This is a genomic window from Pantoea sp. X-Soil-TKNS-1280, assembly GCF_059730475.1.
Genome location: NZ_AP035965.1, coordinates 57,672 through 173,014 on the forward strand (window position 1 = coordinate 57,672; position 115,343 = coordinate 173,014).

At 51.9% G+C, this 115,343-nt stretch carries 90 protein-coding genes and 1 pseudogene (2 of these 91 cut by a window edge); 47 read left to right on the forward strand and 44 right to left on the reverse strand.

Going from position 1 to position 115,343, the window contains the following annotated elements; translation table 11 throughout:
• Positions 1 to 636, reverse strand: the start of a protein-coding gene (locus AC6I8X_RS25505; RefSeq protein ID WP_497841857.1) for a TonB-dependent siderophore receptor. The gene continues 1,539 nt to the left of window position 1, outside the view; the window shows 636 of its 2,175 coding nt (coding positions 1-636); its start codon is at positions 634 to 636; its stop codon lies off the left edge, out of view.
• A gap of 179 nt (positions 637 to 815) precedes the next feature.
• Between AC6I8X_RS25505 and AC6I8X_RS25510 the strand changes: the two genes are divergently transcribed.
• A complete protein-coding gene (locus AC6I8X_RS25510; protein WP_497841858.1) occupies positions 816 to 1,598 on the forward strand; it encodes an AraC family transcriptional regulator in 783 nt (260 codons plus the stop codon).
• Between the two features lie 41 nt (positions 1,599 to 1,639).
• Here AC6I8X_RS25510 and ompC (AC6I8X_RS25515) read toward each other — a convergent pair whose 3' ends face one another.
• Positions 1,640 to 2,773, reverse strand: a complete 1,134-nt coding sequence (ompC, locus tag AC6I8X_RS25515) for a porin OmpC (RefSeq protein ID WP_084879684.1) — start codon at positions 2,771 to 2,773, stop codon at positions 1,640 to 1,642.
• 265 nt (positions 2,774 to 3,038) lie between these two features.
• Here ompC (AC6I8X_RS25515) and AC6I8X_RS25520 point away from each other — a divergent pair, with 265 nt between their 5' ends.
• On the forward strand, positions 3,039 to 3,758 hold the full coding sequence (locus AC6I8X_RS25520; protein ID WP_497841859.1) for an SDR family NAD(P)-dependent oxidoreductase: 720 nt from the start codon (positions 3,039 to 3,041) through the stop codon (positions 3,756 to 3,758).
• Positions 3,759 to 3,940: 182 nt separating this feature from the next.
• Here AC6I8X_RS25520 and AC6I8X_RS25525 read toward each other — a convergent pair whose 3' ends face one another.
• The 5 genes from AC6I8X_RS25525 to AC6I8X_RS25545 all read right to left on the reverse strand — a co-directional run bounded on the left by AC6I8X_RS25525 (position 3,941) and on the right by AC6I8X_RS25545 (position 10,423).
• Positions 3,941 to 7,090: an efflux RND transporter permease subunit gene (locus tag AC6I8X_RS25525; protein ID WP_497841860.1), complete on the reverse strand. Its 3,150-nt coding sequence runs from the start codon at positions 7,088 to 7,090 to the stop codon at positions 3,941 to 3,943.
• Complete coding sequence (locus AC6I8X_RS25530) at positions 7,090 to 8,262, reverse strand: efflux RND transporter periplasmic adaptor subunit (protein ID WP_313687141.1); 1,173 nt, start codon at positions 8,260 to 8,262, stop codon at positions 7,090 to 7,092. Before AC6I8X_RS25530 ends, AC6I8X_RS25525 begins: the two co-directional genes overlap by 1 nt.
• 36 nt (positions 8,263 to 8,298) lie before the next feature.
• Positions 8,299 to 8,649, reverse strand: a complete 351-nt coding sequence (locus AC6I8X_RS25535) for a helix-turn-helix domain-containing protein (RefSeq protein WP_313687139.1) — start codon at positions 8,647 to 8,649, stop codon at positions 8,299 to 8,301.
• Positions 8,650 to 8,799: 150 nt separating this feature from the next.
• Positions 8,800 to 9,054, reverse strand: a complete 255-nt coding sequence (locus AC6I8X_RS25540) for a YdgH/BhsA/McbA-like domain containing protein (protein WP_299456276.1) — start codon at positions 9,052 to 9,054, stop codon at positions 8,800 to 8,802.
• Between the two features lie 313 nt (positions 9,055 to 9,367).
• On the reverse strand, positions 9,368 to 10,423 hold the full coding sequence (locus AC6I8X_RS25545; RefSeq protein ID WP_313687137.1) for an NAD(P)-dependent alcohol dehydrogenase: 1,056 nt from the start codon (positions 10,421 to 10,423) through the stop codon (positions 9,368 to 9,370).
• 203 nt (positions 10,424 to 10,626) lie between these two features.
• On the opposite strand from AC6I8X_RS25545, the gene AC6I8X_RS25550 reads away from it, so the two are divergent.
• On the forward strand, positions 10,627 to 11,913 hold the full coding sequence (locus tag AC6I8X_RS25550; protein WP_497841861.1) for an NTP/NDP exchange transporter: 1,287 nt from the start codon (positions 10,627 to 10,629) through the stop codon (positions 11,911 to 11,913).
• On the forward strand, positions 11,913 to 12,641 hold the full coding sequence (locus tag AC6I8X_RS25555) for an NADPH-dependent F420 reductase (RefSeq protein WP_497841862.1): 729 nt from the start codon (positions 11,913 to 11,915) through the stop codon (positions 12,639 to 12,641). The genes AC6I8X_RS25550 and AC6I8X_RS25555 overlap by 1 nt, the downstream gene beginning before the upstream one ends.
• A gap of 49 nt (positions 12,642 to 12,690) precedes the next feature.
• Here the strand turns inward: AC6I8X_RS25555 and AC6I8X_RS25560 are convergent, their stop codons facing one another.
• From AC6I8X_RS25560 to AC6I8X_RS25570, 3 genes are all read right to left on the reverse strand, one after another.
• Complete coding sequence (locus tag AC6I8X_RS25560) at positions 12,691 to 13,521, reverse strand: SDR family oxidoreductase (RefSeq protein ID WP_497841863.1); 831 nt, start codon at positions 13,519 to 13,521, stop codon at positions 12,691 to 12,693.
• A 15-nt stretch (positions 13,522 to 13,536) separates the two neighbouring features.
• Positions 13,537 to 14,301, reverse strand: coding sequence for an SDR family oxidoreductase (locus AC6I8X_RS25565; protein ID WP_497841864.1), 765 nt, complete (start codon positions 14,299 to 14,301; stop codon positions 13,537 to 13,539).
• Positions 14,302 to 14,549: 248 nt separating this feature from the next.
• A complete protein-coding gene (locus tag AC6I8X_RS25570; RefSeq protein WP_497841865.1) occupies positions 14,550 to 15,956 on the reverse strand; it encodes an MFS transporter in 1,407 nt (468 codons plus the stop codon).
• A 235-nt stretch (positions 15,957 to 16,191) separates the two neighbouring features.
• Here AC6I8X_RS25570 and AC6I8X_RS25575 point away from each other — a divergent pair, with 235 nt between their 5' ends.
• Entirely contained in the window at positions 16,192 to 17,091 is a 900-nt protein-coding gene (locus AC6I8X_RS25575; protein ID WP_497841866.1) for a LysR family transcriptional regulator, read from the forward strand.
• A 46-nt stretch (positions 17,092 to 17,137) separates the two neighbouring features.
• Here the strand turns inward: AC6I8X_RS25575 and AC6I8X_RS25580 are convergent, their stop codons facing one another.
• The 3 genes from AC6I8X_RS25580 to AC6I8X_RS25590 are packed head-to-tail and all read right to left on the reverse strand — an operon-like array spanning position 17,138 to position 21,119.
• Entirely contained in the window at positions 17,138 to 18,442 is a 1,305-nt protein-coding gene (locus AC6I8X_RS25580) for a c-type cytochrome (protein WP_497841867.1), read from the reverse strand.
• Entirely contained in the window at positions 18,439 to 18,912 is a 474-nt protein-coding gene (locus AC6I8X_RS25585; protein ID WP_497841868.1) for a (2Fe-2S)-binding protein, read from the reverse strand. Before AC6I8X_RS25585 ends, AC6I8X_RS25580 begins: the two co-directional genes overlap by 4 nt.
• A gap of 11 nt (positions 18,913 to 18,923) precedes the next feature.
• Entirely contained in the window at positions 18,924 to 21,119 is a 2,196-nt protein-coding gene (locus tag AC6I8X_RS25590; RefSeq protein ID WP_497841869.1) for a xanthine dehydrogenase family protein molybdopterin-binding subunit, read from the reverse strand.
• 438 nt (positions 21,120 to 21,557) lie between these two features.
• On the opposite strand from AC6I8X_RS25590, the gene AC6I8X_RS25595 reads away from it, so the two are divergent.
• On the forward strand, positions 21,558 to 22,535 hold the full coding sequence (locus tag AC6I8X_RS25595) for an XdhC family protein (RefSeq protein WP_497841870.1): 978 nt from the start codon (positions 21,558 to 21,560) through the stop codon (positions 22,533 to 22,535).
• Here the strand turns inward: AC6I8X_RS25595 and AC6I8X_RS25600 are convergent, their stop codons facing one another.
• Positions 22,536 to 23,444: a LysR family transcriptional regulator gene (locus tag AC6I8X_RS25600; protein ID WP_497841871.1), complete on the reverse strand. Its 909-nt coding sequence runs from the start codon at positions 23,442 to 23,444 to the stop codon at positions 22,536 to 22,538.
• Positions 23,445 to 23,555: 111 nt separating this feature from the next.
• Here AC6I8X_RS25600 and AC6I8X_RS25605 point away from each other — a divergent pair, with 111 nt between their 5' ends.
• Complete coding sequence (locus AC6I8X_RS25605) at positions 23,556 to 24,299, forward strand: SDR family oxidoreductase (protein WP_313687824.1); 744 nt, start codon at positions 23,556 to 23,558, stop codon at positions 24,297 to 24,299.
• Between the two features lie 193 nt (positions 24,300 to 24,492).
• Complete coding sequence (locus tag AC6I8X_RS25610; protein WP_299456254.1) at positions 24,493 to 25,305, forward strand: IclR family transcriptional regulator; 813 nt, start codon at positions 24,493 to 24,495, stop codon at positions 25,303 to 25,305.
• 36 nt (positions 25,306 to 25,341) lie between these two features.
• On the opposite strand, the gene AC6I8X_RS25615 is transcribed toward AC6I8X_RS25610, so the two are convergent.
• A complete protein-coding gene (locus AC6I8X_RS25615) occupies positions 25,342 to 26,400 on the reverse strand; it encodes a 2-hydroxyacid dehydrogenase (RefSeq protein ID WP_497841872.1) in 1,059 nt (352 codons plus the stop codon).
• Positions 26,401 to 26,448: 48 nt separating this feature from the next.
• Here AC6I8X_RS25615 and AC6I8X_RS25620 point away from each other — a divergent pair, with 48 nt between their 5' ends.
• The 4 genes from AC6I8X_RS25620 (at position 26,449) to AC6I8X_RS25635 (ending at position 29,700) form a co-directional block, all read left to right on the forward strand.
• On the forward strand, positions 26,449 to 26,985 hold the full coding sequence (locus tag AC6I8X_RS25620; protein WP_497841873.1) for an MOSC domain-containing protein: 537 nt from the start codon (positions 26,449 to 26,451) through the stop codon (positions 26,983 to 26,985).
• Between the two features lie 29 nt (positions 26,986 to 27,014).
• Complete coding sequence (locus AC6I8X_RS25625) at positions 27,015 to 27,911, forward strand: PDR/VanB family oxidoreductase (protein WP_497841874.1); 897 nt, start codon at positions 27,015 to 27,017, stop codon at positions 27,909 to 27,911.
• A gap of 24 nt (positions 27,912 to 27,935) precedes the next feature.
• Complete coding sequence (locus tag AC6I8X_RS25630) at positions 27,936 to 28,331, forward strand: RidA family protein (protein ID WP_497841875.1); 396 nt, start codon at positions 27,936 to 27,938, stop codon at positions 28,329 to 28,331.
• An 85-nt stretch (positions 28,332 to 28,416) separates the two neighbouring features.
• On the forward strand, positions 28,417 to 29,700 hold the full coding sequence (locus AC6I8X_RS25635; protein ID WP_497841876.1) for an MFS transporter: 1,284 nt from the start codon (positions 28,417 to 28,419) through the stop codon (positions 29,698 to 29,700).
• A gap of 132 nt (positions 29,701 to 29,832) precedes the next feature.
• On the opposite strand, the gene AC6I8X_RS25640 is transcribed toward AC6I8X_RS25635, so the two are convergent.
• The gene (locus AC6I8X_RS25640) at positions 29,833 to 30,822 is read right to left on the reverse strand and encodes an aldo/keto reductase (protein ID WP_497841877.1); all 990 of its coding nucleotides are present in this window, start codon (positions 30,820 to 30,822) and stop codon (positions 29,833 to 29,835) included.
• A gap of 40 nt (positions 30,823 to 30,862) precedes the next feature.
• A complete protein-coding gene (locus AC6I8X_RS25645; RefSeq protein ID WP_497841878.1) occupies positions 30,863 to 31,714 on the reverse strand; it encodes an aldo/keto reductase in 852 nt (283 codons plus the stop codon).
• A gap of 187 nt (positions 31,715 to 31,901) precedes the next feature.
• Here AC6I8X_RS25645 and AC6I8X_RS25650 point away from each other — a divergent pair, with 187 nt between their 5' ends.
• The 4 genes from AC6I8X_RS25650 to AC6I8X_RS25665 are packed head-to-tail and all read left to right on the forward strand — an operon-like array spanning position 31,902 to position 34,755.
• Complete coding sequence (locus AC6I8X_RS25650; protein WP_497841879.1) at positions 31,902 to 32,957, forward strand: catalase family peroxidase; 1,056 nt, start codon at positions 31,902 to 31,904, stop codon at positions 32,955 to 32,957.
• On the forward strand, positions 32,954 to 33,493 hold the full coding sequence (locus AC6I8X_RS25655; RefSeq protein WP_084879716.1) for a cytochrome b: 540 nt from the start codon (positions 32,954 to 32,956) through the stop codon (positions 33,491 to 33,493). The genes AC6I8X_RS25650 and AC6I8X_RS25655 overlap by 4 nt, the downstream gene beginning before the upstream one ends.
• 9 nt (positions 33,494 to 33,502) lie before the next feature.
• Complete coding sequence (locus AC6I8X_RS25660) at positions 33,503 to 34,012, forward strand: RNA polymerase sigma factor (protein WP_313687833.1); 510 nt, start codon at positions 33,503 to 33,505, stop codon at positions 34,010 to 34,012.
• Entirely contained in the window at positions 34,009 to 34,755 is a 747-nt protein-coding gene (locus AC6I8X_RS25665) for an anti-sigma factor family protein (RefSeq protein ID WP_497841880.1), read from the forward strand. The genes AC6I8X_RS25660 and AC6I8X_RS25665 overlap by 4 nt, the downstream gene beginning before the upstream one ends.
• 37 nt (positions 34,756 to 34,792) lie before the next feature.
• Here the strand turns inward: AC6I8X_RS25665 and AC6I8X_RS25670 are convergent, their stop codons facing one another.
• From AC6I8X_RS25670 to AC6I8X_RS25685, 4 genes are all read right to left on the reverse strand, one after another.
• Complete coding sequence (locus AC6I8X_RS25670; RefSeq protein WP_497841881.1) at positions 34,793 to 40,168, reverse strand: hypothetical protein; 5,376 nt, start codon at positions 40,166 to 40,168, stop codon at positions 34,793 to 34,795.
• A gap of 248 nt (positions 40,169 to 40,416) precedes the next feature.
• Entirely contained in the window at positions 40,417 to 42,036 is a 1,620-nt protein-coding gene (locus AC6I8X_RS25675) for a methyl-accepting chemotaxis protein (protein ID WP_497841882.1), read from the reverse strand.
• 103 nt (positions 42,037 to 42,139) lie between these two features.
• Entirely contained in the window at positions 42,140 to 43,216 is a 1,077-nt protein-coding gene (locus AC6I8X_RS25680; protein WP_497841884.1) for an alpha/beta fold hydrolase, read from the reverse strand.
• A gap of 355 nt (positions 43,217 to 43,571) precedes the next feature.
• On the reverse strand, positions 43,572 to 44,033 hold the full coding sequence (locus AC6I8X_RS25685) for a hypothetical protein (protein ID WP_313682649.1): 462 nt from the start codon (positions 44,031 to 44,033) through the stop codon (positions 43,572 to 43,574).
• Between the two features lie 542 nt (positions 44,034 to 44,575).
• Here AC6I8X_RS25685 and AC6I8X_RS25690 point away from each other — a divergent pair.
• A complete protein-coding gene (locus tag AC6I8X_RS25690) occupies positions 44,576 to 45,886 on the forward strand; it encodes an MFS transporter (RefSeq protein WP_497841885.1) in 1,311 nt (436 codons plus the stop codon).
• A 12-nt stretch (positions 45,887 to 45,898) separates the two neighbouring features.
• The gene (locus AC6I8X_RS25695; RefSeq protein WP_313682653.1) at positions 45,899 to 46,834 is read left to right on the forward strand and encodes a 2-hydroxyacid dehydrogenase; all 936 of its coding nucleotides are present in this window, start codon (positions 45,899 to 45,901) and stop codon (positions 46,832 to 46,834) included.
• A 42-nt stretch (positions 46,835 to 46,876) separates the two neighbouring features.
• Here the strand turns inward: AC6I8X_RS25695 and AC6I8X_RS25700 are convergent, their stop codons facing one another.
• The 3 genes from AC6I8X_RS25700 to AC6I8X_RS25710 form a co-directional block, all read right to left on the reverse strand.
• Positions 46,877 to 48,028: a uroporphyrinogen decarboxylase/cobalamine-independent methonine synthase family protein gene (locus AC6I8X_RS25700; protein WP_497841886.1), complete on the reverse strand. Its 1,152-nt coding sequence runs from the start codon at positions 48,026 to 48,028 to the stop codon at positions 46,877 to 46,879.
• 431 nt (positions 48,029 to 48,459) lie between these two features.
• Positions 48,460 to 48,909, reverse strand: coding sequence for an NUDIX hydrolase (locus AC6I8X_RS25705; protein ID WP_497841887.1), 450 nt, complete (start codon positions 48,907 to 48,909; stop codon positions 48,460 to 48,462).
• Between the two features lie 141 nt (positions 48,910 to 49,050).
• Positions 49,051 to 50,121: an LA_2272 family surface repeat-containing protein gene (locus AC6I8X_RS25710; RefSeq protein ID WP_497841888.1), complete on the reverse strand. Its 1,071-nt coding sequence runs from the start codon at positions 50,119 to 50,121 to the stop codon at positions 49,051 to 49,053.
• A 1,019-nt stretch (positions 50,122 to 51,140) separates the two neighbouring features.
• Between AC6I8X_RS25710 and AC6I8X_RS25715 the strand changes: the two genes are divergently transcribed.
• The gene (locus tag AC6I8X_RS25715; protein ID WP_313682661.1) at positions 51,141 to 52,046 is read left to right on the forward strand and encodes a helix-turn-helix domain-containing protein; all 906 of its coding nucleotides are present in this window, start codon (positions 51,141 to 51,143) and stop codon (positions 52,044 to 52,046) included.
• A gap of 54 nt (positions 52,047 to 52,100) precedes the next feature.
• Here AC6I8X_RS25715 and AC6I8X_RS25720 read toward each other — a convergent pair whose 3' ends face one another.
• The 8 genes from AC6I8X_RS25720 to AC6I8X_RS25755 all read right to left on the reverse strand — a co-directional run bounded on the left by AC6I8X_RS25720 (position 52,101) and on the right by AC6I8X_RS25755 (position 59,988).
• Positions 52,101 to 52,859 carry an aspartyl/asparaginyl beta-hydroxylase domain-containing protein gene (locus AC6I8X_RS25720; protein WP_313682663.1) on the reverse strand — a complete coding sequence of 253 codons (759 nt, stop codon included), beginning with the start codon at positions 52,857 to 52,859 and terminating at the stop codon, positions 52,101 to 52,103.
• A gap of 345 nt (positions 52,860 to 53,204) precedes the next feature.
• Complete coding sequence (gene lptG, locus AC6I8X_RS25725) at positions 53,205 to 54,284, reverse strand: LPS export ABC transporter permease LptG (protein WP_313682723.1); 1,080 nt, start codon at positions 54,282 to 54,284, stop codon at positions 53,205 to 53,207.
• Positions 54,281 to 55,351, reverse strand: a complete 1,071-nt coding sequence (gene lptF, locus AC6I8X_RS25730) for an LPS export ABC transporter permease LptF (RefSeq protein ID WP_313682665.1) — start codon at positions 55,349 to 55,351, stop codon at positions 54,281 to 54,283. Before lptF ends, lptG begins: the two co-directional genes overlap by 4 nt.
• A 19-nt stretch (positions 55,352 to 55,370) precedes the next feature.
• A complete protein-coding gene (locus tag AC6I8X_RS25735) occupies positions 55,371 to 55,934 on the reverse strand; it encodes a YtfJ family protein (protein ID WP_313682667.1) in 564 nt (187 codons plus the stop codon).
• Between the two features lie 41 nt (positions 55,935 to 55,975).
• Positions 55,976 to 56,812, reverse strand: a complete 837-nt coding sequence (locus AC6I8X_RS25740; protein ID WP_313682669.1) for a hypothetical protein — start codon at positions 56,810 to 56,812, stop codon at positions 55,976 to 55,978.
• Positions 56,809 to 58,146 carry a lipopolysaccharide biosynthesis protein gene (locus tag AC6I8X_RS25745; protein ID WP_313682671.1) on the reverse strand — a complete coding sequence of 446 codons (1,338 nt, stop codon included), beginning with the start codon at positions 58,144 to 58,146 and terminating at the stop codon, positions 56,809 to 56,811. The genes AC6I8X_RS25740 and AC6I8X_RS25745 overlap by 4 nt, the downstream gene beginning before the upstream one ends.
• Positions 58,147 to 58,454: 308 nt before the next feature.
• Positions 58,455 to 59,231, reverse strand: a complete 777-nt coding sequence (locus AC6I8X_RS25750) for a nucleoside/nucleotide kinase family protein (RefSeq protein WP_313682673.1) — start codon at positions 59,229 to 59,231, stop codon at positions 58,455 to 58,457.
• A 31-nt stretch (positions 59,232 to 59,262) separates the two neighbouring features.
• Positions 59,263 to 59,988, reverse strand: coding sequence for a nucleoside/nucleotide kinase family protein (locus AC6I8X_RS25755; RefSeq protein ID WP_497841889.1), 726 nt, complete (start codon positions 59,986 to 59,988; stop codon positions 59,263 to 59,265).
• A gap of 330 nt (positions 59,989 to 60,318) precedes the next feature.
• On the opposite strand from AC6I8X_RS25755, the gene AC6I8X_RS25760 reads away from it, so the two are divergent.
• The gene (locus tag AC6I8X_RS25760; protein WP_313682677.1) at positions 60,319 to 61,050 is read left to right on the forward strand and encodes a dTMP kinase; all 732 of its coding nucleotides are present in this window, start codon (positions 60,319 to 60,321) and stop codon (positions 61,048 to 61,050) included.
• 79 nt (positions 61,051 to 61,129) lie between these two features.
• On the opposite strand, the gene spt is transcribed toward AC6I8X_RS25760, so the two are convergent.
• The 4 genes from spt to AC6I8X_RS25780 are packed head-to-tail and all read right to left on the reverse strand — an operon-like array spanning position 61,130 to position 65,217.
• Positions 61,130 to 62,302 (reverse strand): serine palmitoyltransferase, encoded by a 1,173-nt coding sequence (spt, locus tag AC6I8X_RS25765; protein ID WP_497841890.1) that lies wholly within the window; start codon positions 62,300 to 62,302, stop codon positions 61,130 to 61,132.
• A complete protein-coding gene (locus AC6I8X_RS25770) occupies positions 62,289 to 62,549 on the reverse strand; it encodes an acyl carrier protein (RefSeq protein WP_208719070.1) in 261 nt (86 codons plus the stop codon). The genes spt and AC6I8X_RS25770 overlap by 14 nt, the downstream gene beginning before the upstream one ends.
• Positions 62,550 to 62,569: 20 nt before the next feature.
• A complete protein-coding gene (locus AC6I8X_RS25775) occupies positions 62,570 to 63,484 on the reverse strand; it encodes an NAD-dependent epimerase/dehydratase family protein (protein ID WP_497841891.1) in 915 nt (304 codons plus the stop codon).
• Complete coding sequence (locus tag AC6I8X_RS25780) at positions 63,481 to 65,217, reverse strand: fatty acyl-AMP ligase (protein WP_497841892.1); 1,737 nt, start codon at positions 65,215 to 65,217, stop codon at positions 63,481 to 63,483. Before AC6I8X_RS25780 ends, AC6I8X_RS25775 begins: the two co-directional genes overlap by 4 nt.
• 740 nt (positions 65,218 to 65,957) lie before the next feature.
• On the opposite strand from AC6I8X_RS25780, the gene AC6I8X_RS25785 reads away from it, so the two are divergent.
• Both AC6I8X_RS25785 and AC6I8X_RS25790 read left to right on the forward strand, forming a co-directional pair.
• Positions 65,958 to 67,082, forward strand: coding sequence for an N-acetyltransferase (locus tag AC6I8X_RS25785; protein WP_313682688.1), 1,125 nt, complete (start codon positions 65,958 to 65,960; stop codon positions 67,080 to 67,082).
• Between the two features lie 118 nt (positions 67,083 to 67,200).
• On the forward strand, positions 67,201 to 67,563 hold the full coding sequence (locus tag AC6I8X_RS25790) for a diacylglycerol kinase (protein ID WP_084879746.1): 363 nt from the start codon (positions 67,201 to 67,203) through the stop codon (positions 67,561 to 67,563).
• A gap of 278 nt (positions 67,564 to 67,841) precedes the next feature.
• Here the strand turns inward: AC6I8X_RS25790 and AC6I8X_RS25795 are convergent, their stop codons facing one another.
• From AC6I8X_RS25795 to AC6I8X_RS25805, 3 genes are all read right to left on the reverse strand, one after another.
• A complete protein-coding gene (locus tag AC6I8X_RS25795; protein ID WP_497841893.1) occupies positions 67,842 to 68,465 on the reverse strand; it encodes an NUDIX hydrolase in 624 nt (207 codons plus the stop codon).
• Positions 68,466 to 68,638: 173 nt separating this feature from the next.
• On the reverse strand, positions 68,639 to 69,673 hold the full coding sequence (gene curA, locus AC6I8X_RS25800; RefSeq protein ID WP_313682695.1) for an NADPH-dependent curcumin/dihydrocurcumin reductase: 1,035 nt from the start codon (positions 69,671 to 69,673) through the stop codon (positions 68,639 to 68,641).
• A gap of 198 nt (positions 69,674 to 69,871) precedes the next feature.
• On the reverse strand, positions 69,872 to 70,795 hold the full coding sequence (locus AC6I8X_RS25805) for a LysR family transcriptional regulator (protein WP_497841895.1): 924 nt from the start codon (positions 70,793 to 70,795) through the stop codon (positions 69,872 to 69,874).
• 94 nt (positions 70,796 to 70,889) lie between these two features.
• Between AC6I8X_RS25805 and AC6I8X_RS25810 the strand changes: the two genes are divergently transcribed.
• Positions 70,890 to 71,378 (forward strand): GNAT family N-acetyltransferase, encoded by a 489-nt coding sequence (locus tag AC6I8X_RS25810; protein ID WP_497841896.1) that lies wholly within the window; start codon positions 70,890 to 70,892, stop codon positions 71,376 to 71,378.
• A 159-nt stretch (positions 71,379 to 71,537) separates the two neighbouring features.
• On the opposite strand, the gene AC6I8X_RS25815 is transcribed toward AC6I8X_RS25810, so the two are convergent.
• Complete coding sequence (locus AC6I8X_RS25815; RefSeq protein WP_497841897.1) at positions 71,538 to 73,415, reverse strand: amidohydrolase; 1,878 nt, start codon at positions 73,413 to 73,415, stop codon at positions 71,538 to 71,540.
• 218 nt (positions 73,416 to 73,633) lie between these two features.
• Between AC6I8X_RS25815 and AC6I8X_RS25820 the strand changes: the two genes are divergently transcribed.
• The 5 genes from AC6I8X_RS25820 to AC6I8X_RS25840 all read left to right on the forward strand — a co-directional run bounded on the left by AC6I8X_RS25820 (position 73,634) and on the right by AC6I8X_RS25840 (position 82,231).
• Positions 73,634 to 74,020 (forward strand): response regulator, encoded by a 387-nt coding sequence (locus AC6I8X_RS25820; protein ID WP_313682703.1) that lies wholly within the window; start codon positions 73,634 to 73,636, stop codon positions 74,018 to 74,020.
• Positions 74,017 to 79,575 carry an AAA family ATPase gene (locus tag AC6I8X_RS25825; protein ID WP_497841898.1) on the forward strand — a complete coding sequence of 1,853 codons (5,559 nt, stop codon included), beginning with the start codon at positions 74,017 to 74,019 and terminating at the stop codon, positions 79,573 to 79,575. Before AC6I8X_RS25820 ends, AC6I8X_RS25825 begins: the two co-directional genes overlap by 4 nt.
• A gap of 296 nt (positions 79,576 to 79,871) precedes the next feature.
• Positions 79,872 to 80,993 (forward strand): porin OmpC, encoded by a 1,122-nt coding sequence (gene ompC, locus AC6I8X_RS25830; protein WP_313682707.1) that lies wholly within the window; start codon positions 79,872 to 79,874, stop codon positions 80,991 to 80,993.
• Positions 80,994 to 81,079: 86 nt separating this feature from the next.
• Positions 81,080 to 81,652: a helix-turn-helix domain-containing protein gene (locus AC6I8X_RS25835; protein ID WP_299458371.1), complete on the forward strand. Its 573-nt coding sequence runs from the start codon at positions 81,080 to 81,082 to the stop codon at positions 81,650 to 81,652.
• A 117-nt stretch (positions 81,653 to 81,769) separates the two neighbouring features.
• Positions 81,770 to 82,231, forward strand: a complete 462-nt coding sequence (locus AC6I8X_RS25840; protein WP_497841900.1) for a nuclear transport factor 2 family protein — start codon at positions 81,770 to 81,772, stop codon at positions 82,229 to 82,231.
• Positions 82,232 to 82,398: 167 nt separating this feature from the next.
• Here AC6I8X_RS25840 and AC6I8X_RS25845 read toward each other — a convergent pair whose 3' ends face one another.
• Positions 82,399 to 83,025, reverse strand: coding sequence for a GGDEF domain-containing protein (locus AC6I8X_RS25845; protein ID WP_497841901.1), 627 nt, complete (start codon positions 83,023 to 83,025; stop codon positions 82,399 to 82,401).
• A gap of 952 nt (positions 83,026 to 83,977) precedes the next feature.
• Here AC6I8X_RS25845 and AC6I8X_RS25850 point away from each other — a divergent pair.
• From AC6I8X_RS25850 to AC6I8X_RS25885, 8 genes and pseudogenes are all read left to right on the forward strand, one after another.
• The gene (locus tag AC6I8X_RS25850) at positions 83,978 to 84,517 is read left to right on the forward strand and encodes a sugar dehydrogenase complex small subunit (protein WP_313681942.1); all 540 of its coding nucleotides are present in this window, start codon (positions 83,978 to 83,980) and stop codon (positions 84,515 to 84,517) included.
• A 19-nt stretch (positions 84,518 to 84,536) separates the two neighbouring features.
• Entirely contained in the window at positions 84,537 to 86,165 is a 1,629-nt protein-coding gene (locus AC6I8X_RS25855; protein WP_497841903.1) for a GMC family oxidoreductase, read from the forward strand.
• Positions 86,165 to 87,550: a c-type cytochrome gene (locus AC6I8X_RS25860; protein WP_497841904.1), complete on the forward strand. Its 1,386-nt coding sequence runs from the start codon at positions 86,165 to 86,167 to the stop codon at positions 87,548 to 87,550. Before AC6I8X_RS25855 ends, AC6I8X_RS25860 begins: the two co-directional genes overlap by 1 nt.
• Positions 87,551 to 87,572: 22 nt before the next feature.
• On the forward strand, positions 87,573 to 88,076 hold the full coding sequence (locus AC6I8X_RS25865; RefSeq protein WP_497841905.1) for a sugar dehydrogenase complex small subunit: 504 nt from the start codon (positions 87,573 to 87,575) through the stop codon (positions 88,074 to 88,076).
• A 20-nt stretch (positions 88,077 to 88,096) separates the two neighbouring features.
• Positions 88,097 to 89,701: a GMC family oxidoreductase gene (locus AC6I8X_RS25870; protein WP_313681933.1), complete on the forward strand. Its 1,605-nt coding sequence runs from the start codon at positions 88,097 to 88,099 to the stop codon at positions 89,699 to 89,701.
• A complete protein-coding gene (locus AC6I8X_RS25875) occupies positions 89,694 to 91,025 on the forward strand; it encodes a cytochrome c (RefSeq protein WP_497841907.1) in 1,332 nt (443 codons plus the stop codon). The genes AC6I8X_RS25870 and AC6I8X_RS25875 overlap by 8 nt, the downstream gene beginning before the upstream one ends.
• Before the next feature lie 124 nt (positions 91,026 to 91,149).
• Positions 91,150 to 91,390 (forward strand): annotated as a pseudogene (locus AC6I8X_RS25880) (hemagglutinin repeat-containing protein); the annotation flags it as partial.
• A 111-nt stretch (positions 91,391 to 91,501) separates the two neighbouring features.
• Positions 91,502 to 91,621 carry a hypothetical protein gene (locus AC6I8X_RS25885; RefSeq protein WP_497841908.1) on the forward strand — a complete coding sequence of 40 codons (120 nt, stop codon included), beginning with the start codon at positions 91,502 to 91,504 and terminating at the stop codon, positions 91,619 to 91,621.
• Between the two features lie 8 nt (positions 91,622 to 91,629).
• On the opposite strand, the gene AC6I8X_RS25890 is transcribed toward AC6I8X_RS25885, so the two are convergent.
• Complete coding sequence (locus AC6I8X_RS25890; RefSeq protein WP_497841909.1) at positions 91,630 to 92,418, reverse strand: MipA/OmpV family protein; 789 nt, start codon at positions 92,416 to 92,418, stop codon at positions 91,630 to 91,632.
• Between the two features lie 124 nt (positions 92,419 to 92,542).
• On the opposite strand from AC6I8X_RS25890, the gene AC6I8X_RS25895 reads away from it, so the two are divergent.
• The 9 genes from AC6I8X_RS25895 (at position 92,543) to AC6I8X_RS25935 (ending at position 113,007) form a co-directional block, all read left to right on the forward strand.
• Positions 92,543 to 93,235 carry a response regulator gene (locus tag AC6I8X_RS25895; RefSeq protein ID WP_313681925.1) on the forward strand — a complete coding sequence of 231 codons (693 nt, stop codon included), beginning with the start codon at positions 92,543 to 92,545 and terminating at the stop codon, positions 93,233 to 93,235.
• Positions 93,232 to 94,413, forward strand: a complete 1,182-nt coding sequence (locus tag AC6I8X_RS25900; protein WP_497841910.1) for a sensor histidine kinase — start codon at positions 93,232 to 93,234, stop codon at positions 94,411 to 94,413. The genes AC6I8X_RS25895 and AC6I8X_RS25900 overlap by 4 nt, the downstream gene beginning before the upstream one ends.
• A gap of 93 nt (positions 94,414 to 94,506) precedes the next feature.
• A complete protein-coding gene (locus tag AC6I8X_RS25905; RefSeq protein WP_497841911.1) occupies positions 94,507 to 95,655 on the forward strand; it encodes an efflux RND transporter periplasmic adaptor subunit in 1,149 nt (382 codons plus the stop codon).
• Positions 95,652 to 98,714, forward strand: a complete 3,063-nt coding sequence (locus AC6I8X_RS25910) for an efflux RND transporter permease subunit (protein ID WP_497841912.1) — start codon at positions 95,652 to 95,654, stop codon at positions 98,712 to 98,714. The genes AC6I8X_RS25905 and AC6I8X_RS25910 overlap by 4 nt, the downstream gene beginning before the upstream one ends.
• A 191-nt stretch (positions 98,715 to 98,905) precedes the next feature.
• Positions 98,906 to 99,196: a hypothetical protein gene (locus AC6I8X_RS25915; protein ID WP_313681917.1), complete on the forward strand. Its 291-nt coding sequence runs from the start codon at positions 98,906 to 98,908 to the stop codon at positions 99,194 to 99,196.
• 22 nt (positions 99,197 to 99,218) lie between these two features.
• On the forward strand, positions 99,219 to 99,470 hold the full coding sequence (locus tag AC6I8X_RS25920) for a hypothetical protein (RefSeq protein ID WP_497841914.1): 252 nt from the start codon (positions 99,219 to 99,221) through the stop codon (positions 99,468 to 99,470).
• Between the two features lie 240 nt (positions 99,471 to 99,710).
• On the forward strand, positions 99,711 to 101,375 hold the full coding sequence (locus tag AC6I8X_RS25925) for a ShlB/FhaC/HecB family hemolysin secretion/activation protein (protein WP_497841916.1): 1,665 nt from the start codon (positions 99,711 to 99,713) through the stop codon (positions 101,373 to 101,375).
• A gap of 12 nt (positions 101,376 to 101,387) precedes the next feature.
• Positions 101,388 to 112,796, forward strand: a complete 11,409-nt coding sequence (locus tag AC6I8X_RS25930; RefSeq protein ID WP_497841917.1) for a hemagglutinin repeat-containing protein — start codon at positions 101,388 to 101,390, stop codon at positions 112,794 to 112,796.
• Positions 112,797 to 112,818: 22 nt separating this feature from the next.
• On the forward strand, positions 112,819 to 113,007 hold the full coding sequence (locus AC6I8X_RS25935; RefSeq protein ID WP_497841919.1) for a DUF4926 domain-containing protein: 189 nt from the start codon (positions 112,819 to 112,821) through the stop codon (positions 113,005 to 113,007).
• A gap of 369 nt (positions 113,008 to 113,376) precedes the next feature.
• Here the strand turns inward: AC6I8X_RS25935 and AC6I8X_RS25940 are convergent, their stop codons facing one another.
• On the reverse strand, positions 113,377 to 113,871 hold the full coding sequence (locus AC6I8X_RS25940; RefSeq protein ID WP_497841920.1) for a nuclear transport factor 2 family protein: 495 nt from the start codon (positions 113,869 to 113,871) through the stop codon (positions 113,377 to 113,379).
• A gap of 135 nt (positions 113,872 to 114,006) precedes the next feature.
• Here AC6I8X_RS25940 and AC6I8X_RS25945 point away from each other — a divergent pair, with 135 nt between their 5' ends.
• Positions 114,007 to 114,321, forward strand: a complete 315-nt coding sequence (locus AC6I8X_RS25945) for a winged helix-turn-helix transcriptional regulator (RefSeq protein WP_497841921.1) — start codon at positions 114,007 to 114,009, stop codon at positions 114,319 to 114,321.
• A 4-nt stretch (positions 114,322 to 114,325) separates the two neighbouring features.
• Here AC6I8X_RS25945 and ripR read toward each other — a convergent pair whose 3' ends face one another.
• Positions 114,326 to 115,204 (reverse strand): itaconate degradation transcriptional regulator RipR, encoded by an 879-nt coding sequence (gene ripR, locus AC6I8X_RS25950; RefSeq protein ID WP_497841922.1) that lies wholly within the window; start codon positions 115,202 to 115,204, stop codon positions 114,326 to 114,328.
• A 91-nt stretch (positions 115,205 to 115,295) separates the two neighbouring features.
• Here ripR and ripC point away from each other — a divergent pair, with 91 nt between their 5' ends.
• Positions 115,296 to 115,343, forward strand: the beginning of a protein-coding gene (gene ripC, locus AC6I8X_RS25955) for an itaconate degradation C-C-lyase RipC (RefSeq protein ID WP_497841923.1). Its footprint extends 795 nt past the window's final position; 48 of the gene's 843 nt are visible here — the first part of the coding sequence; it begins with the start codon at positions 115,296 to 115,298; its stop codon lies off the right edge, out of view.

A 115,343-nucleotide genomic window follows, 5' to 3' on the forward strand; every position in this document is an offset into this window, starting at 1 on the left:
CTGAGCACGACCATAACTGCCCGTTTGTACGCCTGCCTCATTCAGCTGATTTTTCTGCGGTAACTTGCTGACCATATTCACCACGCCGCCCGGCGATCCCTGCCCATAAAGGACGGACGCGGGACCGTGTAATACTTCGATACGCTCAAACATATAGGGATCGAAGCTGGTCACGTTATAGCCGAAGCCACCGGACGGGCCGGGGGTATACAGGCCATTCCAGAGTTCGTCGATTAAAAAACCTCTGGCATAGAGATATTCCAGTGAATCCGTATTCGCCCCGCGCTGTTCCGACGCAATACCGGAGGTGTAACGCAGCGCCTGGGCAACACTCTGGACATTCTGAAGAGACATCTGATCCCGTGTGACGACGGAGATCGCCTGGGGCGTTTTAATCAATGGCGTGTCAGTTTTCGTTCCGGCCGTGCTTTGATGAGCAACATAACCGTACACCGGTCCGTTACCGGTTTCTTTAAAGTCCTGTGCATTAACCTCCATGACGTTTTGATCCGCCTGGGTGGTTTGTTGCTGCGTAGCGTGAGCCACCACCGGAAGTAATAAAGTGATTAACAGTGGATATTTCCCTGATGCAGGTGAAATGACGCAGGTAGCCCCATAAATTTCCGAAGATTTCATTTCATCAATTCCGATTCAAACGAAGATGTCGCTATGTTGTTTGCGTATGCAAACAAGAATGAAAATCATTTTTATTTTCATATTGAATCATATCAGATGGGCTGCTAGGGTGTATTGCCAATAAGTTTTGCAAAACAGACATGTTTTGGCGGAATTTGCCGTCAATAAGCGGAGATAGTGTGGAAGAGACATGGCATTACTTTTCGCAGGGACAATATCAGCAGCAGTCCCGTCCGGTGATCGCTAATACCTATGAATACCGGAACGGCGATCGGCAGGCGTGGCATTCTCACGAGCAATTACAGTTTATTTTCACCACCCGTGGCGTACTCAGCGTGATCACCAGCCAGGGCTCCTGGACGCTGGGACCGAATCGCGGATTATTATTGTTACCCCGTACCGGTCATGAACTGTATGCATCCGGTGAAGCCCTGATGCACAGTATTTATATTGAACCCGATGTATGGCGTCATGAAAGAAAAGAATGCTGTGTTTTGCTGGTTTCTTCCCTTCTGCGTGAACTGGTGCTGGAAATGGTGAAAGAGCGCCGACAGGAAACTTATATTCTCTCCGAAATGATTGTGCCGTTGTTGCTAAGAGGATTACACGAGGCACAGGAACTGCAGCAGGGTTGTTTGCCTCTTCCCGAAGATCGACGACTCCAGAAAATCTGTAAGGCGCTGATGCAGGCACCGTCAAATAATGAATCACTGGAAATATGGGGTGATCGCATCGGCACCAGCGACAGAACGCTGAGTCGGCTGTTTATCAAACAGACCGGTTATACCTTTGGCCAATGGCGACAACAGTTACGGCTGGTGGAATCCATGACCCGGCTGGCGCAGGGGATGTCGGTTGCCACCATAGCGACGGAACTCGGCTATCGAAGTTCCAGCTCTTTCATCACCATGTTCAGAAAGGCGATGGGGGAAACACCGCAAAATTACTTCAAAAAGGGATGATCAGGGAAAATACGGGCGAGGATCTCCTCGCCCGATAATCATCAGAACTGATACACCATGCCCACAGCGACAACATCACTGGTGCTGATGCCAGCAGATTGAGAGAACTCGCTGCTATCCATCAGGTTGATCTGGTAGTCGACATACGCATTCATGTTTTTATTGAAGTTGTAGGTCGCACCGATATCAACAAATTTCACCAGATCCTGGTTGCCATAGGTATTGCCATCAGCAGAGGCACCCAGATGTTTGCCGCGAGTCTGGTTATAACCAATGAACGGTACTAAACCGAAATCAAAGGTATAGCCCGCATAGGCTTCAAACAGATCGGACTGGTTCGCGTAACCATAGGCGCTGTCGTCTGAAGACGCAGAACCAAAGCGGGATGCGTTATAGGCGCGGGCATACATCACGGCCAGATAAACATTGTTGGCATCGTATTTAATCGCGCCAGTATAGGCTTCGGCTTTCGAGCCATGACCCATGATGCCGCTGGTCAGGCTGTTCTGCTCGTTGGTACGGTCGCCGCTCATGAATGCGCCAGCAATGCTGAAGCCTGCGCCGATGTCATACGATGCTGACATACCAAAGGTATCGCCATTCTGGCGCAGCACATCACGTACACCCGGCTCACCGCCGCCATCATTTTTACCCTGATACTGCAGGGCAAAATGCAGGCCATCTACGAGGCCAAAGAAATTATCATTACGGTAAGTCGCCAGACCATTACCACGGTGGAACAGGAACTGGTCTGAGTTATAGGTCAGGCCATCGAACTCAGGCTGCATATCGGTATAACTGAATGCGTCATACATGATGCCGGAATTACGACCGTAATCGAATGAACCATAATTACCGTATTTCAGACCTGCGTAACCAATACGGGTATACATTTGATTGGTCTGATTTTCAGTCTGATTCAGGTTCCATTGCGCCTGCCATTGACCATAACCAGTGAGCTGGTCGCTAATCTGGGTTTCGCCTCTGAATCCGAAACGCATATAGGATTGGTCACCGTTAACACTTTTATCATTACTGATATAGTTCTCACCAACCACCATGCCGTTGATGTCTAACTTGTTACCATCTTTGTTATATACTTCAGCAGAATGTGCTGCGCTTGCAACAATAAACCCTGCGATAGCTAAAGAAAGCTTTCTAATAGGCGTTTTCATTTTATTCCTCGTATAAACCACTGCTTGTTTTTGTATGAGCGCGGGAAAAGTTACCCGGCGATAAATTTTCTAACATTGAAAGCATTTTTAGTAAATCTGCTAATACAAATAAGGCACAATCGGGTAAATGATAAAATTAATACTGAGAAAAGCCAAAAAGAGCACAATTTCATAAATAGTTCGCCTGCTAACTTATGGTATTTGATAACGCAGGCTTACAAAACGCTATTCAAAACTTTACAAAAGTTAAATATAGAAAAAACTTATGAACTGGATCTTAACCGGTGTTGAAGCCGGAACGGGAAAAGAGGTTGCCAGGCAGTTGCTCCATAAAGGGCATCATGTTACGGCTATTGTCAAAAATTATTTAAATGTTACAGACTTAACCTCTTTATATCCTGATAATTTCATGGCTGAGGAAATGTGCAGTTACGAAAATGCAAATATAATCAGTTGCTTAAAGGTTGTCTTTGGACGTGGGTCTGAAGTGGATGGGGTGATATTATGCGATGGTCATAATGTAGTTCAGTCCACCGAAGAGATGACTTCACTGGATGTTAATTATGCACTTATTTCAGGAATCAATGAGCCTATCCTGTTAGTTCGTGCATTAATCCCATTTTTCAGAAAACGAAAAAAAGGGCAGATTATTCTAATTTCAGCACCAATTGATAAAAAAATGCCGGGTGGTGTTGCAATTAGTTATGCGATTAAAAAAGGATTAAGAGCATTTATTGAGTCAATAACGGATGAAATTTCCTCGTATGGTATCAGGACGCAGGTTATTAACGTCAGATCTGGCGATGAATTATCCGGTTTTGAACTTATGCGTCCGGTGAACACAATACCTTTAAGTGATAATTGCAAGCCGGATAGCCTGATGAGTAAAACCGTGGCAGAGGATGACTCACACCGATTGCTCACTCAGAAAATTAGCGACGGGATTAAAACGAAATATATGACTGAAAGATGTTCATTGCGCTGATGTCCTGTCCGTAATTGAGTAAAATAAAACTTCCCCCGCCTGTGATTCCTTTAGCTTCCGCTCAGTCAGATATCTCACGTTTCTTTCCTGTGCATATATCGTAATCAATCAGCCATCGTAAGGATAAAAAAACCAGCCGGAACAACCGGCTGGTTTGATGGTGCTAGCGGGTGAAAAGCAGGCTAGCGGGCGATGTATTCGTCCTCCTCATCGTCCTCATCATGCGCCTTACCACCAAAGCGGTTGCGCACCACGACAAAGAACACCGGTACGAAGTAGATTGCCAGCAGCGTCGCCGCTACCATGCCACCGATCACCCCGGTGCCCACCGCGTTCTGTGCGCCGGAACCGGCACCGGAACTGAGCGCCAGTGGCAGGACGCCGAGGATAAACGCCAGTGATGTCATCAGGATCGGACGCAGACGCATACGGGCTGCCTCCAGGGTGGCTTCCACCACGCCTTTACCTTCTATCTCGATCTGGTCTTTGGCGAATTCCACAATCAGGATGGCGTTCTTCGCTGACAGACCAATGGTCGTCAGCAGGCCAACCACAAAGTAAACGTCGTTATTCAGACCACGCAGCATGGTGGCAACCAGCGCACCAAATACGCCGAGCGGCACCACCAGCATCACCGAGAACGGGATCGACCAGCTTTCATACAGCGCAGCCAGGCACAGGAACACCACGATCAGCGAGATAGCATACAGCGCCGGGGCCTGCTGGCCGCTCATCCGTTCCTGGTACGACATCCCGGTCCAGTCATAGCCGATGCCGGGTGGTAGCTGCTTCGCCAGCTGTTCCATCAGCGCCATCGCCTCACCGGAGCTTTTACCCGGTGATGGCTGGCCGAGAATTTCGACCGACGACAGGCCGTTGTAGCGTTCCAGACGCGGTGAACCGAACACCCATTCCGCGCTGGCAAAGCTGGCGAAAGGCACCATTTTGCCGTTGCTGGCGCGCACGTACCAGTTGTCCAGGTCCTTCGGCATCATGCGGTAAGGCGCATCACTCATCACGTAAACGCGTTTCACCCTGCCCTGGTCAATAAAGTCGTTGACATAGCTGCCGCCCCAGGCGCTGCTCAGGGTGGTGTTGATGTCGGTAAGATCCACGCCCAACGCGGTGGCTTTTTCCTGATCAATATTGACCTTATACTGCGGGCTGTCTTCCATGCCGTTCGGACGCACCGCCGTCAGCACGTCAGGATGCTGACGCGCCAGTTCCAGCAGTTTGTTACGCGCGGCGGTCAGCTGCTCATGGCCGAGGCCGCCCTGATCGATCAGCTCAAAGTCGAAGCCGGTGGCGTTACCCAATGCAATGATTGGCGGCAGGTTAAAAGCCACCACGTTACCGTCCATGATTTTACTGAACGATTTCATTGCACGGCTGACGATACCATCAACCGAGTTCTCGCTACCGTCACGTTCTGACCAGTCTTTCAGGCCGACAAAGAGGATGCCCACGTTCTGACCGCGTCCGGCAAAGCCGAAGCCGTTGATCGACAGCACGTTCTCAACGTTCTTTTTCTCGTTGGTCAGATAGTAATCGCTCACCTGGTCCAGCACAGCCTGGGTACGTTCCTGAGTTGCGCCAGCCGGCAGGATCGCCTGCGTGGCCAGCACGCCCTGGTCTTCCGACGGCAGGAACGAGGTGGGCAGACGCATAAACAGCACCGCCATACCTGCCACCAGCACGCCGTAAATCAGCAGAAAGCGACCACTGCGATTCAGCATGCGCGCAACGGAATTGGTGTAGTGATGGGCGCTCTGATCGAACTTGCGGTTAAACCAGCCGAACAAGCCACGATGCTGACCGTGGGTACCCGGTTTTACCGGTTTCAGGATGGTCACGCACAGGGCCGGCGTCAGGATCAGCGCCACCAGCACGGACAACGCCATCGCCGACACGATGGTAATGGAAAACTGACGATAGATAACGCCGGTACTGCCACCGAAGAAAGCCATAGGCACAAATACCGCCGACAGCACCAGCGCGATGCCGACCAGCGCCCCCTGGATCTGCCCCATCGATTTTCGCGTAGCGGCTTTCGGTTTCAGCCCTTCCTCGGCCATCACACGTTCGACGTTCTCCACCACCACGATGGCATCATCCACCAGCAGGCCTATCGCCAGCACCATGCCGAACATGGTCAGGGTGTTGATCGAGTAACCAAAGGCGCTAAGGATGCCAAACGTGCCGAGCAGCACCACCGGCACCGCAATGGTCGGGATCAGCGTGGCGCGGAAGCTCTGCAGGAACATGTACATCACCAGGAACACCAGCACGATCGCTTCGAACAGCGTTTTCACCACTTCGTGGATCGAGATGCTGATAAACGGCGTGGTGTCGTAGGGATAAACCACCTTCAGGCCCGGCGGGAAAAAGGGCTTCAGATCATTGATTTTGGCGCGAATGGCATTGGCGGTATCCAGCGCGTTAGCGCCTGCAGCCAGCTGAATGCCGAGTGCGGAAGCCGGTTTGCCGTTAATTTTCACCACAAAGTTGTAGTTCTCACCGCCACGCTGGATGCGGGCCACGTCATGCAGGCGCACCTGGGAGCCATCGCTGTTCACCTTCAGCAGAATGTTGCCGAACTGTTCCGGTGAGGTGAGGCGGGTCTGGGCAATGATCGAGGCGTTAAGCTGCTGCCCCTTCACCGGTGGCGCACCGCCGAGCTGGCCAGCGGCGATCTGCGCATTCTGGGATCTGATCATGCTCATTACATCGACCGGGGTCAGCTGGTAGTTATCCAGCTTGTTGGGGTCGAGCCAGATACGCATCGCGTACTGGGAACCGAACAGGGTGGTGTCGCCGACGCCGTTGATACGGCTGAGGGGGTCCTGCAGATGGGAGGCCACATAGTCCGCGATATCTTCCATGCTCATGTGGCCGGATTCATCGACGAAGCCCGGCACCAGGAAGAACACGCTGGAGGATTTACGCACCGAGATGCCCTGCTGCTGAACTTCCTGCGGCAGACGCGGGGTGGCGAGCTGCAGCTTGTTCTGCACCTGCACCTGGGCGATATCCGGGTCCGTGCCGTTCTCAAACGACAGCGTGAGCTGCAGCGTGCCGGAGGAGTCGCTGTTGGAGGACATGTACATCAGGCCGTCCAGGCCACTCATGTTCTGTTCGATCACCTGCGCCACGGTATTCTGCAGCGTGGTGGCGTCTGCGCCGGGGTAGGTGGCGCGGATTTGCACCGAGGTGGGGGCGACGTCAGGGTACTGCGCCACCGGCAGCTTGAGGATCGAAATCCCCCCGGCCAGCATGACGATAATCGCCAGCACCCAGGCAAAAATGGGCCGGTCAATAAAGAATCTGGACATCAGTCAGCGGTTCCTGTGGACGAAGAGGAGGAAGCGTTTGCAGCAACAGGTTTAACGGTCATGCCTGGCTGAGCCCGCTGGATACCGGACACAATCACGCGCTCCCCGGCCTGCAGACCGCCATTCACACGCCATTTATCGCCTTCCGCCTGCGAGACGCTGATGGTGCGGACTTCCACTTTGTTATCATTACCGACCACCAGCGTGGTGGCTTCACCGCGCGGGGTACGCGTAACGGCCTGCTGCGGGATCAGCAATGCCTGCGGATCGGTGCCTTCATCAAGACGTGCGCGGACGAACATGCCGGGCAGCAGGGTATGATCCGGGTTGGGCACAATGGCGCGCAGGGTGATAGAGCCGGTGGTCTGATCGACGGTGACGTCAGAAAAAGCCAGCGTCCCGGTGCGGGGGTAGACGGCACCATCACCCATAATCACGCTGACGACCGCTTTGCCCGCGTTCTGACGCAACTTGCCGGAGGCCAGTTCCTGTTGCAGGCGCAGGAAATCGCCGCTCGACTGCGTCACATCGACATACATCGGATCAAGCTGCTGAACCGTTGCCAGTGCATCGGTTTGCGCATTCTGCACCAGTGCACCTTCGGTCACCGACGAGCGCCCAATACGTCCGCTGATCGGCGAGGTAATGGTGCTCCATGCCAGATTGATACGGGCGGTTTCCTGTGCGGCAGTGGCTGCCTCTACCGCCGCACGCGTCTGGGCGGCAGTGGCCTCGGCCTGATCGTAATCCTGGCGGCTGATGTAATTCGTACCGGTTAGCGAGCGGTAGCGGTTGAGTGTGACCTGAGCAATACGCGCATTGGCTTCGGCCTGTGATACGGCGGCTTTGGCATTGTTAAAGCTGGCACGAAACGGTGCGGGGTCGATTTGATACAGCGTCTGACCTGCCACCACATCGCTGCCTTCGGTGAAAGCACGTTTTAAAATGATGCCAGAAACCTGCGGACGAACTTCGGCCACGCGGAATGCCGAAGTACGCCCCGGTAATTCAGTTGAAACGGCTAAAGACTGGGTATTGAGTGTGAGGACCTGCACTTCTGGCGCTTCCTGCGCCTGAGCCGTTTTCCCTGAGGAGTCATCACATCCTGTTAAACTTAAAATGGTGAAAGCGCATAGCAAAGCCAGAGGCTTAAGTGCCACATTATTGGGCATTGTTATAGTCTCCCGGAAACCGGCAATGACGTTGAATTAAACCTGGAAATTTAAGTTATGTGTTTTCATGCGACGATAAGTCGCAGGGGGCACATTATATTTCCGGGCGAAAGAGCGGGTGAAAGACTGCTGAGAGTCGTAACCATACTTAACGGAAATTTCGATGACGGCTTCATTGCTATCAATGAGATCATGTGCGGCAAGTTCCAGCTTCTTGTCACGAATATAATTGCCAAGGCTGATATTCATGATGCGATGGAACATGCGCTGAAGATGCCACTTTGAATAACCAGAACGTTGTGCAACATCGCTAATCTTGAGTGGGCTGCGAATGTTTTCATCTATCCATGTCAATAGCTCACAGATAATGGTTTCATGTCGGTCCATTCTTACACCTGTACAATCGAATAATGATGAGAGATGAAGAAAGACGAAATAAAAACAAGCATTTATGCAGCAAAACACACAAAATTATGCGCAGAAACGATAATGATTTCTGAAAGTGGGCTTGCCAATGTCTATTTCGTCTTCGCGGGATTATTTATAAATCTCAGCCACGCCATACAGTTTGTTTACTCCACCTGCTGAGATAACTTTCATTGCGGTTGCACCTTTGGCCTGGGCTTTATCAGACAGCATGTCAGTCAGCCCATCCAGCGAATAAGCACCTTCGGCAGAAACCACGCCAAACTTCTGTTTGCCAGAGATATCGGATGAAATTTCAGCAGCGAACGCGCTGGTAGCAGTCAATAAGCTCGCAAGAGCAATGACAGAGACAGTTAAAATCTTCATGTAAACCTCAATTCAAATCCGTTAATGGAGGGAATAGCCTAACGACAAGGTAATAGTATCATTGTGAGATACATTTAATTAGAGGGGATTACCGATAAGCGTTATGAGTCTTACTCATCAATTTTGACCCGAATCGTTAACACTTCGCAAAGGAACCGTTTACTATTTGAACTGCATCACACAATTTTCGGGTAATCGGATAAGACATGTGAGTATTTCACATATATCTCAATCCAGGAGAGCAGGAAAGGGTGGTACAACCGGGAAAAGTATTGCGGGGAGGTGACAGAACACTTCCCCGGCATGATGGCGACTACGCTTTCAGCGAGGCAATATCGATAACGAAGCGATATTTCACATCGCTTTTCAGCATGCGCTTCCATGCATCATTGATGTCCTGCATGTTGATCATTTCAACATCGGAAGTGATGCCATGCTCACCACAGAAATCCATCATTTCCTGGGTTTCGGCAATGCCACCAATCACTGAACCGGCGACAGATTTACGGCCCAGTACCAGTGGCGCGCTGTTCAGTACCGGATCCAGATCGCCCAGATAACCGACCAGCACCAGCGTACCGTTGAGCGCCAGAGTCGGGATATAGGGTTTCAGGTCATGGACGTAGGGAACGGTGTCGATAATCAGATCGAACTGGTTATAGACGGCCTTCATCTGTGCTTCGTCGGTGGAAATGACGATATGTTCTGCACCGAGACGACGGGCATCTTCCGATTTATTCGGTGAACGGCTGAATAATGTGACATCCGCGCCCAGCGCTTTAGCCAGCTTCAGCGCCATATGGCCGAGACCGCCGAGACCCACTACCGCAACTTTGCTGCCCGGACCCACATTCCAGTGACGCAGTGGGGACCAGGTGGTGATACCGGCACACAGCAGCGGCGCGGCGCTTTTTAAGTCAAGACCATCCGGTACTTTGACCACGAATTTCTCGGTGACAACGATTTTGTCAGAGTAGCCGCCATAGGTCGGCATCTGGTCATGGCGGTCAACGTCGTTATAGGTAAGGGTGTTGCCTTCTTCACAATACTGCTCCAGACCCTGCTCACACGCGCTGCAATGCTGACAGGAATCCACCATGCAACCGACACCAACATGATCGCCAACGCTGAATTTGGTGACGGCTTTGCCAACGTGTGTGACGCGGCCAATAATTTCGTGTCCGGGCACCATCGGATATTTTGCACCGCCCCAGTCGTTGTAGGCGTTGTGGATATCGGAGTGGCAAACACCGCTGTAGAGAATCTCAATCACCACGTCATTGTCACGCGGATCGCGACGTACGAAGTTATGTGGCACTAAGTCTTCTTTGGCGGCAAAGGCTGCATAGCCTTTCACGTTTAAGGTCATTCTGTGTCTCCTGGGATAAAACCATGCTGTAAAGAACCATAAGGTAAATAGCAGATTAAGCCAGATAAAATCACCTTTATGGGGATGAATAGCCCTATGAATATAGCTCATCACTAATGACGCAAAATGCTAATCCGCAATAAATTATTTTCTGCACTGTCTTTTATGATTCTCCTCTGGAATTCTGTATTCGGATGCTATTTATGAATGCTGACAGAATTAGCAAGTTATTAGATATCAGAAAAAATGAGTTCAGAATACTCGCCTGGGCCATGTTGTATGTCTTCTCGCTTTTTCTGGCGTATTATCTGTTACGCCCGGTTCGCGATGAGTTAGGGGTAGCGGGTGGGGTAAATAATCTTCCCTGGCTATTCAGTGGCACGCTGATTGCCATGTTAATACTTACGCCGATATTTTCATTTTTAGTTAAAAAGTATTCCCGCATCACGGTAATTAAACTGAGTTATCATTTTTTTGCTGCGCATCTGCTGGTGTTCTTTATTTTGTTGTTGCCTGCATTCAGTGAATACCGTATCTGGACGGGCAGGGTTTTCTTTATCTGGGTATCGGTGTTTAACCTGTTTGTGGTATCGATTTTCTGGTCACTGATTGTTGATATCTTCAGCCCGGAACAGGGGCTGAGATTATTTGGTATCCTGTCGGCCGGGGCAACGCTGGGGGCGATGGTCGGGTCGCTGGTGACGCTGATGTTAGTGGAGATCATCGATCAGCGCGGGTTGATTCTGCTGGCATTCCTGATGCTGGAACTAAGCCTGCTGTCGGCTCATCGCGCAGTCAGAGATGCAGAAAATATCAAAGAAGAACGGGGCGAGATCCATGCATCTGAACGCCCGGTGGGTGGGGCGGTCTTTGCCGGTATCACCCATACCCTGCGTTCACCTTACCTGTCAGGCATTGCCGTTTTTATGATTCTGTACAGCCTGACATCGACTTTTCTTTATCTGGAACAGGCGAGGATAGCCGCCAGTGCTTTCTCAGACAGAGCCGCGCGCACGCAATTTTTTGCCACCATCGATTTGTGGGTCAATATATTTACCCTCATTTCCCAGCTGGTATTAACATCCAGAACCCTGAAAGGGTTAGGCGTATCATTCACTCTGGCAATTTTACCGTTGGTGACGCTGGCAGGCTTTTCATTATTACTGGCGTTTCCCTCGCTGATTATTTTCGTGGTGTTCCAGGTGGTGCGCAGAATCAGCAACTTTTCATTCGCCCGTCCCGGCAGAGAAATTTTATTTACCCGGGTGAATAAAGAGGAACGCTACAAGTCGAAAAATTTCATCGATACGGTGGTCTATCGATTGGGTGACCAGCTGGGAAGCTGGAGTTATGCCGGGTTATTAAATTTTTCAGGCAGCGCCGGTATGCTGGCTTATATCGCCATCCCCCTTTCACTTATCTGGCTGGCCCTCTCCCTGTGGCTGGGCAGCAAATCTCCTTTCATTCCCCTCAAATCAGGAGGTGACTAATGTCTTTTTCCAGACGCCAGCTTATTAAATTGGCCGCAATAACCGGAGCCATGGGATTAACCGGTGGCACACTGCAACTCGCCAGGGCTGAAGGTATTGGCACGGGACGGGCGCTGAAAATCGGTGTCATCGGCGCCGGTTGGCTGGGCGGTACGGTGGCGAAACTGTGGGTAAAAGCCGGGCATCAGGTGATGTTTTCCACCCGTCATCTTGATGAACTGCGGCGCGAGATCGCCCCGCTGGGTGCCAATGCCCGTGCCGGAACGCCAGTGGAAGCGGCAACCTTTGGTGACATCCTGCTGTTTGCCGTGCCCTGGGATGCGCTATCGCAACTGGGACAGCAGCTCGCGCCCTTGATGAAAGGAAAGATTGTGATTGATGCCTGTAATCCTCCGGGCGGGCAAATGAGCGAAAATGGGGTGGCTGAGGCCAGCCAGAAATTATTGTCTGGCACGCGCTATGTCCGCGCCTTCAGCGCCGTTGATGCCACGGCAATTGAGGCCTCTGCCAGTGCCAGTCAGAGCAATAAACTGGGGGTGCCGATGGCCAGTGATGACGCGGCGGCATTAACCCTGGTCGCCAGGTTAGTGGAGGATGCAGGTTCTGTCCCGGTGATCACCGGAAATCTGGCGTCGGCGCGAAGCTTCCAGCGCGGTGGCCCGGGTTTCCGTGCCAACACCAACGCCGCAGCGTTACGTAACATTCTCGGCTTACCGGCAGCGGGTTGATCATCGGCCGATCGCGCATCAGGTGTCTGATACGCGATCAATCCCGCCACTACTGCGTTTTTAACTCACCGTATTTTACCGATGCGGTGACACCGCCATCGATTAATACATCGCTGCCGCTCATGTAAGCGCCGTTAGGACCAAACATAAATTCGGCCAGCGCACCGATTTCATCCGGTGTGCCGCCACGTCCTGCTGGTGATTTGCCTAACATATTGCGGTAGTAATCACCGCGTTCCACGCTATTCAGCTCGTCGTAGGCCAGTGGGGTGAAAATAATGCCTGCGCTGATGCAATTAATGCGCGCACCACGTTTTCCCCATTTCACCGCTTCAGACATCACCCGCAAGGCATTGCCGCGTTTCGAAATCTGATAGGCATACAGGCTGTCATCAATCGCTTTAATCCAGGGAAGTTCTAACAATTCTTCAGGAGGCAGCGTGGCCAGTTGATCGGCGGTGGCCTGTGAAATCGCGTCACAATCGAGGCGATGGCTGGACTGCGATCCCAGCACCACGCAGGAGCCACCCGCCGCAATCACTTTGCCAAACTCTTCAAATACGACGGCGCTGCCGTACAAATCGACATGCAGTAGATCCTGCGCTTTCGCCTGCGAGGGTGATAATCCCGCCGTCAGGATCACGCCTTTGATATCACCTAAGGCTGTGGAGGCCGCGACTAATTGCTGGATTGATTCTCGTGACCTGACATCGACCTGGGTGGACTCCACGTCAAACCCGGCTCTTTTCAGGATGTCTTCAACTGCTTTGGCATTATCCAGATGGATATCGGCCAGCAGAATTTTTTTACCCACGCTGACACGGCGCGCGATAGCCTGGGCGATGGAACCACTGCCGATAACAACAATAACGTCTGCCATAACTGACCTCATAATTTAACGTGCAATACTGGAGGGGGCTGCTGCATGCATGGCTGAAACCACCCTTTCTGGTTCTTGATTCAGGGGCATGTTATCCCTGTCGTGGATCGCATCGACGCCATCGCCATCCTGATCGACGCTGTGGAAAAATGAGACAAAATCTTCGGTTGCCGGACCTGTCTCGGCGACCAGTTCGAAAGTTTTATGCCAGGCGTCCGGCAAGCTAATGCTGTTAACCAGCACCTGAGCAATCTGGTGACGGGATATGACACCGTCCTTTGGACTGCCGTCACGCCGGTTGTCCCCCTGCAGGGCGACCAGTTTTAGCTGATTAGCGGCGTTATAATCGAACCAGCCTGGACGCACGATGGTGTAGCGGCAGCCACTGACCCGCACCAGCCGTTCTGCCCGACGTTTCCAGTCATGCATGGTGCTTCTTACTGTCACGCCAATCGCCGTCATCAGCGCGATATGTACCGAACGTCCGTTCAGGGCCTGAATAACATTGCGGACTCCACCGTAATCGACCTGCTCAAAGCTCTGCTTCTCATACCCATGGGTGCCATGCGTAAAAATGATAGCGTCTACGTCCTTTACCGCCAGGATCAGCGTGTTGATATCGGTCAGGTCGCCGGTCACCCGTTCAATATCAGCAGGGAGCCCGCGGATATCCGCGTTTTTACGTGTCAGTACGCGCACGGTATGGTCGTTATTCAGCGCTTCACTGACGACATGACGGCCAACGGAACCCGTTGCACCAATGATAAGTACCAGACTCATTATGTTTCCTCTTATATTATTAAGAGCGCGGTGATTAACCTGAATTAAGTATTTGCTCTTAAATGCGTTGTCGGGTTAATTAAATTTGAGGGTAAGAATTAATAAATGAATATTCTTACTTGTGTATAAATATAATATAGCGGCTTATGAACGGAATGACTTCACATATAATCAGCAAAACTCTATGAATTTTTCTCATGAATGCCAGTATTGGCATTCATGAGTTCTGTCTTACAGTAAGAATGATGTTAATCAGGCTTTTTTGTCCGCCCCATCACCGTTAATACCAGCAGCAAAGAAAGTGTGATCAGTACGGCGCCGGCGGTAAATGCGTTACCTGTCTGGTGTATTAATAAAGGAACCTTAGCCAGATTTTCTCCACCTGCTTCCGCAGCGGCTACTAACACGCTAAGACCCAGTGCCCCGCCGATTTGATGGGCAACATTCACGATGCCGGAAGCCGCACCTGCATCCTTTGGTGCGACGCCATTAATACCCGATGTTGTCAGAGGTCCCATGGCGCCGCCAATACCGATGCCGATGAAGATTGTGGGTAGCAACAGACCGCTAATAAAGGTCGAAGATGCATCCAGACGGCTCAGCATCAACATACCGATCAGGGCAAACAGCAAACTCAGAATTAATATGCGGCGGCTTCCCATGCGTTGAACCAGTTTAGGTACATTCAGCGCCACAACGAAATTGGTCATCATTGCAGGCAAGAAAGCCAGCCCTGCCTGAATGGGAGAAAAATGTAAGACGCCCTGCATAAATTGCGTGCTGTAGAAAAAAAAGCCCATGGCAGCACCAATATAAAGCAGGCGTGCGGCATACGCGCCTGAACGCTCGGCATTGTGGAAAAGATGCAGCGGCATAATCGGCTCATCAACTTTGCGCTCAATCAGGATGAACCAAACAAGCAATAAGCCGCCGACCAGAAAAGAAAGCTGGGTAACTAATGCACCCCAGCCCAGCGTACCGGAGGAGACGGTGCCATAAACAATCCCGGTCATGCCCAGAGACGATAAGATGGCTCCGGGGATATCCGGCTTGCCACTTTGTTTATCGGTTTCATCGATATAGCGGGAAGCGGCGAAAATCAATACGATGCCAATCGGGACATTAACCATAAACCCCGCTCTCCAGGATACCAGTTCGGCTAAGACTCCCCCGATAACCAGACCTACGCTGGCGGATAACCCACCGGCGGCTGCGTACAGTGAAATGGCCCGGGTTCGGGCCGGACCTGCCGGAAAGGTGATTTGCAGAATGGCTAAGGTTGAGGGTGCGAGGATTGCCGCGCCAGCCCCCTGAATTGCGCGGGCGATAACCAGAAATACAGCGTCAGGAGCGAGGCTGATCGCCAGCGAAGCCAGAGTAAAAATGGTTAACCCGATATTCAGCATTCTCTTTCGGCCGAAAATATCGCCCGCTTTCGCGCTAAGCAACAGCAAACCACCAAACGTCAGTGCATAAGCGCTGGAAATCCAGGACAGACCTGCAAGGCTGAAAGAAAGCTCCTGATGGATTTTTGGTAGTCCGGTTATTACCACTGAGTTATCAATAACTATCATCATATAACTGATAAGGATCAGGCTTAAAATTATAGTGGGGTGTTTTTCATGATGGCGAACAGGCGTTTGCTGAGCGGGCATTATTAATTCTCGTTTCCGAATCGCTTAGGAGTTGAGAAAATTATACGGATTTACCCCGCAGAAATTAGTCCGATAATTATGCATTCCCTTATAATCCACATTCATAAATGACGTTGTGGCTTTTTATTAATCACTGCCAATGAACGTCTATGAATCAGATTCATAGGCCCTATGAATCACTTCAACCAGTGATGATGTCATCATAGCGATATCTAAACTTCCGTGATTTAAAAACATGTTTAAAGATGATTTGGCCGATCTCAGTGTGTTTGCTTTGATTGCCGATGAACAAAATTTTTCCAAAGCGGCGATCAAACTGGGTCTGTCGCAATCAGCATTAAGTTATACCCTCAACAGATTAGAAGGGCGTTTAGGGGTTAAACTACTCAACCGTACCACCCGAAGCGTCTCACCGACCCAGGCAGGAGAGAAGCTGCTTAGCACCTTAAGACCGGCATTGCATGCAATCGCAGATGAACTGATTTCGCTGGACCAGTTACGTGAACGACCATCAGGTTTAATTAGAATCACGTCACCCAAATACCCGACGGAAAAGTATGTGCTGCCAGTGGTGAGCGCTATGCTGCAAAACTACCCGGAAGTTTCTTTTGAAATTGATAGTAATGCCTCCCTTAAGAACATCATTGATGAGCGGTTCGATGCGGGCATTGCCTTACGCGAACAGGTTGAAAAGGATATGGTGGCAATCCCGTTAGGCGGTGAGCTGCGCATGGCTATTGTGGGTACACCTGATTACTTTATCGACAAACAAATTCCCCGTGAGCCAGGTGACTTAAAAGATCATCGCTGCCTGGCCTATCGCCGTGACTCAACCGGGCGCATTTATGGTTGGGAGTTTGAAAAGCAGGATAGTAAATATAAACACCGGGTTGACGGTGATTTCACCGTTAACGATATCGACATCATGCTCAAGGCGGTAGAGTCAGGACAGTGGATTTGTTGTATTCCTGAGCATTACGTACTCGACGCGATCACCGCGGGTAAATACCTTCGGGTGCTTGAGGACTGGTGTCCATCCTTCCCGGGTTATACGCTCTACTATTCGGGGCGGAAAGAATTAACGCTCGGGTTCAGGGTGTTTATTGACATGATTAAAGAGGCTTGTCAGAGCTAAATTAAAAGAAAGCCCGGTGCTGATTGCTGCACCGGGGCTTTGATACTTACTTATCTCTTTGCTGCTTTACCTGTTCAGCGGTAACTTCACCTTGTTTACCACCAAAGTGACCAATGACGAAGTTGGCAACGGACGCCACTTCCGCGTCGGAATATTTATTGCCGAAATCTGGCATAAATACTTGCTGATCGCCGACTTCCATATGTGCGCCTTTAAGAATCACCTGTACCAGGCTTCTGCCCTTTGGATCGTTGACGGTGGTGCTGCCCGCCAGAGAAGCATGCTGGTTCACTCTGCCTGGGCCATTCCACTGGTGACATCCACTACAGTCACCGGCAAACAGTTGTCTGCCCGCGCTGTCGTTTTGATCCCCCGGCAGTAACGCTGTTGACTTCATCGCACCCGCAGGTTGCAGATTGACCCGGATGCCGTCGCCATTCTCGGCGGGCTGGGTGTGTTGCAGATACTTCACCAATGCCCGGTTATCTTCCGGCGTCAGATATTGCAGGCTATTTTCGATCACCTCGGCCATCGGGCCCGCAGCGCTGCTGCGGCCAGGGGCGTGGCCTTGCGCCAGATATTGGGAAATCTGTTTCGGGCTCCATTGACCCAGACCGGTGTCAGGATTGGACGAGATATTGGGCGCAAACCACCCCTGAATCTCAGCACCCGCTAACGCATGACCCTGATCCATGGCAAAACCGAGGTTTCGCGGCGTATGGCATTCGCCACAATGGCCCAGCGCCGTCGCCAGATAGGCTCCGCGATTAAGCTCAGCATCGGATGAGTCGAGTGGGACAAAACGCCTTTCCCGGAAGAACGCCGCATTCCAGAACTTCATCGCCCAGCGCTGATCAAACGGAAACCCGAGGTCGTTTTGCCGGTTAGCCTGGGCCACAGGTGGCTGGCTCATCAGCCAGGCCTTGATAGCCAGCACGTCGTCGCGACTCATCGCGGTATACGAGGTATACGGCATAGCCGGATAAAGGTTTCCGTGTGGGCTGATACCCTGACGCACCGCGCTCACGAACTCGTCGTCGCTCCAGTTACCGATGCCATGCTCTTTATCAGCACTGATATTGGTGGCGTAAATGGTGCCAAACGGCATTTTGAACGCCAGCCCACCGGCTAAAGGTTCCCCGCCTTTCGTCGTATGGCAGGCGACGCAGTCAGCGGCTTTCGCCAGATACTCACCGCGTTGAACCTGAGTTTGCAGGTTGGCTGGTGCACCTGATATCGGTGCGGCCGGTTCCTCCCCGACGGGGCGAAGTGCAACAAATGTCGCAAATGCCACCAGCAAAATGACAATGGCACCGGCGCTGATGCCTGCTCGCTTTAACCTGGTAGTCATGATTGTTCAGCCTCGCCCAGTTTCTTCGCTGCTGCGTGAATAGCCTGACGAATGCGTACGTAAGTGGCGCAACGACACACATTGCCACTCATGGCCGCGTCGATATCGGCATCGGTGGGCATTTTCTTCTCCGTCAGCAGCGCGGTGGCACTCATGATTTGCCCAGACTGGCAGTAACCACACTGCACCACATCCAGATCGAACCAGACATCCTGCACGACTTTGCCAACCGATGATTCATGCACGGATTCAATCGTGGTGATGTTTTTACCTGCCGCTTCTGCCATCGTCGTCTGGCATGAGCGAACCGGCTTGCCATCCATATGAACGGTACAGGCGCCGCACATGGCGATGCCGCAACCAAATTTAGTACCGGTCATGCCTGCTTCTTCACGGATGTACCAGAGCAGGGGCATGTTGGGATCATCATTGAAAGTCAGGGTCTTGTTATTCAGGGTTAAAGTGATCATGTTTGCCTCTTTTAAACTTCAATGGTGCTGCCAGGTTTATGCAGGGGAAGGCTCAGGTCGTCTCTTGAGCGCCCCAGTTTTGCCAGTGCATTGGCGACGGCTGGCGCAATCGGGGGCACGCCTAATTCACCGACCCCGGTGGGCGCTTCATCGGACGGAATGATGATGACCTCAATTTCGGGCATTTCGTTGATGCGCAATGGGCGGTAATTGTTAAAGTTGGACTGCTCAACATGCCCCTCTTTCAGGGTGATATTGCCGTACAGGGCCACACTCAGCCCGTAACCGATGCCGCCCTCGATCTGCGCTTTGATCACGTCAGGGTTGACGGCAATACCGCAGTCCACCGCACACCAGACTTTATGCACCCGGGGATGGCCGTTTTCGCCAATCGATACTTCAGCGATTTGCGCCACGCGGGTATTGAACGCTTTCGCCACGGCGACACCCCGGGCGCGGTTATTGCCGACCAGCGGCCCTGTCCAGTTGGCCGCTTTCGCCACCGCCCGCAGGGTGCCCGCTTCACGCGGGGCGTCGGTCATCAGGGCCAGTCTGCCTTCAACAGGATCCTGGCCTAGCGCATCGAGCACTTTATCAATGAACGCCTCAACGGCATGGCAGGTATGGGTACTGCCGACCGAGCGCAGTGAGGTCACCGGCACATGTCCGGGTACGATGTGGGCATCGCACTGAAAATTCGCGAAGGTGTAAGGAGGTTCGCTCGAACCTTCAACCAGCATCGGATCCAGGCCATTCTTAATTGCGGCATCAAATGCACTGTCTTTGAAAAAAGAATGGCCAGCGACGGTGTTGGTCCAGGCACTGATCTGGTTGTTGCGGATGGCGGCGCGCATTTTATGGAGCACCATTGGACGATACCAGCCGTTTCTGATGTCATCTTCACGCGTCCAGACCACCTTGATCCCTTTGCCAGGGCCAATAGCCAACGCGGCTGCCGCCATGTCTGCGGCGAGATCGGGACCAAGTTTAGGATTACCAAAATCGATACGACGACCAAAGCTGCCGCCGGCCAGAATCGTTTCGATTTTGACTTTTTCCGGGGGTAAGCCAAATGCGGCGGTCAGCTGGGCCTGATCCAGCGTCTGGATTTGGCAACCATACTCCGCATAGACGCTGTCGCCGTCCCAAAAAATGTAGCCGTTGAGCGGTTCCATAGGCGCATGCGCAAGATAAGGGAAGGTATATTCGGCTTCGATAATTTTGTCGGCGCTGGCGAATGCCTGTCGTGTATCGCCGGTTTTACGCGCCAGCACACCGGGCGTGGTGGCCGTGGAGCGAAATTCCGCGAAGATTTCTGCGGTGCTGCGACGTTCCGCGTTGGCATCATCCCAGCTGGTTTTCAGCAGATTGCGTCCCTTGATCGCTGCCCAGGTACTGGTGGCGTACACAGCGACACCACTCGGCGTGGCTTTAACATCCACCACACCAGGATATTGACGCGTCAGGGAATCATCAAAAGAAACTAACTTGCTACCAAACAGGGGCGGGCGTTTGATGGTGACCGTCAGCATCCCCGGCTTCTTAATATCCTGGGAATACATCGCGTTGCCGGTGACTTTATCTCTTGAGTCGATGCGATGTGGGCCCTTAACCTTACCGATATAGGTAAACTGCTCGGGCTTTTTCAGCACCAGCGAGGCGGGGTCGGGAGGCGTGAGCTGTGCGGCGATGGCAACCAGTTCGCCAAACCCGGCTTTGAGGTCAGTACCGGGCAGCATAACCACGCCATTCTGCACGATGATCTCGCTGGCGGGTTGGTTCCACAATTTAGCTGCGGCTGAGACCATCAAACTGCGCGCCGCTGCACCCATGCGACGCATTTGTTCATACGCGTTAGCGATCGAGCTGGAACCGCCAGTCCCCTGGATCCCCAGGGATAGGTTTTTATAAACCGAGGTATCGACCGGTGCGGCCACCACGCGGATTTTCGACCAGTCAGCATCCAGTTCTTCCGCTATCAGCGTTGCCATGCCAGTGTAAACGCCCTGGCCGACCTCGGTATGTTTACTCAAAACGGTGACGATGCCATCGAGGCCAATTTGCACAAACGCGTTGGCCTCAAATTCACGCTGAGGATTGATGACCGCCGCCATGGCCTTCTGTAGAGGCAGACTGGCACCGATAATTAACGCACCAGCACCGGCGATAAAACGGCGTCTGGAGACATCAATATTAAGTTCTTTCATTGCACACAGGACTCCCAAATGTACTGCATCAGCGAATTAAAAAGACAATTTGCAAAATTTCAGGATGCAGCGTTTATTAATGTTGAAGTTTTAATAATGAGACAGGCACAACATCTGTACGGGTTTTTGGATTATACTTATCAGCTGATCTCTCATTGTTGAGATTTGTTCATAGTGCTTATGAGTTCAGCTAACAAGTTAAAATAAATTGCTTACTGTTCATGATGTTGTGGGTTCGTCACGGATTATTGTGTGAGTTGCTTTTGCCGGGGGGATTTATTAGCATCGGAGAAAATAAAATGATCGGCTATTTTTAGCTAAATAAGGATGCATTTTAATCTATCCAGGCTATTGCATTATTTGTACGCTAAATTTAATCAGCGGATGAAGTCTGTTTTTGCGTGATAATCAAATCCTGTTTTCTAATGTGAGAGAAAAATGCAGCGTCTTGATGTTGAGGTTTTAGCTCAGGCCAGAAAGTGGTTACCGACGCATACCTTATGGTTATGCACGGTCATCAGTACCTATGGATCATCGCCGCGTGCGCCCGGGACCATGATGGTGATCAATGACGCGGGGCAGCATGTGGGTTCGCTTTCGGGTGGCTGTGTTGAAGAAGATTTTTTGCAGCGCATCGCTGCCGGGCAATTCCACGCACCCAGCCAAAAGGTTATTTATGGTGATGGCGGGCTGGCTCCCGACAAAGCGCTACCCTGTGGCGGCATCCTTTCTATTCTGGTGGAACGTTTGACGTTTAATCAGGCGACTTGCACCTACCTTGATCGCATGAAGGCCGCCTTACTCGGAGCGGTGACGCTGCGGAAATTTGTTTGCCTCCCGGATGCCTGTTCAGGCCTGGAGGAAACGAGCTATATCAGCAGCACCACGGTGGTTGAGGAGGGCGACAGGCTGGAACTGTGTATTGCCGCCACACCGCAGGTGGTGATTGCAGGATTGTCCGAGGTCGCGCTGGCCTGTGCTGGTTTTTCTCTGGCGTTGGGTTTTCAGACGGTGGTGTGTGAAGCGCGCGCGGAGATGCTGGCAAACTACCAGCATCGTTTACCTGCGGAGATTTTGCTGACGGAAGTGTTCCCGGCAAAGTGGCTGGAGGAAAATGCGCAACATCCGTGTCGCGCGGTGGTTGCCCTGACACATGATCCGCGTATTGATGACCTGACGCTGATGGAGGCGGTGCAGTCTCACGCTTTTTATATCGGTGCGATGGGATCTGTGAAAAACAGCCAAAACCGGTTGGTAAGGATGAAAACCATCGGTGGATTAAGTGACAGGGATATTGACCGCATCCATGCGCCGATTGGGTTGCCGATCAACAGCAAAACTCCGGCGGAAATTGCGTTAGCGGTGATGGCCGATATCGTCGCCTGTAAAAACAGCGTGACGTTGTCACGTAAGTAATCAGCGCGGAAAGAGCATTGCATCGGAAAAACAGGCGATCAGGTGGTCGTAAACGATACGGGTCCGAGGAGGAAGTGGGCCTGATTGTGTCCGATAGATCACCAGCTCCATTGGTGTCGGCGCTGCCTCAGATAAAACTTCAACTAACTTCCCACTCAGTAAATGCGCTGCTGCCAGGTAGCGTGGCATCTGGGCAAATACCTTGCCCGCGAGCACCATCTCCAGCTCAGTTTCGGGGTCATCGCTGATAAAAACCGGTGCAGAAGGGACAAAGATGTCACCCTGCTGGAATACCCAGGGCCAGGGCTTGCCGCTTTTACGATCCATCAGCACCGACAACGGACAGCGCGCAAGGTCAGACACGGACAGAAGGCCAGGATAGCGGCGGGCAAGTGCGGGCGTACACACGGTGACTAAAGGCACCGGGCAGACAACCTTCGCGATAAAGTTCTGATGTCTGACCGTTCCCACCCTGATGCCCACGTCAATTTGCGCGGCAATCGCATCTGTCAGCTCATCTTCCAGGTGCAGCGACAGGGTCAGGTGTGGATGAGTGGTCATCAGTTCATCCAGGAACCGGGTCAGGTATAACCTGCCAATGGCCAGAGGGGCGGTGATCACCACCCGGCCTGCCACCTCATTGACCGCTCCGACGCTGCGTTTAGTGAAAACCCGCTCAAATTCACTCAGGGCTTTGGTGGCTTCCTGGCAGATCTCTGCGCCAAATGTCGTCAGATGCAACTGGCGGGTGCTGCGGTGAAACAGCGGTTCGCCAAGGATATATTCCAGTTCCTGGATGGCGCGCGTCACTTTTTGCGGTGAGATCCCCAGCCGGCTGGCCGCCTCACGGAAAGAGTGAGCATCAGCGGCGGCGACAAAAATCCTGATCATTTCAGCGCGGTTCTGCATCGGTTTTATTCCATTATTGTGAATTCTGAAATCCTAACTCTTCCATATATTGAGATAAAGTGTTGTTGCATGATCGGAGGCGTCGAATGAACTCCACAACAGGAAAACATCATGAAAGCAGGTATCGAAGGTAAGGTCGTTGTGATTACAGGTGCCAGCAGTGGCCTGGGTGAAGCAACTGCGCGTCATCTGGCAGCTCTGGGTGCAAAAGTGGTGCTGGGCGCGCGTCGCCTGGACAAAATGACCGCGATCGTCGAAGACATCCGGGCGGATGGAGGTGAGGCCAGCGCGCTGGTGACCGATGTGACCCGTCGTGCCGATCTTGATGCCCTGGTCGCGCATGCAGTGGCTGTTTTTGGTCGCGTTGACGTGATGATCAACAATGCCGGACTGATGGCGATTTCCCCCATCAGCGAGCTGCGTGTTGAGGAGTGGGACAGCATGATTGATATCAACATCAAGGGTGTGTTGTACGGCGTCGCTGCCGCTCTGCCTTTATTCCAGGCGCAGAAGTCCGGTCATTTCATCAACATCTCCTCAGTTGCCGGTATCAAAGTCTTCAGCCCGGGCGGTTCGGTGTATAGCGGGACCAAATATGCAGTCAGGGCGATTTCCGATGGCCTGCGTCATGAAGTGGGTGGGGACATCCGCACCACCACCATTGAACCGGGTGCTGTGGATTCAGAACTGAAATACGGGACATCCCACCAGTCCAGCTCAGAAGCGGTGTTGAGTTTTTATCAGCAGGCGATCCCGGCCGCCTCCGTTGCGCGCGCCATTGCCTATGCGATTGAACAACCGGCTGATGTGGATATTAACGAGATCGTCCTGCGCCCGACGTCACAGGATTTCTGACAGGGCAAGTTGGCTAAATTGAATGGGGCTGATAACAGCCCTGTTTTTTTATTAGACAGATCAGGATGGCAACTGTTGCACGTTCTTTCCATTAGATGCGACGGCAGGGCTGTACAGGACTCAATGAGCGTTTCATTATACGATGGATTAATCATGATGATGTTATATGAAGGACGAAAGGCGACATTTGTTTATGAACGAATTAAACGATAAGAATGAAAGTGCATCACGCTCACCCGCCATCACAAAAGCAGTGAAAATCCTTGATTTGATTGCCACTTCCTGGTCTGGATCATTAACACAAACTGAAATCTCCGTTTCTCTCAACATCGCAAAGTCCTCGACGGCGCATCTGCTGAGCAGTCTTGAAGATGCACATCTTGTGCAAAGAACCCCAGAAGGTTACATGCTGGGAAGAAAGCTGGTGGGTCTGGCAAGTGCCTATCTGAGTAAACTCGACACCGTTCAGGAATTTTACCGTTTCTGTAAAAGTTCGCCGGTGCTGTGCACTGAGACGGTACGCATTGCGTTACTGGATAAAGCGGATGTTATCTACCTTGCAAGATACGAAGGCCATCCGGCAAACCATCTGACCCCAAGTATTGGCGATCGTATGCCCGCCTCACTTTGTGCCGTGGGAAAAGCTATGCTGGCAAAACTTGATGCAGAAGACATCGATGACTTATATCAGGATAAGCCGGAGCTGCCTGTTCTCACCGAATATTCGATTAGTACATTTGATGCACTTAAGCGCGAGCTGACGAAAATCAGGCAGCAAGGTTTTGCTCTTGAAATGGAAGAAAGTACCCTGGGTGTCGCCTGTATTGGTGTTGCGGTTTCTTCCAGAGGAATCAATGGTCCTAAATTGGGTGTAACGGTAAGCTCGGTGACGGTGACATTCAATGACGAGAGAAAGGCCAGGTTACTGGAAGAGGTGACTAAATTAGCCACATTGTTGGGGAACCCCTTACATACAGAACTTCATTTGCCACAAGGGAATCAGTAAGAGGCATCCTGTTCAAAATGAACAGGATGTTTTTGCTTAGAAAACGAGGTTTGCTGGCAGCTCGCCTTTATTGATTCGATGTAACTGATCCAGCAAGAGACGTTTAATTCTTGGGGCAAAAGCAGAAGTATTTCCCCCTAAGTGGGGCGTAATTAAGACGTTAGGTATTTGCCAAAGTGGGTGTCCGACAGGCAGAGGCTCAGGTTCGATCACATCAAGAGCGGCATACAGCCTGCCAGACGATACCTCCGCCAGTAAGTCGTTGGTATTGACCACGCCGCCCCGGCCAACATTCACTAACAATGCACCATCAGGCATTGTCGAGAGGAACTCTTTATTCACCAGCCCACTCGTTTCCGCATTTAATGGTAGCGTTAATATCACAACATCAGCCTGAGGCAATAATGATCTCAGCTGCGTGAGTGAATAAATTATCCCCTGTTCATCGAGCCTCTCAGTACGTCCAACACGAAAGATGTTCACTTCGAATGGTTCCAGCCTGCGTACTATCCCTCCGCCAATATTACCGGTGCCAATAACAACAACATTTCGGTCAGCCAGTGAACGGTGGCGTTGTTCCCGCCAGGTTTCCTGCACCATATCCCGCGCTGCCTGATCAATATTCCGTAAAGAGGCCAATACCAAACCTATTGCCAGTTCAGCAGTTGAAGATGCATGGACGCCTGCGGCGTTAGAGAGACGAATACCGCCAGGCAACCAGGGAAGAACATTATCGTAACCGGTACTTTGCGTTTGTACCCAGGTCAGGTTAGGAAATTCATTCAGTTTACGTAGTGTCGAACTTTCATGAGTGTAGGGCAGGACAATGCCGGTAACTTTCTGTTTTATATCAAAAGATAGTTCTTCACCATCGGGCCAGTAAATCAGTTCTGTCTTATCTGCCTGAGGAGCAAGGGCATCCCATAACGTTTCATCCGGAAGGGTGATGACCTGCTTTGACATCACATTCATAAGAATTTCCTCTATGAGAATGGAGAGAAGAGTATTGCCTGGTTCAATACTTGGTACTATAAACCACATATTGAACTCAGGTTGATGCGGTTTGTAAAGCACAGATGTGAAAATGGATGTCATCACGATTATCAGGTGACATCTGTCAGGCAGATAAAGAGGTGACATGAGATGACCGGAATTTTTTCACCAGTAGAACCGAACCACGATGCAGGAAAATTGAAACCAGGAGTGGTGGGGTTATTTACCGCTGAGATTGCTGCTCATGAGATGCAGCCACAATCGAAGGTTAAGTTGATAGCAGGGGTGGGGATCGAAGGAGACAGATATGCCAAAAAGGAGGGACGCTGGTCAGATAGACCTAAACCCGAACACCAGCTCACACTCATTGCGGCAGAAGTACTTGAAGATATAAGCCTGGAGTTAGGGATTGAATTTACCGCCCGTGAATGCCGTCGAAATATTGTGACGTCAGGGATAGCACTCAACAACCTGGTTGGGAAAATAGTGAAAATAGGTGAATCGGCAATTATCCTGGCAACAAAGCCTAATCATCCATGCCGCTATCTGGAAAGACTAATTGATAAACCTGTCATGGAATCATTGCTGGGGCGATCAGGGCTGAACTGTGAGATTTTACGGGGAGGAATAGTCAATATTGGCGATAAGATTGTTGAGGTTACAGAAGAATGGCGGTCAGACTGTTAATTAAAGTCAGAGTGAGTAATGTAAGCGTAGTGGCCAAAGATATTTTATCACTTGAATTCTCTCCGGTTGACAGGGAAAAACTTCCGGCTTATCTGCCTGGGTCGAATGTTATACTTCGGTTGAAAAAGGGGTTAAGCCGACAATATTCACTATGTGGCAACCCTGATAGCAATATCTATAAGATAGCGGTGAAGAGGGAAGCACAGGGGAGAGGGGGATCTGAATATGTACACAATCAGCTACATAAAGATGATATCTTATATCTTTCCTATCCTCAGCCTGATTTTAATATTGACATCAACTTTGATAGTTATGTCTTTATCGCCGGAGGAATAGGGATCACTCCATTATTGAGTTTTCTGTATTTTTTATCAGATAAAAATAAGAAAGTCAGCTTACATTATTGTGTCAGAGATATTGAAAGCGCGGCTTTTCTTGATGAACTGAGGCATTTCCCCATCGACTTGAAAGTTTACTGTTCTGCGCAGGGGAGAAGGGCGAATTTTGAAGACATTCTGAGTAACTATAAAAAGAACACGGCGTTATATTATTGTGGTTCGGCAAGACTTAGCGAGGCGGTTTGTCGTGCTACTCATCATTGGCCGGCAGGAGCGATATTTTCCGAGTACTTCTCGGCACCCGTCATGACAGGAGAAGATCTGGGAGACGCATTTACCGCAGAAATACCAAGGAGTGGACATATTTTAACGGTTCCTGAAAATAAGACCTTATTGCAGGTTCTGCTGGATGATGGTGTTGATCTGGATTTTAGTTGTGAAGCAGGCACATGTCGCAGTTGCATCATTGATATTGTCTCAGGTGAGATAATTCATAAGGATAAATGTCTGACCGAAGATGAACGAAAAACATTAATGACTCCCTGTGTTTCCAGAGGAAAGGGTGTCATCGTTATTAACTCATTGTGACGTTATATATCGGGGGAGAGGTAAATGATTGGTCCAAAACATATTGTACAACCTAAGGGCTTGCCGTCGGGTAGCGGTTGGAGTCATATTGTGTCAGGGGCAGGGACTATAGTTCATATTTCAGGACAGATAGCCGTTGATGAAAATAACGATATTGTTGGCAGAGGTGACCTTGAATTGCAGATCAGGCAGGTATACACGAATCTGTCACTTTGCCTGAAGGAGTTAAACGTTGGCTGGGAGAATGTTGTCAAAATAACTTATTATGCTACAGATATTCACCATGCTTTACCTTTGATGCGTGAAATCAGGGAAGAAGTCATGCCGGAAGGGAATCGTCCTGCCAATACTTTTATTGAAGTCAGCGCTTTGGCGAATCCTGATTTGTTGTTTGAAGCGGATGCTGTTGTTATATATTAGGGGTTGTGGTTAATGTGAGCTGATAAATAGTGCAGTGGTGATTTATTATCATTGTACTTTAAAAATACTCCAGAAGGATAAGAAAATGTCCGTCACCTATGAAAATAATTCGGTAAAACGTATTAGAATGAGTACGCGCTGGCGGGTGATAACGCTGATATTCGTGTTATACACAATTAACTGTATTGACAGAATATCATTGTCACTTGCGATGCCGGGGATTACGAAAGACTTTTCAATTTCCCCTGAAGTACAGGGTATTATCTTAAGTTCTTTTTTTTGGGCATATTGCGCATTCCAGCTTCCGGGCGGCTATTTGGTTGACCGGATCGGTGCGAAACGGGTTTTGGGAGTAACGTCAATTTTTTGGGGTTTCTTTGCCGCCATTGGCGGCCTGGCAATGGGCGGTTTTACACTTATTCTCAGCCGTCTTGGATTGGGCGCTTTTGAGGCTCCTTTTATGCCCGCAGCGAATAAAATTGTCGCTCAGTGGTTGCCGGGTTCAGAGAGAAGTCGCGGTATTACGCTGATTGATAGCGGTGCTGCTTTAGGCTCAGCAGTCGGTGCGATTATCGTTTCGTCTTTAATTGTCTGGTTTGGTTCCTGGCGTGCTGCGTTTTTGATTACAGGTATTATCAGTATGGTGATCGCTTATCTGGTATATCGTCGGGTCAAAGAGCATCCGCATGAGCATCCGGCGATTACTGAAAAAGAACTGGAATTCATAAGCAGCAGTTCCCATGAGAATACTCATCATGCTGGCGTGCCTTCTGACGGTGATAGCGTCGGAAAAAGTAATAAACTGTCGATTCTGTTTATGTTCCTGGGGCGTATGGGATTTGCGATGGTGTTCTTCGGTCTGGTGACATGGGGACCGAGTTATCTGGTACATGAAAGGGGGATGAGCCTGCAATATTCTGGCCTTGCTACCTTCTTCATCTTTCTGGCTGGGACATTGGGTGAGATTAGTGGAGGAATAATTTCAGACAGATTCAGAGGGAAAGCAACGTTCTCAAGGACACTAAGGCTGTTATTCCTGGCTTCAGGTACCGTGTCACTACTGTCATTGTTGTCTCTGGGGCATATCCAAAGTTCTTTCGTTGCCGTAGCGGTGATTTGCATTGGTTTTTATTTTGAGATGTTTGGTGGTCTGTACTGGTTAATTCCGGGAATGATTGCTCCCCATAAAAATATTGGTTTTGTTGGTGGTGTATTGAACTTCTCCGGCCAGGTAGGGGGCGCAACCGTAGGGATAGTATCAGGGATAATCGTGCAACATTACGGTTATAGCACCATGATGTATTATTATGCAGGATGTGCTGCACTGTATCTCGTCTGTTCTCAGTTTATAAAATTAAAGAATCAATAAATAACTACCCCCAAGTGATCGTTTTTTTTTGGCATACAGTTTGTGTTCTCATTTTCTATACTCATTATTTACCAGCAGATATTGCTTAATATGAAAATCACAAGGGAACCGGAAAAGGTTCCCTTGTGTTCGTCAGCGACCCACCCGCGACTGCAAATGTGCCGGATAACGCTCGCCGACAATTCTTACGGTTTCCAGCGCCTGGGTAATTTTTTCCATGGCATCCGCTGAAAGCGAAACGTCAACAGAACCGAGGTTCTCTTCCAGTCGATGCAGTTTCGTGGTGCCGGGAATCGGCACGATCCAGGGTTTTTGCGCCAGCAGCCATGCCAGCGCGATTTGCGCCGGGGTGACGGCGTTCTCTGCCGCTAACGCGGTCAGCAGCGTCACTAGTTGCTCATTCGCGGCAATCGCATCTGCGGCAAAACGCGGCACTTTGCTGCGGAAATCATTCTCGCCAAAGGTCGCGCCTGCCTTGATGGTTCCGGTGAGGAATCCCTTACCCAGCGGGCTAAAGGGCACAAAGCCAATCCCCAACTCTTCGAGCACAGGAATGATTTCCTGCTCCGGTTCGCGCCACCACATTGAATACTCACTTTGCAATGCCGCTACCGGTTGCACCGCATGCGCGCGGCGAATGGTGGCCGCTCCCGCTTCGGAAAGACCAAAGTGTTTGACCTTACCTTCCTGAATCAGATCTTTTACCGTACCGGCGACGTCCTCAATGGGTACCGCCGGATCGACGCGATGCTGATACAGCAGGTCGATGACGTCGGTTTGCAGGCGGCGCAATGATCCCTCGACGGCTTCTCTGATATGTTCCGGTCGGCTGTTTAAGATCTGCTGCTTATTATCGTCACCAAAAGTGAAGCCAAATTTAGTAGCAATGATCACCTGATCACGGAAGGGTTTTAACGCTTCACCCACCACTTCCTCGTTGAGGTAAGGGCCGTATACCTCAGCCGTATCAAAAAAGGTCACGCCGCGTTCAACGGCCGCGCGGATAAGCTCAATCGCCTGCCGGGTATCGGTTGCCGGGCCATAACCGTGGCTGAGCCCCATACAACCCAGACCCAGAGCGGATACTTCGAGGCCAGAATTTCCGAGCATACGTTTTTGCATTAGGTTACTCCTCGTGGGGAACTCCCATGTTTACGATGGGTTAAACGCTCAGTTTGCGTTTTGTCAGCCATTCCACCATCGCCGGGTCGCGATGAGAGAAGAAGGCACTGGTTGCGCTATCCAGCGCGGTGATTTGCAGCATTTCTTCTTCAGTGAGGGCAAAGTCGAGGACGCTGATGTTTTCTGCCATGCGTGACTTGCGCACGGTTTTTGCCAGCGAAACCACGCCACGCTGAAAAATCCAGCGCAGAACCACCTGACCTACGCTTTTGCCGTACTTCTCACCGATGGCGGTCAGCAGTGGATGCTGGAACAGACCATTGCGGCCTTCGGCAAAAGGTGCCCAGGCTTCTGGCTGGATACCCCGGCTTTTCATCCAGGGAACGGCATGCAACTGCTGATTGAACGGGTTAACTTCAATCTGATTGACGGCGGGAACGACGTGATTGAATGCCATCAGGTCAGCAAGCCGGTCCGGCTGAAAGTTACTGACACCGATCGCGCGGATTTTACCGGCCTGCTGTAATTCTTCCATGGCGCGCCACGCACCGTGCACGTCACCGTAGGGCTGGTGGATTAAATAAAGATCGACATAGTCGAGCTGCAATCGGTTAAGCGAGCGCTCAAACTGGGCTTTTGCCCCTGCGTAGCTGGCATCTCCCAACCACAACTTGGTGGTAACGAACAGTTCCTCACGCGCCATACCGCTCTGTCTGAGGGCATTGCCCACCTGGGTCTCATTCTGGTACGAGGCGGCGGTATCGATCAGACGGTAGCCGGTTTCAATCGCATCAATAACCGCGCGTTCGCATTCTGCCGCATCAGTCATCTGGAATACGCCAAAGCCCAGCAGGGGCATTTCGATTCCGTTATTCAGTTTTACTGCTTGCATGATGTTTTCCTTCGCGTTGATTCAGGAAAAGCATAACGCGGATTGATTTATTCAATTATGAGTAAAATACGCTAGGGTTAATTAATCTGGCTCATAAATAGCAAAGATAAAAATTTTTCCATCCTGCGGGAATAATTCTTCTGCCCATTCGTCTTATGGGCTCAATGTGAGCAGGGTGAGCAAAAAAATGATTCCAACTCCACTTTCTACCGGCCAGAAAATACGGCGACTGTTGCTGATTGGCCTGGTTCCACTGGTTTTAATCGTATTGTTTCTGTGGGCTGGCGGCTGGCTGACGCCACAACGTCTGACGGCCGACAAACTGGTCGCGGTGTTGCAAAAAGCGGGTGGCGACCATCCGGGCTACCGTCGCAACCATGCTAAAGGGATCTGCGTGATCGGTAACTTTGTCTCCAACGGTAATGCCAGTGCCTTATCGCGGGCGGCGATCTTTGCGCCGGGAGAAACGCAGGTCACCGGACGTTTCGCCATCGCTGGCGGAAATCCCGCCGCGCCGGATTATGCCGTACCGGTGCGCAGCATGGCGTTGGCATTTCAGCTGGCGGACGGTGAACAATGGCGCACGGGTATGAATGCCATGCCGCTGTTCCCGGTGGCGACGCCGGAAGGGTTTTATGCGCTGCAAACCGCCACCTTACCCGATCCCGCCACCGGCAAGCCCGATCCGCAAAAAGTCGCGGCATTCGTCAGTCAGCATCCTGAATTTAAGGCTTTTGCTGCCTGGGCAAAAAGCTATACCCCTTCTTCCAGCTGGGCCAGCGATCGCTTCAATAGCCTGAATGCGTTCCGATTTGTTGATAAAGCGGGTAACGCACATCTGGTGCGCTGGAGCATGGTGCCGCATACCGAATATCAGCCGATCAGCGCGGCGGATAAAGAAGACAAAAATTTCCTGCAGGAGGACATAGCAAAACGCCTGGGGCAGGGACCGCTGAAATGGGATCTGGTGATCACCGTGGCACAACCGGGTGATGATGGCAGCAATGCGACCAGAGTCTGGCCTGCCGATCGCCAGACCATCAACGCCGGTACGTTAGTGTTAACGCGCGCCGTTCCTCAGCAGCAGGGGCCGTGTAATGACATCAATTACGATCCGCTGATTCTGCCTGATGGCATTGCCGCATCAGACGATCCTTTACTCAATGCGCGCTCAGCAGCCTATGCCAAATCCTACAATCTGCGCACGCGTGAACAGTCTCAACAGGCGGGAACGCACTTATGAAACAGGTTAGCTATTTTCACCCTGCGCTGCGCATCATTCACTGGTTAATGGCGGCGGCAATTGTGGCGATGTTGTTTATTGGTGTGGCGATGGTGGCAACGGTGTCATCACTGCATAGTCTGCTGGTGGCGATTCATAAACCGCTGGGAGTCATGATTCTGGTGCTGGTGTTTGTGCGCCTGTGGCTACGCTTTTATACTGCTACGCCTGCGTTACCGTCCTCGATCCCTGCCTGGCAGCGTGGTATCGCGCATTTGTCGCACTGGGTGTTGTATGCACTGATGCTGATTCAGCCATTGATTGGCTGGGCGATGCTGTCAGCGGCGGGCTACCCGGTTTCGTTAGGCGGTGGCGTGATTCTGCCAGCTATTCTGCCCGTGGATAATGACTGGTATGCCATACTTCGTCCTCTCCATACGGCGGTGGCGCTGGTGTTGTTTCTTACCGTGATGATGCACTTAGCCGCCGCGTTATTCCATGCATTGGTGCTGCGCGATGGGGTGTTTGAAAGTATGTCAGGCAGCCGCAGACGCTAAAGGATATCCATGTCACAGCTAACTGATGATGAAATCCGGCAGGTAATGCCACATCTGGAACGATTTGCGTTGTGGCTGACCCGTAACCCGCACAGTGCTGAGGATTTGGTACAAAACTGTCTGGCGAAAGCGTTAACCCGCGAGCGCCAGAATGATGGCGAACAGAGCCTGCGTGCCTGGCTGTTTTCCATCCTTTACCGGCAATTTATTGATGGTGAGCGGCGGCGCAAACGCTATATGAAACTGCTGACTTTTTTTACCGGTGAGGAGATGTTTGCGCAATCCAGTGAGGCGATGGCGATTGCTGACGATACGCTGGCGGTGTTTGCCGCACTCCCCACCGACTATCGCGTGGTTTTATTGCTGGTGAGCGTCGAGGGCCTGAGCTATAAAGAGGCGGCCGAAACGCTGGATATCCCGCTGGGGACCGTAATGTCGCGGCTCTCAAGGGGGCGAAAGCTGCTGCATGAGCAATTAGAAGGTAAGGCGACGCCGTTACCGCTGAGGAGACTGAAATGACTTTGCCACCGGATGAAAACGATCTCCATGCCTGGATGGATGGCGAGGCGGATGAAGCAACGGCAGAGAAAGTGGAACGTTATCTGCAGGCGAATCCGGAAGCGGCCGCGCAGGTTGCTGGCTGGCGGGCCGATGCACAGCAATTACGTCAGGCAATGAGTCGGCAGGCCTGGGCTTTTGATCGGCCCAGTCCGCAACATCTGCGGCGTCGGATGCGGCAACAGCGCCTGCGCCAGTTGTCGATGGCTTTTATGCTGGTGGTGGCCGTGAGTATCGGTGGCCTGGCGGGCTGGCAACTGAAGGATTCGCAGGTGGCGATTGCGCCTCAGCCAATGGAAGATGCGGTGCAGGCTTATAAGATCTTCGATAATCAGACGCAAACGCCGATGGATGTGGTGGCAAGCCAGCACGCAGAACTGACCAGCTGGGTGTCGCGCTATTTTATCAATGGTAATCCACCGCCCAATCTTGAACAGTTTGGTTTTAAATTGGTGGGGGCGCGTCTGATGGCAACGGCGCAGGGGCCCGCTGCACTGATTATGTATCAGGATCCGCAGGGCACCCGAGTCGGCTGGTATATCCGGCCACTGGAGCCGGTTAAGTTACCCCATGGTCAACGCCAGGCCGAAGACGTGATGGCGCAATACTGGAGCGATCAGCACTACAACTACGCGCTGGTCACGCCTGCTCATTCATCCGGAGTGAATGGGCTGCGCAAAGCAGTATCGCTGGCGACCAGTTAGTGGATTGCCTGGCAATCTGATTGATTGACCGGGCATCTTATTCTTCCAGTGAGCAGCTTCTGACGTACATCACAAAAAACTGCCGAAACAAGCTATGGGCGATATCCGTTGTGGCGTTAACTTCTGTCAGCTGGTGGTAAAAAGCCGGTGACGACGCGGCTTGTTCGGTATCTGCCTCGCGTTTGTGCACCGAATGCACCTGTGGGCGGGCGTTTTTTTTCGCATAACCCAACATCATGCCAAGGAAACTGAGCAGCCAGTCTGCATTGCGCAGGGTAAATTCAATCATATATTTAATATTAAAGAATGCGGATTCAACGATAGGTGTGAACAGATGATATTTATCTGCATTATTTTCTTTGCTTTTATTGTTGCTGGCGGTGATTTTATCTGGCAGGTATCGGCTGCGGAAATGAACTATTTTTTCTTTCATCGCCGGGTCGTGGGTAAATTCATAAAAATGGGTCAGAAAGGCGTCGAGGAATTGATCATCTTCCAGCAGGTAATCTTTGAAAGTATTCACATCAGACATCAGGTTTTTTGCCAGCACGCTCATACCGCGACTGGTCAGTTTTTTTAGCGGGTGGCCTGCGTCCAGATACACTTCTGAGCCGATATATTCCTCACCCTGATGGCTCATAGCGCTGTGTTCTCCTTCATGAATAAACACATTGGCCATTTCTTTCGCTGGCATGCTTTTTAAGGCATGCCACATTAAATAGATACGTTGGTAATCATCCTTACTTGAGGTATATCCGACGACGCTGGTGCCTAACAGCATTTTTTCTAGTACCAGCCTGGCGCAGTTCGCGGGGATGCGCCCATCGCTCAGGAAGCGATCCTCGACGATATGTATTTTATCGAGCGATAGTGCATTGGTTTTTTCCAGGATACTGACGAAATTCTTCTGAAAAAACGCCACATCTCTGCTATCGATGTTTCTTTTTACAAAGAACATTTTCATGTATTTCAACATGCCGCCTGGGTTTTCAGCGGGGTTCACCATGGCGAGTGCCAGGTCAGAACTGTAATGCACCTCGTGTATGGCACTCTTAATCGCTTCGACTTCCTGCGGATACTTTCTGAGTAATTGTTCTTCATCGAGGGTTTTGAGAATAAAGGGAGAAGGGCTGGGGAGTAGGGTCTTCTTAAGCTTGATTAAAAATGTTTTAAGCGCAGACTGTTCGTCAATAATAATGTGTTCCAGCTTTTTCAGCGCCTGGTAATATTTGTGATATTTAATGAGGAAATCATTGTAACGCACCGCAATCCTCTTCCTTTCATTCAACACATGTTCCATGTCCACCACAAAATCATCAATGGATTGATTCCCTTTCAGATAATGGACGAGTTTATAATTGCTTAAAGCCTCTTCTAAAGTTCTGACGGCGTCATCGGTGAGTGGTTTACGCCAGGTACTTAATTCCTCCACCAGGCGTTTCGCGGTGCCACCACCGAACTGCGCAAAGGTCGGGTGCAGCCGAGAGGCAATATTTCGGAACAGGGATTTCACATGAATCTTTTTTAACAGCATCGGGGCCGGGATCTCAGGAAGCAGACGTGCCACTTCCTCTACCGCATCGATACGTGCCGACGAAGCGTAGGGGGCCACGGTTTGATAGCCGCTGGAGGAAGGCGTAAGGGCATCAAAGAACAACGGCTCTGGTGAAACGGTATCACGGCTTTGTCGTGCCAGCGGACTGGCTGGTTGCCAGCTGCGCCACTGACCGGCATGGTTCGGCTGGACATAAACCGGGGTGCCGGAGGCATTTCTGAACTCAACAATCAGCTGCGGATGTGGATCGGTTTTTATCCAGCTGCGCTGGTAGCGCCAGTTTGGTGGGAAGCTCTCGGGGTCCAGCTGGTTATAGACGATATCCTGTTCGGCGTTGTTTACCTCTTTTGTGCTGAACCTCAATGGCAGCGATGAAAGGGGCGATAAGCTGGCGATTAAGGCCGGGAGTCGCTGCTCGCTGAGCGCCTGCCAGAATTCGGCCAGCGGGATGCCCAGTCCGGCTGGTGGCGCGGTTTCTGGTTGCGGCAATAAATACTGATTTTTCTGGTCCAGCAGGTAAATTTTTGCCCCGGCGGGGGTGGTGACGTTGCAATGCAGTTGATCGGTGAATTCGTCCCAGATTACGCCGGTGAGATTAAAACCCGCAGGAAGATCGTTCAGTGGCAGGGAGCGGCGCAGCAGTTCCCTGCCGAAACCAGGCTGAAACGCAGCGGTGGAGCAGAGCTTTGCGCCCACCAGACTATCATCCACCAGGCCAGCTTCAGCCCGCGTGACAGCGAGCGGGGGAGCGGTGGGGAGAGCCGGATGGTCCATGACGCTATTCACCAGCCAGTGATAAACAGAGTTGAGGGCGTACACGCCAGCCTGCTCGATTTCACTCGCGGCTTCCTCTTCAGGAAGGATGCTGACGGCACAACCCACGAACCTCAGCGCCATATTTTTCAGCGACTCTCCCAGCACGGCGGACCTGAGCGCGCTGTAGCAACGGGTGACGGGATTCAAGCCATACAATATCTCCAGCAGATTGGGCGGCTGCACCGTAGGGGAGATGGCGGCAGGGAGAGTGGGGAACTGATATTCGCTGATTTGCCGGGCAATGGCTGAGGCGTCTCCAGGGTTAATCTGCACTTGCGCATCAACCAGAAAGCGATAGCTGGCTATCTGCGGCAACGCTGCCGGAGATAGCCGCGTCAGCATATCCACTTTGCCAGCGCCGTTGAGCATGGATTGTGCCTGATCGCGGCTGCTGAACTCATCGCTGGCATCAAAGCTACCCGGATGCCCCGGTCTGTTCATCGGGGCGATCGGCGTCATAAACAGCGCGCGCGAGGTGAGATCGCGGCTGGCATAAAGATAGCAGCCAACGCAGGATGTTTCAGTCTTGTCACCACTAGTGTGCTCCAGTCGCACCATAAACATTTGTATGCCTTGTGCGCGATAAACCGCCAGGTCGTCTGTAGGCAGATCTTCCAGCACCCGCTGATACCATGCACTGATGGTGGCGCGTAACGCATGGTAAGTTTCGGTGATAGCAACTGTATTGCCGGTTGGATGGCTGATCAGTTCTCTCAGCTTGCTGGCGTACAAATGGTAGTGGATAAGTTGCTGCTGTTGCAGCTGCATCCCGGTCAGATATTGGTGCATTCCCTCTTTCGGGTTGAAGAACAGCTTATCTGTTGCGGCAAATTCTGCCAGTAATGCGGGTTCCGGACGCCGGTACATCAGTTGCGAGCCGAATCTCTCCAGATCTTCACCGCTGGCCTGATTGAGAACCTGCTCGTTCTGGATTTCGTGCGCTGCGACGGCCCGCTGATATCCGGCGCGTGACAGGCAACGTTCGCTGGCGAGATCGGGGTGGTCACACAGTTTTAGCATCGGGTATTCCTGCCGCATCATGGTCAGCATCAGAAAATCCAGTTTGGCCACCAGCTTATCCTGGGCTTGCTGCTCACTGACCGTCACTGCAATCGCCTTGCGCGTATGGCGACTAAATACCTGCTCCATATCCAGCAGTAACGTAGCGAGGTCGCGCCAGGTGGTGGTGGTGGGTTTTATGCGCTGGCTGAATTGTTGCAGGCTGATAAGCAACGGGCGGCCAGTCCCATCGAGACTATGGTCTAACGCCAGCAGCAAACGGCGTGCCAGTGCGGCACTGCCTCTGGTGGATTGCACGAAGGCGCTGATCGCTTCCGGGTGCGGTTTGAATGCCGCAACATCGGGCAGCCGGGCAATAAAATCTGCGGCCTGTGCTGGATCGATATGCAGCCGGTGATGTTGACTATCCCATGACACCAAGTGGTCACAGGCGGTCAGAATCGTCGTTTCTCCCAGCAAGTCAGCAAGCTGTCGCATCGTCAGTGTTTCGATACGCTGGCTGAGTTGATTGATCATATCGCGCAGGCCGGTGGCAGTGAGTGGCGCAGGGGCAACGATACACGTCGGTGCGTTGGGGTTGGCCGCTACCCAGCCGGGCCAGCTGATGGTTTTGGGCGTGCTGGCTGACGCAGGTTCGGTTTCAAATTCGAGCTTACGAACAAAACCGGCAGCGAAGCCGCGCTTATCCACTTTCCACCAGTCAGGCTGGTATAAGGTGGTGGTCTCTTCGGCATCTACGCTGGATATAATCCATCCGCCTGCTGAGGAGGAGGTGCCAATGACAGGTTGCAACGCGGAGGTGAGTACGGTTTTTTGTGGCGCAGCTGACGACCAGGGGCGCATTTGCCTTTGTAGCTGATGTAACGCTATTGGGCTTTGTCTCTGCGGGATGTGACAACCGTGAATGATCACCGCAGCTTCACTGGTCACAATACGCGTACCTTCCTGCACCAAACCCTGGTTGTTGGTGGCAACGAAATGTTCGAATGTCACGACGCCACGAACTTGCAGCGGGGCGGTGTCATTGATGAGCGTCACTGGCTGGTCCGCTGCACAGCGGGGATAGTGGTGATCGGGCCGCAGAAAGTCAGCGCAGCTCTGTGGCGCAAGCCGCAGTGGATGGCCGTCATGCTGATCGTTAAGTACCGAGTTAGCGGTTAACTTCAGCGTAATGACCATCGGTTCAGGCGCTTCTTCTGATAATACGACGGGGGAGGGGGAGAGCTGACGGCATGTCCAGTCCCGCCAGCGGGTGATAAGGTGTGGGAACGTGACAGGTGTCGGATGCCTGGCATTATTCCGGCCACTGCTTAGCAATCTGCCGGTAGCGTACTGATCGCCAGCCAGCACCAGGGGTTTGATGCCCTGCACCGGCGCGAGTCTGACGGCGTTGATAACATGGATAAGCAGAGCGGGTAAGGGATAAAGCGCAGCCAGGGTGCGAACAATTAATTGTTTGCCCGCGCCGGGGACGGCCTCCATCAATGGCTTATCACCCGCCTGAAAAATTTCCCGCATCAGCAGATGATAGAGATGAGGATAACGGGAAGGGAGCTGCGCCAGGACGGCGGCATCGCTGATAAAGGGAAGAATCTTGTGTAACCTTGCCAGCACCTGCGCATCGCTCAGTAACACCTGCATCGGCAGGATTGCCGATCCATCGCAAAATCCCTGGTATTTTGCGGCCAGCAATGTTCGTACATCTTCAGACATCCGTTGCCAGCTTAGCGGTGGGGCGCTGGCTGGCCTGGCAACGGGTTGCGCCAGGAAGTCGTGCAGGTTGTTGCGGATAGCGGCCAGCAATGCATCATAATCATCGAATCCGCTTCCTCCGGCCAGGCGATTAAATTCCTGTAATGCTGCGTCCTGGTGAATGGCAGGCAGGGTGGGCCACAAGGATTTCATGCAGGTGTAGGCGTTATGTATCAGCCGCAGTGGCCATGTGCTTTGTGGACTGGCAGATGATGACGCAAAACTGTTGGGAATACTGGAAGTACCATGGGGGGTGGGTCCAATAGGCATCGCTTTCCTCCTTTTAAGCTGAAGCTAGCCTGGATGACCTGAGGTTGGTCCGCTCTGATAAATTTATGAGAACTGCCCGACGATGCTTCGGCTGTGGCAAAGAGAAGGCTGTGATTTCAGATGAATATTCATGTCACAGCGAGCAGAGACATAAAAATCAGAGATGGATAAGTCGGGTGAAGGGAATGATTAAGCTGACAGTCACCGGCATCAATCAACGGTGACTGTCAGTTCTGAGCGAAAACCGCTTAATTGATGCTAATCAGCGCCATATCCTGTGATCCCGTATACAGGTCAGTGGCCAGCGTGGTCTGATCGTTATCGACCTGGAAGCGAGTTACCGACTGTTGCAGATTCACTACCTGTTGTTGCAGGGAACTGGCCGCAGTGGCGACTTCGGCCACCAGCGAGGCATTCTGCTGAGTCACACCGTCCATCTGCTGGATGGCGATATTAATCTGCGAGATGCCGCGGGTTTGCTCGCCGGAGGCCAGCATCACTTCATCCATGATATCGACCACTTTTTTCACATCCAGCATGACTTCATTCATGGTCACCCCGGCCTCTTTCACCAGGCCGGAACCCTGCTCGATATTGCTGAGCGAGTCATTGATCATGGTGCCGATTTCTTTCGCTGCGGTGGCGCTACGCTGTGCCAGGACACGCACCTCTGAAGCCACCACGGCAAAGCCGCGGCCTGCTTCACCGGCGCGCGCCGCTTCTACAGCCGCATTCAGTGCCAGCAGGTTGGTCTGGAATGCAATACCGTCGATAACACCTACGATATCACCAATTTTGGCCGAGCTTTTCTCAATTGAACTCATGGTGGCAACCACTTCAGACACCACGTTTGCCCCGCGGGAAGCAGAGTTCGAGGCTTTCTGCGACAGCGAGTTGGCTTTACGGGTATTGTCTTCGTTGTTTTTCACTGTCGCCATAATCTGCTCCATACTGGAAGCCGTCTCATCCAGTGACGCTGCCTGCTGTTCGGTACGGCTGGAGAGATCGATATTGCCGGAAGCGATTTCTTCCACGCCTGAGCCGATAGCATCCGTGCCATTGCGCACCATCAGTACCATGTTTTCCAGTCCATCACGCATACGCTGTACGGCGGCAAATAACTGAGCTATCTCGTTTTTACCTGAGATATCAATGCGCGCACGAAGATCCCCTTCGGCAATACGGTCAAACACCGTGATCACATGATTTAACGGTTTGACGATAAGATTGGTCATCACCGACCAGGCCAGTCCGGCCAGCACCAGCGCACAGGCGATGGCAAAGTACAGGGTAAACTCCATACGTTTTACCCGGTCGCTGGAGTCATCGTAGGCTACATCAATGCTTTTTAGTTTGAAGGCCACCAGGGCTTTTGATGCTTTATCAAAGGCACCATACAGTGCCGTCGATTTTCCGGCTCGTTGGCGATATTCGTCCAGTTTGCCCGCCTCCAGGGCGGCAAAAGCCGGATCAATAAACTCTTTCATTAGCGCGTCACGGGTGGACGCCATTTCAGCGGCAATCGGGCGTTCCTCGGCGGATTGCGGGTATTTCAGGTAGTCCTGCCACTTCGCGCTGGCAGTATCGATTTTGCCCTTGGCACGTTCCAGCGCGACTTTAGCTTTTTCAGTGTCGCCGCTCCCCATCAGGGATTCATATAACCGTAAATCCAGTCGTCCGCGTAATAACAGTTCAGAACTTTCATTCAGTGCAACCAGACCCGGTAACACTTCGGTATCGACGGTAGCAAAGGATTTATTCCCTGACTGCACGGCAACTAATCCCAGAATGCCCACGAACAATAACAATGCAGTCAGTGAAAAAACCATCATGCTGAGTGCAGTACGGATCTTTATTCGACGAAACATAGAGTATTCCCTGCTAACGATTGAATGATGAATGCTGTGGAAAACAAATCCATTATTAAAAAAACAGGAAGCAACCTGCGTTGCTTCCTGTCAGATAGCTGACTCAGTGCTTAGCCTGGGTTTTGGGCGCGTGGGCTAAGAAAGTCTTGAGTTTTTGTTTATAAAATTTTGCCTGCATCATGGTGCCGTGCCCGCTGGTTTCGGCACTGGCCGGGATAAGGAGCAATTCAGCTTTTTTAATCCGATGCAATTCGCCCTTAAGAATACCGGTCTCAACCGGGTTACGTTCATCGTCCGCTGAATTGATAATGAGCATCGGCGCTTTGATGCGCTTTAAATCTGGCAACGCATTGTAATCCGCCGATGAATTCCAGATATAAATGAAGTCGTTAGCATCCGCGGTGACAGGTGCAGCAAGACGTTCATCGACCAGCTTATCTGCCAGCGCACGCGTTGGCGCTTTGTGCTGATAAGCCAGCGTGCCGCCCGTCGTGGCAATACTGAACATGATGTTGGCGGTTTTCAGCGCAGGAGGTTGCTGGTGGTAATTGCCTTCCGCCCATGCAGGGTCGCCCTTGATGGACTCGATCAACATACGGCGCAGCATCCAGTTACGACCGGACAACTCATTAGGCTGCGAAGCCATCGGCACCAGCGTATCCATCATCGCCGGGTATTTCTCTCCCCATAGCCAGGTCTGCATACCGCCCATTGAATAACCCATGACCAGGCGTAAATGCGAAATACCCAACCCTTCTTTAACCAGGCGATATTGGGCCGTCACCATATCGTCATAATCATAGTGCGGAAATGTCATCCGCAGGCCATCCGAAGGCTTGGATGATTTACCTGAGCCGATACCTTCCGGGATGATAATAAAATATTTTCTGATATCCAGCGCCTGCCCCGGTCCAAATAACTCTCCAGCGAATCCCGGAGCCAGTAATGCGCTAACAGGCTGGTTAGTACCGTGAAGTAATAATACCGCTGGTTTATTGCGATCACCCAAAGTGAAATAATGAATACGCAGATCTTTCAGTTTTTCACCGCTGTTAAAGGTGAATTCTTTGGCGACCCAGTCAGCTTCTTTCGGTGTCGGTAATGCGCTGGCTGCCATAGTTAATGGTGATAAAGTTAACAGAATGGCACCCGCCACGCCTGATATCATGCGATTAAACATTAAAGTAACTCTTAAGTTATTTTTGGTCCCCTGGAGGTCTGATATTAGTTTCAATAAAGAAAAATCCCAATGGACATCAACAGCATCGGGGAAAAAAAAGACAATTCTCTTCTTTTTTGAGTTTTAACAAGACGATTTTTATCTGGTTGTTCTTAGGATAATACAACCGGGTATGAATTCTGCAGTTTGCTTCAGGTGGTTAGTTCAGCCGTGATTACGCAAAACGGTCTCAGTTCCGCATAGCGGAATTAAAGGGCTAAAGAGTGGCATTATTATTCAGGATTGACTAAATACGGCAGAGGTTTGATCTGCCGATATGAATAGTCCTTTAACCCAAATTACTGGCTTATCTTGCTCACACTGCCAGCGTCTTTTTTTGTCTCAGGCGTACGGGCTTGGGTTGGTAGCGGTTCACCCAATTACTGATTGTCTGGCCTTCTTTATCCGATTCGCTAAACACAATGACAGTGGCTCTGCGGCCTTGTGTTTCTATGGCATTGAGTAAGTCAGCATTCGGAAAAAATACCAGGTAGATGGCATCAAGCAGGATATGTTCTTTTCTGAGTGTCTGTGTGGAGAACAACCCGACCTTAACTCCTGAAACCACAATCTGCTTTTTGCTATGCAGTATTCTGTAGGTCGGCTCATCAAACGCTTTGGTTAAATATTCTTCGCAGGAAGCCTTCACAGGAACGCAAACCCGTAAATTCCGTCCTGACTGGCTGGCATGTTCAAGTGCAAATTGCACAATGTTTTTATAGTGTGGTTCCAGCTTGTCTTTTGTTTTAACAAAGCAAAATCGGTCTTTTAACGGCATTAAATTTCTTAGACTCCAGTTGAAAAAGAGGTGATTTATTGTTGTAACGGATTTTATGAAATTGCTGAAAGTTAAAGTATGGCACAGATTATTCAATACGCCGCTGAGATTGGAAAAAGAGAACAAAAAATTCCACGTGTTGTCACATCTGCACTTTCTTCGCCACAGCAGACTTTTGATGGCGGTTGACTTTTCCCTCTCTGGCAAGAGCAGATACAACCGGGTTTAACATCCATAAATTGTCGTTTTTGTGATCTAAATTGCAGTACCATAAAAACAAATTGTACTACAATCTCAACATCAAACGATGGAAGGTTTTATTATGGTATTGATTTTAATTGATTTTAAATTGACCGGTGCGGAAGTGTAGTGAGATCAACCGTTAACCCGGTGCAAAGATTGAGGAAACGTCATTGAATAGATCCAATCAATACTGGCGGGTGTTACTCAGGGAATGTCACATTAATTAATCATTAAATTAAAAGATGCTGATTACGGTCAGAGGGATTGTTATTGTTTAAATCTTAATCGAGGTTTGTTTCATGAACAACGATCTGTACGGTGCTACCCTAAAGCAACTAAATACGAAAATTATTCCGTTTATCATTATCTGTTATTTCGTTGCCAATCTCGACAAAACCAATATCTCTATCGCTGCATTACAAATGAATGCCGATTTGGGTCTGAGTACCAGTATGTATGGTCTGGGTGTCGGGATGTTTTATATCTCTTACATCCTGTTCGAAATTCCCAGCAATGTGATCATGACCAAAGTCGGTGCGCGAGTGTGGATTGCGCGCATTATGATCACCTGGGGCATCGTCAGCGCCGGAATGTCGCTGGTTCAGACTCCCACGCAGCTCTATGTGATGCGCTTTTTGTTGGGAATGGCCGAAGCAGGCTTTACGCCGGGCATCATTTATTACATTTCCTGCTGGTTTCCGAAGAGTAACCGTGCACGCGCCATGTCATTCTTCTATATGGGTTCTGTGATGGCTTCCATTATTGGGTTACCCATTTCCGGCACCATCCTGAATATGCATGGTATTGCTGACATTGCGGGCTGGCGCTGGTTATTTGCACTGGAAGGTATTCCGGCGGTCGCGTTGGGCATTATGGTGCTGTGGCGTTTGCCGCAATCTCCTGACCATGCAGCGTGGTTATCAACGGAACAAAAGGGCTGGTTGAAAACGCAACTGGCGCGGGATAACGCCAGTGTTGAAATTGGCGCGCAGCATAGCTGGTTAAGCGCGCTGAAAAATAAAACCGTGTTGTTACTGAGCCTGGTCTGGTTTCTGCAGGCGTTTGGTTCAATAGGGATAACGCTTTTCCTGCCGTTGATCATCAAAAGTATGGCCAGTGAGCAGAGCAATATTGTCATCAGTCTGCTCTCGGCGGTGCCGTTTATTTTTGCCTGTCTGTTTATGTATTTTAATGGCCGTCACTCTGATACCACCCATGAGCGTTCATGGCATCTGGGCTTACCGTTGATTCTTTCAGGGTTATCGCTAACTCTGGCCATTTATTCCAGCAATCTGCTGGTGGCCTATGTCATGCTGGTCCTGACTGTCGGCTTTAATTTTGCCCTGACCCCGATCTTCTGGGCGGTGACCACCGAAAAACTGGCAGGCGTGGCGGCGGCGGCCTCCATCGCTTTTATTAATACCGTTGCCAACTTTGTCGGCCTTGGTTTGCCTCCCATTCTTGGCAAAATAAAAGATGCCACCAACAGTTATCACTACGGTTTAATGATTGTCGCGGCGGCCCTGATTATTGGGGGCATTATCGGCATTATGATTTCGCGTCCGTCTCAGCCTGATGTGAGTAAACGTGCGGCTTCGCGCCTTTCATAACGGAATAACAACATGAAACAGAAAGTCCTGAAACAAGCCAGCCTGCCTGATGCCCTGACGCAGGAATTGAGAGAACGTTATGATCTCTGTGAGCTGGCGCAAATGACCGCTACCGATTTCGCCGCCATTGCCAGTGAGGTCACTGCGGTGGTGACTAATGGCGAAGCGGTAGTGACACGCGAGTTCATGCAGTCATTGCCTGGGTTAAAGCTGATTGCCGTGTTTGGCGTGGGCTATGATGGTGTCGATGTCTCAGCAGCCCGCGATTTTGGTGTGGCTGTCACCCATACACCGGGTGTGCTGACCGATGATGTGGCCGATCTGGCCATTGGCCTGATGCTGGCAACCTCGCGTCAAATCGTTGCCGCACAGCGTTTCATCGAGCGGGGGAACTGGTCGTCAGGCGGTTTCCAGTGGACGCGCAAAGTTTCCGGCAAACGCCTGGGTATCATCGGCATGGGGCGTATCGGGCAGGCGATCGCCCGTCGCGCCAGCGCATTCGATATGGAAATTGCCTACAGCAACCGCACCGAGCTGACGGGGGTGCCGTGGCGCTATATTGCGGATCTGCAAGTACTCGCCCAGGACAGTGACTTTCTGATGGTGTGTGTTCCCGGTGGGGTAGAGACAAAAGCGCTGGTCAATCAGGCGGTGCTGGCAGCATTAGGTTCTGAGGGGATCCTCATCAACATTTCCCGTGGCAGTGTGATTGATGAAGCGGCGCTGATTAACGCGATCGACAATAAGGTGATTGCCGGTGCGGGTCTGGATGTATTTGTTGATGAACCAAACGTGCCCGTGACGTTGCAGCAGCGCGATAACGTGGTCATTACGCCGCATATGGCGAGTGCCACCTGGGAGACACGTCGGGAAATGTCACAGCTGGTGATGGCGAACGTTAATGCGTGGTTTGCTGGCGAGCCACTGGTGACGCCGGTTCCTGCCTGATATCTTGCGGGCAGCGAAAATCGCTGCCCGGAGAGAGGATGCTTATTTACTCCACAGTTTCCGGCTGGCGATATCCGCACCGGCACGCATCGCGCGGAATTTCTCACGCACTACGGTTGGGTGTACTTCAGGCTTATAAGTAGCCTGAGAGGAGAAACCACAATCCGCACCAGCGACCACATTCTCTTTGCCTACCCGGTCAGCAAAACGAATCAAACGCTCCGCGATCAGCTCAGGATGCTCAACGGTATTGCTGGCGTGGCAAATCACACCGGGGATCAGGTATTTTCCTTGTGGCAGTTTCACCTCTTCCCAGATGTGGTACTCATGCTCGTGACGCACGTTGCCTGCTTCAAAGGAATAACCCGACACGTTAATGTTCAACATATAACGCACGAACTCGATAAAGGGAACGTCGTGGATACGTGGACCTTCGTTGATGCTGTAGCAGGTGTGATAACGGATCTTGTCAGCTGGAATGCCGCGCAGAGCATGATTAAGGATATCGACGTACTCATTGGCTTTAGCAATGATCTGCGCGTTATTCAGGTGTGGGTCAGCAAACAGGTCAGGAAGGAAAGGATCGTCGATTTGCAGAGAAAAACCGGCATCAATGATCGCTTGATATTCCACGCGCAATGCTTCAGCCACTGCCGAGAGATAATCCCCCTCCCGTTCATAAAACTCGTTGGTGCCAACACCGGTTGGTGCCACAGAGGGGACAAATGCCCCAAAGGCATTGGCAGCCAGTGCGGCATCTTTCAGGTTAACCAGATCGCGTTGTAATTGCGCCACACCGTGGTAGGAAATCGGACCGGTACAGGCGACAGGAACGAAGGGTACCAGGTTGCCACCCAGCATCGCTTCGCCAAAATACTGTTTATAGTATTCCGGGAAGGCATTCACTTCAGCGTCAAAAGCAGCATAACCCTGGCCCGGACGTGGCTCAAAACCCGCAATACGATCGCGCACGTAGGCAAAGAAGCCCACTTTTGACATTTCACCATCAGCAACGATATCGATGCCATCAGTAACCTGCTGCTGCACAGATGCAAACACCGCGTCTCGGATCTCTTTTTCCAGTTCGGTACCCTTATCTGCGCCCTGAATATTTGCTTTCATGATATCGAGAAGCTTAACCGGGCGGGCGAGGCTGCCGACGTGAGTGGTTAAAATGCGGTTTTCAGCTGACACGTTGTTCTCCCTGAGGGATGTGGGTTTGCAGATGGATGGGTGAGCAAAGGGCTATCATCCTTTATTAGTAGCCTTACCTGAATACAAAACCGATTACATGTCAAACTAATCATTAGGATGATTATGTTTTCGCTACATATTTGGCCAAAGTCATCAGCCGATTCATAAAGCGCTCGGTATTCATGATCGTCCTGCGATGGCTACGGTGGATCAGGTCGAGATATAGCCCGCCAGCTCAGTATGGTGCTCTTGAATTTAGTCATGAAGGGAAAACGAAAGTCTATCCAGCTGTTGAGAAAATGGGCGACTTTGCAACGTTCGGCAACTATCTCTACATGGTAGAGGGCAATAAGGTCGTTAAATATAATCTGGATGTAAAAACAAAATAAACTCACGCTCTCCAGCCCTACAGGGCTGGAGATTCTGTTCAATTATCTCTTCTGCTCCAGGTAATGGCAGATATAGATACGGTATTCCTCATTCATATCTGAGGGTAAATCTTTTGGTGCAAAAAAAGCGAGTTCCTGACCTTCCTCCGGGTCATTGATCATCTCTCCTGACCAGTCACTGGTCCAGAAAAGAGATGTGATCACGTTGATTTCATCCTTATTAGGGAGCGTAAAGGTGTATTCCGGCCCCGAGAAAACACCAAGTAGAACAAGATTACGGACAGCCAGATTGGTTTCTTCCCTGACTTCGCGTATCGCAGTCTGTTCCAGAGACTCTCCCGGCTCCAGAAGTCCTCCGGGAAGCCCCCAGGTCCCATCCCGGCGCAGTTGCAGAAGAATATGTTGACGTGAGTCAGTAATAATGACATTCGATCCGGCCAGTAAAAGAAGACGGTGACCAACCAGGCTTCGCATCTGCTGCACATAATTCATATCTGGCTCTCCACTGAGGTCGGGAATTGGCTCTGGTAGTGATACTGATTAGTTCGCTCATTCATCATATGAGTGGATTGCAACAGCTTGATTGCTGAAACGCCTGAGCACAATCATGCCCAGGCGCATTCAGAATATCGTTTAGAAGCTGCGATGGAAGTTCACCAGCGGCAACACAGGAATAGCTGCGTTGGTTGCCACGTTGATAAGACCAATCTGCAAACCTTCGAGATCTTTCGTGGTGTTGATTAAACCAAACTGGAAGGTGGTTCTGTCAGCGTAGTTGATGGCACCGATATCCGCGGTACTGGACTGCGAGAAGTTGATGCCGCCGAGGTTAAGACCATCAACATTTTTGGCGACGTTAATACCGCCCAGGTTGAGGCCTGTAACATCGCCGGTGAAGTTAAATCCACCCAGGTTGAAACCTGCTACATTGCCCATCACGTTGACCGCACCGATATTTGCCCCGGTCACATTATGAGTACGGTTAATGGCAGCGATGTTTAATCCGGTCATATCTTCTGACCAGTTGAAGGCTGCAATGTTAGCCCCGACAACATTCTGTGATTTATTAACCGCAGCAATATTCAGGCCGGTAATGTCACCCTCACTCCAGTTCGCTACCGCGCCGACATTCAGTCCGGTCACATCACGTGTGTGGTTGGCAACGCTGATATTGGCACCTGTGGTTTTGCCCTCGGTCCAGTTGAATGGGCTGATGTTCAGACCACGAATATTACCCTGGCTATAGTTGGCAATGCCGGCAAGATTGAACCCGTCCACATCCCTGGTCATATTGGCAAGACCCAGATTGAAACCGGTTACGTTTTCAGTGCGGCTGTACAGCCCAATATTTGCACCATTGAGGTCACCAACCTGGTTGGCGAGGCCGATATTCAGACCATTGTCTTGACCACCGTGCCAGTTAAAAAGGCCGATCGCAGTACCGTTCATTCCATTGCGAATATGAGAACCTGCGGCTGCACCAATCTGCAATCCGTTCAGATGGTCAAGTTCGGAATAGCCAAGAATCGGCAGGTCGAATCCATTTACTGTGCCAGTATCACTGTACAAAAAAGACCCATGGAAACCATTCACAGTGCGATCATTTGGCACATTACCAAACGAGGATACTTGCACAGGCGCTGCCTGGCTTATGCCAGCAAATAAAATTGTAGATAATGCCAATGCTATTCTTGATGTTTTCATAATTACTTTCTCTTATTAACTGTTCACAACTAAGATCGACTAAAAATAGCGTTCTGATAGCAGTTTATTGGTGATTAAATAAACAAATAATCCTTGCTTGTATTATTATAATGACTGCTGAATTTCATTATTGGCTTACCGAAATGTGCTTAACTCACTGCGGTGCGTAATTTTATTAAAATGTCGCAACCTGTAAATAAGCACAATGTGAATAGATCAGCATGATTTAATAAAAATTAAAGAAGAATTTTGGATGGCAGGGTGATAATTGTGCAGAGATAGGTTGAGTGGATAGTGAGAAAATAATATTAAACAATATGGATTTAAAGCAGGAGAGGAGTCAGGTGCACTGAGTAATAAGCGTGGTGGTAAGGAGTGGGCAATGATGAGAGTATCGGAGGGATGCATTCAGAATCATTGCACGGGGTTATCACTCAGTGCAGAATGAAAGTATCAAAATAGAATGGAAAGAAATTGCCAATTAATGCGATTAGCTAAGGTGTCAGGCAGAAGGGAAAATTCCTGGCGCATTATAACCTGAACCGCGCAAGAATAATTTCTGACCAGCAAACGAGAAAGCATGAACTTATGTAGGGAAATTTTTTAGTATTTGATGCGATTTTCCGGATAAGCAGGTGAAAAGTCTAAAACTTGCCGTTGTTTTAACTTATTGAAATATTTATATTTTCTTTGTGAAGATAAAATGCAGATGATTGATAAATGGACTTTTTTATACAAATTCCCCCATTAACCAATTGAAAAAATGATTAAATATTAAATATATACAAATTGACAAACAAATTAACACTTTGCTGACAGATAGATTGATTTGTTCCGGGAGAAACGTAAAATGCATTTTATACAGTCACAATAAAAATGATGATATTAGAAAATACCTTTTAAATAATGAATCAACTGTATTCGTAGTGAATTGAATAAAAACTATAACAGTAAAATTTGAAAATCAACTGATTATCTTCAGCGCATTATTTTTGTGCATTATTGTGGTGGTAAGGATTATGAGACAATACAAGATTATCGATTCGCTGCTAGTCTGGATTGAGGATAACCTGACTCAGCCGTTGTCAATTGACCACGTTGCAGAGAAATCGGGGTATTCAAAATGGCATTTGCAACGGATGTTCAAACAGGTGACGGGTGAGAATGTGGGGTCTTACGTGAGAAGCCGTCAGCTATCCAAATCTGCCATTGCGCTGAGATTGACCAGCCGGTCAATTTTAGATATCTCCGATATGTATCAGTTCGATTCACAACAATCTTTTACCCGGGCATTTAAGAATCAATTCGGAGAGACCCCTGCGCGTTATCGTCGTGCTGAGGATTGGGATGCTCAGGGAATCAAACCACCGATCGTGCTGGAAGATGAAAAACTACCACCGGTATCATTCGTGGAGTTGGACGAATTCAGGATCTATGCGGTGACGGGGAAGTATCACAGCACTCTGGATACGTATTCTCACTCCCGCCGGGTGATACGTGAAAAACTCTGGCAGGAGCTTATTGATAGAAATCGCACGCTGCCAGGTATTATTTATGGTGTTGATAAAGTCATGCCTGGACTGAGCACTTATGATGAACAGATATTGTTCTATGGTATTGGTATGCTCAGAGAGGATATGGACGCATCCTATGACAGATATGATGAGATTGCGGTTGAAAAAGGGCTCTATGCTCAATTTGGCTACTATGGTAAATGTTCAGAGTTTCAGGATTTTATTCTAAAACTGTATCATACCAGCTTGCCAACATTAGGATTGATACGGCGGCGAGGTATGGATGTTGAGAGATACTATACCGACCAAAACAGAAAGTCTTCTGAACTGCCAGATATGATCTTTTGTGACTATCTCATCCCGGTGCGTCAGCATGACCAGGAAACGTTTATATCATCAGAACAGATATAAACGAATTATCTAATCAGCGCATGCATGGCATGCGCTCAAGTTCTACGTATTCATTTAGCTTTTATCTGTATTACGATTCCAGTTAGCCAGATTTTTTAACGGCTGCCTGACGTAAGGGCTGGCTTTAATCAGGCTGAATAGAATTTTATTCACCCATGAACCCGTTCTGTCCATCGGCCTATCAACATCCAGGAACAACACGGCTCTCAGTTCATCGGTATCATTGCGAACTTCATGCTCATAGGAGTCATCAAAGATGATGACCTTCCCTTCTTCCCAATGCAGTATTTGGTCATCGACCCTGATCCATAATTTTTCGTGATCGGCAGGGACTTTTAAACCTAAATGTACCCGGACTACTGCGCGGGTAGGACCTTTATGTGGAATGATGTGGTAATGCGGCTTCAAAATAGAAAACATTGCGGTGCGCATATTGGGGATGGCGCTAATCGCAGCAGTAGTTTGAGGACATAATTCACAGTTAGCATCTACGCGTTCACCATAAACATATAAACCAAATGTTTTCCAGTTATCACCTTTTGAGATGCGTTTCTGATCGGGTGATATTTGGTGAAATGATGGTATTTTTTCTGGGTTTTTCAGTAAATAATCTAACTCTTCACGAATTAGCGGCCATGCTGCTTCAAGTTGTTCTACCCAGGGAAATTCAGAATTATTAATTTGGGGTGTGGTTGAGATTAAAGAATGTTTTGACTGAAATTCATTGTTCCAGCGTAAAATTTTCTTCCCTGCTTTAACAACTATTTTTCGCAGAGAGGAAGTGCTCCGCTGTTGAGCCGGTAAAGTTGACATGTACCCTCCATTTTAAATGCATTACGCAGGTATAGACATGGATGGGGATTTCGATCCCACCAATCATGATGTTATTAGATCCAAGTGATTAATATTCCCTTACAGAAGGGAAACAGAATGATTTCATAGACACTTTACAATAAAAATCATTCTGATTTTTTATCAAATAAAGCCTTAATGAGTGAAGGATAAGGTGTTTTGTTCATAGGAAGGACAGATTTATTTTGTTTAAACTGCAATTAGACAGAGTATGCATAGCGTAAATAAAAAGAATCTCACAAAAAAGTGAAATTCTTTCATTAATGCTGCTCTGAATAGTGTTTGTTCAACAACTAAAATGATGGATTAATGCTGTTGATCAAAACGATAGACCAATCCTAATGCGGCAATTAACCATACAACGGGCAGAGCCAGGGCTGTAAGCACGGCATTGATAGAGAATAACAAGCCTAAATTGAGCGTGATTTGATAGCTTATATAGGTCAGCAGGCCAACAATCACCGCTATCGCTAATCTGCTCCCCATGCCCGGTGAACGGGGATTGCTAAAAGTAAAGGGAACAGCCAGCAAAATCATCGCCAGAATCAAAATGGGTCGCCCCAGTTTCTGCCACAGTGCAATCTGGAACTCTTCGCTGGGCTGTCCGGTATTCTTCAGATAACGAATGTAACGCTGCAGTTGTGGAATAGAAAAACTCTCACCCGGCATAGTTAACTCAGTCAGACTCATCCCATCGAAAATCGGCGACCACGGCATACTCTCTTGGGTTTGCGTCGTTTCTGCTCCCTCTTTCCAGTCTTTCAGATTAACGTTGTGAAGCATCCACATGCCGTTGCTCTGAATAGTTGCATTCTCAGCGTAAATATAGGACTCCAGCGACAGGTCCGGTTTATAGTGGAATATCTCAACGCCGACAGGTTGCTGATGTTCATCTAATGCTTTGACCGTCACGTATTCATCGTATTTTCGTGCCCATAAGGCATTGACGGAACTATCAGTCTGGCCTGAATGGGCGATGGCTGCACGCTTCAGTTGCAATGCCTGCTGTTGTAAAGGTGAAGCGGCCCATTCATCTAATGCACCCAGTGACAGTGTCAGGAAGATGCCAGAACATAAAACAATCATCGCGATGCGAAAGATGGACAGGCCCGCAGATCGAATCGCGGTTAATTCCAGACTTTTAGACAGTTGTCCAAGCCCGACGATGCCACCCAGCAGCGCAATAAAAGGCCCTAAATCGATCAATGTCCTTGGCAGCGTCATTAACACCACCATCAGTGCCTGTGACCAGCGATACCCGCCCGTACTGACGTCTTCGAGTTCGTTGATGAGATTGAAGGTACTGAAAAGAGGGATTAATAATCCAGCAGCGGCGGCAAAGCCGATGAAAACATTGCGTATCAGATAGCGACTAAAAATTTTCATCGAAAAAATCTCTTCAACAGAGACAGTTCGTGAGCAATAAACAGCAAGACAACAATCAGCATGATGAAAGGAACCACCCATAACCCAGGCATGGCGGGCAGGGAGTTATTAGAGACCAGGGTGCGAGTCAGGTTGCCACCATAATAAATAGCTGTGAACATCATCGTCAGCGGAAGCAGGGTGGAAAAACGACCCTGTCGGGGTTTAATTTTACTGAGAAAGATGGCAAGGAAAGCCATCAGAACCGCAGTAATACCACGGCTTTGCCGCCATTGTAATTCCGCAGTATCACCGGGGTCCGAAGAGCGGGCTAACTCAGCCACCGAAGCCGATTTACGGCGAACTTCTATATCCTGGATAATGGGTTTAAGGTCCATCTTCAGATTATTAAAAGTCTGTCTTTTATCAAAGGTCCCGGTGCGATCCAGAACATATGAGGTACCGGATCGTAGCAGCACGGAAGGGCTTGATGGCGAAGGGTCAATAACATCGACAGAATGTGCCCGATAGACGCTGGTATTACCACCAGAGTTGGTATAAATCAGTGCATCGGTCAAATGATTTTCATCTTTGTTGATGCGCGAAGCCAGCACCATTCTTCCGTCATCGCTGGTATTAAACTTATTTGCCTGAAAATGACTGACATCCAGTTCAGACTGCGATTGTTGTTCCAGTTGATAAATTTTGGCATAGGCCCAGGGTCTGCCATACAAAGACAGGACCGTCACCAGAATGCCTAAGGGAATCGCAAGAACCAGAACGGAATTATAGATTTTGGTTGGCGCTGCACCCGCAGCAAATAAAGCGGTAATTTCTGAATCAGAATAAAGCTGTCCCAACGCAACAGCGATGGAGACATATAAACCAATAGGCAGGAGCATCTCTAATGCTATGATTACCTTATAGAAGACGACATCAAACACCACGCCTAAAGCCAGTGTCCCGTTCGCCGCTTCAGTCAGATAACGTTGCGAAGAATAACAGGCAAACATGAAGATTAGAAAACCGACAATGATCATCACTAATCGACCAATTTCAGCGATGATGTAGCGTTCAATCAGGTACATAAACGATGGAAATCTCCTGTTATTTGTCTTCTTCAATCAATTGACCCAGCAGATTGATCACATGATTCACTTCTTCAGGGCTTAATGCACCATCTTTTGCCCATTGAACATGGCCATTCTTATCCAGCACAATGATCGTTGAACTCTCTTCCGGAAGACCCCATGCTTTGCGTGCTAATCCGTCACTATCGACAATAAATTGCGCCCACGGATAGTGTCTCTTATTTTTTTCTATTTTACCGCGTACGAAGAAACCCGAGCCTGGAATGGCATCGTCAGTGTTGACAATTGTTGTTGGCTGAAATCGATCTTCAGGAAATTCGGCATCTTTAACGGCTGTTATCAGCATGGAGTTTTTCTTCTTGGCAGAAGTACGCCCCGCAATATACTGAATGACGCGAACTTTTCCGGCAAGTTCGGCGCTATCCCAGCGCTGATAACTGAAGTCTGAGTCGTCAAACAATAATTCGCCACGGTCAGTAATGTTGACCCTGGGGACTGATTGACCATAGACAAAGTTATGGGCTGACACAAAGAAGGGACACCCAAGAAGTATAATGGCAATTAATCTTCGTAACATCATTGAGTATCCCGTCTTGACCTGAACATCACTGGCCTGAAACATTACATTGGGTAACTGGTGAGCAGCACTTCCAGACGCTGACGAATATCAACATCTAACGCAGCTGGCTCATCATAGGATCTTTTCCCAGACAGTTTATCCGCCACCATCTCATCATGCTTGTCTCCCATTAACCCATTGATTGCGGCAAGAAAGCGGGACATCTGAAAGGCTTCAGCGTTATCCGGGTCAATCGACCTGAGGGTGTCGTAAAACGAAACTTGCTGGCTAACAATTTTACGAACATCATGAAATTGTTTTCCGGTTAATCTGGCATTAGCGACCAGTTCGCGCAGGGCACGCATTTGTTCCTGGCGATAGGTAATAAAACCTTGCTCAGTCTCCAGCTGGATATGACGCAGAGAATAACGTACTAACCACCACACCGGCTTGCTCAGGAAGATACGTAAGATAAAACCATAATATTTCAGATTGGCTTTATTCCCATTACGAAATGCGTCCTGGAAATGGCCCAGCATAACCGTGGTGATATGGAAAAGGCGTCCTGACTCATGCGCTTTGCTGTACAGACGCTGGGCGAAACGTAAATGCTTATAACGTGCGCGAATGTATTTATAGCGCATGCGCACGGTCGTTGATAAGTCAGGGTTTGCCAGAAAAGCATCGACCAGACCTGTCAGTTCCTGGCGTGTAAAACCGTCCTCCCAGAACTGAAGACATAGCGCATAGTTATTGCGGATTTTGTCCGGAGAACATTGCAGATCGATCATTTGTGGCAAACTGATATTGCTATCAACAATGTCATCTTCCTCAACCGCAGTGAAGAGCAGGTCAATGGTTTCAGCGGAGAATTTTGTCATCGGGTTATCGTCAATCATGTATTACTCTCTCTGGGGAGATTAAACCCCAGCGAATAGCGTTTACGGTAAGCGCTTAATGTTGGAATAAGGGACGAAAGAACATCTAAGCATTGCCCACCAAAGTAGGCGAAAGCTGCTCCCTGAACGCCAAAAATATGAGAAAGCACAACTAAAAGAACTATATACGAGGCTGAGGCAAGCGTCTGTGCGATAAGGAAGGCACGTTGCTTTCCTGCCATAAACAACAGCGATTCCTGAGGGAATCCCAGCATGGAAACGATAATGGCACCCAGCATAATCTGGATTAGATCGTACGCTTCCAGATATTTGTATCCAAACACAAATGAGATTAATGGCTTACCAACAGCCACAACTAACAGTGCCACGGCAATGCCAATGGCACCGGCTAACAAAGCAGAACGCAGTCCAAGTAACCAGGGTTTATTGGTTCGCGGATCTAAACGCATGATTTCCGGGTAGAAACTTTTTTCCATCAATTTTGCTGGCGTGCCGGTAGCATCAAAGAACGTCATCGCAATTTTGAATAATCCGGCTGCAGCTGGCCCTAAAACCACCCCTACCAGTACCGTACTACAGGAGTTTCGTGCAGCCCAAATGGTGTGGGCAAAATTGGTCGTCCAGACGAAATTCCACGCACCTTCGATACGACGTGCTGCTGAAAAGAGTTCCGGCTTCAGGGCGTTGTGAATATCTCTGCGTTTTAACTCACGGCCGGCAAACCACCAGAATAAAGAGCCACCGATTAAGTTTGCGGCATACCAACTAATAACGAATCCGGGAAATCCCAAATTGAAATAATAAGAAATGACACTACCGAGAGCCTGGAGGAATGGCTTGATAGCCTGCTGGACCGCAATAAGGTCAAAGCGATTAAAAGCACGCAAAATACCGGTTGGCGTGGATGAAGTCATCGACGGAATTAATGTGCAATAAAGAATGGCAAGCCAGAAACTTTTTTCGTCTAATCCCAAAGCCTGTGACAGGAAAGGTAAAAGTGCCATCCCACCGATAATGGCAATAACACTACTGGCGATATCCAGGCCGAACGAAAACTTAATGACATCCTTAAAACGCTGGGTGTTATTGTGTTCAAGTGCAGGCGTACCAAATTGCACTACAAATTGCCAGGTCTGGAACTTGATAAAGTCACTGACAGCTTTGGTGTAGGCCTGAATGACGACCAGCACACCAAACATCTCCGGGGACATGCCTTTACCGGCGCAGGAAAGGGCGAGCAAACCGAGCAATGCACTCGCTACACTGCCGGAACCAAGATATGCAGCGTTACGGAGGATGGTACGAAACGCGCCATCGGTAAACCAATGTTTCATGGTAAAAATCCAGTCGAACTCACCACATCTGTTATCATTCGCCAGGCGGGGACAGATCCGCTTTGCATGTATATCAGACATCAGTCTGAACAGGGTGGAGCGTGAATATATTCTATTTAGATAACAATGAAACCAGCATCGCCATGTTGCTGCGGGCGAACCCTGAACCATTAACTAAATAACCTCATAATGTTCGCCAGTGTTGATTTGTGCGAACAATAAATCAAGGTGTACATAACCTGTCAAAATACACCTTTTTACCTTGCTGCTTTTGCTAATGCATGCTCTTTTAACACTAGCATTTCATCTTATGTTTCTGGTGCATTAACATTATAAATATTTACATCTTTGCGATCAGATGCGACTGCGGTAGCAGAAATAGCTTTCATCGCTTTTTCAAGGACTTCTTTATAAGGTAAACGTGAATCGATTTCCAGGATACGAGAACCGTTATAACGTAATTTCACCATGGAAGCGATTTTATCCTGCAACTCTTCATAGCTATGGTCAGGTTTTCTGGAATAAGCAGTTTCGACATCAATATCAAGGCGAATAATAAGCTCAGGGCGATATTGTGCCATCTCCTGATATAAACGTTCCTCACTTTCCGCCAGGCGTTTTATCAACTTGCTTTTCGCTCGTTCAACACCAATACCTGGACCATCATAATAAAATCCTGATATTTCTGCCTGGGGATAACGATCGCTTATCACCAGTACACCGCTTTCAGCCAGTCGGCGAACTTTACGCAGATTAGAAGCTCGCCATAGCGAAAATCCGTACATGATCAACGCGGCCCAGAGAGCAGGAGATTTATTACTCATGCGCTGAGTTTTATCAGATTTCGCCGCCAGACGACGTTCAAGCCATACGCCTAAAATAGGCAGGCGTTTAATTTGATCGCCTTGTTCGCCTGAGATTAATCCTAAATAGCGTCGCTCTGTGACCCATTGCTTTTTTAGGTTTTTGACTAAATCAGCAGTGAGGGTGGATTTTCCCGTCCCGTCGCTGCCTACGACTGCAATCAATCCGGCAATATAGGGGACAGATTTTTTACTCGCTATGTCTGATTTATCTGTTTGCATATTATTCAAAATTTAAATGATATCAGGGGAGCTAAACATTTTTCGATTTGAGTAAATCCTGCACCGCACGTATTGACTCATCAAGAATCTTACTTGCCGGTTCTCTGCCATCCAAATCGAGTATGTTTGCACCGTTAAAATTCAGTTGTGGGATAACAGCAATTTTTTCGCGCAAAGCGTTAATATCGTGATCGGGTTTGCGGGAATAGGCTGTTTTCACATCAATGTCTAGTCTTATCAATAGCATGGGCTTATACGATGCCATCCACTGATAAAGTTTTTCCTCTCGCTTTCTTAACGCACGTACCCAGCGATTGCCGCCAACCGTTTTTGCCAGCTGAGGACCATCGAAACGAAACCCGGCAACTTCAGCCTGAGGATAGCGATCGGTAATCAACAATTGACCCCGGCGGGATTTTTTTAACATCCGTTTGAATTTAAAAACACGCCAGCAAGACAGTAAGAAAATCACCAGCGTGGTGGCATTACCGGGGGGTGTTGAGGGTTTCTCATGAACACGGTCTGATTTTTTTAATAAATAGCGACCAAAAGGCCCACCGATAATTGGCAGATCACTGATCCATTCCCCGATTCGCCCTGATGACTGACCAAGATAAAGTAATTCAGCGGGTTCCTGCGATGCCAGTTGTTCAACCAGACTGGCAGCCAGCGTCGATTTTCCAGAACCATCGCATCCGGTTATCGCGATAACGCGCACTGGGTCGAGATTAGGAAAAGGGCTTATCTGATGGCTCACAATAATAAATCCAATCTTAAAGAAACTATTGTATTCTATTTCTGATTAGGTTCAAAATGATTATCCAGTCTGCATGCTAATAATTTTTCATCGCCCTTATGCTGAGTTCGGTTTTCGTATTCAAGTCTTCTTATTTTGTGCTGATTAAGCCTATGTTTTGTCTGAACATGCTGCTGAAAAATATTACTGACTTCCAGATTTCGACAAAGCGATCGTTGCTTAGTCTTTAGTGCTTTTTATAAGGGATTATCTCAGGATTTGCTTTTACAGACAGGCGACTTTTTACTCCGGAAATGGTATATTTTTTAGGTCTTACAAGAGAGTTTAAACATGAATTCAGAGCATTCTTCACCGCTTATTGCGGTTATTGGTAGTGATGGTTCTGGGAAGTCTACTGTCTGTGATCATCTTCTCACCTATCTGCAAAATTATGGACCTGCCGTCCGGGTTCATCTCGGTAAACAAGCTGGCAATGTCGGGCGGGCCGCCGCTCAGCTTCCGGTGATTGGCAGCATGATCGGCAGGAAAATCGAGCAGAATACAAAAAAAGTACGATCCAAAAAAGGTCGCATGAAGATGCTGCCTTCGCTCGTCATATCCTTTTTCGTTATCAGGCGATTATTACGTTTTCGTCGTATGCTGGCTTTTCGCAAACAAGGATTAATTGTTCTCACCGATCGCTTCCCGCAGGCGCAAATTCCTGGTGCGTACGATGGCCCGGCTTTTCCTGAAAATAAGGAAAGTAATCATTTTATTAAATGGCTGGCGAGACGAGAAAAGCAGGCATTTCGGTGGATGGCTGACCATAAACCTGATCTGGTCATTAAGTTAAATGTTGATCTTGAAGTCGCCTGTGCACGAAAACCCGATCATAGTCCGGAAGCACTGGCCCGGAAAACGCTCACCACGTCGCTACTTAATTTTGAAGGGGCGAAAATTGTGGATATTGATGCGAACCGTCCGCTTGATGAAGTTTTACCCGCAGTTGAGAAAGCGGTGGCAGCATTTATGAAAGATCATGGTTACGTTTATATGGACAGTGCAAGTTCTGTCACGACTTAATAATAACCAGAGAACATCATTATATATTGAATAGCGCCGTTTAACGGCGCTATTTTTTATCACTCATTGTCAGACTGATTTATTTTTTTAATGCAGCAAAAGCCTGAACGATGGTATCGATATCTTTATCGCTGTGTGCAGCATTAACACTACAACGTAACAAGGTGATACCCGCGGGTGCTGCAGGGGGTAATACCAGATTGACATAAACCCCATGAGCGATCAGTTCACGCCAGAAACGCAGGCCATCTTCTTTTGATCCAATCATTACCGGAACCACCGGGCTAATGCGTGGACCCAATTCATACCCCAATTCGGCCAGGCCATGATAAAGGCGATGCGCATTACTCCACAGTTTTTCCCGTAATTCAGGATGTTGCGCAATGTTCTTTAAAGATGAACGGACCGAGGCAATGATCGATGGCGAGGGTGACGCAGTGAAAATATAAGGGCGGCTGCTGTAGCGCAGAACCTCCATCTCTTTATTACCGACGGCGAAACCACCGATTGAAGCCAGGCTTTTACTGAAAGTCCCGAGGATAATATCGACATCCTGTTCAACCCCCAGTTCTTCTGCCAGACCACGGCCATTGGCACCCATCACCCCAAATGAATGGGCCTCATCCACTAACAGGTAGCCACCCAGGCGTCGTTTGATATCGACAATTTCCACCAGCGGAGCCACATCACCCAGCATGCTATAGATGCCTTCGACAATGATCAGTGCTTCTTTGGCGCGATCGCCCAGACGGACCATGCGACGCTCAAGATCTTTTGCATCGTTATGACGGAAGCGGATAATTTCTGCGCCGCCCAGCGCACAGGCATCATAGATACTGGCGTGGCTGTCCGCGTCAATCAACACCACGGAACCTGGGGTCGCGAGGGTGCTGATTACACCGAGGTTTGCGGTGTAACCGGTTGAAAACACGATAGCAGTAGGGCGATCAAAATACTCAGCGAGTTCCTGCTCCAGCTTCAGGTGTGAACCGTAGCTGCCATTTGCCATACGAGAACCTGTGGTCCCGGTACCCTGAGCGGCTAATGCTGCCTGACCAGCGGCAATGGCCTCGGCATTGAAAGTCAGGCCAAGATAGTTGTTGGTACCGGCCAGCACGATCTTCTGGTTGCCAATACGTCCTTCGGTCGCTGAATAGATTTCATCAATGCAGGTGCCAAAGGGATTCAGGCCAGATGTCTGAAATTGTTCCCGCTCGCCGGCCAGGCGGGCAAATTTATCATACAGACCCATTAGCTTTCTCCAGATGTGGCAGCAGAGCGACCAGCAGTTGTTCAGGTGTTCTGACATCCAGCAGGATATTGATCGGGATGGAAATATCGTATTCATCCTCCAGCATCATCAGCAGGTCGAGAACACGAATCGACTCCAGTCCAAGATCATTGACCAGGTCACTATCCGGTTTAACTTCAATTCCACCTTCGACCATGCTTTGCAGGCATTCGAGGATGTAACTCATTACGGCGTCACGATTTAACATAGGAACTCAACTTAAGCTGTTTAAAACTGACCTTCACGCAACGCGCGTTCAAGGCTTATTTTAGGAAACCAATTAATTTGTTCAGATAAGAATTTATTGCTGGCAGACCAGTCAGGATGCGTCAGTTCACGTATCTTGCTGTGGGTAAGCATGGGTTCTTTTTTTGCTATGCGATTCAGCAAAATAGACAGGTCAGCCAGGGTATTCAGCAACGGCAGGGGAATCCCGACTAACCGCACCGGCCCATTACGTACTGATGCCCCGATTTGTTGCAGGCGCGTCCAGTTATAGCCTTCAGCAACACCATCACAGAGTTCGTAAATCTGGCTCTGCGGCGTTGGGGTTAGTAACCATTGGCTGACGGCTTCTGCTAAATCAGCAACATGAATAAATGAAAGCTTCGCCTCTGCAGCACCAAGGCGGGGAAGCACCCCACGCAGCAGCCAGCTGAATAACGGCTTCAGCTCTTTATCACCCGGGCCGTATACGGCGGTCGGACGAAATATGCCGAGAGAAATCGCTGAACTCATGCTGGTCAGTTGCTGTTCGGCAACATATTTAGAATTTGCATACCAGGAGAGTTCAGGGTGGCGGGCTGCCAGTGAGGACATGAAAAGGAAACGCTTACAGCTGCCACTTTTCAGCGCAGCCTGCATAAGATTCAGGCTGCCTGTGACGTTACAACTCAGAAAAGTTTCTTCCGCATGTCCACGCACCTGACCGGCACAGTGGACGATAGACTCCGCACCACTGACCAGTTCATCTAAAGCACACTGGTCTTCGAGAGACCCGGTAACCCAGGTCAATTTTTCTTCCGGGGCTTTCAGGTCCGAACGGGTCAACGCCCGCACATGAAAACCGTGAGACAGTAAATTGCGCACGATATGTGTACCAATAAATCCCGTCGCGCCCGTTACTGCCACCGTGCCTGTCATTGTGCTAAACCTGCCAGTTGTCCCGGCATACCCAGCAATTCGGCCAGATAACGCTTCTTCGCTTCCGCGCGAGCTGGCTTACCCGATGACGTGCGGGGAATGCTATGTGGCGGCAGCAACTCAATATTCGCGGTCACACCAAATTCACTCTGGATGCGCCCGGTCAGTGAATGAACAATTTGTTCACGGCGCTCTTCTGACGAGACACGGCATTGAATCTGCAAAATAATTTTTGCACCTTCATCATGCTCGTCAGTCACAAAGGCGATGGCATCTCCTGAGCGAATTTCTGGTTCGGACTCAGCAACATATTCAATATCCTGCGGCCAGATATTACGACCACGAATGATAATCAGGTCTTTTTTGCGTCCGGTAACAAACAGGTTGCCATCGAGCAGATAACCCAAGTCACCGGTATCCATCCAGCCCGTGGCGTTAATCTGTTCCTGCGACGCTTTATCGCGGAAATAGCCACTCATCAGGCTGGGGCCTGAGATGAAAATGTGACCAACCTGGCGTTCCGGCAGATGTACACCTGCCTCGTTGCGAATCTCGATACGGTGACCAGGAAGTGCCTTGCCGCAATTGACAAAGGATGAGACGGCACGGGTATTTTTCCCCGGGGTCACAGCTTTGCCCTGATATTCAAGAATATCGCGATCCACCTGATCTACGGGTGCACTGGTGGCTTCATCGAAGAAGCTTACCGCCAGCGTGTTTTCTGCCAGGCCGTAGCAGGGCATAAACGCTTTGCGGTCAAAATTGATTTGGCTGAAATGCTCACTGAATTGATTCAGCAACTCTGCCGGAATCGGCTCAGCGCCCATGCCCGCAACACGCCAGCTTGAGAGATCCAGCTCCGCCAGCTCTTTTTCATTGCTGCGACGTAAACATAAATCGTAACCAAAGGGTGGGGCGACAGAGACAGTACCGCGGTTTTTACTGATGAGCTTCAGCCATTGCATCGGGCGCATCGCAAAGTCTTGAGTGCGCAGATAATCAACGGATAACTGGGTGGCTACCGGAGTCAGCAGGAAGCCGACCAGGCCCATGTCATGGTAGAAAGGCAGCCATGATACGCACCGATCTCCCGCCCGCAGTTTGATGCCATCGTGGCTAATAACCTGCAGGTTAGCCATCACGGAACGTTGCCGGATGATAACGCCACGCGGAAAACGTGTACTGCCCGACGTATATTGCAGGTAGGCAATGTCGTCCGGTTGAGGGAGCGACAATTCGACATCCTTCTCTGCCAGGGCGTGGAAATCTTCATCGCTAAGGATATGAGGCGGTGGTGCATCCATGGCGGCAGACTTAATCAACGGTACCCATTCTTCACTGCTGATAATGGCCGCTGGATTACAGCTACTGATTAAGCCCTGTAGTTTGGTGATATATGAAGCACGTTGCCCCACTCCCATAGGAATGGCTAAGGGAACTGCTACTAAGCCAGCATATTGACATGCAAAAAAAGCTTCCACAAAACCCACACTGGTTTCAGCGATAAGCGCGATGCGATCGCCTTTGCTGAGATTCAGTGATAACAGGCGTCGTGCTCCTGCCATTGCACGTTGTTTAAGTGTGCGATAGTCAAGAGAGGCAATCAGTTGGTTGCGGCGATCGTAGAAGTTCATTCCTGTACTTCCCTGTGCAGCATAATCCAGCGCTTCCACCAGAGAGGGGAAGTCGGCATAACGCATGGGAAGAGAATGAGTGGAACTTGTTTCAGACATATACAAATTAGCCATAGATTCAAAATCACAAAAACAATAACAACCTGCGGTGTCGATGTTATTCGTTTTAATGTGAGTGTGTTTTAGAAAAAATGTTACTCAACCACGTAAACTTCACATACAGTGCTTTCGTCAGTTGGAGTGTCTCCGTGACGACAGGCGGGATTGATTAACTGTCTTGAATGCGAAGCCTTGCACTGAAGCTGTTTAATTAGTAACTCTTCGTCGGGCGCAATATTGTTCTGCAACTGTGCGCAGGCAATTGGCAATTGGCAGCGTCTTTGACGAAGACATTGAGTAATTTTCGCTTCAGGCAAACTTAATCCAGCATGTTATTATCCATATCTAAACGTATCCTAAACAGGATGCCCGAACGATTTCAAAAGTAAATACTTCATTTAGCCGAATGGTGATGAAAAGCATAAACTGTCAAAAAAATGTAAAGGACAGGCGTGATAAAGCCATTTGACTTAACTTGCTGTTTTTCTGTCTGAAAAATGGCACAAAATAATAAAAGCATCATTTGTTTAACACTAATGTGCCTTTTTCTGGCAATAATTCTTATTGCTCTGAAAAGAGGCTGATGCCGTTTTCAGCCTGAGACGTTTCCTCCTGATTCGTCGGCTATCGATTTTTCTTATATCTAAAAGTTAAGCAGGGTGTGAGATAAAGCTATCTCAAGGCGGAGCATTCTTTATAATTTTGTTAATTTATAAATTCTTACATTTTTAAGGTTTTCTATGATTCGCATTGAGAAAGTTCAGGGAAAAAGTGAGCTTAAAAACTTCATCAATTTTCCATCCACTCTTTATCCTGATGACCCAAACTGGATTGAGCCGTTGTATCTGGAGCGTGAAGAGCATTTATCAAAAAAGAATCCAGGCACAGAACATATAGAATGGCAGGCCTGGGTAGCGAAAAAAGGTGATGAAGTTGTCGGACGGATCACCGCGCAAATCGATTCTTTACACCGTGATCTTTATGGTAACGACACCGGACATTTTGGCATGATCGATGCCATTGATGATCCTGAAGTATTTAGCGCGTTATTCGCTGCTGCTGAAGACTGGTTAAAGTCAAAAGGCGCATCAAAAATCACCGGGCCATTCAGTCTCAATATCAACCAGGAAAGTGGTTTGCTGATTGATGGATTCGATACGCCACCCTCAGCCCTGATGACGCATGGTAAACCTTACTATGCTGCGAACGTCGAGAATCAGGGATATGAGAAAGGCATCGACTTAATCGCTTACTGGATGAAGCGTACTGACCTTAATTTTTCACGTTCGCTCACCAAGCTCATGGGGCAGGTACGTGAAAAGGTAACAATTCGTTGTATTGATCGTAAGAAATTCGGCGAGGAAATGCAGGTTCTGCGCGAAATCTTCAACTCTGGCTGGCAGAACAACTGGGGTTTTGTTCCGTTCACTGAGCATGAATTCGCCACTATGGGAGACCAGCTGAAGTTTCTGGTGCCTGACGACATGATTTATATCGCTGAGGTCGATTCTGTTCCCTGCGCCTTTATCGTCGGCTTGCCCAATATCAATGAAGCAATCGAGGGATTGAATGGACGCTTACTGCCTTTTGGCTGGGCTAAATTGCTATGGCGTCTGAAAGTGAGCGGAGTACGTACGGCAAGGGTTCCTTTGATGGGCGTCCGCCAGGAATACCAGTTCAGCCGTATGGGGCCGATTATTGCGTTACTTTTGATTGAAGCGTTACGTGACCCGTTTGCGAAACGGAACATCGATGCTTTAGAGATGTCCTGGATTTTAGAAACCAATACAGGTATGCGCACAATCTTAGAAAAAATCGGTGCTGCGCCATACAAAACCTATCGTCTGTACGAAAAAGCACTCTGAAGTCAGGCTTCCCGCTTGACGGGTATGTAAAGCGGGAAGCAAAAAGTCACTAACAGATTAGCGGAGCGAAAGATATTCATCTGCGCTTTTCATTATTTCCGGGTATAAAAGATTAACTATGAATGCACATAATAAAGAGAAAGGTCTCCCGCGTTTCGTAAACAGCATACGTAACTCGTGGGATGGTCTTGTTGATGCCGTTCATACCGAAGATGCTTTTCAGCAGTTACTGCTGGCCACCTCAGCATTACTTGTGGTCGCGATGTCTTTAGACATTACAAAGATAGAAAGGGTGTTGTTAATCGCCAGCTGCTTTCTGATGTTAATAGTAGAATTACTGAATACGGCGATTGAAAGTGTTGTCGATCGTATCTCGCTTGAGTTGCATCCGCTTTCGAAGCGAGCAAAAGACTTAGGTGGGGCAGCACAGTTAGTGACCGTGGTGCTGGTCATCATTATCTGGTGTACTGTTCTCTTCTGATCTCTCCGTAGATAAAAAATACAGCCTGGCATGCCTGAAATAAAAGACAGGGTGCCAGGATGTCATCGCCTCGCGGGTATTTTTCATTCCCAGCTCGTCACTCATTCCAAAATACAAAAAAAAGTCCGGCTAGCGACCGGACAAAAGATACAATTGACTAGTTATCTTGTCTGGCAGATGAGTGCCAAACGCCAGTAATTTACCTGAAGTAAAAAATGATTGATTGACGTTTAGTGCACAAAATAGAGATTCTTTATCTTTCCCTGTTGGCATTTATTCTAATCGAAGTATGTCGGCATATTTGTGGTGGCTATATCGAAACTGACCTGAATCTGTTTTGGCACAATTCTGGTTAAAGAAAGATCAGGTAATTCGTCCAGAGCAAAAAAGCCAATATCAAGTGACTCATGGCTGATGGCGAGTTCGCCACCGGTTTCCTCACATAAGAATATCAGCTTATAAATATGCCAGGGATGCGGAGGGTGGCCGTGCTGGTTACGATCCCACACTCCCAATAGTTTGGTGACGTTGACGTTCAGACCCGTTTCTTCAAGCACTTCGCGGCAAACCGCCTGTGCCGGACTGTCTCCCACATCAGCCCATCCACCGGGAAGGCTCCATAGCCCATCATCAGATTCCCGGACCATCAGGATTTTATTCTCACGTATGATAAAAGCCCGCACATCCGTTTTAGGTGTGGCATAACCTTTTTCGGAAATATGCGTAATATCTTCCCTTGCTATATCAAAATTTGCCGAGAGTAGTTCAATGGCTATTTCCTGCAGTGCTTCGTAACGCTCTTTATCAAAGATATCCTTTGAATAAGTCAGACCAGACTGAGACAAAGCCAGAATCTTTTGTGCCGTATTGACTATATCGGTTTGTGACAGGTTTTTTGTCATATATCCGTCCGTTAACAACTTGAGCAGGTATGTCAGCTTAGCCTATCGTGGGCAACATGGTAACACAAGAGCGTATATTTATGTGACGTTGTCACGTAAGTTTGGCATCAGAGATAAAAAATACCACTCTGAAGTAAGCAGAGTGGTATATCACGCCAGAACAACAGGATTTATTATGGCTGCGTTACCTGAATGACGACCTTACCGAAATTTTTTCCTTTTAAGAGTTTTCGGAAAGCATCTGGGGCATTCTCAATACCGGTTATCAGTTCTTCGCGGTAGGCTATCTTGTTCTCTGATAACAGTTTTTGCATTTCTTTGGTGAAATAACCAAATTGATCGCCAAAGTCCTGAAAGATAATAAATCCTCTCATAGTAATTCGGCGCTTGATAAGACTCATCATGATATAGGGGGTACGATCAGGGCCATCGGGAAGATCCGTTGAGTTATAGCTGGCAATAAACCCACACACGGGAACCCTTGCAGCAGTATTCAGCAGAGGGAAAACAGCATCGAATACTTTACCGCCAACGTTCTCGAAATAAATATCGATACCCTGATGACAGGCGTCAGACAGTTCTTTCGCAAAATGGGGTGAGGTATGGTCAATGCAATGATCAAACCCCAGCGTTTCAACGGCGTAGCGACATTTTTCGGCACCTCCCGCGACGCCTACGACCTTACAGCCCCAGATTTTCCCGAGCTGACCTACAGTTGCGCCAACCGGCCCGGTTGCTGCGGCTACCACCAGCGTTTCGCCGGGTTTAGGTTTACCAATTTCAGACAAGCCCATAAAGGCGGTGAAGCCGGGCATACCCTGAATACCTAATGCGTAGGAAGGTTGCACAATGCCGTCATCCAGCTTTGTGACATGCTCGCCATTCGAAATGGAATAGGTCTGCCAGCCACCCTGATTCAGTACCCAGTCACCTTTATTAAAACCCGCAATGTTTGAAACTTCGACTCTTGATACGGTACCACCCACCATGACGTCGCCGATTTCAACGGCAGCGGCATAGGAAGGCCCTGCATCCATACGGCCACGCATGTAAGGGTCTAAAGAAAGATAGACGGTACGGAGTAACATCTCACCAGCCTGAGGGACTGGAATGGGGTTTTCCGTCAGCGCCAGAGTCTTGTCATCGGGTTCGCCATGAGGTCTGGATGCCAGCACCCAGGAAAGGTTTTTATCTGCGGTTACAGTCACTTTTATTCTCCACATTCGCTCATCTGTCTGACGGTTTTGAACCGTTTAGATAAGGACAGTGTAATCGTGAATATTTAGTGTGGCTAAAAAGGGGATTTAAGAGGGGGTATAAATAAATTTATGTATAGTTCCAGTCGTGCACTTGCCTGGTCAGGTAGAGTATCGGAGGGGAATACCATTACTAATCAGAACCTTATTTTATACTAAAGATAATTTCTGCCCCTGAACCCCCTGTAATATATTGTTCTTCAGCCAGTCATTCGATGGTTTTTTCCCGCTGCGTTTATGGGAATATATTTTCACAGTGAAATGTGGAGCATAGAAAGGCAGTTTAAAAATTTTAACCTTCGCGACCTGTGCAATTTTACCCGCAACGAACGTTGGAATTGCCATCAGCAATTCGCTCTCAGCCACGATAAACGGCGATCCCAGCATTGACGGCGTTTTCAGGGTGATTCGTCGTTCCAGGCCCATACGCGCGAGGTGGGTGTCGAGTAATCCTTTTTTCTCGTTCCAGGGGGTGACGACCAGATGCCCCGCTGACAAATACTCATCCAGCGTTAGCGTGAGACGACGGGTATTACTGATTACGACGAATTCGTCGCTGAATAAATTAATTTCTTCCAGATCCGGATCTCTGACTTCATCGGGTTCACTAAAACTCAACGCCAGGTCAATTTCGCCTGCCAGTAATTCCGTCAGCGCCGGATTATGAGGTAAATGACACAGTTCAAAATTAATGCCTGGCGCTGTTTTTTGCATTTCGCGCATCAGACCCGGAAAAACGCAAAAAGCGGTGTAGTCGGTGACGGCAATACGAAAGGATTCATTGCTTCTGAGTGGATCGAAGGGTTGCACCGGGCTGAGGTGTTGATTCAGGGCGGATAATGATTCAGCGATGTGTGGTGCCAGCTGGTGTGCATAAACGCTGGGACACATCTTGTGTCCTTCGCGATAGAAAAGTGGATCCTTCAGAAACTCACGCAATCTGGTTAAAGCATGACTCAATGCCGACGTGCTCATGGAGAGCTCAGCAGCTGCAAGCCTGACTGATCGGTGCCGGTAAACGGCATCGAAAATGGGTAACAGGTTGAGATCAAGGCGACGCAGAACATGATGCATGAAATTCACCGATTATTGATTTTATTGCACTTAATTCATTGAACAATACCGATTATTCTGGCAGTCATCAAACTGTATAGATAAGAGAAAGTTTATGAGTGTTATTATTCGGCAGGCCGGTCTGGAAGACACTGATGCCATTTATAACATTATCAGTGGGTTATCTGTTTACAGGGAATCTCCGCATGACGCCGTTCCGGATGTTGAAGAAATCAGGAAGTCCCTGTTTTCACCGGAAACGACGGAAGAAGCCTATATCTGTGAAATTGATGATGTTATTGCGGGTTATGCCATTATCTCGATGAGTTACTCGACCTGGCCCGGACGCTATAGCCTGAATATGGAAGACCTGTGCTTTACACCTGATTATCGCGGGCGGGGCGCTGGCAAAGCCATGCTCCAGTATATTGCGCAACTTGCTGTCAGCCGACGCTGTAGCCGTATTGAATGGAATGTCCTTGAGTGGGATAAATCCGCGAAGGATTTTTACCAGAGCATTAATGCGCTTCCTCTGAACGAGTGGGTGCGTTTCCGGCTTGATGGCCCCGCGCTGGAAAAATTCGCGTCGAGCGAAAATATCTGAATTGCCGTTCTTCAGGCAAAAAAAGACCGGCTGATAAACCGGTCAAGTCTTGCACCCTTATGCTTGTCAGAAACAGCCATGATGTGATGTGTGGCGGTTTCTTGATTGTCAGCGCTGCCGGCTGACGGTTTTATGCTTCAGTTGTCCCTCTCCACGGGGTCAGAATGCAAAGCAACTGCAACCGAGCGCACCCCAGAAGGCGTTCTCTTCAGATACCGGCAAATTGGCACCGCGTGCAATATCATGTGAATGGCTGTGGACACCACAAGGTCCGCTGCACTGGTGAGGCATCTGCTGCATGCCCACGCGGGTGTTGGCGGTCGGTGGTGCACTGCGGTAATGACCGGGCACTTTCACCACCGGTGACCACTCAGGCAGAACCGGAATAGATGGCGGTGCCTCACTGCTGAACGACCCTGCGGCATAAACAATGTTGCCATCCACCACGGTCAGCACTGACTCAATACCTTTAATCTCTTCTTCCGGCACGCTGAAGTAATCTTTACTCAGTACCACCATGTCGGCCAGTTGCCCGGTTATGATCTGTCCTTTTTTACCCTGTTCACTGGAGAACCAGGCACTGCCCTGGGTCCACAACATCAGTGCAGTGTCACGGTCCAGGCGGGCGTTGACGTCATACATCTGCATGCCGCCTACCGTCCGGCCAGAGACCAGCCAGTAAAGCGCGGTCCAGGGGTTGTAACTGGCTACGCGCGTGGCGTCGGTGCCGAGACCAACCGGTACGCCGGTTTCCAGCATCCGCGCCACCGGCGGGGTGTGGCGGGTGGCTTCGATGCCGTAACGCTCGGCAAAATATTCACCCTGAAACGCCATGCGATGCTGCACGGCAATGCCGCCGCCCAGCTCTTTAATACGATCGATGTTGCGCTGAGTTACCGTCTCGGCATGGTCAAAGAACCAGTGCAGACCATTAAACGGAATATCGCGGTTTACCTTTTCGAATACGTCCAGCATGCGGCTGATCGATTCGTCATAGGTGGCATGCAGTCGGAACGGCCAGCGATGTTCGACCAGATGACGTACCACGCGCTCCAGCTCGTCTTCCATGCCCGGCGCCAGATCCGGGCGCGGCTCAAGGAAATCTTCGAAATCGGCGGCAGAGAACACCAGCATCTCCCCCGCGCCGTTATGGCGGAAGTAATCGCTGCCCTGGCCGGGCGTCAGCATATCGGTCCATTTTTCAAAATCTTCCAGTTCGTGGCCCGGACGCTGGGTGAACAGATTGTAGGCGATGCGAATGGTCATCTGCTGCTTCTCATGAAGCTCTGCGATCACGGCATAATCTTCCGGATAGTTCTGGAAGCCACCGCCCGCGTCGATGGCGCTGGTCAGGCCAAGGCGGTTCAGTTCGCGCATGAACTGGCGCGTAGAGTTAACCTGTTGCTCAAGCGGCAGCTTCGGCCCTTTTGCCAGCGTGGCGTACAGGATCATGGCATTGGGGCGGGCAATCAGCATGCCGGTAGGATTGCCGTTACTGTCACGCTGGATCTCACCACCCGGCGGGTTCGGTGTATCTTTGGTGTAGCCGACGACTTTCAGCGCAGCGCGGTTGAGCAGGGCGCGGTCGTAAAGGTGCAGTACGAACACCGGTGTATCGGGCGCGGCTTCGTTAATCTCATCCAGGGTTGGCATGCGGCGTTCGGCAAACTGAAACTCTGTCCACCCACCCACCACCCGCACCCACTGCGGGGAGGGAGTACGCAGCGCCTGCTCTTTCAGCATACGCAACGCATCAGCAACGGAAGGGACCCCTTCCCAGCGCAACTCAAGGTTGTAGTTCAGGCCCCCGCGGATTAAGTGCAGGTGCGAGTCGTTCAGACCCGGAACGGCGGTATGCCCCTTAAGATCGACAACTTTGCTGCCTTCACAGTGGTACTGCATGACGTCGGCCAGACTGCCCACCGCCAGAAACTTGCCATCGCGGATGGCTACGGCATTAGCAACCGGATTTTCGCGATCGACAGTGTGAAATCTGCCATTGGTGAGAATAATGTCGGCTTTACCAAGGGTAACCATAAGATCTCCTGAATTGAGTGGTCCGAAGCAGCAATGATGACCGTGGACAGAGAATTGCCCTGCTGAAAAGCAGGATATAGGGGTGTCAGGATTATGGTCGGGCGGTCAGGAAGGCGTCTAGTTATACGAATGGATAAGTATACGTTCGTATAATTATATCTGAAGATAATAGTCTGAAAATAAAAAGGTTCCTACACTGCGCCATTAAGGAAAATCGCATGCAGCTGTCGCAGCGCATTGTTGTTGTCGATGATGAACGTTCTGTCCGCAATGGTCTGACTAACCTGCTCCAGTCTGAAGGTTATCTCACAACAGCCTTCGGGTCGGCAGAATCTCTTCTTGGTGATGAAGCAACAATGGCAAATGCCGCGCTTTTTATCATTGATGTACAACTGAAGGGCATGAATGGTTTCGAGCTGTTCATCAATCTTACCCGGCGGCTCATTAACCCGCCGGGTATTATCATTTCCGGTAACGGCGATGAAAACATGTTGCGCTATGCCATCAACCTGGGCGCAATTGCGTTTTTGCCAAAGCCTATTGAAATTGATACGTTGTTTGAACATATTCGTCATGAGTTTTCCTCAAGGGCCGCCCGCCAATGAGTACCCGTCCGCAGGCGTCAGATGCAGCCGAAAACGATGAAATAACGCTCCCGGCCGAGATCAGCTTCAGCACACTGGCGCAGGAAGGCAACATTGACTGGCTCCTGTGTCGGCATACTCTCTCTGGCGAAACCTTTGTGCTTGCCACCCCGGGCAACGAAGAGTCGGTTTTCCAGGTTACGCAGTTACTGAAAAACGAATATGCCTTGCGCTCCCGGCTCGCAGAAAACTGGTCCCTTAAGCCGCAGCAACAGACGCATTATCAGGGGCGTTACGCCCTGATTTATAAACCCTTTAACTATCGGACTCTGGCGGATGTTTTGTGCATGCCGCCTGGCAGCATTACTGAATTTCTGAGCTGTGCAGCGCTGCTTTGCAGCACGCTGAGCATGATGCATCAGCAGGGGCTGGTGCACGGCGATATTAAACCGGCAAACTTTTTTTATACCGATGACAATACCGTACATCTTGGTGGCTTCGGATTGTCATCGGTAGACAACGGCATACTTCAGCAACCCAGGTTGTCGGTTGCAGGCGGCACGCTGGCGTATATGTCGCCTGAACATACCTCGCGCTCAGCCCATCCGGTGAGTCGGATAAGCGATTTATACAGCCTTGGTATGGTTCTGTATGAGTTGCTCACCGGCAAACTGCCTTATGGTAGCGCGGACGGTGGGCATGCTGAGTGGGTGCATCATCACATTGCCTCAGAGGCAACGCCACCCCATACGCTACGTCAGGATGTGCCCGTTATCTTGTCTTCGATTATCTTACGGCTGCTGGCTAAATCCCCGGAATACCGTTATCAGACGGCTGAAGGGGTACTGGCTGATATTCGGCGTTGTGCCTCAAGCCTGATGCCAGACGGGATTATTGAGTCCTTTGCGCTGGGAATGCAGGATTCGCAGCCTGCAAATGATGCCCTTTGTACCGACCATCCTCAGGCAACTGACATCCTGGCGGCTTTTGATGAAGTCAGCAAAAGCGGTAAGCACAGCCTGGTTGCAATCAGTGGCGCGCCGGGGGCAGGAAAATCTTCACTGATTTCCTCCTCTCTGAAGCTTCTGCGTAACAAGACAGCTTTGCTGACTGTTGTGAAAGCGGATCAGCATGCGCCGATATTACCTTATGCGGTTTTTACCGCAGCCTTCCGAACGCTGGCTCTGCATGTGCTTGGCCTGCCCACGGAAGAAATGATGCGCTGGAAGGCGCATCTCGTTCGACTGTTGGGTGACTATGCCGGGCTGGCGGTCAATCTGGTGCCGGAGCTGGAGATATTACTTAATCAGAAAGCGGCAGTGCAGACGCATACTCACACGCTGGATACCAAAAAGCGCTTTAATCTGGTGGCATGCAACCTGGTTAAAGCGTTTACGGCACCCGGACGGCCACTGGTCATGCTGATTGATGACATCCACTGGGCCGATCAGGCGACGCTGCACTTGCTGCAACACCTGTTGAGTTCCAGCGAAGACATCCCTCTGTTGCTGGTTATCTCTTATCGTGACAATGTCTCATTGCCCGGTCCGGCGATTGCCGGAAATCTGAACCGCATACGGGGCTGTGCAGCCCGCATTGTGGATATCACGCCAGAACCACTGTCAGAAAAAGGCATAGCAACCTGGCTGGCGGGGCTGTTTCATACCCGGAGCGCAGCAACGGCGGATCTTGCACAGATCATTCATGAAAAAACGGCCGGTAATCCGCTGGCGACGCATGAGTTTTTCCGGCAGGCGGTACGAGAGGGGCTGATTACCTACAATGTACCTTTCAGCTGGTATTGCGATTCACAGGCGCTCAAAAACGCGCATTACACGGCCAACGTTGCGGCCAGCGTATTACAGCATCTGGCCATCCTGCCTCTCACGACGCGTCATCTGTTGTGCAAATTGGCCTTGCTGGGAAGTTCGGGGGATCTGGACCCGCTGGGCAAAATTCTTGATGTTGCGGCTCCGGATATTGAGCTGACCCTTCTGCCCGCCGTGACAGCAAGGCTGATTTCTCTGAACGATACGGGATACGCTTTCATGCATGACAGCATGCATGAGGCCGCACTGAATCTGCAGGGACCGGAAGACCGGGACGCGTTCCATTACGCCGCCGCACGTTACTATATGCGCGAGTCCGGCACCGATCTCTCCAATACATTACTTTTCAGGGCGGCGCATAACCTGCTTTCTGTCAGGAATCTGGCGCTGTTGCTGCATGATGCAGAGACATTCCGTCAGCTGCTGTTGCAAGCGAGCCGGCGGGCGAAAACCACCGGGGATTATGTCTCAGCACTGCGCTATCTGCAGACGGCAGGGCTGATCAATGAAAGCGCGGGTATCGCTGAAGGAGGGGAATTTCTGCTCGAAAAAGCCGAGTGCGAATTCCTCAATGGCAATCTGCCGGTGGCGCTGGGGTTAAGTAGCAAAATACTGACCTCTCCCGGGGAGATCACCGATAAAGCCGAAGCCGCCTGCCTGATCGCAGAAATTCATATGCGTCAGTCGGACAGCAAGCTTGCGCTGGAAACGGCGCTGGCCTGGCTGGCGGTGTTTGGCATCCAGCTCAATCGTTATCCGGACAAAGCAGAGTGCGATGCCGCAAGGGTCCTCCTCAAGGAAGACGTGGGCAAAAATCCTTACGCCCGGTTCCGTTCATTACCGCTGCTTGAATGTAAAAAAACCGAAGCGGTGATGAATTTGATGGCCAGCGCCAGTACCTTTGCCGCTTTCAGCAATCCGCGTCTGCACTTTATGATCTTGTGTCAGCTGCTGCATCTGACGATGGCCCGTGGCTTGAGCGGGGCATCAACTCTGGCGTTATCCTGGTATGGCGTGGTTTGTGGTGATCAGTACGATGAATACAGCCGGGGATTTGCCAGCACGCTTCTGGCCCGGGAGCTGGTTTATAAGCATGACTTCATCAGTTTTAAAGCGCGGACCTTATTGCCACTGGATCAGGTCAGCGTCTGGACGATGCCCCTGACTTATGCCATTGAGCGAGCCAAAGCAACTTTTGACGTTGCGGTTGAAACAGGTGACCGGACGTCAGCCTGCCTCGCGTTGCGCCATATCATCATGAACTACCTTGCGCGTGGTGATCATCTTGACGGTGTACATACTTCCATTACGCGCGGGATGCTATTTGTCCGCAAGGCGCAGTATCGCGACGTAGAAGTGATTCTGGGCATGCAGCTGGATTTTGTTCTGTTCCTGCGCAAGCCGCGCGGCAATACCTTCTCAGGCGACAACTTTCTGACACCGGTGCTGGAAGTGGTGCGGCCTGAGCATGCTATCGAACCCATGTACCTGATGCAGTTCTGGTCCAGGTTATACAAAGGCATGGCGCACTTTTATGCCAATGAATATGCGGCGGCCGAACAATGCTTTCGGGACGCGGCACCTTTCACCGATGTCATTCCCGGCCATGTGCATATGGTCGATTTTCATCTTTACAGCGCCCTGGCCCTGACCATCCCGATGAAGTCAGGGACCATGGACGAGCATTTGCGTCAGCGGCTCAAGCCACATCTCGACAAGATCGTCGCCTGGGCGAATGAAAACACGAAAACATTCTCCGACAAAGAAGCACTGCTGCGCGCAGAATTGCTGCGTCTCGAAGGAGAGACAGCACTGGCATCGGAAAGGTTTGAGATGGCCATGATGTTGTCACGTGAAGGCCAGTTCCATCATATTCATGGACTGGCCTGCGAGCTGGCCGCGCGTATGGCCTATGCCAGAAACATGTCATTTGCCGGTGATGCCTATATTAAAGGCGCGATGTCAGCGTGGGAGAGCTGGGGGGCAGGCGCTAAAGTTCACCAGCTGGAAACGCAGTATCCAGCACTCGGCAGCCACAATACCCAGACGGCACTGAGCACCGTGTCTTTTGAGCAAAGCGCGGTCATCAGCGATCTGCAAAGTATGGTGACCGTGATGCGTGCACTGACAGAAGAGATCAACCTGGATCGCCTGATTCATATCCTGATGATGATGCTGGTTGAGCGCGCCGGGGCGCAGCATTGTATGTTGATACGGCTGATTGACGGCACGATACCGGAAATCCAGGCCCGGGCATCCACCACCGCTGAGGGTGTCAAAGTCAAAATTGTGCGTGAACTGCCGGTCGCGACCGATCTGCCGCTTTCGGTCCTCTCTGCGGTGATCCGCACCGGACAGGAAATTCGCACCGGGAAACCCGAGGTTTTCAGCCCGTTCAGTCAGGATAATTATCTCATTGCATCCGGAGCTGCGGTTATGTGCGTGCCAATGTTCAGACAGGCACAAATGGTGGGGGTGCTGTATCTGGAAAATCGGCTGATGCCGGATGTGTTTACCGCCGACCATTCAAGAATCGTTTCGATGCTCGGGGCACAGGCTGCCGTTTCACTTGAGACCGCCCGTTTGTATGCTGAGCTGGTGGATGAGAACATCCAGCGCCGCAAAATTGAAAAACAACTTCGCGCCAGCCAGACCTCCCTGATGCTCGGAGAAAAAATCAGTCATACCGGGACATGGCACTGGCATCTGGAGCCGGACGTTGTTTACATTTCTGATGAATACAAACGCATCATGGGACTTCCTGAAGAACAGACGATGACTTCCATGGCGGAGTTTCAGAGTCGCGTTCATCCCGATGATCTTCTGTGTATCAGAGAGTTGATTGAAGCCAGCGTCCAGCAGGGTGTGGTTATGCAGTCGGAGTTTCGCATCATCCGTGATGACGGCGAGTGTCGCTATATCAAAGGTATCGGGGAGCCGAACGAAAGCTGGCCACAGGTCGCCGAATATTTTGGCACGCTGACGGATATTACCGCTCAGCGTCAGTCTGAGGATGCGGTGAGGATCGCCCAGGCGGAACTGGCCCGTGTCGCCCGCGCGACCACGGTGGGTCAGCTGACCTCTTCCATCGCCCATGAGCTGAACCAGCCGCTGATGTCGATTGTATCCAATGCGGGTGCCAGCCAGCGCTGGCTGAAGCGTGGCCCGGAGCATCTTGACAACGCCAGCCATGGCCTTGATGAAATCATCCGCGAAGGACGGCGTGCCGGCGATATTATTCGCGGACTACAAGCGCTCACCCGTAATCAGGTGGCTGAATTCGCTCCGGCAAAACTGCATCTGATCACGCGGGATATCATCATTCTGTCGCGTCTTGAGCTGGAACGCCGGTTCGTCTCTCTGGAACTGGCGCTTGCCGCGCAGAATGATGAGGTTTTTTGTGAGAGTGTGCAGATCCAGCAGGTGCTGCTGAACCTGGTGATTAATGCGATCGAAGCCATGGCGGACAACCCCGGGGCGCGCATTTTGCAGATTTCCTCCTCCCATCCCGCCAGTAACCTCATCCGTATTGAGGTGGCCGATAATGGTTCCGGTCTTTCTGATGAGGTGATCGGCAAGATATTTGATTCCTTTTACACCACCAAAGCGGAAGGAATGGGCATGGGGCTGACCATCAGTAATGAGATTATTAAGCGTCATGGTGGGATATTAAGTGCTGAAAACCGTCAGGGCGGGGGGAGCCGATTCTGGTTCACGCTGCCTGTGGAGGGAACTTTTGCACACTGATATCCGAGGGGCATCATCAGCCCCGGGTCAGCATAAAATGAATGAAATAACGCTTTTCATGGTTATTTATAAAACTGGCGCTGTTTTTGCCATCGGTTATCACACCCGCAAGTTTTTCAATTATCCCTTTGTATAACTATCCGTTTGTATACATATCCTTTCGTATAACTACCTTTTCAGGAAACTTCCCCGGATAATCGCCCGATAATTAATTCCAAAGAGTTTCAATGCCACTGGGATGTTTACTATCCAGACTTTTTCTGGTCGATGTTTTAATCCATCCTGAAGGGGAATAAATGAAAGCAAAATATTTGATGCTGATGGCACCTTGCGTCTTTATGACAGGATCTGTGTCCGCTGCCGAGATTTACAATAAAGATGGTAACAAGCTTGATCTCTATGGTCTGGTTTCCGGGCTGCACTACTTCAGTAATGATAAAAGTCAGGATGGCGATCAGTCTTATATGCGCATCGGTTTCAAAGGACAAACGCAGATTTCAGATTTGCTGACCGGCTATGGTCAGTGGCAAAGTCAGTTTAATACCAACCAGGCGGAAAGTGATGGTGACTCAATGTTTACCCGTCTCGGTTTTGCCGGTATTAAAGTGGGCGATTATGGCTCGTTTGATTATGGTCGTAACGTTGGTGTCCTGTATGACGCGCTGAGCCAGACGGATATGGAGCCGGAATTTGATGCGCAAACCTATAACACCGATCAGTTTATGTTTCGCCGGGGTAATAATCTTGCGACTTACCGCAATACCGACTTCTTTGGTTTAGTGGATGGCCTGAACGTTGCCTTACAGTATCAGGGCAAAAACGATGGCGGCGGTGAGCCAGGCGCCCGCGACGTATTGCGTCAGAATGGCGATGGTTATGGGATGTCTGTGGCTTACGCTTTCGGCAATGGATTCAGGGCGGTGGGTGCCTTTACAAGTTCGGACCGTACCAACGCGCAAAACGATACCGCGGGCATTATGGGGCGTGGAGACAAGGCAGAGGCTTACTCTGCGTCGCTAAAATATGATGCGCACAATGTGTATCTGGGTGTGATGTATACGCAGGCGTATAACGCCTCACGGTTTGGCAGCAGCTCAGGGGCAGGGGTGTATGGTTATGCCAACCAGTCAGATATTTTTGAAGCCTTCGCCCAATATACCTTTGATTCAGGCTGGGTACCTTTTATTGCTTACAACCAGGCGCGTGCGAAGGATCTGGGGGCTGCGGGTAATGGCAGAACGTATGGCAATCAGGATCTGGTTAAGTATGTCGATTTTGGCGGCTCTTACCTGTTTAACCAGAATATGCTGGCTTACGTTGATTACAAACTCAATCTGATTGATAAAAGTGACTTCTCTGAAGCAGCAGGGGTATCAACGGATGACATCCTGGCTGTGGGCCTGGTGTATCAATTCTGAGTGAGCTAAAAAATTAAGGAAATGAGCGCAGAGAAGTGCCTGCTCTGCGCGATTGAATATCCTTACAGATTCCGGAGCCTTTTATCATGTTGCCGAGTGTCGTTGCTCAATCCACTGTTAAACCTCTGGTGTACCGTCCGAGCGTTAATACACCGCAGACAAAGGTTAATTTGAGTCTGATTCAAAACCGGGTCACAGTTAATATCCTGATTCCATCCGCTCAGGTTGAGGGAAATTCGTTCTGGATAACCGGTGGTATTTCAGCACAACCTGGGATCCGCGATGGTGTGATGTTCTCGGTTATTCAGGAGATAATTGCATGGATAGACGAGCATCTTGATCAGGAGTTATCGGTTGAAAAGATATCTGGCCGAAGCGGGTATTCAGTCTGGCACTTTCAGCGAAAATTCCTGCAATTGACGGGTCTCAATATCTATGAATATGTGCGTATTCGCCGAGTCATCAATGCCTCTTTGGCATTAATTTGCAGCAAAAATAGAATCCTGGAAATTGCCATTGAAAATGGATTCAACTGCCAGGCTTCGTTTACACGCACAGTCAGAGAAGTGACCGGCTTCACCCCAGCGAAAATCAGGCGTGAGTTCACCGATGATAACCAGGCGTGGATCATGATTATTCAAAAGCTAATCAGGCCTTAAGAGCAGGGTAAACACGGAAAATGCTGACAAATCAGACCGAACCGGTATGGTAATGTTTGGGCACCGGCTGGCAACGACGATGCTGCCCGGTTGCAAAATCGCTACAGGGACAAAATTATGCGCAAGCTTTCTATCGCGGCAACGCTGGCCGCACTTGTCATGTTAACCGGCTGTGCCAAATCGCAGGTTTCCACCCAACCCGCGTCTGCCGAAGCAAATCGCCAGGTTGTTCTGGCATTTTATGAATTAGGGCTTAACCAGAAAAATGCCGATGCCGCACTGAAGTATGTGGGAAGCGAGTACCGCCAACATAATCCAAATGCTGAAGATGGACCGGCGGGATTCAGGAAGTTTATTGCATTCCTGAAACAAAAATATCCGCAGTCGCATAGTGAAATCGTCAGCAGCTTTGTTGATGGTAACTATGTCATCCTGCATGTCCACGCAGTCAGAGAGCCGGGCACGCGCGGGAATGCCATTGTCGATATCTTCCGACTGGAAAATGGAAAAATTGTTGAGCATTGGGATGTTACCCAGGCGATTCCGGAAAAGACGGTAAGTGGTAACAGTATGTTCTGATTATTGCGCGCTGAGAACATCATGGATTCCGTGAGCGGTTGAAGGAGAACCTCACTTATAACGTGGGGTTCGGGATCAACCTCAGCGCGCATTGTGCGAAGCTAGCATGGTTGGTTAAATCAGTTTCGGGCCTGTTTAGGAATGTCCTTATAATTCTTCATTCGTTCTTAACTGATTTCCAGGAATCTCTTCGAAACTGGGAAATAGGTTATTTTATTTTTTCCGTTATGTTTAGATTGGTACAAGGCTGAATCAGCTGCGGATAACACGCTGGAAGTGGTTTGATGGTCCTTCTTTTCAGACACACCGATACTGACTGTGACTAAGGTGCCTTCGATGGAGATCAGGGAGATGGAGTTTTTTATTTCTTCAATGATGCTATTCAGGTGATCATCTCCGGTAATGATGACTGAGAACTCTTCTCCACCGGAACGCGCGATAAATGTTTTGTCATCAATGAAATTTTTAAGAATGGCACCAACCTGTCTGAGAACACTGTCTCCCATATCATGACCGTACGAGTCATTGATTTTCTTGAAGTCATCAATGTCCATGATGCAGATGGCACCCGCAGTATTTTCAATTTCCTTTAACTTTAAGTTCATATGACGTCTGTTGGGAAGGCCGGTCAGCTCATCTGTCAGAGACAGGCCTACGACAGATTTATACCGTTCGTTGACAAAGTTGATAAAGTTGTTGAATGAATAAATGAAGAGCAGGATGGCCGGTGCATACAGCACAGCAGCGATAAGAGCGGTTGTATCCCTGTCAATGACTTTCAGACCGCCGGCCATAGACGCCAGAGTGGAGTTTAACAGGAGGAAAAGCCCTATTCTGAACGTGGTGAAATGTCTTTCCTGTAAGTAAATTTTGAATGATCGTCTTATAAACCAGGTGAGCAAGAAAACCGTTAGGAGATTAATTATGAAATAAACATTAATATTTGATGTTTTTTCTTTAATGATCGCCAGTAGCACGATGACTGAGCCCAGAGTAAGTGCATAGGAAATTACCATCCTGTACAACATGCCTCTGGAACTCCCAACTTCATGAATTAATTTACTGTGTAACCTGGAGGGCATTTTTTCACCTGAACTAAATCATTTCTTCGTTAATCTATAACATGGAAGGCAATTATAAAAGTTAATGTTTTGCAAATAAGAGTCAAGCATAAAATGCGGTTTTCTTTAGGTGAGACCGTTTTGAAAAAATGACTTTAAGCGATCACGTTCAGGTAGGTACATAATAGAAGAATAAAATGGAATATTCTCTGGATGGTTTTTTCCAGATGCGTCAGCTGTAATTTAATCAGAGGGGTAAGGCATATATGACGGGAACACGCCTTTCGAACACAGCTTTTTCAAAAAGGAGCGAGTCAGGACAGTGAAATGAATGTATATCTGAAAAGATTACTGATGAGCAGGATGTACCTCATTCAGCATCAGGCAATTGCTGTTTGTGCGGTACACCTGAACCTTGCAATAACTCCGCGTCTGGCTGATCACCAAACACTCGATACATTCACTTTCTGAACAATCTTGCTCAACTCTGACGAAAAATTTTCATTTCGTATGGCATTTGTTTAACTTTCATTTAATATATTAATAACTGTCGCAATTATGAGTCATTCAATTAACATTGCGTTTCGGTATTGTTAATAAAAAATCAATGAGTTAGGTCTGAAGTGAAGTTTTCCGCTGCAAATCTGTGGCGATATTGAGTTATGTGAACAGTCAGGGAATCAACATGTTACAGTCAGACGACCTTTCCATCGGAAAGGTCCAGCTCTCACGCCGGAAAGTGCTGCTTTCCGGTGCAGTGATCATTGCCAGTGGTCTGGTTACCTCGGTACTACCGTCGTTTGCGGTTGCACCACCGTCACCAACCTTTTCCCCGTTTATGCAACTTTCCCGCCTGCTGGTTAACCATCAGCTCGATGACGCCGTGGGTCAGCGCATGTTGACGTTACTGGAAAGTGAGGAGAGCGGTTTGCTGGAAAAGCTTAACCAATTGCTTGCCATTGCCCGCGCAAATAAGGCCAGCATCGTTGAGGATTTCTTCCAGGCGATTCCACAGGGTGCGTTACAGGCGCTGGCGCATAAAATCATCTTTGGCTGGTATACCGGCAGCCTCACCCCTGTACGTACCGCCAAAACCTTCGCCTATGAACAGGCTCTCACCTGGCACACAACGCTGGATGTGATCACCATACCGTCTTACGGCATCAGTGGTCCCAATAACTGGCAACGTGCGAACACCCCGGTCCTTCCTGTACCGCAATTCTGAATCTGATAAGAAGACAATTATGGCAGCCCCAAATCAGTCACCTGTGGTGATCGTTGGTACCGGCGTGGTCGGTGTGGTGATCGCTGAACAACTGCTGGATGCTGGCATTCCGGTGCTCATGCTGGAAGCCGGACCGCGCGTGTCCCGCGCTGAAATCGTGGAAAACTTTCGTAATCTGCCGCTGGCGGCGAAAGGTAATCCGATTGAATGTTATCCCTCACGTGAGTGGGCGCCGCACCCGGAACCCACTGGTGCGGGCAAGGGTTATCTGCAATTAAGCGGTAACGATTCCTACGCGCAAAGCTATGTGCGCTATGCCGGTGGTTCCACCTGGCACTGGGCAGGTACCTGCTGGCGTTTAACCCCGGCCGATATGCAGCTACACACCCGTTACGGCGTGGGGCGCGACTGGGCCTTCGACTATGACACGCTCGAACCTTATTACGCGCGCGCCGAGTACAAACTGGGAATTTGCGGCCCGGACGATCCGGCATTGCAATGGCCACCGCTACGATCGAAGCCTTATCCTATGCCTGCGTTACCTTTTGGTCCGGGTGAAGCGCGTTTTACCGAGGTCGTTCGCGAGAAGCTGGGCCTGCATAACATCCCCACGGCTCAGGCACGCAACAGTGGCACCTCTTATGACGATCGTCCTGCCTGCTGCGCCAATAATAACTGCGTTCCGGTTTGCCCGGTCGGTGCTAAATATGATGGTGCTACTGCGTTGTCACGTCTGGAAGCCAAAGGGGCCACCATTGTTGACAACGCCGTGGTCTGGCGCATTGAAACCAATGCCAGCAATCAGATTGAAGCAGTGCATTACTATGACCAGCATCGCCAGACGCATCGCGTCAGCGGCAAACTGTTTATCATCGCCTGTAACGGTCTTGAAACGCCCAAACTGTTGCTGATGTCAGCGGATAGCCGCAACCCGAACGGCATTGCCAACAGCTCTGATCAGGTTGGCCGCAATATGATGGACCATCCACAAATCACCATGACGGTGACGCTGGAAGAACCTTACTGGGCGGGTGTGGGGCCGGTAGTCAACAGCGGCATTATGGAAACCTCCCAGGGGGATTTCCGCTCCCAACATGCCGGAGCTTACTTCCGCTTCAACAATTTCGCCCGCAACCGTTTTGTCACCTTTGGTGCCTTACAAAAAGGGCTGGTCGGCAAAGCACTGGATGAAGAAATTCGTCGTATGACCGCCTGCACTGCCGATATCGTGCTGGCACATGAGATCCTGCCTGACGCCAATAACCGCCTGACACTGTCAGATAAAAAAGACTGGCTCGGCTTGCCAAAACCGGCGATTCAATACGACGTGGGCGACTATGTCCGCCGTTCTTACAATGACTACTCCAGACCGATTGCCGAACGCATTGCCGATGCGATGGGCGCTATCGACAGGAAGTTTTCGAAACAGTTTAATCAGAGTAAGCACATCATGGGCGGCACCATCATGGGGCACGATCCCGTCAACTCGGTCGTGGATGATGTCTGCCGTGCGCACGATCACCGCAACCTGTTCCTGCCAGGCGGTGGCGCAATGGCAAGCACCGCCTGTGGCAACAGTACCCTGACGATGGTGGCGCTGGCGTTCAGAGCCGCCGATGCCATCGTAAAACAGGCGCAGGAGGTGTGATGATGCTGAGTTTCAAACAGTGTGCTTTGGCACTGATACTGACCTTTTCTTCTGTTTCAGTCTACGCGACCAGTGACGATGCACTGGTAAAAAGAGGGGAATATCTGGCGGTAGCCTCCGATTGTACCGCCTGCCACACCGCTTCGGAGGCGCAACCCTTTGCCGGAGGTAAAGCCATTGCCTCACCGGTCGGGGACATCATCGCCACCAACATCACGCCATCGAAAGCCGACGGTATCGGCAATTACAGCGAACCACAGTTTGCTGATGCGCTGCGCAAAGGGATTCGGGCAGACGGTGCTCATCTGTATCCGGCGATGCCGTACACCGCGTACGCCACGCTGACTGACGAGGATATTCATGCGCTGTATGCCTATTTTATGTCGGGCGTGCAGCCGGTCGATCACCCTACGGCGCAGACCCATCTGCCATTTCCGCTCAACCTGCGTTTTTCCATGATGTTCTGGAATGCGCTGTTCCTGAATGCGCCTGGCTACCAGCCGGATACTGCGCAGACAGCCAGCTGGAACCGGGGCCGTTACCTGGTGGAAGGCGCTGCGCACTGTAGCACCTGCCATACCCCGCGTGGTTTTCTGATGCAGGAGAAAACCGATGCAGCCTTTACCGGCGCACAGGTGGGTCCCTGGTTTGCGCCAAATATTACCGCCAACCCGGTCAGCGGCATTGGTCAGTGGTCACAGCAGGATTTGATTACCTATCTGCGTACCGGCCGGCTGGCAGGCAAAGCGCAGGCAGCAGGCAGCATGGCTGAAGCCATTACTCACAGCTTCCAGCATCTGTCGGATGAGGATCTGACGGCAATCGCCGAATATATGCAGAGTGTTCCGGATCATACGGCTTTCGCTTCCGGTGCTTCGCGCTTTACCCAGGGTGAGGCGGGCAACAACCTTGCAGCATTCCGTGGTCATGCCTTTGCAGAACCGGTCAGTGACGAGGGGGCAAGGTTGTTTTCAGGGAACTGCGCCTCCTGCCACGGCAGCAGTGGGCAGGGAACGAAAGATGGCTTCTATCCCAGCCTGTTCCATAACAGCGCCACGGCAGAGCGGAATTCATCTAATCTTATTGCGACTATTCTGTTTGGTGTAGAACGCGATACCGCCCAGGGCAACGTGTTTATGCCGCCCTTCGGTGCGCAACCTAACGCGCTTAATCATCTGGATAATCAGCAAATTGCCACTCTGTCTAACTGGATCCTGCACCGCTATGGCAATCAGAATGTGACGGTGTCACCTGAGCAGGTGGCAGAGATCCGTCAGGGTGGCCCCTCATCACCCCTGGTACTGCTGGCGCAATCCGGCGTAGTTGCCGCTGTGCTGCTGGTGATTGCTTTTATTCTGCTGTTGATCTGGCGGCGGAAACGTTAAACCCATACCACTGGAAAATATTATGAAGCATTACTCACGTCGTCGCGTGCTGAAAATGGCCGGACTGGTGGCCATCACCAGTGCCGCAGGCCATCTGCTGCCACTGCCGCGTCTCAATGCTGCGCAACCGCAGGCGGATGCAGTGGCGCAGGCGAACTTTATCCAGGTGTCTCAATGGCTGACGCAGCAGGAGAACCTCAATAGCACCGTTGCCCATGCGTTATTTATTGCGCTGAATCAGACCCAGCAGGCGTTCACTGCCGAACTGACGCAGCTCACTGCTCTGCTACAAAGCCAGCCCGGTTTGTTGCAACAGGATTACCTGACGTTTGCCGCCAGTGACGTCGCCAGTGAAAAGCTGGCGAAAGCGATCCTCGGTGGCTGGTACAACGGCGTGGTCGGCAAAGGTAAACATGCGCTGTATGTCACCTACGTTAATACGCTCGCCAACCAACTGGTGAATGACAAGCTGGTGCCACCGAGTTTCTCGTATGGCAAATGTGGCAGTTGGGCGCAACAACCCTGATTTTAAAGAGTAATGTCGTTATGAATAAAAATAATTCTGCTGATGTGGTAGTGATTGGCGCAGGTGTCAATGGCTCGCTGTTGGCTACCCGTCTGGCCAAAGCGGGTAAATCTGTGCTGCTGCTGGAATCTGGCCCGAAAGTGGGTCGTGACCAACTGGTTGAACGTTTTCGTGCCTCCGCATTCAAATCGGATTTTATGTCGCCATATCCGTTTTCGCCGATGGCACCGCAACCACGCTATACGCCGGAGCCGGATGGTTACCTTCATCAGCTCGGGCCACACCCTTTCGCCGCGCAATATATCCGCATATTTGGCGGTACCAGCTGGCACTGGGCGGCACAGTTATGGCGCTTTGTCCCTAACGATTTCCGCCAGCAGTCACAGTATGGTGTCGGGAAAGACTGGCCGTTCGGCTATGACGAACTTGAACCTTATTACTATGAGGCGGAAGTTATCGCCGGGGTGGGTGGCTCACCGGACAACGGCTCACCTCGCAGTAAACCTTATCCGATGGAACGGGTACCGGCTTCCTGGTTGCAGCAGCGTGTTACCGCGCGCCTCGCCCCCGACTTCACCGTGCTGGATGACAGCACCGGGCGCAACAGTCACAGCTACGATGGGCGTCCTGCCTGCTGTGGTAACAATAACTGTATGCCGGTGTGTCCGATTGATGCGCAGTACCATGGCGGTATCGCAGCACAACAGGCTCAGGATAGCGGTGTGCAGGTGATCACCGAAGCGGTTGTGTATCAGCTGGAACACGACGCACAGGGTAACATTGTGGCTGCCAGCTATTACGACTGGAACAAGGTAAGCCATCGTGTCACGGCGGAAACCTTTGTGCTGGCGGCTAACGCGATTGAAACCCCCAAGCTGTTGCTGATGTCGGTGAGCGATAAGTTCCCGCAGGGTATCGCTAATGCACGCGATAACGTCGGACGTAATCTGTGCGATCACCCAGCAATTGGGGTCACTTTTGATGTTGATGAGGAAATCTGGCCAGGGCGAGGGCCGGTCAGTCCGTGTTCCATTGGGCAGTATCGTGACGGCGATTTTCGTCGCGAGCACGCGCCATTCCGTATTGATATCTCCAATGCCTCTCAGGTGGCGGCAGTCACCAAAGAGGTGCTGGCTGAAGGGTTATTTGGTCAGAAATTGCAGGATCAGATACGCTTCCGTGCGGCCCGTCGTCTTAGCATCAAAAACGCGATGGAGCAGTTACCCAATCCTGAGAACAGAGTCACACTGAGCAGCAATAAAGATCCGCTCGGTCTGCCCACACCAGCCCTTTACTGGGATGTCAGCGACTATGAGATAAAGGGAGCAGCGAAAACGCGCGAATGCTATGACGCCATTGCCGCAAAGCTGGGCGGCACCAACATTAAGCACAGCAAAAGCGGCAGCTTTTCGAATCGTCAGCATATTACCGGCACATTGTCGATGGGGCTGGACCCTGCGACCAGCGTGACCGATCCCTGGGGACGCGCGCATGATCACCAGAACCTGTTTATGGTGGGTACTGGCGTGATGCCAACCGTTGGCACCTGTAACGTGACACTCACCGCCATGGCGCTGGCATTGCGCACCGCCGATAAAATTTTGCAGGAGACGCAACATGGCTAAGCAATGGAAAGCGTTACTCTCAGCGGGGGTGCTGGCTTTGCTCTGTAGCCAGGCTCAGGCTGAGGATCAAAATGCCCTGATTAAGCGTGGAGAATATCTGGCGATAGCCGGGGATTGCGGTGCCTGCCACACTGAGGAAGGCAAAGCCCCGTTCAGCGGTGGCCACGCGATATCCAGCCCGCTGGGCACTATTTTCAGTACCAATATTACGCCATCCAAAAGCGCGGGGATCGGCAACTACAGCGAAGCGCAATTTGCAGCTGCGCTGCGTGAAGGTGTGCGTGGTGACGGCAGTCAACTCTATCCGGCGATGCCTTATACCGCCTATGCGAAGCTTAGTGATGAAGATGTGGCTGCGCTCTATGCCTACTTTATGCATGGCGTTCAGCCGGTGGATATCCAGCCGCAGAAGACTGCGCTGCCGTTCCCGTTCAACCTGCGTTTCAGCATGGCAGCATGGAACTGGCTGTTCCTCGACAAACAACCGTTCCAGCCTGATGCCGCACAATCAGCAGAATGGAACCGTGGTGCATATCTGGTGCAGGGATTAACCCACTGCAGCACCTGCCATACGCCACGTAATTTCCTGATGGCGGAACAGTCGACGAAAAATTTGCAGGGTGCATCACTGGGCACCTGGTTTGCTCCCGATATCACCGTCACCGCGTTACAGGGTAAATCACACTGGTCACGTCAGATGCTGGCTGACTATCTTGCAACCGGGCACGCCAGTAATGGCGCTACCGCTGGCGGGCCGATGCTGGAAGCGATCGATAAAAGTTTCTCGCGGCTTATGCCGGAAGATCGTCAGGCCATAGCAGTGTATCTGTTGCCCGGAGATCAGGCTGAGCAGGCTGCCGTTGTGAAGACCGGCCTGACGCCAGTGCAGGGGGATGATACACCGCAGGCCAGCATCAGCAGTGGTGAAGCGTTGTATCGTAATAACTGTGCTGCCTGCCACAACCTGGCGGGTGAGGGACTGAACGGCCTGCCGGCGTTGAAAAACCACCCAGTGCTGGATAAACCAACGGCAGATAACGTGGCGATGGCAGTATTGCAGGGTGTCTGGCCGGAAAAAGGCCAGGGGATGATCGGCTTTGCTGCGTCGCTCAGCGACGCACAGATTGCCGACATCACCAATTACGTGATGCAGGATATTGGCCACAGTAAAGTGCAGATCACCGCGGACCGGGTGAAAACTCTTCGCGCCGGTGGGGAAGCATCGCCGTTGATGCTGGTGTCGCGTGTGGGTATGGCCTTAGCCGGTGTGGCAGTCATTTTGGTAGTGTTGTGGTGGTGGAGAAGAAAGCGCATCTCCAGATGATAACTTCTGCCAGGTGCGTATTCATGCGCATCTGGTCAGTTCTGCTATGAGGGAGAGGTTCCAGATCGGGTTCGGTGATGGTAATCATCTCTGCAAGAGTGGGATCATGAACGGAATTTAAGTGGCAGTACGCTGCTGGCAGACAACACTTTCAGGTGTGCAGGCCACTCGGGCCAGTCAGCTCGCCGAGGCCAAAGGCGACCTGAATAATGGTGTAAGTATCAGCATCTCGCTGACCACGCAGAAATCGAAATCCGAACAACGCGACTGGGAAAGGCCAGGGAGAGAACAGCGGCGATTTACTGATTGCGGGCAGCCAGTTGAAAGCGGGCGGTGACACCACGCTGAATGCAGCAAATGACATCGTATTTATAGTCGTTGATGCAAATCTCGCTGGACAGTAAAACGCAAGCCATCGCTGAGATAGTGAGTAACGGAGCGGCACGGCACGTTTTGAACCATCACTCACCAGGATTATGCGGAAGCTAAATCAACAGTATCCCAATGATATTGGTGTGCTGGCTCCGCTGTATTTAAACTGTGTCACATTACAACCCGGAGACGCGATATCCCGCTTTCTGAACCACCAAAACTAACGGGTTGCTCAGAATGTATACAACACGCCGAGAGTGAGTGCCGCTTCATTACGCCGGAATACAATCGGACTCTCTTTAGCATGATTATCCAGCCAGATGTAGTCGGCACTGACCAGCGATCCCCAGTGCGGGGTGAACTGATGACTCCAGGTCAGGCTGGTATCCGCACCATAAAAACCACCGGGCGCTTGATATTCCGTGTAGCCTGTGCGGCGGCTTTGCGCGGCACTGACACCATATAACGTGTTCATATACCGACTGTCGCCGAATAATGCCGCCGTGCTGAATGCCACCGTATCGGTGCTTGTTTGCAGAGGGATCAATGTGGCGGAAGTTTGGTAATTCACGCCCTGGCTGTCGCTCAGTGGCAGGGTTGCTTTGCCTTCCAATGTTAGCCAGGGGGTGACTGACCAGCCAATCGCGACAGCGGTGTTGACCGTCGCTTTAATATTTCCCATGCCGTTCAGCCTGTCGCTGCCGTCCCGCCAGTTCGCATTCCGTTCTGAGCGTCCCAGATCATAGCCAAGCGTATGTTCGAGGTAGAGTCCGCTGTCGCTCTGCAGGTCATAGCCCACCCCTTTCTGCGAATCAACAAAAAATGCCCCATCCCGTGCCTGCACCAGCGGTACCAGCTGCCAGCGGCGCTTATCCGAACCGCTGTAACGGGGCAGGCTCTGACCTGCCATCCCGATGGAGAAATTCTTCTGTGATGATGCGGCATCATCTGCCCGTGCGTCACCCGCAGTACCCGTCAGTACTAAACAGGCCATATACAACGTGAGTTTTCTGGTTATCATTGTGCTTCTCCGTACCTGAATCGTCAGCAGGCGGTTGTCGTGGGCCGCGTATGCCAGGTGAATATACGGAGGCAGTGTCAGTAAACTGTCAGGGATTTATGAAGAAACGGTCAAGGTGGCCTGAATGTCCGGGAAACGAATACTGATTATTGAAGACGATGCGGATGCAGCAGATGTGCTGGGCGCGTATTTACGACGGGAAAACTATGACGTGTCCATGGCGCACGATGGTCCGTCAGGACTGGAGATGAGCCAGCGTCTGCGACCTGACCTTATCCTGCTTGATGTGATGCTGCCGGGCATGAACGGCACTGAAATCCTTGCCGCCGTCCGGCGTAAAGGGAACACCCCGGTTATCATGGTGACCGCCATGGGGGATATGCCGGATAAAATTGGTGCCCTGCGCTACGGTGCTGATGACTACGTCGTCAAACCCTATAATCCAGGTGAGGTGGTGGCCCGTGTTCAGGCGGTACTGCGGCGTGTCGCGCGGGAACCGGAAGTGGCGTCATTACGCTGGCAGGGACTGGAGGTGGATACCACCATGATGACAGCGGGAGTCAGTCATGACGATGGCAGGCTCACCAGTCTCGAACTGACCCCGACTGAATTCAGTCTGCTTACCACACTGATGGGTGCGCCAGTACGCCCCTTTTCACGCCAGACCCTGCTGGAACGCTGCCTGCCGGAGAGTGATGCGCTGGAGAGGGCGGTCGATACCCATGTCTACAATCTGCGCAAAAAACTGGAGGCTGCCGGAATTTCTGACGTGCTGGTGAATGTGCGCGGTGTCGGCTACCGGTTCCGTCAGCCATGAAGACGCTACAGCAGCAGACCCTGTGGCGCTGGATTTGCGTGCGGATTCTGGCGCTGGCAGTGGGTTCCGTGGTGGTGATTGCACTGTGCATGTGGCTGCGTTTTGCCGTTGAGAGCCTGTGGATACAACACCGGATGCCACCGGGTCTGCGTGAGGAGTTTGCCCTGCTGCGCGCGCATCCGGCATCGGATCCTGCCCGCTTTCATCAGATTGTGGATGCATGGTGGGGGATCAGCTACTCAGATCCTTCCATCGCGTCGGCGGACTGGCTGACTGTCGGTATTCTGGTGGTGGTGATCATCCCGTTTATTGTGGTGCTGGGGTTACGTTCTGCCCGGCCACTGGCGGCGCAGTTCGGCCACCTGACGGCGGCCGCCAGTGCAGTGTCTGCGGGAGATTTCAGTGCTCAGGCCGCGCAGGTGGATGATGCTCCGCTGGAGATGGGCCGCTTTACCCGTGACTTCAATACCATGATGCAGCAACTGGCGCGCTACGAGCGTGAACTGCGGGCGTCCCATGTGGCGATGGCGCATGAGTTGCGTTCGCCGCTGACGGCGGCGATTGGTCGTCTGCAGGGGATGATGGACGGCGTGTTTACCCCTGAACCCCGGCAACTGGCGATGGTCATGAAACAACTGCAACTCCTCAGCCGACTGACGGATGAACTGCACCTGCTGTCGCTGGCTGATGCCGGTCAGCTCAGTCTGAATAAATCGGTGACGGACCTGACGGGGCTGCTGTGCGAGCGGGCCGCGTGGCTGGCTCCGCAGGCGCGGGACGCGGGTATGCGGTTCAGCGTCACCGCTGATGCTTCCTGTCTCTGTGAAGCTGACCCGGTCCGTCTGGGGCAGGTGGTGACCATTGTGATGGAAAACGCCCTGCGCTATGCCGCAGAGGGGGGCGTGCTCACCGCCGTGGCCCGGAAAGTGCCGACGGGATGTGAACTGGTTTTCTGCGACCGTGGTCCGGGTGTGCCAGCCGATTTTCTCCCGGTCATGTTTGAGCGCTTCACACGGGGAGAATCGTCACGCGCGCGGCATTCCGGTGGCAGCGGACTGGGCCTGTCCATCGCACGCGGCATCTGCGAGGCACACGGTGGCAGCATTCACGCCACCCAGGGTGAGTCGCGGGGGCTGGTTATCACCATCACGTTGCCTGCCGGAAATATCCACGCATAAATCTGCCGTCTTGACAGCTTCCTGACAGAAAGCAGGGGTAAATCCTGACATTGTTCCGGTTGAATGGCCGGAACCTTGTTCAGGAACACTGCCATGACGGAAAATCTTTCTGACCTGCCCGATTGTGTGCGGCAGGTACTGCGCCACCTCTGCACGCTCCACCGACTGGCCCTGCCAGGATACTGCCTGCTGGCGCTGCCGGTTGTGCTGCTGCTGACCGCCTGCGGCGGGAAGCCGGAAAAACAGGTGGCACCGCCAAGGCCGGTTCGCACCATCACGGCACCCGTGCCAACAGGTATTGGTCTGCTGGCCCGGACCGGTGAAATCCGCCCGCACGATGAAGTGGCCCTGGGTTTCCGGCTCGACGGCCGCCTGCTGACGCGCGCGGTGGATGTGGGTGACAGCGTAACGGCGGGACAACTGCTGGGCACGCTGGAGAGCGATACGCCACAGAATCAGCTCAGCAGCGCACGCGCCGACCTTGCCAGCGCTCTGGCTGCTGAGCGCCTGGCAGCACTGAACCTGAAACGCATGACGCAGCTGATGCCATCCGGGGCCATTGCCCGCGTACAGCTGGATACCGCGCGTTCAGACTGGCAGACCGCAGCGTCACGCCGTCAGAGCAGTGAAGCTGCCCTGAAGACGGCGCAGGACAATCTGAGCTGGACACGCCTGACCGCACCGGCCGCAGGCGTGATCACGCAGGTCAGCGCGCAGCCGGGGCAGGTGCTGAGTGCCGGACAGCCCGTGGTAACGCTGGCTGTCAGCGGCGGCCGGGATGCCGTGATCGATGTGGCGGACCCGCAGCAGTTTTCCCGCCAGGCCGGGACATTCATCATTTCTCTCACCAGTGATCCGACAGTGAGCTGCACTGGCACGCTGCGTGATATCAGCCCACAGGCGGATCCGCAGACCCGCACCTGGCGCGTACGTATCCGCCTCACTGACCCACCATCCGGCATGATGCTGGGAGCCAGCGTGCAGGTCAGGCAGGCCGCATCCGGGCCGGGTCTGATATCCCTGCCGGCTTCGGCGCTGACCTGGACGGGCGGAAAACCGGCGGTGTTCGTGGTCAACACACTCTCGCATCGGCTGGAATTCAGAGTCATTACCCTGGGCGGATATACCGCCAGCGCTATCCTGGTGTCTGCCGGTGTGGCGCCTGGCGATGCGGTGGTGATTGCAGGCGTCAGCCAGCTGCGGCAGGGAGAAACCGTCGCCTTTGGAGAGGAGACAGAATGAACCGCTCGTCCTTCAATCTCTCGGCCTGGGCGCTGAATCATCAGCAGCTCATTATCTTTTTTATGTTGCTGGTGATGGCCGCAGGCATCCTGAGCTTTGAAAAGCTGCCGCGTAACGAAGACCCGGCCTTTACGATCAAGACTGCGGTAGTATCAACTTCCTGGCCGGGAGCCACCGTGCAGGATACGGTCAACCTGGTGACGGACACGCTGGAGAAAAAGCTCCAGGAGATCCCGTATCTGGATTATGTAGAAAGCGATACGCACGCCGGTCAGTCGGTGATCTTTGTCAACCTGAGGGATGATACCCCGCCCGCTCAGGTACCGGGCATCTGGTATCAGGTGCGCAAAAAGATGCAGGATATCGCCGCGTCGCTGCCATCCGGCGTACAGGGACCGGCGGTTGATGACGAATTTGATGATACCTTTGGCACCATCTACGGGTTTACCGCTGAGGGATTTAGCCCGCGGGAACTGCGCGATCGGGTGGAGGATATCCGCCGCGACCTGATGTCGCTGCCGGACGTGGGAAAAATCCGCCTGATCGGGGTGCAGGAAGAACAACTCGTCATCGCTTTCTCCCCGCGCCAGCTGGCGGGTATGGGGATTACCCTGCAACAGGTCAGTGACGCGCTGAAGGCGCAGAATGCGGTCGAGCCTGCCGGCACGCTGCGTACGGACCGCGAGCAGGTATCGCTTCGCGTCAGCGGCGCGCTGACGTCAGAAAAGAGCCTGCAGGCGGTTACGCTGTATATCGATGGTCGTTATATTCCCCTGACCGCTATCGCCACTGTCCGTCGCGAAACGGCAGAACCCCCGTCACCGGTGTTCCGCGTCAACGGAAAACCAGCCATCGGTCTGGCGATTTCTATGGCCGCCACCGGGAATATGACCGACTTTGGTCAGGCCCTGAATACCCGCATGGGGCTGCTCAGCCAGCAGCTACCGCACGGAATCGCGATGGTGAAAGTCGCCGACCAGTCGGCCGTGGTGGCAAACGCCATCAGCGGATTTATCCGCGTGCTGGCTGAAGCCGTCGCCATCGTGCTTGCCGTGTCGTTTGTGTCACTGGGCCTGCGCGCTGGCCTGGTAGTGGCAGCGGCGATACCGCTGGTACTGGCTCTGACCTTTACCGGCATGCTGCTTGCCGGTATCGGTCTGCAACGCATCTCGCTCGGCGCGCTGATTATCGCGCTCGGTCTGCTGGTTGATGATGCCATGATAACGGTGGAAACCATGGTATCGCGCCTTGAAGCGGGTGAATCACGCCGCGCGGCGGCTACCTATGCTTTCAGGACAACTGCGTTTCCGATGCTGACCGGTACGCTGGTGATGATTGCCGGGTTTATCCCGGTGGGATTTGCGGCCTCCAGCGCCGGGGAATACTGCTACACGCTGTTTGCCGTGATGCTGATCGCGCTGCTCTGTTCATGGGTGGTCGCCATCCTGTTTTCGCCGCTTATCGGTGTACGGATTTTACCTGTAACACTGAAAATACATGTGGACAGCGGGGCGCCGGGCAGGCTCCGGCGCGGATATTATCGTCTGCTGGCCATAACCCTGCGTCACCGGGCAATCACTGTCGGAGCCGCGCTGGTTCTGCTGGGGCTGGCTGCGTATGGCACGACCTTTATGCAGGGTGAATTCTTCCCCGCCTCTGATCGGCCCGAACTGCTGGTCAGCCTGACGCTGGCGGCTGACGCCTCTCAGGGCGAAACAGGGCGTCAGACAGCCCGACTGGAAAAAGCATTAATCCGTGACCCGGATGTTGATCATTTTTCCAGTTATGTCGGGTCAGGGGCGATACGCTTTTACCTGCCGATGGATGTCCTGCTGGATAATGAAAACACCGCCCAGCTGGTGGTGGTGGCGAAAGACCTGCCGGCGCGCGACCGGCTGCAAAGCACGCTGGATAACCTGCTGGCCCGCCAGTTCAGCGACATCACCAGCCGCGTTTCCCCACTGGAACTTGGTCCGCCGGTGGGCTGGCCGGTGAAATACCGCATCACCGGGCCGGACTACGGGCAGGTAAAGGTGATTGCGCATAAGCTGGCATCAATGCTGGGTCAGAGCCCCTGTACGCGTGAGGTCAACCTCAGCGCGGGAGAGCCTGAACGGGTCATCACCCTCAATGTTAATCAGACGGCCGCCAGGGCGGCGGGCGTGTCGTCGCAGCGTATCGCTCAGATGCTGAACACCGTCTGGTCAGGGGCGACAGTCACCACGGTGCGCGATGATAATCGGCTGATTGATGTGGTGCTGCGCGCGGATGACGCGGAGCGTCAGGATTTAACGACGTTGTCCGGCATGCTGCTGACCAATGACCAGGGGCAGAAAATACCGCTCAGCCAGGTTGCCACACCTGAATGGGGCCTGGATGACCCGGTTATCTGGCGGCGTCAGCGGCAGCCTTATATCACCGTACAGACCGACGTGGCACCGGGGATGCGTGCCGGGGCTGTCTCACAACAACTGCTGCCATTGGTGAACCGGCTACGTGCCACACTGCCGCCTGGTTATCAGATAGAGGAGGGCGGGACGGTGGCTGAATCAGATAAAGGCAACAACTCCGTGTATGCCATGCTGCCGGTGACGCTGACGGTGATGCTGATGTTGTTGATGGTACAACTTCAGCGGTTTTCCCGCATGCTGCTGGCACTGCTGATGGCGCCCTTTGGTCTCATCGGTATTGTGCTGGCGATGTTGCCAACCGGCACACCAATGGGGTTTGTCGCGCTGCTGGGCATTATTGCGCTGGCGGGTATGATAATCCGCAACGCGGTGATTCTTATCAGTGAAGCTGACAACAATGTACGGGAAGGAATGGTGTATGACGCGGCGATCATCACCGCAGCCGGGCACCGTGCCCGGCCGATACTGCTGACCGCCTGTGCGGCGATACTCGGGATGCTGCCGATTTCAGAACAGGTATTCTGGGGGCCTATGGCGTATGCCATTATCGGGGGATTATTGGTGGCAACACTGGTGACGCTGACGGTTCTTCCGGCCGCAATGAGTTTGGTTATGCAGAAAGAACGGCCATGGTCAGACAAGCGGTGATTGTCGGGGTTATCCCTGAAAGTGTTACGGAGGCGATGGACTACGTTTATTCAGTAATAATGACTGAATAAAATCAATGATTAATAACTTTATCGTTATCATGCATGTGAAATTTCAAAAAGGTTTACCAGAAAGTGAAAGTGACGAAACGAGCGCTGAAACCCGTTTGCAGGACACTGATAAGTACAGGAATGGCTTTTTTAATTATTTCATGCAGCGCTATACCCTCCGTGCATGTACCGGAGGGGAAGTGTGATGCTATTGCGGATTACGATATCAGTTTCTCCCGGTTTGATGAAACCGCTCAACAACTCGCACACGGGACAGGATGTTTTATCCATACGGATCTCAGCCGTACGGCTGCGGTGAGGGTAAATCCGGTTAAGGGCAGAATGACAATCCGTGAAGCACTCCATTTGGCCGTCGTGGGAACAGGGTTGAACGTGACTGAACAGCAGGCTGACTTCATGACGGTAAGATAATGGATGAAAAAGAAGCCGGTGTATGAGCAAAGCATTAAAGTTCTCTCTGCTGTGTTGCCTGGTACTCTCAGCATTTACTTGTGGCGTATTGATCGCGTCCATTCTGTTTCCAGCATGGCACACGCCTTTAATGAGTAATGGCACAGCGTTAGATTATGTTGGCATGTCGCTCAGATGGGCACAGAAACGTCATCATTGGGGATCACCAAATCCACCCGGCAGTGACACTCTTTCCCTGATGAATCCTGTAAAAGACGGCACATTCCTGCAATGATTACATCGACAAGTCTAATATGACATATAAGTTAAACAGAACGCATTTGCAAAATAATAATTTACACCAAGTATCCCGCTAAATATTTGCCTTAAGAGAGCTGCCCTGCATGCATTAATTCGAATAATTCACACCATATCGTTTTCCTGGCAATCCAGGAAAAAACCGATTGTTTAAGTGTTATCCTGCTCTCTCGAATTTACACAACCTTTACAATCAGATTAATTAAACATTTCCATTATGATGGCAAAAACAGGGACGTGGCTGGCGCTGGGCGTGGTGCTGATTTCAGGCAGTGCTGCTGCCGCACCATTATCACCCGGCGACCGTGATTTTATTCAGACTCAGCAGCAACAGCGCCTGCAGCAGGACCAGCAGCAGCGCGATGCGCTGTCGCAGACGATATCTCCGCAGAGCACGCCAGACAGGGCTTCGTCGCAGTCCGGGCCATGTTTTTCCATTCATCAGATTGATATTCGCAACGCCACGCTGATTTCTGTCAGCCAGCAACAGGCACTGATCAAACCTTATATTAATCGCTGTCTCGACTTAACCAAAATTAATTCACTGGTGCACGACATCTCTGACTGGTATATGCAGCGTGGCTATATTACCAGCCGTGCCTTTTTAACCGAACAGGATTTGTCGCACGGTGAATTAATTATTCCGGTACTGGAAGGGAAATTAGACGCTATTCGTCTCGACGGTAAACATCCCGTGATGTTGCAGATGGTTTTCCCCGGACTGGAAGGCAAGATTCTCAACCTGCGCGATATTGAGCAGGGCATGGAGCAGATTAACCGGCTGCGCGCGACGCCGGTACAGATTGATATCCTGCCGTCACCCAGAGTGGGTTATTCGGTGGTGAATCTGACGGCGCGCCCGGAATTTCCGGTGACCGCCTCACTCGGTTTTGATAACAGCGGCCAGAAAAGTACCGGTGTCGGTCAGCTGACGGGGTCGCTGGTCGGCAATAACCTGCTGGGACTGGCGGACCGCTGGTTTATCAGCGGCGGTCGCAGCAGCGACTTCCGCGACTGGCGGGATGCGCAGAACGTTCAGGCCGGTGTCAGCGTGCCTTACGGCTACGGTCTGCTGGACTACAGCTACAGCTGGAGCAACTACCACAGCAGCTTCGTCAATAACGGCTTCACCTGGTTCAGCTCGGGCGACAATATCGCACACCGCCTGAATGGTTCCTGGGTGTTATTCCGCAACGGCGATATCAAAACCGGCGTGCAGCTGGGGCTGAACCATTATTCCAGCCGCAACTATCTCAATGACACGCTGCTGGAAAGCAGCAGCCGCAAAATCACCAGTATCCAGCTGGGTATTAACCATACCCAGAAAATCCTCGGCGGCATCGCCACCCTGAATCCGGTGTTCAGCCGCGGTATGCCGTGGTTTGAGGCTGAAAGCGACGCGGGAAAAACCGGTGATTTACCCAAAGCGGAATTCCGCAAATGGAGCATCAGCGCCAGCTTCCAGCGTCCACTGACCAGCAAACTCTGGTGGCTGAGCAGCTTTTACGCGCAGTGGTCGCCGGACCGTCTGTATGGCAGCGAACGCCTGACAATCGGCGGTGAAAGCTCGGTACGCGGTTTCAAAGAGCAGTATCTCTCCGGCGACAGCGGCGGCTACCTGCGCAATGAACTGAATTACAGCCTGTTCACTTTGCCAGCAATAGGTGAAGTCAGCGCCCTGGCAGCCATCGATGGCGGCTGGCTGAAAAGCGACCCGCAGGACCGCGAGTCCACCGGCACGCTGTGGGGCAGTGCGGTGGGCCTCAGCACCCGCAATAAATATTTTTACACCCAGTACACGCTCGGCATCCCGCTGAGTTATCCCGGTTATCTGCATCCGGATCACGTCAGCATCTACGCCCGCATCGGGCTGGTTTTCTAAGAGGTCATGATTATGGACGATCGTCAGCCTGTCTCCCCGTTCCGCCGCATTCTGAGCTATGTGGTCTGTTACCTGATTGCGGTACAGCCGATGCTGCCAGCGGCAGCCGCTGCCATCACGCCGGTGACGCCGGGTACGCAGATGGACGCGGCGGGTAACGGTGTGCCGGTCGTCAATATCGCCACGCCGAATCAGGCGGGGATCTCCCATAACCAGTATCAGCAGTACAACGTCGGTTCTGAGGGGCTGATCCTCAATAACGCCACCGGTCAGCTCACCCAGACCCAGCTCGGGGGGCTGGTCCAGAACAACCCCAATCTGGCCGCCGGGCACGAAGCCCAGGCCATCATCAATGAAGTGACCGGAGCCAGCCGCAGCCAGCTCCAGGGCTACACCGAAGTGGCAGGCAAAGCCGCCAGCGTGATGGTCGCCAACCCGTATGGCATCACCTGTAACGGCTGCGGCTTTATCAATACGCCGAACGTCACGCTGACCACCGGCAAACCGCAGCTGGATGCCAGCGGCAATCTCTCGGCGCTGGATGTAACCAGAGGCTCGGTGATTGTCGAAGGCCAGGGGCTGGATGGCAGCCGTGCCGACGCCGTGTCGATCGTGGCGCGCGCCACGCAGATCAACGCCGGGATCTATGCGAAAGACCTGTCGATCACCGCCGGGGCCAACCGGGTCGGGGCCGATGGTTCCGTGACACCGATTGCCGGAGAAGGGGATGCGCCAACGGTGGCAGTGGATACCGGCGCGCTGGGTGGCATGTACGCCAACCGTATTCATCTGGTGTCCAGCGAGCAGGGCGTCGGCGTCAACCTCGGCAATCTGAATACGTCGGTCGGGGATATGCAGATCGACGCCAGTGGCAGGCTGACGATCGCCAATGCGACATCGGCGGGCAAACTCTCCGCCAGCGGGCAGTCCATCGCGTTACAGGGTGCCCAGCAGTCGGGCGGGGATATGACGCTCAGCAGCCAGGGGCAGCTTGCCGTGCAGGGCAGCCAGGTGAACAGCAGTGGTAATCTGACGATGAGCGCCGGACAGCTGACGTCCGGTAGTACCGCACAGGTGGCCGCGGTCGGCAATATCAGCGCGGCGGCGGGCAATAGCGGGCAGTGGCAGGGCAGCCTGACGGCGGGGAAAGATTTACAGCTGAACGCCGGCGATTTCACCAACAGCGGGCTGATGGCCGCCACCGGCAATGCATATCTGAACGCGCAGCACCTGACCAACAACGGTACCCTCCAGGCGCTGAACCAGACGCTGCAGACAACATCACTGGATAACGACGGTAATCTGCTGGCAAGTGGGGCACAGCAGATCAGCAGCGGCAGTCTGACCAACCGCGGCACGCTTCAGGCGCAGAGCCAGACGCTGCAGACAACATTGCTGGATAACAGCGGCAAGCTGCTGGCAACCGGGGCGCAGCAAATCAATACCGGTAGCCTGACGAACAGCGGTACGCTTCAGGCTCAGGCGCAGACGGTTCATGCCACTTCGCTGAATAACAGCGGCAGGATACAGGCCGCAGCAACGCAGCAGATTCAGGCGGGCAGTCTGGACAATAACGGCACCCTCGGGTCGGACGGCGTATTACAGCTGACGGCCGACCAGGTGCTGACTCAGGGGGCGGATGGCACGATCACCGCTGCGGGTGCGCTGGGGATCACCGCCGGGCAGGCCACACTCGCCGGTCATATCACCGGCCAGCATGCCAGCCAGTTAGGCTTTGGCTCCCTCAACACCACGGATGATTTCTCCCTTTCCAGCGCCGGTGATCTGAGCCTGACCGCCGACAGCGCACAGCTGGGCGGATTACTGTCCGGCAACGGCGAGCTGACAGGACGCTTCGGACAGCTGACCACCGCTGCCGGTTCACAGCTCCAGTCCGGCAGCGATGCGGATATTCAGGCCACCGGCGGCACGTTTCTGAACGGTAATCTGCGCGCCGGGCAGAACCTGCATCTGGTGAGCGGATCGCTCAGCGCTGGCCGCGGCGCACAGGCTTACGCGGCGGGCAATGCCGACATCAGCGCCGGGCAGGATGGCGTGTGGAACGGCAGCCTGATGGCGGGTGGTAATCTGGGATTCGGTGCCACCTCGTTCACCAGCAACGGCACGCTGGCGGCCGCCGGTGATACCGACTTCACCGTGCAGCAGCTGACCAACGGCGGCCTGATTCAGGCGCAGGGCACCCAGACCCTGAACGCAGGCACGCTGAATAACAGCGGCAAAATGCAGTCGGGCGGGGCGCAGCAGGTCACCGCTGACACTCTCGACAGCCAGGGGCTGATGGGTTCGCAGCAGGGGCTGGATCTGCACATTACCGATCAGCTGACGCTCGGCGATCAGGGTTCGCTGTTTGCCGGTGACCGGCTTACCCTCAGCGGCGGCAAAGCCACGGTTAACGGTGCGCTGACCGGCAAAACCGGCCTGACGATCAATACCGATTCCCTCGATGCCGGTCAGAATGCGCAGATCACCAGCCTCGGTGATATGCAGCTCAGTGCTGCTCAGCAGACGCTGAACGGGCAGCTCTCCGCCAGCGGCAATGTCAGCCTGAATGCCAGCGATCTTGCGGTGGGTGACCAGGGCAGCGTGCACAGTGATAAGGCGCTTTCCGTAGCGGCCAGCCACACAGCGGCATTGTCAGGCTCCCTTGACGGGCAGACGCTGAACGCCAGCGGCGGATCGCTACAGGTAAGCGACACCGGCTCGCTGACCTCCACCGGTGATATGCAGTTATCCACCCGCCAGCAGCAGCTGGATGGCACCACCAGCGCCGGGGGCAATCTGACCCTGAATGCCGATACGCTGAATGCTGCACAGACCGGCAGAACCTCGGCACAGAACGATATCCAGGCTACCGTCGCACAGGGCGGACAATGGGCTGGCAGCCTGATCGCCGGACGTGACCTGAACTTCACCTCCGGGGATTTCAGCAGCAGCGGCACACTCGCCGCCAACCGCAACGGACAGTTCAGCTTTGGCACCTTCACCAACGATGGCCTGCTTCAGTCACTCGGCACCCAGCAGCTGACCGGTGACATCCTGAACAACAACGGCACCGCGCAGTCCGGTGATGACCAGACGCTGACGCTGAACCGGCTGAATAATCAGGGGCTGACCGGTACCAGCGGCAATCTGGCGCTGAATGTACGTGACAACGTCACGACGGGTGACGCAAGCACGCTGCTCGCCGGGGGGCAGCTGGCGTTACACACGGCGCAGGCCGATTTGGGCGGCAGCCTGAGCGGAACCCAGGGCGCGGAGCTTAACGCGTCATTGTTGACCAGCCGAGCCGGTTCGGTACAGAGCAGCCAGGGCGATATCAGCGTCAGTGCGGATAGCGCGCGTCTGAACGGCTTCCTCTCCGCCGACGGCAGTCTGGCCCTGACCACGCAGCAGCTGGCCACCGGCAGTGACTCGCAGACGCAGGGTAAAAATTCGCTCGGCATCCGTGCAGCGGACACCGCCGATCTGGGCGGCAGACTGGTCACGCCAGGGGCATTAAGCCTTGAGGCTGGCACGCTGACCAACGCCGCCGCGCTGGGCGCGTACAGCGTGGATATTCATGCCGGTCAGATGACCAACAGCGGAGCGATCACTGCCGACGACGGCCTGCATATTCAGGCGGATACCCTGCAACAACAGGGCAGCCTCAGCGCACAGAATCAGATGAACCTTGAAGGCCAGACGCTGGTGAATCAGGGCACCCTTTCCACGCACGACCTCGGAATTAACGTCACCGGCAGCCTGACCAATCAGCAGACCGGGATCATCGCGGCAGCCGGAAACGCCCAACTGACCACCCCGGATCTGACTAATAACGGCACGCTGGCGACACAGACGCTGGGCGTCAGCGCCGGGGCTCTCACCAATAATGGGCTGTTGCAGGGGACCGGGGCAAACACGCTGACGGCCGATACCCTGATCAACGGCGCACAGGGGCAGGTGCTGTCAGCAGGTACGCTTGAGGTGCATGCCGGTGTCACGCAGAACCAGGGGCGTCTCCAGTCCGGTCAGCTGAACCTGACCGGCAACAGCCTGACCAGCAGCGGTACCCTGCTGGGCACCACCGGGCTGAACGCGCAGATGCAGGGAGACCTGAACAACAGCGGCAGCCTGCTGTCATCCGGTGATGCCACGGTGCAGGCCGGGACGCTGGAAAACAGCGGCCAGTTGCTCAGTGAAAAAACCACCACGCTGAACGCCACACAGCTGACCAACCAGGGACAGATCCAGGGTGACACCCTGGCGCTCAACGCCGGGAGCGCCGACAACAGCGGCAACCTGATTGGCCTCAAGGCGCTGACGGCGCAGTTACAGCAGGATCTGATCAACGCCACCTCCGGCAGGCTGCTCACTCAGGGCGCGCTGAACGTGACGGCCGGGAAAGTGACCAACAACGGCAGCTGGCAGTCCGGCAGCACCGGGCTGCACGCCAGCCAGCTGGATCTGAACGGATCGATTCAGACCACAACCCTGGCTGACCTGAACCTGACCGGCGCACTCAACACCCAGGCGCAGGGCAAAATCGTCTCGACCGGTCTGGCCATTTTGCAGGCGGGCAGCCTGAATAATCAGGGAAGCTGGTCGGCGGATAATCTCAGCATTCAGGGAGATTCGCTGACCACCAGCGGCACCCTCACCGGAGTCAGCGCGCTGAGCACCACGCTCGGCGGCCAGTTGCAGGTATTGCAGGGTGGCGCGCTGCTCAGCGCTGGCACCGGCACGTTCAATGCGGGCGATGTGGCTAACAGCGGCACTATCCAGGCGAATCACCTCGTGCTGACAACCGGCAGCCTGACCAACGCCGGACAGCTACAGGGGCAGCAGAGCCTGCAGGGCACGGTGCAGAATGCCGTCACCAACCTTAACGGTGGCACGCTGCGCAGCCAGGGGACGTTTGACCTCGGCGCACAGTCGCTGCTGAATCAGGGGCAGCTGCAGGGCGACGGGCTGAGCCAGCTGACGCTTACCGGTAAGCTCGATAACCAGGGCACCCTGCTGACCGGGGACCGCCTGACGCTCGCCGCACCGGCCATCAGCAACAGCGGGATATTACAGGCGCAGGGGCTGACCCTGACCGGCACCACGCTGACCAACAACGGCACCCTGACCGGGCTGGGGGACAGCACGCTGCAACTCGACCAGGCCAGTAACCAGGGACAGCTACAGGGTGACCGCCTGCAACTGACCGCAAATGCCCTGCACAACAGCGGCACGGTATTTGGCAACCAGTTGCTGGGGCTGAACCTGCAAAATACCGATAACCAGACCGGTGGCAGGCTTTACAGCGCCGGTGACCTGACGCTGACAACTCCGAGTCTGAATCAGGCGGGCAGCCTGCTGGCGCTGGGCAATATGACGCTACAGCTCGGCTCCGGTTTCACCCAGACCGGCACCCTGGCCGCCGGGCAGACCCTCAGCCTGAGCACGCAGGGTGATCTGAATGTGCTCGGGACGTTACAGGGTAACGGAATCCAGCTCAGCGCCAGCGGCAATATGGTGAACAATGGCCAGCTGCGCGGCGGCAGCGGCACGGTTGGCGTGGATGCCAGCAATATCACCCTGAATGACAGCGGCAGCGTGCAGTCTGGCGGCAATGTCCGGCTGACCAGCCAGGGCCAGCTCAGCAACTACGGCTTTGTCGGTGCGGCAGGCAACGTGCTGATGTCAGCTCCCGGCCAGCTGTATAACAACGCGCTGCTGTACGCAGGCAACAACATGCAGTTGCTGGCGGACCATATTCAGAATGATCGCGGCGATATTCTGGCGGGCAACAGCCTGTGGATGCAGAAAGATACGGCGGGGAATGTCAGCACGGAGGTGGTCAACAACTCCGGCAATATCGAGACCACCAACGGTGATATCAGCATCAATACCGGCCATCTGCTGAATCAGCGCGATGGTCTGGATGCGACCAGTACGACAGTGGCGGCAGAAAGTCCGGCAGCAGGAAGCCCGACCAAAATTACGCTGCGTGCCTCTGATTTTGCCAAAGATGAACTCGACGCCTACTCGGTCACCGACCATGAGGGCAGTGACGGCAAAAACAACGGCGTGACTGTCACCCGCAATTACGTCAAACCGGTTGATACCGGGCTGGAAAAACGTTACCTGATCGGTACCTCAACGGTTGCGGTCACGGCCAGTGGTGGCGCAGGACGTATCGCCGCCAGTCACAATCTCAACGTTGCGGCCGGCACGCTGGATAACCTCGCCGGTAATTTGCTGGCCGGACAGGATATTTCACTGTCCGGTAACGAGCTGAATAACCAATCCTGGCAACCCTCGGTTCAGCAGGAATATCTGACCTATTCATTCGACACCAAACAGGGCAGCAAGGTCTATCAGGGCACGGCGTACAACGCCAGTTTTGATTACTACCTGACCGGCACCCCTGAATATGAAACCACCACCACGGGCGAAGGATATCGCGCCGTTATTCAGGCCGGTGGCGCCGTTAATGCCAGCTTCAGCAATAACATCAGCAATACCACCACCACGGCCAATGCGGGCAGCTTAACTCACGCCATCAGCGCTCCGACCCTGAACGGGACAACCGCACTGCAAACGGTGAGTGGCGCGCAGAATCAGCAACTGGCAGCGGACAGCAACCTGGTGGTCGGTTCAGTGCAGTGGACCAGTTCGGTCAGCGGCGCGTTGCAGCAAATCGGCAACACGGGCGCGGCACTCACCGATTATCCCCTGCCGACCAGCAACAATGGCCTGTTTGTCGCCAGTAAAGATCCGTCCAGCCCGTACCTGATCACCACCAACCCGCAGCTGGGCAGCGTGGGGAAAACTGATGCGTCGCTGTTTACCGCGCTGAATGATTATCTGGCAAAACCGACAGCCGCCGTCTCTTCACCGGATCAGAAATCGGCCCCGGCAACTCCTGCGCTGAGCCTGGCTGGTGCGTCGTCATCAGTTCAGGTCACGGCTCCGTCAGCACAGATGACGGCCCCGGTAACTCAGGCGGCGACGCCCGCCACCACGCCCCGCACGGAAACGGCTGCCGTCTATACCGATCCGTCACAGTTTATCGGTTCGTCTTACCTGCTGAACCGACTGAACCTGGCACCGGACACCGACTACAAATTCCTCGGCGATGCGGCATTTGATACCCGCTACGTCAGCAATGCGGTACTCAGCCAGACCGGGCAACGTTATATCGGCGGCACCGGTTCTGACCTGGCGCAGATGCAGTATCTGCTCGACAACGCGGCAGCGCAGCAGCAGGGGCTGGGGCTACAGTTCGGCGTCAGCCTGACGCCGGAACAGGTCGCCGGGCTGACGAAAAGCATCGTCTGGTGGGAAAAAACCACCATTGACGGCCAGACGGTGCTGGTCCCGAAACTGTATCTGTCCCCGGATGACACTACCGTGGCAGATGGCAGCGTGATTGCCGGGAACACGGTCAATCTCGATGCCGGAAGTATCGTTAACAGCGGCAGTACCCTGAAAGCGGAGACCCAGCTGGCAGCGAAAAGCAGCACCACGCTGGACAACCTCAGTGCCGGGCTGATTAGCTCCGGCGGCAGCGTGCAGCTGAGCGCGCTGGGTGATATCAACAACATCGGCTCCTCGATTGCCGGGCAGACGGTGGCGCTGGCTTCCGTCAGCGGGGATATCAATAACGTCACCCAGGCGCAGCAGTGGAGTTCGACGCCGGTCAGCGCCGGTAAAACCTCGCAACTGACGTTCAGCCAGACCCAGACCGGTGATGTCGCCAGCATTGCGGCCAGTAAAGGGCTGTCACTCAGCGCCGGAAACAATATCAACAACACCGGCGCGAAACTGACAGCGGGCAGCGACCTGCAACTGGTGGCGCTGAACGATCTCAACATCAGCGGCAATGCGCTCAGTACCACCCAAACCACGAAGAACGGCACGTCACAGACAACCAGCAGCCAGGCGGGTGACGTCAGCGCGGGCGGTGATCTGGCGGCGTATGCGGGCCATGATCTGACGGTGGCAGGCAGCGCGATCGCCGCCACGGGCGACGCCAGCCTGACGGCAGGTAATGACCTCAGCCTGAACACGATGGACAACAGCAGCCATCAGACCAGCGGCAGCAACAAAACTGACAACAACAATGCCACCCGCGCGGTGGTCAGCAGCGGTGCCGATCTGACGCTGGACGCGGGGCGTGATATCAATTCGCAGGCCGCGCAGCTCTCAGCCACGGGAGATGCGTCACTCAGTGCCGGACGCGATGTTAACCTGAATGCGCAGCAGACCAGCACTTACAGCGAAACCCACGGCCACCAGAGCGTCAGCATCCGGCAGGAAGTTGCGCAGGAAGGCACCGAGCTTGCCAGCGGCGGAAACACCCGCATCGCTGCCGGAAACGACATCACCACCCAGGCCGCCCAGGTTAATGCCACTGGCGACCTCGCCCTGAACGCCGGACATGATGTGAATATCACTACCGCGACGGAAAGTGACTATTCATACGACGAAGCGACCAAAACCAAAAAGAGCCTGTTCAGTAAAAAAACCACGCACACCATTGCCGAGGACAGTTCCACCACGGAAAAAGCCTCGCAGCTGAGCGGCGATCAGGTCTCGATCGTGGCGGGCAATGACCTGACGGTGAAAGGATCTTCGGTGGTGGGAGAGAGCGATACCGGCCTGAAAGCCGGTCATGACCTCAGCATCACCGCCGCTACAGAAGAACAGAGCAGCTATCGCCTGAGCGAAACGAAGAAAAGCGGCATGTTCAGCGGCGGCGGCCTCGGTGTGACCTTTGGCAGTGCCTCTTCCCGTCAGCAGCTGAAGCAGGACGGCACCACCCAGAGCCAGAGCGCCAGCGCGGTCGGCAGCACCGGCGGCAGCGTCACCCTGGTGGCGGGTAACGATGCTCATGTCGCCGGGTCTGACGTGATTGCGAAGCAGGATATCAGCCTGGTAGGTGGCTCCGTCACTATCGATCCGGGCAACGATACCCTGACGCGCCATCAGTCGTATGAGCAGAAGCAGAGCGGCCTGACGTTACAGATCAGCAGCCCGATCACCGATGCACTGCTGACGCTGGGATCGCAGGCGAAAGAGGCCACCGAGGCCGGGAATGACCGCCTGAAGGCGCTGGATGCCGTGAAGATGCTGGAGACCGGCTGGGCGCTGGGGAAAGGGGCAACACAGTCCGCCACGGCGCTGGCAAAAGGTGATCTGAAAGACGCAGGTATCACGATTTCGCTCAGCGTCGGGGCCAGCAAAAGCCAGTCCAGCTCGGATTACAGCAGCAACACCGTCAGCGGCAGTTCCCTGAGCGGGGGTGGCAATGTCAATGTGATCGCCACCGGCGCCAATGGCAGCAGCGGTGACATCAGTATGGCGGGCAGCGGTATTACCGGCCAGAATGTAACGCTGGCCGCCGCCCATGACCTGAACCTGGTGGCCGCCAGCAATAACACCGACCAGAAAAGCAGTAACTCATCCTCCGGCTGGAGCGTGGGCGGGCATATTGCTTATGGGAAGAAGATCGGCTTCGGCGTGCAGGCCAGCGGTTATGTCGCCAGCGGATCCGATAACGGCAACAGCACCGAATACGTTAACAGCCGCGTCAACGCCAGCGATACCCTGACGCTCAGCAGCGGCAACGACACGCTGCTCTCCGGCGCGCAGGCGCTGGGCAACCGTATCGTTGCTGATGCCGGTAACAACCTGACCATCACCAGCTTGCAGGACATCGACAACTACCAGAGCAAACAGCAGAGCGCCAGCGGCGGCTTCAGCTTCACCTGGGGCAGCATGAGCGCCTCGGCCGGGCTGAGCGTCAGCACCAGCAAAGTGAACAGTGAATACGCCAGCGTCGGCGACCAGAGCGGGCTGTTTGCCGGGAACGGCGGCTTTGACATCTTCGCCGGGAATCACACCCAGCTGAACGGGGCGGTGATTGCCTCCACCGCCGATGCGGCGAATAACACCTTCTCCACCGGCACCCTCGGCTGGGACAGCATCGGTAACCATGCCGAGTACCACGCCAGCAGCGCCTCGGTGGGCTTCAGCGGCAGCTTTGACAGCAGCCAGAAACCGGGTGAGCAGTACTCTGCCAGCGGGCTGCCGGCCATGGTTAACATGTCGGGCAGCGCCTCCGGCACCACCCGTTCAGCGGTGGCGGACGGCACCATTAACGTGCGTGATACGCAGAACCAGACGCAGGACGTGGCGGGGCTGAGCCGCGACACCGACAACGCCAACGGCCATATCGACAAGATTTTCGACAAAGAGAAAGTCGAAAACCAGATGGCGTTTGCACAGGGTGTGCAGGAGCTGGCCGGTAAGGTGGCGGGGGACGTCAGCGCCTACAAGCTGGACGCGGCAGAAAAAGAAGTGTCGGACCGCCTGCTGAAGGAGAACCCGAAGTACGCCACGCTGTCGCAGGAAGCGCTGCACGATAAGGTGCTGGCTGACCCGGCTTACAAGGCGGTGGCGGCCGACTGGGGCACCGGCGGAACGTATTCGATGGTCACCAGCGCGGTGGCCGGTGCGCTGGGCGGGCTGAGCGCCGGTAACCTGGGTGCCGCAGCCAGCGGGGCGATGGCACCGTATATCGCCAATGAAATCAAGAAGCAAACGACAACCTATGACGCAGAGGGAAATCCGCACCCCAATCTGATAACCAACACCATGGCCCACGCAGTGGCGGGCGCAGTGCTGGCGCAGCTGGCAGGGAATGATGCAGCGGCAGGTGCTGCCGGAGCGGCCGGTGGTGAGCTGATGGCGCATGCGATAATTGCGACGATGTATCCGGGTGTTACAGACCCGAATACGCTGACGGAAAGCCAGAAGCAGACGGTCAGTGCGCTGAGCCAGATTGCGGCAGGGCTGGCAGGGGGGCTGGCATCGGATTCGGGGCTGGGCGCAGGGACGGGAGCCGTGGCCGGGAAGAATGCGGTTGAAAATAACACGCTGGGTGAGGATGAAGACGAGTTCGAAAAGACACACGGGAACCGTCCTGTCAAAACGTACCCTGTTAATCCAATGGGGCCGAAGGTTCTGGATGAAGATGGCGAGCCAATCAAAGGAGGGGGAAGTGGGATACTTAAGGGAAATGAGCCAACCGGGAAAGTTGTCAAAAACACTTCTGAAACACAGTCTAGCGTCGATAAAAAATTGACCACCTATCTTTTAGATAAAGATCATCCAGTTGGGGGAAGCAAAGCCGAATGGTTTGACAGTGCTCTTGGGTTCAACAAAAACAATTCAGATTCATTGGCTAAGCAGATAATTTTTGATCCTGAAACAGCAATTGTTACATCTGAAACACAGTTTGGAGTTAAATATGATCAGATGATTTCAATAACTGGAGCTAATGGTAGGACCATTGATGTTAAATTTGGATGGATTAAGAATAACGATGGTGTAGTCAGGTTAGTCACCGCTATCCCTACTAAGAAATAATTGTAACATGGGAGCATCCTCAATGTTAAAAGAGCATGACATGGTTAAGGCGAAAAGAGACTTATCAGCATTGATTTCAAAAGATCGTCTAGGAGCGGTGGTGATGGTATATCAAACACCAATATTGGCTTATGAAGTTGAGTTCATCGATGGCGGAGGTGAAACCTTAGATATAATTACTGTTTACCCAGATGACATCCAGGCAGTTTAGTAAGGAACCAGGCACGTAGTGACTAATCTGGCAAGGGGCTTTTTCAGAGTCGGGGTTAGAGCGATGTCCGTGAAGAATATGGTTGCGAATAACTATCTGAGTGCCGGATATCAGGTGCTGACTGCCAGAATGTAAGCAGATCAGCACTTTGAGAGAAAACGCAAGCAATCGTTCCTCGACAAGTTATGTAACATCGTCTGCTAGCTCCCAAGGATGACAGTATATTTAACATAATTCACGTTTTGCGTAATCTCATATCTTATTGATTTAAATACATATAACGTCATATCCAGTTTTTTTCCTGTCGATGCATCCCTGCAAACCACAACCATCCAGTATGACATTCAGGCTAAGATGAAGCCTGAGAATTCAACCTGCGACCGCAATTGCATCCCCAAAATACAATTCCAGCCGCCGAAACAAGATCCGCCAGCCTTTTTCTGTTCTCACCAGTTCATCATGAAATGCACCATTGGCATTGAAGTGAATGTTCGCCCCCTGATCTGCTCGCCCACGATGGGTGGCAAAGAAATCGGTCCTTGCCTGCGCCCGATCACCCTCGACAGTCACAACCGGCAGGCTCAACATATGCTGCCAGTTAGAAAAACCACTCATACTCCCGGGCTGTCCATTCTCTCCACGCATCCATAAAGCCAGTTCCCGATATGTTCCTGTCGGACCACCCGCAGCGCTGTAATCGACTTTTCCGTCCTCAGTGAAGGTCTCGTTCCACTGAGTCAGAATGGCAGAGTCATCCCCCTGATGACTGTCCTGACCCAGTGAATAGCGGGCTATGGTGTCCTGAATATCCTGACGATCCAGCAGATACTGGAGCTGATCGGCGTTTATTGTTAAGTCGGACATGCTGTTTTCCTTTTTCAGGTTCCTGGCGACACCGCGTCTTCAGGTATTTCGGGCATGTTAGCGACATGGTATATATCAGACAAGAATGCACTATTTCGTTATATACTTACCAAAAAGTAACCATGAGACTGAATTGTGAAAACATCAACATGCTCAGCCGGACAGCTGGCTGATGCGTTACGCGTGCTGGAAGGTCGCTGGAAAACGCTGATTATTTACCATCTTTTTAGTGCGCCAGTGATGCGTAACTCCGAGTTACGCAGAGCGATACCGGAGGTATCTCAGAAGATGCTGATCCAGCAATTGCGCGATCTCGAACGGGATGGCGTTGTCAGTCGCACTGTGTATCCTGAAGTGCCACCGAAAGTTGAATACCGGCTGACAGATCAGGGACGTGCACTTCAGCCCGCCCTGCAGGCATTACAGGACTGGGCCGCGCAGCGTGACTGATGTTTCACACAAGCGTCTGTAATACAAAATTGCGTAGAACCGGAGAAGTGTCCGCCCGCCTGAACGCCAGAGCCAGTTTAGCAACCGGTGCTTCATCCTCGATCTGGCGGAATACGACCCCATTCACCTTAACCTGCCCCATTGAGGCGGGAACCACAGACACTCCCATTTCTGCGGCAACCAGATTAATCACTGAAGCGATTTGAGGTGCAAGTTGCACGATGTTGGGCTCAAATCCTGATTTACGGCACGCCTCAATCACAGAATCATAAAGCGTGGGGCCAATATCCCGAGGAAACAGCAGAAAATCGTCATCACACAATGTGCTGAGTGCGATTGATGCTTTCGATGCGGCAGGATGGCTCTCTGGCAATACCAGAACCATCGATTCTTCAGAAAGCAAACGCAACTGGAAACGATCGCTACCCGCAAAGCCCGGTCGCAGGAACACTGCATCCAGCGATCCCTCACTTAAACCATCCACCAGTCGGGTGGTATTCCCCTCTTCCAGCTGGAGTCGTACTTCTGGATAAGCACGCCTGAACGCTCTGATGGCGGCAGGCACCACGCTGTTAAACGCAGCAGAGGCTGTGAACCCCACTCTCAGTAAACCCAGCTCACCGCGAACAGCTCTCTGCGCGGCGCGGGAGGCGCGTTCAGCAGTGGCTGGCATCTCTTTAACAATCGCCAGAAACGCCTCTCCCGCTTCTGTCAGCTCTGCACCATAAGGCATGCGCCGGAACAAAACTGCACCCAGTTCATTTTCCAGGTCTTTAATCTGCTGGCTAAGCGGAGGCTGGCCTATGCCCAGCCTTGCAGCCGCTCGTGTGAAATGTCGCTCCTCTGCTACTGCCAGAAAATAGCGAATATGACGTAGCTCCATAATCATCTCCAAAAGCTATCAGGAATGCCTTTATCATATATTGGATAGATATCCGGCACGAGCGCAGACTTAACGTCACAGGAGGAACGTTATGTCTGATTATCTGAAACACCCTATGCGCAGCTGGTTATTTACACCC

What these genes read in the sequence shown, in the direction of transcription:
- AC6I8X_RS25780 (WP_497841892.1), bottom strand. Translation starts at nt 65,217, where the DNA reads ATGTCTGAAACAAGTTCCACTCATTCTCTTCCCATGCGTTATGCCGAC.
- AC6I8X_RS25775 (WP_497841891.1), bottom strand. Translation starts at nt 63,484, where the DNA reads ATGACAGGCACGGTGGCAGTAACGGGCGCGACGGGATTTATTGGTACA.
- AC6I8X_RS25665 (WP_497841880.1), top strand. Translation starts at nt 34,009, where the DNA reads ATGACTTTGCCACCGGATGAAAACGATCTCCATGCCTGGATGGATGGC.
- AC6I8X_RS25910 (WP_497841912.1), top strand. Translation starts at nt 95,652, where the DNA reads ATGAACCGCTCGTCCTTCAATCTCTCGGCCTGGGCGCTGAATCATCAG.
- AC6I8X_RS25815 (WP_497841897.1), bottom strand. Translation starts at nt 73,415, where the DNA reads ATGGTTACCCTTGGTAAAGCCGACATTATTCTCACCAATGGCAGATTT.
- AC6I8X_RS25915 (WP_313681917.1), top strand. Translation starts at nt 98,906, where the DNA reads ATGGCTTTTTTAATTATTTCATGCAGCGCTATACCCTCCGTGCATGTA.
- AC6I8X_RS25630 (WP_497841875.1), top strand. Translation starts at nt 27,936, where the DNA reads ATGATTGGTCCAAAACATATTGTACAACCTAAGGGCTTGCCGTCGGGT.
- AC6I8X_RS25635 (WP_497841876.1), top strand. Translation starts at nt 28,417, where the DNA reads ATGTCCGTCACCTATGAAAATAATTCGGTAAAACGTATTAGAATGAGT.
- AC6I8X_RS25710 (WP_497841888.1), bottom strand. Translation starts at nt 50,121, where the DNA reads ATGAAAACATCAAGAATAGCATTGGCATTATCTACAATTTTATTTGCT.
- AC6I8X_RS25610 (WP_299456254.1), top strand. Translation starts at nt 24,493, where the DNA reads ATGAACGAATTAAACGATAAGAATGAAAGTGCATCACGCTCACCCGCC.
- AC6I8X_RS25790 (WP_084879746.1), top strand. Translation starts at nt 67,201, where the DNA reads ATGAATGCACATAATAAAGAGAAAGGTCTCCCGCGTTTCGTAAACAGC.
- AC6I8X_RS25550 (WP_497841861.1), top strand. Translation starts at nt 10,627, where the DNA reads ATGAATGCTGACAGAATTAGCAAGTTATTAGATATCAGAAAAAATGAG.
- lptF (WP_313682665.1), bottom strand. Translation starts at nt 55,351, where the DNA reads ATGTACCTGATTGAACGCTACATCATCGCTGAAATTGGTCGATTAGTG.
- AC6I8X_RS25615 (WP_497841872.1), bottom strand. Translation starts at nt 26,400, where the DNA reads ATGACATCCATTTTCACATCTGTGCTTTACAAACCGCATCAACCTGAG.
- AC6I8X_RS25805 (WP_497841895.1), bottom strand. Translation starts at nt 70,795, where the DNA reads ATGCATCATGTTCTGCGTCGCCTTGATCTCAACCTGTTACCCATTTTC.
- AC6I8X_RS25930 (WP_497841917.1), top strand. Translation starts at nt 101,388, where the DNA reads ATGGACGATCGTCAGCCTGTCTCCCCGTTCCGCCGCATTCTGAGCTAT.
- AC6I8X_RS25900 (WP_497841910.1), top strand. Translation starts at nt 93,232, where the DNA reads ATGAAGACGCTACAGCAGCAGACCCTGTGGCGCTGGATTTGCGTGCGG.
- lptG (WP_313682723.1), bottom strand. Translation starts at nt 54,284, where the DNA reads ATGAAAATTTTTAGTCGCTATCTGATACGCAATGTTTTCATCGGCTTT.
- AC6I8X_RS25890 (WP_497841909.1), bottom strand. Translation starts at nt 92,418, where the DNA reads ATGATAACCAGAAAACTCACGTTGTATATGGCCTGTTTAGTACTGACG.
- AC6I8X_RS25675 (WP_497841882.1), bottom strand. Translation starts at nt 42,036, where the DNA reads ATGTTTCGTCGAATAAAGATCCGTACTGCACTCAGCATGATGGTTTTT.
- ompC (WP_313682707.1), top strand. Translation starts at nt 79,872, where the DNA reads ATGAAAGCAAAATATTTGATGCTGATGGCACCTTGCGTCTTTATGACA.
- AC6I8X_RS25585 (WP_497841868.1), bottom strand. Translation starts at nt 18,912, where the DNA reads ATGATCACTTTAACCCTGAATAACAAGACCCTGACTTTCAATGATGAT.
- AC6I8X_RS25705 (WP_497841887.1), bottom strand. Translation starts at nt 48,909, where the DNA reads ATGAATTATGTGCAGCAGATGCGAAGCCTGGTTGGTCACCGTCTTCTT.
- AC6I8X_RS25875 (WP_497841907.1), top strand. Translation starts at nt 89,694, where the DNA reads ATGGCTAAGCAATGGAAAGCGTTACTCTCAGCGGGGGTGCTGGCTTTG.
- AC6I8X_RS25565 (WP_497841864.1), bottom strand. Translation starts at nt 14,301, where the DNA reads ATGAGTCTGGTACTTATCATTGGTGCAACGGGTTCCGTTGGCCGTCAT.
- AC6I8X_RS25835 (WP_299458371.1), top strand. Translation starts at nt 81,080, where the DNA reads ATGTTGCCGAGTGTCGTTGCTCAATCCACTGTTAAACCTCTGGTGTAC.
- AC6I8X_RS25560 (WP_497841863.1), bottom strand. Translation starts at nt 13,521, where the DNA reads ATGGCAGACGTTATTGTTGTTATCGGCAGTGGTTCCATCGCCCAGGCT.
- ripR (WP_497841922.1), bottom strand. Translation starts at nt 115,204, where the DNA reads ATGGAGCTACGTCATATTCGCTATTTTCTGGCAGTAGCAGAGGAGCGA.
- AC6I8X_RS25845 (WP_497841901.1), bottom strand. Translation starts at nt 83,025, where the DNA reads ATGGCCGGCGGTCTGAAAGTCATTGACAGGGATACAACCGCTCTTATC.
- AC6I8X_RS25905 (WP_497841911.1), top strand. Translation starts at nt 94,507, where the DNA reads ATGACGGAAAATCTTTCTGACCTGCCCGATTGTGTGCGGCAGGTACTG.
- AC6I8X_RS25670 (WP_497841881.1), bottom strand. Translation starts at nt 40,168, where the DNA reads ATGCCTATTGGACCCACCCCCCATGGTACTTCCAGTATTCCCAACAGT.
- AC6I8X_RS25925 (WP_497841916.1), top strand. Translation starts at nt 99,711, where the DNA reads ATGATGGCAAAAACAGGGACGTGGCTGGCGCTGGGCGTGGTGCTGATT.
- AC6I8X_RS25600 (WP_497841871.1), bottom strand. Translation starts at nt 23,444, where the DNA reads ATGCAGAACCGCGCTGAAATGATCAGGATTTTTGTCGCCGCCGCTGAT.
- AC6I8X_RS25545 (WP_313687137.1), bottom strand. Translation starts at nt 10,423, where the DNA reads ATGACCTTAAACGTGAAAGGCTATGCAGCCTTTGCCGCCAAAGAAGAC.
- AC6I8X_RS25850 (WP_313681942.1), top strand. Translation starts at nt 83,978, where the DNA reads ATGTTACAGTCAGACGACCTTTCCATCGGAAAGGTCCAGCTCTCACGC.
- AC6I8X_RS25825 (WP_497841898.1), top strand. Translation starts at nt 74,017, where the DNA reads ATGAGTACCCGTCCGCAGGCGTCAGATGCAGCCGAAAACGATGAAATA.
- AC6I8X_RS25555 (WP_497841862.1), top strand. Translation starts at nt 11,913, where the DNA reads ATGTCTTTTTCCAGACGCCAGCTTATTAAATTGGCCGCAATAACCGGA.
- AC6I8X_RS25745 (WP_313682671.1), bottom strand. Translation starts at nt 58,146, where the DNA reads ATGAAACATTGGTTTACCGATGGCGCGTTTCGTACCATCCTCCGTAAC.
- AC6I8X_RS25855 (WP_497841903.1), top strand. Translation starts at nt 84,537, where the DNA reads ATGGCAGCCCCAAATCAGTCACCTGTGGTGATCGTTGGTACCGGCGTG.
- AC6I8X_RS25690 (WP_497841885.1), top strand. Translation starts at nt 44,576, where the DNA reads ATGAACAACGATCTGTACGGTGCTACCCTAAAGCAACTAAATACGAAA.
- AC6I8X_RS25685 (WP_313682649.1), bottom strand. Translation starts at nt 44,033, where the DNA reads ATGCCGTTAAAAGACCGATTTTGCTTTGTTAAAACAAAAGACAAGCTG.
- AC6I8X_RS25840 (WP_497841900.1), top strand. Translation starts at nt 81,770, where the DNA reads ATGCGCAAGCTTTCTATCGCGGCAACGCTGGCCGCACTTGTCATGTTA.
- AC6I8X_RS25540 (WP_299456276.1), bottom strand. Translation starts at nt 9,054, where the DNA reads ATGAAGATTTTAACTGTCTCTGTCATTGCTCTTGCGAGCTTATTGACT.
- AC6I8X_RS25820 (WP_313682703.1), top strand. Translation starts at nt 73,634, where the DNA reads ATGCAGCTGTCGCAGCGCATTGTTGTTGTCGATGATGAACGTTCTGTC.
- ompC (WP_084879684.1), bottom strand. Translation starts at nt 2,773, where the DNA reads ATGAAAACGCCTATTAGAAAGCTTTCTTTAGCTATCGCAGGGTTTATT.
- AC6I8X_RS25535 (WP_313687139.1), bottom strand. Translation starts at nt 8,649, where the DNA reads ATGGACCGACATGAAACCATTATCTGTGAGCTATTGACATGGATAGAT.
- AC6I8X_RS25595 (WP_497841870.1), top strand. Translation starts at nt 21,558, where the DNA reads ATGCAGCGTCTTGATGTTGAGGTTTTAGCTCAGGCCAGAAAGTGGTTA.
- AC6I8X_RS25645 (WP_497841878.1), bottom strand. Translation starts at nt 31,714, where the DNA reads ATGCAAGCAGTAAAACTGAATAACGGAATCGAAATGCCCCTGCTGGGC.
- AC6I8X_RS25520 (WP_497841859.1), top strand. Translation starts at nt 3,039, where the DNA reads ATGAACTGGATCTTAACCGGTGTTGAAGCCGGAACGGGAAAAGAGGTT.
- AC6I8X_RS25760 (WP_313682677.1), top strand. Translation starts at nt 60,319, where the DNA reads ATGAATTCAGAGCATTCTTCACCGCTTATTGCGGTTATTGGTAGTGAT.
- AC6I8X_RS25885 (WP_497841908.1), top strand. Translation starts at nt 91,502, where the DNA reads ATGCGGAAGCTAAATCAACAGTATCCCAATGATATTGGTGTGCTGGCT.
- AC6I8X_RS25795 (WP_497841893.1), bottom strand. Translation starts at nt 68,465, where the DNA reads ATGACAAAAAACCTGTCACAAACCGATATAGTCAATACGGCACAAAAG.
- AC6I8X_RS25895 (WP_313681925.1), top strand. Translation starts at nt 92,543, where the DNA reads ATGTCCGGGAAACGAATACTGATTATTGAAGACGATGCGGATGCAGCA.
- AC6I8X_RS25580 (WP_497841867.1), bottom strand. Translation starts at nt 18,442, where the DNA reads ATGACTACCAGGTTAAAGCGAGCAGGCATCAGCGCCGGTGCCATTGTC.
- AC6I8X_RS25590 (WP_497841869.1), bottom strand. Translation starts at nt 21,119, where the DNA reads ATGAAAGAACTTAATATTGATGTCTCCAGACGCCGTTTTATCGCCGGT.
- AC6I8X_RS25865 (WP_497841905.1), top strand. Translation starts at nt 87,573, where the DNA reads ATGAAGCATTACTCACGTCGTCGCGTGCTGAAAATGGCCGGACTGGTG.
- AC6I8X_RS25570 (WP_497841865.1), bottom strand. Translation starts at nt 15,956, where the DNA reads ATGCCCGCTCAGCAAACGCCTGTTCGCCATCATGAAAAACACCCCACT.
- AC6I8X_RS25720 (WP_313682663.1), bottom strand. Translation starts at nt 52,859, where the DNA reads ATGTCAACTTTACCGGCTCAACAGCGGAGCACTTCCTCTCTGCGAAAA.
- AC6I8X_RS25605 (WP_313687824.1), top strand. Translation starts at nt 23,556, where the DNA reads ATGAAAGCAGGTATCGAAGGTAAGGTCGTTGTGATTACAGGTGCCAGC.
- AC6I8X_RS25940 (WP_497841920.1), bottom strand. Translation starts at nt 113,871, where the DNA reads ATGTCCGACTTAACAATAAACGCCGATCAGCTCCAGTATCTGCTGGAT.
- spt (WP_497841890.1), bottom strand. Translation starts at nt 62,302, where the DNA reads ATGGGTCTGTATGATAAATTTGCCCGCCTGGCCGGCGAGCGGGAACAA.
- AC6I8X_RS25920 (WP_497841914.1), top strand. Translation starts at nt 99,219, where the DNA reads ATGAGCAAAGCATTAAAGTTCTCTCTGCTGTGTTGCCTGGTACTCTCA.
- AC6I8X_RS25680 (WP_497841884.1), bottom strand. Translation starts at nt 43,216, where the DNA reads ATGTTTAATCGCATGATATCAGGCGTGGCGGGTGCCATTCTGTTAACT.
- AC6I8X_RS25810 (WP_497841896.1), top strand. Translation starts at nt 70,890, where the DNA reads ATGAGTGTTATTATTCGGCAGGCCGGTCTGGAAGACACTGATGCCATT.
- AC6I8X_RS25650 (WP_497841879.1), top strand. Translation starts at nt 31,902, where the DNA reads ATGATTCCAACTCCACTTTCTACCGGCCAGAAAATACGGCGACTGTTG.
- AC6I8X_RS25860 (WP_497841904.1), top strand. Translation starts at nt 86,165, where the DNA reads ATGATGCTGAGTTTCAAACAGTGTGCTTTGGCACTGATACTGACCTTT.
- AC6I8X_RS25870 (WP_313681933.1), top strand. Translation starts at nt 88,097, where the DNA reads ATGAATAAAAATAATTCTGCTGATGTGGTAGTGATTGGCGCAGGTGTC.
- AC6I8X_RS25530 (WP_313687141.1), bottom strand. Translation starts at nt 8,262, where the DNA reads ATGCCCAATAATGTGGCACTTAAGCCTCTGGCTTTGCTATGCGCTTTC.
- AC6I8X_RS25715 (WP_313682661.1), top strand. Translation starts at nt 51,141, where the DNA reads ATGAGACAATACAAGATTATCGATTCGCTGCTAGTCTGGATTGAGGAT.
- AC6I8X_RS25620 (WP_497841873.1), top strand. Translation starts at nt 26,449, where the DNA reads ATGACCGGAATTTTTTCACCAGTAGAACCGAACCACGATGCAGGAAAA.
- AC6I8X_RS25695 (WP_313682653.1), top strand. Translation starts at nt 45,899, where the DNA reads ATGAAACAGAAAGTCCTGAAACAAGCCAGCCTGCCTGATGCCCTGACG.
- AC6I8X_RS25785 (WP_313682688.1), top strand. Translation starts at nt 65,958, where the DNA reads ATGATTCGCATTGAGAAAGTTCAGGGAAAAAGTGAGCTTAAAAACTTC.
- AC6I8X_RS25660 (WP_313687833.1), top strand. Translation starts at nt 33,503, where the DNA reads ATGTCACAGCTAACTGATGATGAAATCCGGCAGGTAATGCCACATCTG.
- AC6I8X_RS25575 (WP_497841866.1), top strand. Translation starts at nt 16,192, where the DNA reads ATGTTTAAAGATGATTTGGCCGATCTCAGTGTGTTTGCTTTGATTGCC.
- AC6I8X_RS25740 (WP_313682669.1), bottom strand. Translation starts at nt 56,812, where the DNA reads ATGATTGACGATAACCCGATGACAAAATTCTCCGCTGAAACCATTGAC.
- AC6I8X_RS25750 (WP_313682673.1), bottom strand. Translation starts at nt 59,231, where the DNA reads ATGCAAACAGATAAATCAGACATAGCGAGTAAAAAATCTGTCCCCTAT.
- AC6I8X_RS25735 (WP_313682667.1), bottom strand. Translation starts at nt 55,934, where the DNA reads ATGATGTTACGAAGATTAATTGCCATTATACTTCTTGGGTGTCCCTTC.
- AC6I8X_RS25525 (WP_497841860.1), bottom strand. Translation starts at nt 7,090, where the DNA reads ATGTCCAGATTCTTTATTGACCGGCCCATTTTTGCCTGGGTGCTGGCG.
- AC6I8X_RS25770 (WP_208719070.1), bottom strand. Translation starts at nt 62,549, where the DNA reads ATGTTAAATCGTGACGCCGTAATGAGTTACATCCTCGAATGCCTGCAA.
- AC6I8X_RS25935 (WP_497841919.1), top strand. Translation starts at nt 112,819, where the DNA reads ATGTTAAAAGAGCATGACATGGTTAAGGCGAAAAGAGACTTATCAGCA.
- AC6I8X_RS25640 (WP_497841877.1), bottom strand. Translation starts at nt 30,822, where the DNA reads ATGCAAAAACGTATGCTCGGAAATTCTGGCCTCGAAGTATCCGCTCTG.
- AC6I8X_RS25655 (WP_084879716.1), top strand. Translation starts at nt 32,954, where the DNA reads ATGAAACAGGTTAGCTATTTTCACCCTGCGCTGCGCATCATTCACTGG.